Below are 115,343 nucleotides of genomic sequence, written 5' to 3' on the forward strand. Positions count from 1 at the left end.
TCACTGATCCTGGCCAAATTGCTGGCGGAAAACCCCCAGGAAAACCTCAGTGCCGAGCAGGTCAAGTTTGCCGAGTCGATCTACTCGGCGGGCAACGATCTGCTTAACCTGATCAACGACATCCTGGATATTTCCAAGGTCGAAGCCGGCAAGCTCGAAGTACGCCCGGAAAATTCCAGCGTGGCACGTCTGGTGGACGGTCTGCGGGGGATGTTCGAACCGCTGGCGTCCGATCGCAAGCTGGGTTTCCAGGTGGAGGTGCAAGAGGGGGCGCCGGCCATGCTGTTCACCGACCGCCAGCGTCTGGAGCAGATCCTCAAGAATCTGCTGTCCAACGCGATCAAGTTCACCGAGCAGGGCCAGGTGAGCCTGTCGGTGTCCGGCGCGGCCGAAGGCGGGATTGTATTCACGGTGCGCGATTCCGGGATCGGCATCGCCCCGGACCAGCAAGAGAGCATCTTCGAAGCCTTCCGCCAGGCCGACGGCACCACCAACCGCCGTTACGGCGGCACGGGCTTGGGCCTGTCGATTTCCCGCGACCTGGCCACCTTGCTCGGTGGTTCGATCCACGTCACCAGCGAACCGGGCAAGGGCAGTGTGTTTACCCTGACGTTGCCGGAACAGTACGTCGAGCACGAGGAACAGCCCCAGGCCATCGAACCGCCGCGCCCAGTGGTTGCAGCACCTGCGCCGGTCCCGGTCAAGGTCTCGCCCTTACCGGTGGCCGATGCCGAGCAGATCCCGCGCTTTGCCGACGACCGCGACAAGGCCCCGTTCACCACGCGCTGCATCCTGGTGGTGGAAGACGAGCCGAACTTTGCCCGCATCCTGTTCGACCTGGCCCATGAGCTGGGCTACCAATGTCTGGTCGCCCACGGCGCCGACGAAGGCTACAACCTGGCCGAGCAATACATCCCCGACGCGATCCTGCTCGACATGCGCCTGCCGGACCATTCCGGGTTGACCGTGCTGCAACGCCTGAAGGAACACGCCAGCACCCGGCACATCCCGGTGCATGTGATTTCCGTGGAAGACCGGGTCGAGGCCGCCATGCACATGGGCGCCATCGGCTACGCAGTCAAGCCCACCACCCGTGAAGAACTCAAGGACGTGTTCGCGCGCCTGGAAGCCAAGCTGACGCAAAAGGTCAAACGCGTGCTGCTGGTGGAGGACGACGACCTGCAACGCGACAGCATTGCCCGCCTGATCGGCGACGATGACATCGAGATCACCGCCGTAGGCTTTGCCCAGGAAGCTCTCGAACTGCTGCGCAGCAACGTCTATGACTGCATGATCATCGACCTCAAGCTCCCGGACATGCTCGGCAACGAGCTGCTCAAACGCATGGCCACCGAGGACATCTGCTCGTTCCCGCCGGTGATCGTCTACACCGGGCGCAACCTGACTCGCGATGAAGAAGCCGAACTGCGCAAATACTCGCGCTCGATCATCATCAAGGGCGCCCGCTCCCCAGAGCGGCTGCTGGACGAAGTCACACTCTTTCTGCACAAAGTCGAATCCCAGCTGTCCCATGAACGCCAGAAGATGCTCAAGACCGCCCGCAGCCGCGACAAGGTGTTCGAAGGGCGCAAAATCCTGTTGGTAGACGACGATGTACGCAACATCTTCGCCCTGACCAGCGCCTTGGAGCACAAAGGCGCGGTGGTGGTGATCGGGCGTAACGGCCGTGAAGCCATCGACCGCCTCAATGAGGTCGAGGACATCGACTTGGTGCTGATGGACGTGATGATGCCGGAGATGGACGGCTACGAGGCCACGGCGCTGATCCGCCAGGACCCGCGCTGGAAGAAGCTGCCGATCATCGCTGTGACTGCCAAGGCCATGAAAGACGACCAGGAGCGCTGCCTCGCGGCCGGCTCCAATGATTACCTGGCCAAACCGATCGACTTGGATCGTCTGTTCTCGTTGATTCGCGTATGGCTGCCGAAGATGGAACGCATTTAAGTGGAGCGAAGTTTTTTGGAAAAAAGCAGCGATATTGAGCTGCGCCTGCTGATCGAGGCGATTTACCTCAAGTACAGCTACGACTTTCGCGACTATTCCGGGGCGTCGGTCAAACGTCGCGTGGCCCATGCCATGCGCCAGTTCGACTGCGCCACCATTTCCGCGCTGCAGGAGCGGGTGTTGCATGACCCGGCGGCGTTCATGCAGTTATTGCAGTTCCTGACGATCCCGGTGAGCGAGATGTTCCGCGACCCGTCGCACTTTCTGGCGATCCGCCAGGAAGTGGTACCGCTGCTCAAGACCTATCCGTCGATCAAGATCTGGATCGCCGGTTGCAGCACGGGGGAGGAGGTCTACTCCATGGCCATCCTGCTGCGCGAAGAGGGCTTGCTGGAGCGTACGATCATCTACGCCACCGATATCAACCCAGCGTCCTTGGACAAAGCCAAACAGGGCATTTTTTCCCTGGAGAACGTGCGGGCCTACACCACCAATTATCAGCAGGCAGGCGGGCAACGTTCGTTTGCCGACTACTACACGGCGGCATACGATTACGCGATATTCGACAAGACATTGCGGGAAAACGTGACGTTCGCCGACCACAGCCTGGCCACCGACAGTGTCTTCTCAGAAACTCAATTAATTTCTTGTCGTAACGTATTGATTTATTTCAATAAAAAGTTGCAAGACCGAGCGTTCGGATTGTTTCATGAGTCGCTATGCCATCGCGGTTTCCTGGTGCTGGGCAGCAAGGAAACCCTGGATTTCTCCGGCTATAACAAACACTTCGAACCCTTGGTCAAGCAGGAACGGATCTACCGCAAATCATGAACGACGCTGCAGCCAGCCCGATTCGCGGGATTGAAGCCATCGTCGTCGGCGCGTCCGCCGGCGGCGTCGAAGCGTTGTTGGGTATTTTCAGCGAACTGCCTAACGGCTTCGGCTTGCCCATCATCGCGGTGCTGCACTTACCGGATGAACGCCGCAGCCAATTGGCCGAAGTGTTCGCCAGGCGCCTGCGCATTCCGGTGCGCGAAGCCCAGGACAAGCAATCCATCGAGCCCGGTACCTTGTACTTCGCCGGCCCCGGCTATCACTTGTCGGTGGAGCAGGATCGCAGCCTGTCCCTGAGCCAGGAAGAGCGTGTACATCACTCGCGTCCGTCCATCGATTTTCTGTTCACCTCGGCGGCGGATGCTTACGGCCCCGGGCTGCTGGCGATCCTGCTGACCGGCGCCAACCAGGACGGCGCAAGGGGACTGGCCTACGTAAAACAGCAACACGGCACCACTGTTGTACAGGACCCAGCGGAAGCACGCGTGGACGTTATGCCCCGTGCAGCCCTGGCGTTGCAGACACCTGACCATATTCTGACTTTGAGCCGGATAGGCTCATTGCTGGTTTTGCTGGAATCTTCCCCATGTTAAGTACTGTCCAGGCCAAACTGCTGATCGTCGACGATCTGCCGGAAAACCTGCTGGCCCTCGAAGCGCTAATCAAGCGCGAGGATCGCCAGGTTTTCAAGGCATTGAGCGCCGACGAAGCGTTGTCCCTGTTGCTGGAGCATGAGTTCGCCATGGCGATTCTCGATGTGCAGATGCCCGGCATGAATGGTTTTGAGTTGGCCGAGCTGATGCGCGGCACCGAGAAGACCAAGAACATCCCCATCGTATTTGTTAGCGCCGCTGGCCGAGAACTCAACTACGCATTCAAGGGCTATGAAAGTGGCGCGGTGGATTTCTTGCACAAGCCGCTGGATATCCATGCGGTCAAGAGCAAGGTCAATGTGTTTGTCGACCTGTATCGCCAGAGTAAGGCGATGAAATTGCAGGTCGAAGAGCTGGAGCGCAGCCGCCGCGAACAGGAACTGCTGCTCAACCGCTTGCAGGCCACTCAGGCCGAGCTGGAGCAGGCGGTGCGCATGCGCGATGACTTTATGTCGATCGTCGCCCATGAAGTACGCACGCCCCTCAACGGCCTGATCCTGGAAACCCAGCTGCGCAAGATGCACCTGGCGCGAGACAACGCCGCAGCGTTCACTCTGGACAAGATGCACGCCATGGTCGATCGCGATGAGCGCCAGATCCGCAGCCTGATCCGTCTGATCGAAGACATGCTCGATGTGTCGCGTATCCGTACCGGCAAACTGTCAATTCGCCCGGCGCGCTTCGACCTGGCGCAACTGGTCAGCAACTTGGTGGAGAACTTCGCTCCGCAAGTCGCCGCCGCTGAGTCGTCCATGCAGTTATCGGCCGAAGGTCCTGTAGTGGGGCATTGGGACGAGTTCCGAATCGAGCAGGTGGTGACCAACCTGCTGACCAACGCACTGCGCTACGGCGCCAAGAGCCCGGTGGACGTGCGGGTGTACAGCGAACACGGCGAGGCGCGGGTCGAAGTGCGCGACCGTGGTATCGGCATCAGCGAGGAAAACCAGAAGCGCATTTTCCAACAGTTCGAGCGTGTATCGGCCAGTCAGGTTGCAGCAGGATTGGGCTTGGGGCTGTTTATTTCCGAGCAGATCGTCGCGGCCCACGGCGGCACCATCGAAGTCGAGAGCCGGATAGGCGAGGGCGCTCTGTTTCGCGTGTGTTTGCCCCTTGAACCGGCGGCGTGAACTCAATCGTCGCCTCGACGCAACCTTCTACGTGACCCTATGGTCGTAGTTGCAGCAATTGACCGGACAAAGGCTTCCCATGAGTGAAGATGCACAAGATGTCGTACTGATCGTCGAAGACGACGAGTCCATTATGTTTGTGTTGGGTGAATACCTGGCGGGCCTGGGTTACCGGGTATTGAAGGCGATCAACGGCGAACAGGCTTTCGAAATCCTCGCCACCAAACCCCATCTGGACCTGATGGTGACTGACTATCGACTGCCGGGTGGCATCTCTGGCGTGCAGATCGCCGAGCCTGCAATCAAGTTGCGCCCGGAACTCAAGGTCATTTTCATCAGCGGTTACCCGCAGGAAATTCTCGACTGCGACAGCCCGATCACGCGCAATGCGCCGATCTTGGCCAAGCCGTTTGATCTGGATACGCTGCAAGAGCATATCCAGCGTTTGTTGGCCTGAGCAAAGTCGCTTGGGCGTAATTCAGGCTCTTGCTGAGCCTGAATTCCCATGTGTGAATTTAACTGGCCTGCGCCATCACTCTGGCGTTGATTTGACTGGCAGGTGTGAATGTGACGTCAAAACCTACCTCTGCATTCAAGAAGTTACGAAAAGCTTCGAATTGCTCATCGCCGAGCCGGTGAGCATTTGCCGACCCCACTTTTTCCACTTTTCCAGATTTCCCCGCAAGGTAAAGATCCAGTGTCAGTTGATTGTTGTGTAAAAGGGTGAGTTCGCCATTATCTGCCTTATGGATGTAAGCGGAGTGGGCGATCTCTCCTTTGCTCACACCGTTTCGATTGACAAAAGTGACAACCCCGGACTCAGTGATGTCGGCGGCATTGAGGGTATTTTTAAGGGTGTCGGGGCTGACCGCCATAAGTCGGTAATAGAGTGGTTTAACGGGGTTAGACGTCTGACTCAGAAGAGTCTGGAACGTTTTCTCAGTTATTTTTTTATCTGCCTGCGCGACACGCAGGGCGACTGAGTGACAGACCGTGCTTTCTGTTTTTTTGTCTAAACTTTTATACAAATGATCGATATTTTTTTTAAGCTCGTCAGTTCCAAGAACTTTGGGCTGAAAATTGTCGAGCGGCAACCCGTAAGCTTGCTGCGTACGAGGGTCTAACGCATGCCAGTTCCCCGTCGTTTCATCAAGTTTGGCGATTACACTGATGTCGTCGATACCATTGGCTGCTTTCAACGTGCCCTGGGCAATCCCGGGCTTTAACGTCTGTGCAAGGGTGTCGGCCTTGCTGAGCCCTGTGTATAGCCGCTTCAACCCACCACCTGCGGCAACGGCACCGCGTTGGGCCAAGCGAGCCGCATCACCCAGCGCGCCCAATGGATTAAGACTTCCAATGGCGGCTCTACCTACGATTTTCACCGCGCGCGCGGCCTTTTCAGCCCAGGACGCACCGGTTTGCAGGACTTTGGCGCTCTTAGCCGCCGCACCGAGCGCCAGAGAGAAGCCAAAGACATCAAACACAAGATCCTGCGCGCCGGCTTCAATCTTGCCCTTTTGAAAGTTGCTAATCGCCGATCTCAAGGGAATGAGGTTGAGCATCGCCTCTCGGCCTTTCTTATAGAAAGGAACTTCACTCTCAAATGTTGTAAGGCCGGTGGCTTCTTTTTCGAATTTTTCAATATTCGCGTCGTCCACAAACGCTTGCGCAATGTAGCGCGTTCGTTCGCTGCTGAAGTTGTCCGGTATATGGTCGGCGTGCGGTTTACTGTCGGCGATATCGGGTGCGTGTGTGCCGGTCGGTTTTATTTCTACTAACCTTGTATGGGGCTCGGTTGCCCTAGGCGGATAGTAGCCAGGCTCACTGCCAATAGCCGTTTGGGAAATACTGCCGCGCTTCATATCGATTTCATATGTACGAGTTTTACCATTACGCCGAGTGCGAATCAGAAGATTGTTATTTTTTCGTTCCTTGGTTTTTTGCGCTCGACCAACAAGGTTGCCGTAGAAGTTGTACTGGTTTTCATAATAAAGTTCATCTGCGCGCATCACAGTGATGGCGCCGAACTCGAAATCCTTGCGCACTTCCAACGGCTGCGTCGATATCAAGTGTTTTACTTGGCTGGCCACGGCTTGCTTCATGCCTTTAAAGTAATTTGGAAGCTCCTCCTTAAAGGCTTTATTGACGTCTTTTAATTGTCCAGCCTGTACTTGGATAGGTCGTATCGATACGTTGCTATCGGACGAGTGCCAATCGAAACCGGGCGGGTTGAGAAGGCGACCCTCCAAATACAGATCAACCACTGAGTAGGGGCCGGGATACTCCCGCTGTTCAGGGAATGACGAGATGCACTTCTTTTCAAACGGTATTTTGTCGCCATATACGCGTTTCAACTCTTGAAGAGCCATCTCCTTGCGCGAGGGCATTGGCGTGGCTTGCGCCTGGGAGGCTGCGCTCAGCTCTCTGACCCGTGCATCATAGGCCGCGCGGACGGTCGTCATCTGCGTCTCAGTGTAAGTATCTTCTGGGTTTCGCGGGATGATTCCGTTGGCGACGCCCCAGTCTTTAAGTGCGTCGGTCTGAGCGGAATACTCGGTAGCCTGGTCCGCAACACTGATAGGCGCGCGCTCCGCCCGCGCCATGATTTCGCCATATGTCAACGTGGAGGAGGCCCCAGGTCGCTCAGCTTCAATGCGGGCGACCGCCGTACTGAAACTCACCCACGAATGGGAGCCGTAGGTCACATTCGCGGGAATATCCCTGACCAGAAACTCAGGAGCCCGGCGCGCCATTAAGAGGTGGGCGGCAACGGGGGCCAGTTTGTGGCTCACACGCCCCGAGCCGGACAAGTGATATGCCAAGTTTTGCAAAATTTCCGAAGGGTGTTTGCCCCACTGTTTGGCGTCCGCCAGGTCAAACCCTGCAACCCGGGTGCGGCTGGGTTTTACGGTACTTTCAGGATCGAGGGTGGCGTGGATGGCGGCCAACGTCCAGTCATTGACGCTTGTGGGGGTCGACAGCCCGCCAAATTTATCTTGGAGGGCTTGGCTCAGGGCCTCGCCCTTGCGCGAGCCAATGATGTCTTCGATCACCTTGCGCGGATGACGCAGTTGTGATGTCGAGAAGTGCAGGTCCGTCGTTAGGTAGTCCAATACGCCCTTATTTGAGTCATACGCGTCCAGGCTGGACAGCCCAAGACTTTTATCCGTCAGCGAAGAAGTCAGGCGTGTGGGGCTGATGCCGCTCAATGGGATCGGCCAGTCCATTGCACCTCCGAAGTTTCCGTTGGACGGTTGCTTCGGTGCGTGACTGATCAATACGTCAATAAAATTAACAATCTCATCAGTGGTCTTGGGAATCGTCCAACCGTTATCAGTGATGAACTTTTCCAACGATACGGTAGTTCCCGAGTTGCCCGGCATTGACTTGGCGTATGCAGAGTCAGGGTTCACGCTGATCGTGGTGTTTTTCAGGGCATTTAGGATGTTTTGCTGCAATTGAGCTTTGGCCGCTTCTGGTGTCAATCTTCTTCGTTCATAAATCGACAGCTTCGTGCGGTACATCAAATCTTTATAGGTTTCACTGTTTTCGTCATTTTTCAAAATAACGGGCAGAAGTTCGCGCGCCAGTAGATACTTGTTTTGAGCATCGCCCAGCTTGGTTGCTTCGTTCTGCAGTCGTGTCGAATAGCTTTCAGATGCCAAATCGTTGGAGTCTTTGCCAGGGATCCAGCGCAAGGTTTTACTCTGTTCAAGTTCGGCGGCGCGCGTGTTGATTGACTCCATTGACCGCGTGCTATGAAGCTCGTTGTGAAAGTGTGCAACCACTTCAAAGGGCGCCGATGTGCTGTTGTGTGCAGATTCCAGGTTCAATGGCTTTCGTTCAGGGCTAAGCACCTCTGCGGCTCGCATGATCGGCCCCGTGACTTCTGCCCAGCTATGCCCCTGATCGGGGCCCGAGAACTTTTGCATCTTCCCGTTGACTGTAAAAGAGATCGAGTCACGGGCAGGGGAGATTTCCATAGGCTTTGACAGGTCAATGCCTTTTTCCAGGGCCCACTTGAGAAACGGCGGACTCTTCAACGCATTGTGCAAAACGGTCCACCACTGGCCGAAGGTCGATGTTTTCGGAATGTTATCGATATTCTCGGGAAAGCCGTCGTCCGTCGCCCCCGCTTTTAATGCTTTGGCAAACAGCAAAGCCAGCACACTGTTTCCATCATCCTGAGGCGTTGCTTCGGTGCCCGTGCGCTCATTTCGAATAAGGGGACTAGGTGCCGCAGGTGACGTTGGCGTGACGAGGGGAGAAACGAGAGGGAGTGAAAGGTTAAACGGTGTGGAATTATCAATCATCGCACGGCTCTTCAAGTAATTTCAGGGGCTACAGGGGAAGGGATTACCTCCCCCCATGTACCTCTTCGTACCCGCAAGGCGCTAAGCGATCCTACTTTCTGCCGAAACAATAGTGACTGGGTTTTTCCCAGCCTTACCAGAGCGTTGATACCTTCAGTCTGAGGGGGCGCAAATCATTTCCCGCACTTTTGCCGTCAACAAATCGAAGGTGAACGGCTTGGTGATCAACTGCATCCCCGGATCCAGGAACCCGCCGCGCACTGCGGCATGCTCGGCATAACCGGTGATGAACAGCACTTTGAGGTCCGGCCTGAGCTGCCTGCCGATTTCCGCCAATTGGCGACCGTTCATGCCTGGCAGCCCGACATCGCTGATCAGTAGGTCGATACGCTGATCGGATTGGATAATCGGCACGGCGGTGTGGCCGTCGCTGGCCTCGACGTACGCGTAGCCCAGCTCCTTGAGCACTGCGCTGACTAGCAAGCGCACCGCCGCATCGTCCTCGACGATCAGCACGGTTTCGCCGTCAGTGGCGTAGGGCAGCAGGGTAGGATTCAGCGTTTGCTGGGCGATCACTTCGCCGACAAAACGTGGCAGGAACAGGCTGACTGTGGTGCCTTTGCCGACTTCGCTATGGATGATCACATGGCCACGGGACTGACGGGCAAAGCCGTAGATCATCGACAGACCGAGCCCTGTGCCCTGGCCAATCGGCTTGGTGGTGAAAAACGGGTCGAACACGCGCCCCATAACGCTTTCGGGAATGCCGCAACCGGTGTCGCTGACACTCAACTCTACGTAGTCGCCCGGTGTGAGGGAGCCATAAGCGGCAGTGAACACGCTGTCGAGATGGCGGTTGGTGGTTTCCACGATAAGCCTGCCACCGTTGGGCATGGCATCCCGTGCATTGATCACCAGGTTGAGCAGGGCGCTTTCCAACTGATTGGGGTCGGCCTCCGCGGTCCACAATTGCTCGCTCAGACGCATGTCCAGACCGATGCTTTCATTGATGCTGCGTTGCAGCAGCTCACCCATGGACGTGACCAACTGGTTGATTTGCACCGGTTTGGAGTCGAGGGACTGGCGGCGAGAAAACGCCAGTAACCGGTGGGTGAGGCCGGCGGCGCGGTTGGCGGAGGTGACGCCCAGGTCGATCAGGCTGTCCAGATCGTCCAGCTTGCCACGGGCCACACGCCTTCGCAGCAGCTCCAGGCTACCGATGATGCCGGTGAGCATGTTGTTGAAGTCATGGGCGATGCCGCCGGTCAATTGACCGACCGCTTCCATTTTCTGGGATTGGCGCAGCGCTTCTTCGTTGTTGCGCAGTTGAGCGGTACGCTCTTCGACCTGTTGTTCAAGGGTCTCCAGGGTGCGTTGCAAGCGCAGCTCGCTTTCGCCGAGGTCGATCAAGCGGTCCCGCGCTTCATATTGGCGGCGACGCCCGCGTAGGGCGGCGCTGACCAGGCTGATCAAAGTTACCGGGTGAAACGGTCGCTCAAGGAAGGTCACGTTGCCCAACAAGCCGCTGAGGTGGGATGAGCCGTTCTGCTCGCCGCCGCCGTGGTGGGTCAGCAGCACGATGGGCAGGTCCGACCAGGCGGGCTGCTGGTGCAGATGCTCCAGTAACGGCTCCAGGTCGACGCCGCGCAAAGCCTCGGCAGCGATGATCAACAGACCCGCGCCCTGTTCCAGGGCTTCGCACAGGGCCTTGAGGTTGCTGGCAATGACGCCGCTGTAGCCGGCCTCATTGAGCATCATCAGCGCCAAGGTGCCGTCGCGGCCCATGGGCGCCAGCACAATGGCACGCTCGGAGACGGGAGACAGGTCTGTCACTCTCCCTCTTCCTTCAATAACGGCGATCCGGCGCCCATGTAGGTGGGGATGCCGCGCAGCACGCCTTGGAAATTATCCAGTGGTTGGCCCACGGTCATGCCCTGGTTGCTGATGCGGTATTCGCGAATCGTCGATTCATGGGTGCCTGTGCGCTTCTTGATAATGGAGATGGCGCGACGGACCTTGCCCAGCGCTTCGAAATAACGCAGCAGAATCACAGTGTCGGCCAGGTAAGTGATGTCCACCGGCGCCTGCATGTCACCCACGAGGCCGTGCTGGGCCACCGTCATGAAGGTCGCCGCACCACGGCGGTTGAGGTACAGCAGCAGCTCGTGCATATGCAGGATCAGCGCGTTCTCTTCTGGCATGGCGGCCTGATAGCCGTTAATGCTGTCGATCACCACTGTTTTGATCCCGCGTTCGTCCACGCAGCGGCGCACACGGTGGGAGAACTCGCCGGGGGACAGTTCCGCGGCGTCTACCTGCTCGATCAGCAGGTTGCCGGTGGCTTGCAGGGCGGCGAGGTCGATGCCCATGTTTTTCATACGTTCGAACAGCAGGCCCAGTTCTTCATCGAAAATGAACAGCGCGGCTTTTTCCCCACGGGCCACGGCGGCGGCGGCGAAGATCATCGAGATCAGCGACTTACCGGTACCGGCCGGGCCGAGGATCAGGCTGCTGGAGCCGGTCTCTACGCCGCCGCCCATCAGCGCATCCAGTTCGCGAATGCCGCTGCTCAGGGTCTGGCGGATGTAGCCGCCACGATGCTCGGCCGCCACCAGGCGCGGGAACACATGGATGCCGTCACCCATGATGGTGAAATCGTGGAAGCCGCCGCGGTATTTCTGCCCACGGTACTTCACCACCCGAACGCGTCGGCGTTCAGCGCCGTAGTTGGGCGTCAGTTCTTCCAGACGAATAACGCCATGGGCCACGCTGTGCACGGTTTTGTCGAGGGATTCGGTGGTCAGGTCGTCCAGCAGCAAAACGGTGGCGTCGTAGCGCACGAAGTAATGCTTGATGGCGAGGATCTGTCGGCGATAGCGCAACGAGCTTTGCGCGAGCAGACGAATCTCGGACAGGCTGTCGACCACCACACGGGTCGGCTTCACGCGCTCGACCACTTCGAAAATCTGCCGGGTGGCTTCGCCCAGTTCCAGGTCTGAGGAATACAGCAGACTCTGCTGGTGTTCAGCGTTCAGCAGGCTTTCGGGCGGGGTCAGTTCGAAGATGTGGATATTGTCATCCAGGTCCCAGCCGTGGGACTTGGCACCCTGGCGCAGTTCGCGCTCGGTTTCGGACAGGGTGATGTACAACGATGTTTCACCGTTTTTCGCGCCGGCCTGCAGGAAATGCAGGGCTACGGTAGTTTTGCCGGTCCCCGGCTCACCTTCGAGCAGGAACAAATGGCTGCGGGACAAACCACCGGAAAGAATGTCATCAAGACCTTCGATGCCAGTGGCCGCTTTTTCGGTTAACAGCGCTTTAGATGTAGACAAGAAGTGCCCTCAGGTCACAAGCGAGGAGAGGTGCACGCCCGTTCGGGCGCGCCATATGCACTTGACCGTTGGCTATTGCGGGGGTTCAACGTTTTAGCCGGGTTCGTGCGCGGCGTCGCTTTTTTCCAATTTGTTGTAGACGCCTACAGCCCTTGTTGCAGCGCGGGATCGTCGGGGTTCTGTTGTTCGAGCTGGGCGAGCAGCACCTGCACATTCTGCAATTGGCCGCTTTCTTTCCAGTAGTTGATCAACAGCACCCGCGCCTTGCGGTTGGCCGGGTGGCGCTGGACGATTTCTTCCAGCTGACGTTGGGCGGCTTCGAGTTCCTGTTGGGCGTGCAGGGTGGTGGCCAGGTCGTAGCGGTAATCCTGATTGTCCGGCTCCAACTCTACCGCTTTGGAAAGACCGAGCAGCGCGTAGGTCCGCTCACCGTGGTGCAGCAGCCACAAGCCCAGAGCATGTTGCAGGTAAGCCGATTCGGGATGCGCCGCCAATTGCCGGGCCAGCAGTTGCCGCGACTCGTCGGTTTTGCCTTGTTTATCCAACAGCTCGATTTGCGCGACCACCGCCGGCAAGTTGTCCGGTTGCAGGCGAGTGGCCTGTTCCAGCGCGTTCTTAGCCTCGGGCAGCAGCGCACTGTGAATGTACAAGCGTGCCAGTTGAATCCAGCCTTCGGCAGTTTCGGGCTGGGACTTGAGGTGTTTGACGTACTCGTCCAGCACCTGTTGCAACGGGCCGAAGTACAGGCCCAGGGTATCTGGCGACAAGCCCAGCAGGGCATTGGCCGCGGCAAAACGCACGGGTTGCTCTGGGTCGTCGAGGACCGGGCCGAGCAACAGTGTGCGCTGGCCGGTAGGCACCAGGCCGACGATGCTGCGGATCGCCGCCTCGCGCACCAGGGGCGACGGGTCGGCCAAGTCTTTATCCGCCAGCTTCAAGGCTTGAGGGCTGGGGTAGTTAGGTAATTCCGCGTGCAGGGCGGCGCGGCGTTCGGGCGACAGGTCCGGCCGCGCCAATTGCTGATACAGCACGCGCGCCGCGCCCGGTTCGCCATTGTGCGCCTGCTTCAATGCTTTGGAGTAACCATGGGCAATCGCGGGCGGCACCGCCACCGGCGTGCTGCGAGTGAAATACCAAGTGATGAGTACGATAAACAACAGGGCGCACAGGCCCACGAGGGCGTAGCGGCGTGACTTTGGCATGCAGGTGTCCGAAAGCGTAAGCAGTTCGTTGAGAGGCGCAAGCTTCGACCAGACCACGGCAGGTGTCAAACCCGCATCAGGTGAGCACGTACTCCACCGGCTCCAACGCCGGCGGCAGTTGCGTCGCCCCTAGAGCGGCCAGGACCTCACGCTCCAGGGTGCGCAGGATGGCGTTGCAGGGCAGGTCGTTTTCGTCGAAGCCGAAGGGGTCTTCCAGGTCGTCGCCAATCTCATCAAGGCCGAAGAAGGTGTAGCTGACGATGGCAGTGAACACCGGGGTCAGCCAGCCCAAGGGTTCGGCCATGGCGAACGGCAGCAGGATGCAGAACAGGTAGATGGTGCGGTGCAGCAGCAAGGTGTAAGGGAAGGGCAGTGGGGTGTGCTTGATACGTTCGCACGCGGCCTGTACCTGGCTCAGGCTGACCAGGCGTGTTTCCCATTGGGTGTAGCGCCATTCGCTGATTGCACCTTGTCCGGCCAGCTCGCTGAAGCGCGCGCCCAATTGCTGCAGGACCTGATCGGGCAGGTTCGGATGGTCGGCCTGCACTTTCGCCCAAGGCTGGATGGCAAGGGCTTCGTCTTCATGGCGCAGACGCGCGATCAAGCCGTGAGAGAAGCCACAAACGGCGCGCAACAGGCTTGCGCGCTCGGACGTATCGGTCAGCGCCTGGGTCTGTCGGATCAGCGAGCGCACCTCAATGATCATTTGCCCCAATTGCTTGCGGCCTTCCCACCAGCGGTCATAGCAGGCGTTGTTGCGAAAGCTCATAAAGATCGACAACGACAGCCCAAGCAAGGTGAAGGGCGTGGCGTTGACCTTGGAGAAGTACGCCGGGTGCAGCGTTTCCACCAATACGATCACCGACGCCAGCAGCGTCACCAGCAGGCTGCGCAAGGCAATGCGCTTGGCAATCGAGCCTTTGAGGGAAAACAGGATGCCCAGCAGGTTGGGCTTGGGACGCACGATCATCAGGCGGGAACTTCTTCGGTGGCGCAGGCCATCAGGTTAGAAGCTGCCGGGCGCGGCGTCCAATCGCCAGGGCCAACCGGATGATCGGCGGGGTCTATGACCAATAAAGGCTTGGCCAAACCAGTCAGCCAAGTTGAAGGCTTTGACCATTGCTGCCGCAACGCTCTGGAGCGACTATTTCGCAGGTTCTTGTCCTGAAAAACGTCCTGAAAATAACAATACGCAAGGATTTGAAGCGATGCGCGATTACTTGGCCGCCACTACCGAATTCGATTACCAACACACCGTCGACGCCACCCTGGCCGGCAGCTTGCTGGGCCTCAATGCCTGCGTTGAATGTTGCGACCGCTATGCGCTGCCGGGGCGTATTGCGCTGTTCTGGGAAGGCAAGGACGGGCGCAGCGCCACCGTGACCTTTACCGAGTTGCAGGACCAGGCGGCCCGCTTCGCCAATTTCCTGGTGGCCCAGGGTGTGGGGCGTGGCGACAAAGTCGCCGGCCTGCTGCCGCGCACGGCGGAATTGCTGGTGGTGGTACTGGCCACTTGGCGCATCGGTGCGGTGTATCAACCGTTGTTCACGGCGTTCGGGCCCAAAGCCATCGAACACCGCTTGAACAGCTCCGGCGCGGCGCTGGTGGTCACCGACGCCGTGAATCGGCCCAAGCTTGTCGAGGTGCAGGATTGCCCCACTGTCGTGACGGTCGCCGGCCCCAAGGGCGAAGGCATCGTGCGCGGCGACTTCAGTTTCTGGGCCGAACTGCCCAAGCATTCCAACCTGTGCGAACCGGTGCTGCTGGACGGCGAGGAACCGTTCCTGCTGATGTTCACCTCGGGCACCACCGGCCCCTCCAAAGCGCTGTCGGTGCCGCTCAAGGCTATCGTTGCGTTCCAGAGCTACACCCGAGACGCCGTGGACCTGCGCCCCGAAGACGCGTTCTGGAACGTCGCTGACCCGGGCTGGGCCTATGGCATCTATTTCGGCGTCACCGGGCCGCTGTCCATGGGCCAACCGATTACCTTCTACGACGGCCCATTCACCCTGGAGAGTACCTGCCGGGTGATCAATAAGTACGGGATCACCAACCTGACCGGTTCACCCACCGCTTATCGTTTGCTGATTGCCGGCGGCAGTCAGTTCGCCCAGTCGATCAAGGGCAAATTGCGTATTGTCAGCAGCGCCGGCGAGCCGCTGAACCCCGAAGTGATCCGCTGGTTCGCCGACAACCTGGGGGTGACCATTCACGACCATTACGGCCAGACCGAATTGGGCATGGTGCTGTGCAATCACCATGGCCTGGACCATCCGGTGCATGTCGGCGCGGCCGGCTTCGCTTCGCCGGGGCACCGCATCGTGGTGTTGGATGAGGCCTACCAGGAATTGCCCGCCGGCCAGCCCGGCATCCTGGCCATCGACCGCGAGCAGTCGCCGATGTGCTGGTTTGCCGGCTATGAAGGGGTGAAAACCAAGGCTTTCGTCGGCAAGTACTACCTTAGCGGCGACACCGTGGAATTGAACCCGGACGGCAGCATCAGTTTTGTCGGGCGCAGTGACGATGTGATCACCACTTCCGGCTACCGCGTAGGCCCCTTCGACGTGGAAAGCGCCCTGGTCGAACACCCAGCGGTGATCGAAGCGGCGGTGGTCGGCAAGCCTGACCCGGAGCGCACCGAGCTGGTCAAGGCGTTTGTAGTGATCAACGAGCAATACCGCGCCACGCCCGAACTGGCCGAAGAACTGCGCCTGCATGTGCGTCAGCGTCTGGCGGCCCATGCCTACCCTCGGGAAATCGAATTTGTCAGCGACTTGCCCAAGACTCCAAGCGGCAAGTTGCAGCGTTTTATCTTGCGTAATCAGGAAATCGCCAAAGCTCAAGCAGCGGTGGCTTGATCCCTTTCTAAGGACACAATGATGCAGATTGAAAACAAGGTATTCCTGGTCAGCGGCGGTGCTTCTGGCCTCGGTGCGGCCACCGCTGAGATGTTGGTCGCCGCCGGTGCCAAGGTGATGCTGGTGGATTTGAACGCCGACGCTGTGGCGGCCAAAGCCCAGCAACTGGGCGACAACGCCCGCAGTGCCGTGGCCGATATCAGCCAGGAGGCGGCGGCCGAAGCGGCGGTACAGGCCACTGTCGCGGCATTTGGCGGGCTGCACGGGTTGGTCAACTGCGCCGGTGTGGTGCGTGGCGAGAAGATCCTCGGCAAGAACGGCCCCCATGGCCTGGCCAGTTTTGCCCAGGTCATCAACGTCAATCTGATCGGCAGCTTCAACCTGTTGCGTTTGGCGGCGGCGGCCATCGCCGAAACCGAGGCCAACGCCGAGGGCGAGCGCGGCGTGATCATCAACACGGCTTCGGTGGCCGCGTTCGACGGGCAGATCGGCCAGGCCGCGTACGCCGCGTCCAAAGGCGCGATTGCCAGCCTCACACTGCCTGCCGCCCGTGAACTGGCGCGGTTCGGCATCCGCGTGATGACCATCGCTCCCGGCATCTTCGAAACCCCCATGATGGCGGGCATGACCCCCGAGGTGCGCGAGTCCCTGGCCGCCGGCGTGCCATTTCCGCCGCGTCTGGGCAAACCCGCCGAATACGCCGCGCTGGTACGACACATTATTGAAAACAGCATGCTCAACGGCGAGGTGATCCGTCTCGACGGCGCCTTGCGCATGGCGGCCAAGTAAGGAGGACCACCGATGAACGATCCGATTGTGATTGTCAGCGCTGCACGTACACCCATGGGCGGATTCCAGGGCGATCTTAAGGGCCTGACTGCGCCCCAGCTGGGGGCTGCGGCGATTCGCGCCGTGGTCGAACGCGCCGGCATCGCCGCCGATGCGGTGGATGAAGTGATGTTCGGCTGCGTGCTGCCCGCCGGTCTCGGCCAGGCCCCGGCTCGCCAGGCGGCGCTGGGTGCCGGGCTGGACAAAGGCACCCGCTGCACCACTCTCAACAAGATGTGCGGCTCGGGCATGCAAGCCACCATCCAGGCCCATGACGCGCTGGTGGCTGGCAGCGTCGACGTGGCGATTGCCGGCGGCATGGAAAGCATGTCCAACGCGCCGTACCTGTTGGACCGCGCCCGTAGCGGTTACCGCATGGGCCATGGGCGTGTGCTCGACCATATGTTCCTCGACGGTCTGGAAGATGCCTACGACAAGGGCCGCCTGATGGGCACCTTCGCCGAAGAGTGCGCCCTGCATAACGGCTTTACCCGCGAAGCCCAGGACGCGTTCGCCATCGCCTCCCTGACGCGTGCTCAGGAGGCCATCAGCCACGGGCACTTCGCCGCGGAAATCGTGCCGTTGCAGGTCACCGTGGGTAAGGAGCAGAAAACCATCCTGCATGACGAGCAACCGCCCAAGGCCAAACTGGACAAGATCGCTCAGTTGAAACCGGCGTTCCGCGAAGGCGGCACGGTGACGGCGGCCAACTCCAGCTCCATCTCTGACGGCGCGGCGGCATTGCTGCTGATGCGCGAGTCCGAAGCCCTCAAGCGTGGCCTCAAGCCGTTGGCGGTGATCCACGGGCATGCAGCCTTTGCCGACGAGCCTGGGCTGTTCCCGGTAGCGCCAGTGGGGGCGATTCGCAAGCTGATGAGCAAGACCGGCTGGAATCTGGACGAGGTCGATCTGTTCGAGATCAACGAAGCCTTTGCCGTGGTGACCCTGGTAACCATGAGCAAGCTGCAGATCCCACATGCCAAGGTCAACGTACATGGCGGTGCCTGTGCCCTGGGCCACCCCATCGGCGCGTCCGGCGCGCGCATCCTGGTAACGCTGCTCGCGGCCCTGCGCCACAAAGGCCTCAAACGCGGCGTGGCCGCTATCTGTATCGGCGGTGGCGAAGCCACGGCCATGGCCGTCGAATGCCTGTATTAAGGACTGCTCCCCATGCTGCCCAATGAAGAACAGCTGCAAATCAGCGACGCGGCCCGGCAATTTGCCCAGGAACGCCTCAAACCCTTCGCCGCCGAGTGGGACCGCGAGCACCGCTTTCCCAAAGAAGCCATCGGCGAGATGGCCGAACTGGGCTTTTTCGGCATGTTGGTGCCGGAACAGTGGGGCGGTTGCGACACCGGTTACCTGGCCTACGCCATGGCCCTGGAGGAAATCGCCGCCGGCGACGGCGCCTGTTCCACCATCATGAGCGTGCACAACTCCGTGGGCTGCGTGCCGATCCTCAAGTTCGGCAATGATCAGCAAAAGGCTCAATTCCTCACGCCCCTGGCCAGCGGCGCCATGCTTGGCGCGTTCGCCTTGACCGAGCCCCAGGCCGGCTCGGATGCCAGCAGCCTGAAAACCCGCGCGCGGCTGGAGGGCGATCATTACGTGCTCAACGGCTGCAAACAGTTCATCACCTCCGGGCAGAACGCCGGGGTGGTGATTGTGTTTGCGGTCACCGACCCCGCCGCAGGCAAGCGTGGCATCAGCGCGTTTATCGTGCCGACGGACTCCCCGGGTTACAGCGTGGCGCGGGTCGAGGATAAGCTCGGCCAGCATGCCTCCGACACCTGCCAGATCCTGTTCGAAGACGTGAAGGTGCCGCTGGCCAACAGGCTGGGGGAGGAGGGCGAAGGCTACAAGATCGCCCTGGCCAACCTTGAGGGCGGCCGCGTGGGTATCGCCGCGCAATCGGTCGGCATGGCCCGCGCCGCGTTCGAAGCCGCCCGCGACTATGCCCGCGAACGCCAAAGCTTCGGCAAAGCGCTGATCGAGCACCAGGCCGTGGCGTTTCGTCTGGCGGACATGGCCACCCAGATCGCCGTCGCGCGGCAGATGGTGCATTACGCCGCCGCGCTGCGGGACAGCGGCAAGCCGGCGCTGGTCGAAGCCTCGATGGCGAAATTGTTTGCCTCGGAAATGGCCGAAAAAGTCTGCTCGGCCGCCTTGCAAACCCTCGGCGGTTACGGTTACCTGAACGACTTTCCCCTGGAGCGCATCTACCGCGATGTGCGGGTTTGCCAGATCTACGAAGGCACCAGCGATATTCAACGCATGGTCATCTCACGCAATCTCTAAGGAGCCGATACATGAGTTACGAGACTATTTTGCTTGAGGTTCAGGGCCGAGTCGGCCTGATCACCTTGAACCGTCCCCAGGCGCTGAACGCGCTGAACGCACAATTGGTAAGCGAGTTGAATCAGGCCCTGGATGGCCTGGAAGCTAACCCGGAAATCGGCTGCATCGTGCTGACCGGTTCGAAAAAAGCCTTCGCCGCCGGCGCCGATATCAAGGAAATGGCCGAGCTGACCTACCCGCAGATCTATATGGACGACCTATTCAGCGACAGCGACCGTGTGGCCAACCGGCGCAAGCCGATCATTGCCGCCGTTAACGGCTTCGCCCTGGGTGGCGGTTGCGAGCTGGCGCTGATGTGCGACTTTATCCTGGCCGGTGACGGAGCCAAGTTCGGTCAGCCGGAAATCAACCTGGGCGTACTGCCCGGCATGGGCGGCACTCAGCGCCTGACCCGCGCGGTGGGTAAGGCCAAGGCCATGGAAATGTGCTTGACCGGGCGCTTTATCGACGCGGTGGAAGCCGAGCGCTGCGGCATCGTTGCCCGTATCGTGCCGGCCGACGAATTACTGGATGAGGCCTTGAAGGTCGCCACACTGATTGCCGGCAAATCGGTGCCCATCAGCATGATGGTCAAGGAAAGCGTGAACCGTGCATTCGAAGTCAGCCTGTCCGAGGGCGTGCGCTTTGAGCGTCGGGTATTCCACGCGGCCTTTGCGACCCAGGATCAGAAGGAAGGTATGGCGGCCTTTGTGGCCAAACGCGCGCCGGAATTCAAGGACCAGTAAACATGTGGGAGGAGGCTCTTGCCCCCGATAGCGGTGGATCAGTCAGCAGTTACTGAGGCTGAGACACTGTGATCGGGGGCAAGCCCCCTCCCACATACGGCATTTAGAGCGGGTAGTTTTTCAGTTCGCGGGCGATGACCATCCGTTGAATTTCACTGGTCCCTTCATAAATCTGCGTGATCCGCGCATCCCGGTAGTAGCGCTCCACCGGGTAATCCTCCAGGTAACCGTACCCGCCATGAATCTGCATGGCCTGGGAACAGACCTTTTCGGCCATTTCCGAGGCGAACAGCTTGGCTTGGGACGCTTCCGACAGGCAGGGCTTGCCGGCGCTACGCAGGCGCGCAGCGTGCAGGATCAACAAACGCGCGGCATTGAGGCGGGTCTGCATGTCCGCCAGCAGATTGGCCACGCTTTGGTGCTCGATGATTGCCTTGTCGAATTGCACGCGGTCGCGGGCGTAAGTCAGTGCTGCTTCGAACGCTGCGCGGGCGATGCCCAGGGCCTGGGCGGCGATGCCGATACGGCCACCTTCCAGATTGGACAGGGCGATGGCCAGGCCTTTGCCGCGTTCGCCCAGCAGGTTGGCTTCAGGCACGCTGCAGTGGTTGAGGGTCACGGCGCAGGTGTCCGAGGCGCGAATGCCCATTTTGTGTTCGGTGCGGTCCACCACGAAGCCAGGGGTGTCGGTGGGCACCAGGAATGCGGAGATGCCTTTTTTGCCCAACGTCGGGTCGGTTACCGCAAACACGATGGCTAACTTAGCGCGCTTGCCGTTGCTGACAAATTGCTTGGCGCCATTGATCACCCATTGCCCATCACGCAACTCGGCACGGGTGCGCAGGTTGTGCGCCTCCGAGCCGGCCTGGGGTTCGGTCAGGCAAAAGCAGCCAATCGCCTGGCCGCTGGCAAGGTCCGCCAGCCAGGTTTGCTTCTGCTGTTCGCTGCCGTAGTTGAGGATCGGCCCGCAACCCACTGAGTTGTGGATACTCATCAGCGCGCCCGTGGCACCGTCGCCGGCGGAAATCTCTTCCACCGCCAGGGCGTAGGCTACGTAATCGACGTAGGTGCCGCCCCATTCTTCGGGCACCACCATACCGAGCAGGCCCAGTTCGCCCATCTTCGCCACCAGGCCATCGTCGATCCAGCCGGCCTTTTCCCACGCCTGGGCATGGGGAGCGATTTCGCCACGGGCAAAGTCGCGCGCCATATCGCGGATCATCACTTGTTCTTCAGTGTATTCAATGTCTTGCATAAGTTATTTCGCAACCTGCTCGAAGTCGTGGAAGAAGCTCTCGACGTGCGCAGCGTCGAGCGCCTGCAGCGTCGGAGGGTTCCAGCGTGGGGATTTATCCTTATCGATGATCAGGGCGCGCACGCCTTCGATCAGGTCGCCGCGCTCGAACCACTGGCGATCCAGGTGCAGCTCCAGTTCAAAGCACTGTTCCAGCGGCAAGCGCCGCCCACGACGCAGCATCTTCAAGGTGACCGCCATGGCCAGGGGCGAGCGGGTCTGCATCAGGTGCACCGTGTTCAGCGCCCACTCATGGCTGTTGGCGACGGTGACCTCCTGCAACTGTTCGACAATGCTTGGAACATCGGGCAGGGCGAAGAAATGGTCGATGGCCGGGCGCAAGGCCGCCAGCGGTGCATCCGGCAGGTGTTGTACCGCCAGCTTGGCCAGCAGACCTTGCAGGTCTTTGAGAGGCGTGTCATGCCATTGCAGGCGGTCGAGTTTCTGGTCCAGTTCGGCCAGTTTGGCGCTGTCCAGGTACCAATCCGCCAACCTGCAGTACAGCGCATCGGCCGCGCGGATCTGCACCCCGGTGACGCCAAGGTAAATCCCCAGCTCCCCGGGAATACGCGGCAGGAAATAGCTGCCACCCACGTCCGGGAAATAACCGATGGCCACTTCCGGCATGGCCAGGCGGCTGCGTTCGGTGACTACACGCAAGTCCGCGCCTTGCACCAGGCCCATGCCGCCGCCCAGGACAAAGCCGTCCATCAGCGCCAGTACCGGCTTGCGGTAATGGTGAATGGCCAGATCGAGTGCGTATTCTTCGACGAAAAAATCCTGGTGCAGGGTGTCGCCGCTGTTAAAGCTGTCGTAGAGGGAGCGGATATCGCCGCCGGCACAGAAGGCTTTGTCGCCAGCGCCGCGCAAAACCACGGCATGGATCGCCGGATCATCGGCCCAGGCCTGCAACTGCGCGGTCAGGCAACGCACCATATTAAGAGTCAGGGCGTTCAGGCCGGCGGGGCGGTTGAGGGTAAGGTGGCCGATATGATTACGGACCTCGGCCAGCACCTCGTCCTGAGGCGTCTCGGCACGGTTTGCTTCGGATGAAACCTGAGCAGTCATCTCTAACTCCCTGCTTTTATTGTTCTTTATCAAGAGGCCCGCGAACGGACCATCTCGCGATCGTACCAGTGCAAATTTGCCCCGTACAACCTTGAATCATGCAGGTCGTTTTTGCATTTATGCAGCAGGCAGTCAGGGCACGCGGCTGGCCAGGACTTCGCCGATGCTGCGGCGGCGCGCATGGGTTTCGGCGGCGTGGATCAACTGCTCAAGCTCCATGGGCGCCACGTCGTAGAACTGTTCCATCTCGGCCAGTGCCAGTTTCAGGTCGGCGGCGGTGACGGCGGGGTCCCGTGCGGCGTGGGGATTATTCAACATGACGGCGGGCGATTCGACGGCGCCTTTGGGGTACCGGGTGCGGGTGGCGTTGTTGTAAGCCAGCGCGCAAGCGAGCAGGGCGCCAGCGCCCATCAATACGGCGCCCAGCTCGGACCAGCCCAGGGCAGCAGACGCCGGGTCCGCCAGCACCAGGGTCATGGCCAGGCCACCGGCCGGCGGATGCAGGCAGCGCAGCCAGCACATCAGCACCACGGTCATTCCCGCCGCCAGGCATGCGCTGCCCAGGGTGCGCCCCAGCACCCGCGCCACCAGCAGTGCCACGATGCCAGCGCACAGGTAGCTGCCGACGATCGACCAGGGTTGCGCCAACGCACCGGACGACACCGCGAACAGCAACACCGCCGAGGCGCCCAACGGCCCGAGCAAGTGCAGCGCAACCTCCATGCCGAAGACTTGGCCGCACAGCCAGACACTGAACAGCGTGCCCAGCGCCATGCCGATGGCGGCGCGGCTCCATTCGGAAGGACGGGTATTGATAGCGGCAGGTAACCAGCGAGCGAGCATTGAACGGTTCCATAAAAACGGCGGGCAAAAAAAAGACTCGTCTGGTTGCCCGGAAAAGTCCTTGAACGTTCCTGCGATTGGGGGAGGAACCGGCGCAGTGTGCCGTGCAGCAAGATTCGGCGCCAATGCATATTAATGAGGGTTGAGTACAAAAAAAGTGGATTGAAGGGCATCAGCCAAAGGGAATGGAACAGATCACACTGGGTAATGGCGTGTTGATTTTGCCCAGCACGCGGTCATCGGCCTCCTCGTTGAATAAACGTCTGCGCAGGTTCTCTTGCAAGGCTGGCTCGCTGCCCAGTGGACCTTTGAGCGCGACCAGCGCATCACGCAGCTCCATCAAGCGATCCAAGGGCGGCATGGGCAGGTAGCCCACATGCACATTGTCACGAACATCGTCTGGCACGGCATTCTCCTCTCATGAAGTACCACGGTGGTGGCTGCGGCCCACAGCGTCCTTGTCGTTATCCTTGGCCTGTGGCGGTAAATGACTACCGCCACTGGCGATCGAGTTTACCGTTGGGTTTCAAGGGCATGAAAGTGAAATGACACCAGCCGTTACGTATAGCTGCGTAGGAGTTTTTACTCCGGGAGCATCGCCGCCGAGGCTTATTTCGGCGGCGATTTAGCCAGATACAGCAGCACATAAGGGTTGCGGTCGAATTCACCGGTGAGGGTCGGGGTGATGGAACGCCAGCGCGGCTCCTGCAACCCTTCATAATCCGCCTGGCTCATCACCAGCCAGGCAGGCCCTTGCAGCGGTGCCAGCTCCGAAGGCAATTGGGTAAACAGCGGCACCTGATCGCAATCGAGGTTGACCATGTACTTGATCGCCTTGGCGTCTTTGCCCAGGCCATGCAGCACCACCGGCGCGCGCGCTTGCATGACCTGTTCATGGACCTGCAGGGTGAAGGTGCGGGTGTCATATACACGGCGTTCCAACGGCTCGACCACCAGGATATAGGTGGCCCACACCGCGAGTACGGCGGCCATTGCCGGGCCGACGGGGCGCAGGCGCGCCTTGAACAGGCTCAATAGCGCCAGCGCCTGCAACGCTCCCAGCAACGCGAATATCGGCGCCAAATGGTTCAGTTGCTCAGGGTAACGTGGGCGCATCACCACCAACCCGACGATCAGCAGTGCGGGCAACGCGGTCCATATCGCCAGCATCAAGCCCCGCAACCAGGCGAACACGCGGCCTTGAATCGCGCTGAAAGGGTAGGCGGCGATGATGGCCGCCATGGGCAACATCGGCAGCAGGTAGCGCGCCTTTTTTGCTTGGGGAATCGACAGCCCCAGCATCACCAGCAACGCGGCGGCGGCACAATAGCCGACCAGCTTCAGGGCCGGCTCAGGCGTCTGTGGCCGGGCCACGCCGATGCCCAGCAACACCAACAGCGCCAGCGGGTAGGCCAGGGCGTAATTGCCCAGGGAACTGGTGAAGTAATACAGCACGCCACTGGAGCCTTCGCTGCCATCCATGCGCCCCAGGAACTGCATGCGGATCACGTCGTGCATGAAGTTCTCGCCACCACTGAGCTTGGCCAGCAGCAACAGCAGCCCCACGCAGGCCCCCAGCAACGCCAGGGCCAGCAGCCCGAAACTGAACAGCTGACGCCACTGGCGGTTGATCAGGTAGTAGCTGCACAGCACACCGGTAGGCACCACCAGGCCGATTGGCCCGCGCACGGCAAACCCCACGATCAATAACAGGTACAGCCAATGCAGGCGCTTGCCCGCGCCGAAATGATCGTGGGCATAACCCAGGTAAAACACTGCCAATGTGACGGCGGCGAGCATCTGATCCAGGGACACCGCGCGGGTTTCACTGATAAAGGTGCTGCTCAACAGCAACAGCGTAATGCTGAGCAGGCCCCAGCGCTGGGAGTAGGGCGCGGTCAGGCGATACACCAGCGTCACGATCAAGGCCGAGGCAATCGCTGTGGGCAGCCACGCGGTAAAACTGCTCACATGCCCCAGCGGCACCGACAGCAGCCAGGTGAGCAGCGTCGAAGTGGCCAGGTAATCGGCATAGGGCTGGCCGTAGGTGGTCGGGAAAAAGCTCGGCCCGTGGCGCAGCATTTCCTGGGCAAACACCACAAACCGCGAATCGAAGCCGATGATTGCCTGGTTCCAGTTCCCGGCAATGAACAGCAGCAACGCCAGCAGGCCCAAACCGAGGGACTGCCGACGAAGCGTGGGTGTGAGCAGCAGTGGTTGGGCTTTGTTCACGTCTCAGGCTTCCGCGACCTTCGCCAGCTCAAGCGCTGGCAGCCATTGCTGCTGGGGAATCGGCAGTTGGCAGGAGTCGCCGCGCCCAATCGGAAAGTACTGGAAGCCTTTGCGCGCCAGACGCTCGCCGTCGTAGAGGTTACGGCCATCGAAGATCACCGGGGTTTTCAAGCGCTGGTGGATCAGGTCGAAGTCCGGCGCCTTGAATTGCTGCCATTCGGTGCAGACGATCAGCGCATCGGCGCCTACAAGGGTTGATTCCGGCGTACCCATCAGCATCAGGCGGCTTTCATCGGCGTAAATGCGCTGGGTTTCCTGCATCGCTTCCGGGTCGAAGGCGCGCACCTGGGCGCCGGCGGCCCATAAGGCCTCCATCAGCACGCGGCTGGGGGCGTCGCGCATGTCATCGGTGTTGGGCTTGAACGCCAGGCCCCACAAGGCGAAAGTCTTGCCGCGCAGCTCGCCTTTGAAGAACGCATTGATGCGCTCGTACAGCTTGCTCTTCTGACGCTGGTTGATCGCCTCGACGGCTTCCAGCAGATCGCTGGAGCAGTTGGCTTGCTTGGCACTGTGGATCAGCGCGCGCATGTCCTTGGGGAAGCACGAGCCACCGTAGCCACAGCCGGGGTAAATGAAGTGGTAGCCGATGCGCGAGTCGGCGCCGATACCCAGGCGCACGGCCTCGATGTCGGCGCCCAGGTGCTCGGCCAGCTCGGCGATCTGGTTGATAAAACTGATCTTGGTGGCCAGCATGCAGTTGGCGGCGTATTTGGTCAGCTCGGCGCTGCGCAGGTCCATAAATATGATGCGGTCGTGGTTGCGGTTGAACGGCGCGTACAGCTCGCGCATCACCTCGCGCACTTCTTCACGCTCGCAGCCGATGATGATCCGGTCCGGGCGGCGGCAGTCGGTCACCGCCGAGCCTTCCTTGAGGAATTCAGGGTTGGAGACGATATCGAATTCCAGACTGCGCCCGGCCAGGTGCAAGGCTTTCTCGATATGCGCGCGCAGGGTGTCGCCAGTGCCTACGGGCACGGTGGATTTTTCCACCAGGATCACCGGCTCGATTCGATGGCGTGCCACCGCGTCACCCACCGACAGCACGTACTTGAGGTCGGCCGATCCGTCTTCATCCGACGGCGTGCCCACCGCGATAAACAGCACTTCACCGTGTTCGACGGCGAGTTTCTCGTCGTAGGTGAAATGCAGCCGTCCGCTTTCGAGGTTCTCCTTGACCATCGCGGCCAGCCCCGGCTCGAAGATGCTCACATGGCCTTGCTGCAGCTGCTTGACCTTGTTTTGATCGACGTCCATGCAGATCACATCATGACCGACTTCGGCCAACACAGTGGCCTGCACCAGGCCGACGTAACCACTACCAAATACGCTGATTTTCATGGGGCATTCCTGGGACTTGTAGAGCAAGTGCGACGAGAGTTGATAACCAGCACACCCAGGATGACAAATGCCACCCCGAGGGTTTTCGAAAGCGAAAAATGTTCGTTGAACACCGGCAGGCCGGCCGCCAGCAGATACACCAGCGCGTAGCTGATGCTCAGCAGCGAATAGGCCCGCCCCAGCGGCAGGTGCTTGAGGGCCACCAACCAGCAAAGCATCGACAGGGCATAGGCACAGATCGCCAGAAACACCACCCCGAGGGCTGCGAGATCGATCTGCGCATTGAGCCATTCATGGGGCAGCGGTAAACGCGTCATGCTCCAACGCATGCCCAACTGGGCCACGCTGACCAGACCGACGCTGCCCAAGGCCAGGGCAAATCCGCGCGCCCGGCTCATACCTGACGCCCCAGCAACACTACGCCGGCGATCACCAGCGCGACGCCCAGCCAGTGGCGGGTATCAATGGGCTCCTTGAACACAAAGCGCGCCACCAGGGTGACCAACACAAAATTCAGGCTGAGCATCGGGTAAGCGATGCCCACCTCAAGACGTTGCAGCACCAGCAGCCATACCAGCAGCCCGAAGCCCAGGCACAGCAGTGCGGACCACAACCACGGCGAACGCAGCTTCAGTGCCCAACCGTGCGGCTGGTCACGCCAGCCTTCCACGGCGAATTTCTGCGAGACCTGGCCCATGCAGGTCAGTAAGCAAGCGGCCAATAGCAGCAACAGGGTGATCATGACGAGACCTGCGGGAAGATCAGAATCACCAGATTGCCTTGCTCATAGCGCTTGCCGTCCTGAGGCAGCAGGTTCACTTCGGCGACTTCGTCGTCACCCTTGACCCGCATTACCACGCCGACCGCGCCGCGTTTGCGCGCGTCGTTCATCCATTGCTGGACCTGGGCCATGTCGACCTTGTGATGGGCTGCATCAGCAAAGGCCAGGCCGTATTTGACTTCACCGACGGTGTTATAGAGGGTCACGTCCGCACGCTTGACCCGCCAGGCCAAGGCCGACGCGGCGCCCAGGTCATTGCTCAGCAGGGCGCCGGTCTGTTTCAGTTCCGGTAGGTGATCGATGATGAACTGATCCGGGGTTTTGTTATAAACCACCGAGTGGGGCAAGGCCGCCGGGGCCAGGGCTACCAGCAACCAGCTGCCGATGGCCGGCGCCGCCCAAAGGCGCAGCGGGCGTGCCGCTTGCAGCAGGTTGGTGAAGATCCAACCAATTAGCAGTACGAAGACCAGTACCAGGCTCAGGGTCTCGGTACCGTGCTCATACACCGGCTTTTTCAGTTGGAACCAACTTAATGCCAGCAACGCCACGATGCCCAATACCAGATTCAGCCAGCCGTTGATGCGCAGCGCACGGCCACGGCCCTGGGCCATTTTATCGGCCAGCGCATGGCCCATCAGCAGCGCCAGCGGCAACAGGCACGGCATGATGTAGGACGGCAACTTGCCTTTGGCCAGGCTGAAAAACGCCAAGGGCATCAGCAGCCACAGCAACAGGAAACCGATAGAAGCCGTGCGTTTCTCCTGCCAGGCCTGTTTGACGGTGGCGGGCAACAGCGCCACCCACGGCAGGCTGAAGCCGACCAGCAAGGGCAGGTAGTACCAGAACGGCTCGGCGTGCTGGGCATCTTCGCCGGCGAAGCGCTGGATATGCTCGTGCCAGAAGAAGAAGTGCCAGAAGTCCAGTTCTTGCAGATGTACGGCCAGCGCCCACGGCAAGCTGACGGCCACCGCCACCAGCACCGCCACTAGGCCGTAACCGAGCAGCTCGCGTAAGCGCTTCTGCCACAGCGCGTAGGGCAGGGCGATCAATACCGGCAGCAGCCAGGCGAGAAAGCCCTTGGTCATAAAGCCCATGCCGCAGGCAAAGCCCAAGAGTGCCCACGCGCCCAGGCGCCCGTTGCGGGTACGGCTGTCGAAGCAAAACCACAAAGCTACGCCGGTCAGGTTGACCCAAAAGGTGAACTGCGGGTCGAGATTGGCGTAGCCGCCCAGGGCCGCCACGCTGACAAAACTCATATACAGCAAGGTGCTGACCAGGCTTTTGCGCGGGTCATTCCACAGGCGGCGCGATACCAGATACACCAGCAGGATGCTCAGGCCGGTACTCAAGGCAGACGCGAAACGCACGCCAAACAGGTTCTGCCCGAACATCGCCTGGCCGAGTGCGATCATCCAATAGCCGGCGGCCGGTTTTTCGAAGTAGCGGATGCCCATGAAGTGCGGCGCGGCCCATTTACCGGTCAGCAGCATTTCCTGGCTGATCTGCGCATAGCGGGTCTCGTCGGGAATCCACAGGCCATGGGTGGCCAGCGGCGCCAGGTAACACAACACGAATGCCAATAGGAGCAGGGGCAGCGCCCACCGGCGCATCATGCCTGCTGCACTCCCAGCCACCCCTCGCGGCCGCTCAACGCGCCACGCACCAACTGTTGCTGGGGCAGGCGGGTCAGATCGGTGGGCAACAAGTCGCCCAGGGGTGTGAAGTCAATGCCGCGCTGCTTTGCCTGGGCAAGCAGCTGGCGAAAATCATTAGCCATCAGAATCCCTTCTACTTCTGCATGGATCGTGTAGACATTGAGCTTCGACGCTGCGAAGCGATCAAGGATGTAGCGATTGAAGTCGTTGGCGGCCACCACCGGCCCGACCACTTCGTCGAAGGTCGGCAGGTCCACCGGAATTTGTGGCGTGCCCGCGCTGCCATCGGCCAGTGTCGGCCGAAACAGGCTGGTACCCCGGCAATCGCTGTTGTAGCGAAAGTTGAAGCCCTGCTTGGCTTGCACCACGCGCTCATCGGCGCGCCAGCCGGCGGCCGCGGAACAATCGATGGGCTCGCCAAGGATGTCGTTCAAGGTGTCCACGCCGCGCCGAATCTGCTCGACCAACTGCGCCTCGCTCCAGCGCCCGGTATTGGCTTGCCAGCCATGGTGGTCCCAGGCGTGCAGGCCGACTTCATGCCCGGCGGCCTTGGCTTGGCGCATCAAATGCCCCAGGTCGCGGCCAATGGGCTTGCCTGGCCAGGCGGTGCCGGCCAGCAGAATGTCCCAGCCGTACAGGCCGGCGGCGTTGGAGCGCAGCATCTTCCACAAGAATTGCGGGCGGATCAGGCGCCACAGGTGGCGCCCCATGTTGTCCGGGCCGACGCTGAAGAAGAACGTCGCTTTTACCCCAGCTTCATCCAGGGTTTCGAGCAACCGTGGCACGCCTTCGCGGGTGCCACGGTAGGTGTCGACGTCGATGCGAAGACCTGCCTGCATCAGCGCTTGTCCGCCTGTTCGAGCATGGCTTCACGCAGGAAGAAGTCCAGGGTATTGCCGATGGTTTCGCTCATCTCCACGGTCGGTGCCCAGTTCAACAGGCGCTTGGCGTTTTCGATGCTCGGTTTGCGGTGCGCCACGTCCTGGTAACCGTTGCCGTAGAACGCCTTGCTTTCGACATCGCGGAAACCGGCGAATGGCGGGAAGTTGCCACGCAGCGGGTGGGCCTCGAACTGGCGCAGCAGCTCTTCACCCAACTGGCGGATGCTGGCTTCGTTTTCCGGGTTGCCGATATTGATGATCTGGCCGTTGCACGCGTCATTATCGTTATCGATGATGCGCGCCAGGGCTTCGATGCCGTCGGCGATGTCGGTGAAGCAGCGTTTCTGCTCGCCGCCGTCGAACAGGCGGATCGGCGTGCCTTCCACCAGGTTCAGGATCAACTGAGTGATTGCCCGGGAGCTGCCGATACGCGCCGAATCCAAGCGGTCCAGACGTGGGCCCATCCAGTTGAAGGGGCGGAACAGGGTGAACTTCAGGCCCTTGTCGCCGTAGGCCCAGATCACGCGGTCCAGCAGCTGCTTGGATACCGAGTAGATCCAGCGTTGCTTGTTGACCGGGCCGACCACCAGGTTGGAGGTGTCTTCGTCGAAGTACTGGTCCTGGCACATGCCATAGACTTCCGAGGTCGACGGGAAGATCACGCGCTTGTTGTACTTGACGCAGTAGCGCACCAGCTTGAGGTTTTCTTCGAAGTCCAGCTCGAACACGCGCAGCGGGTTGCGGGTGTATTCGATTGGCGTGGCGATGGCCACCAGCGGCAGGACCACGTCGCACTTCTTGATGTGGTACTCGATCCACTCGGTGTGGATGCTGATATCGCCTTCCACATAATGGAAGTTGGGGTGGCTGCGCAGGCGCTCAATGGCGTCGGAGCCGATGTCCAGGCCGTAGACTTCGTAACGGTCGTCACGCAGCAAGCGCTCGGACAGGTGGTTACCGATAAAGCCGTTCACCCCCAGGATCAGCACGCGGGTGCGGCGTGGCTTACGGCCGGATTCGGCGCCGCGCAGCACGGAGCCGTCCACCAGGCCCAGTTCGTCGGCCAGGGACGGACCGGCCTGGTATAGACCGTTGTCGTTGCGCTGACCGAACGTGATCACCAGGGAGTCTTCACCGCAGGCGATGCGCAGCGGGTTGACGCTGATCACGCGGCCCGGCGCAAGGCCATCGTTGCCCTTGACCACTTCGGCCTGCCACACGATGAGCTTGTGCTCACCCACGGCGCAGAAGGCGCCAGGGTAGGGTTGAGTGACCGCGCGCACCAGGTTGAACAGTTCTTCAGCCGGTTTTTTCCACTCCAGTTTGCCGTCGGCGGCCGTGCGGCGCCCGAAGTAGGTGGCCTGGCTGTCGTCCTGAGCGGTCTCCGTGAGCTTGCCCGCAACCAGTTGCGGCAGGGCGTCACGCAGAAGACTGGTGGCCGCGTCACGCAGTTTGGCGTGCAGGGTCAGGCCGGTGTCGCTGCGTTCGATGGTGACTTTTTGCTGAGCCAGGATCGCGCCGGCATCGGCACGTTTGACCATGCGGTGCAGGGTCACGCCGGTTTCGGTTTCGCCGTTGACCAGCACCCAGTTGGCCGGCGCGCGACCGCGGTATTTGGGCAGCAACGAACCGTGCAGGTTGAACGCGCCTTTGCTGGCAGTGCCTAGCAGGGCTTCACTCAACAGGTTGCGGTAGTAGAACGAGAAGAGGTAGTCGGGCTTGAGTTTGGCGATGCGCTCGACCCACAGCGGGTGGTTGGCGTCTTCCGGCGCGTGCACGGGAATGCCGTTGCGCGCGCACAACTGGGCCACGGAGCCGTAGAAATTGTTTTCCTTGGGATCATCGGCATGGGTGAACACGGCAGCGATGTCGTAACCGGCATTGAGCAGCGCTTCGATGCCTGCACATCCAATATCGTGATACGCAAATACAACGGCTTTTGAACTCATGACTGAACCTGATCGGGAGAAGTAGAAGTATGGGAGGACGCCAGGCCGTCGACGACGACCACAGGCGCCGGTGCCGCCGGTTGGTTGCGCAGCACTTTTTCAATGAAGAAACGCGGGCGGGCGCGCACATCGCTGTACATGCGGCCCAGGTATTCACCCAACAGGCCCATGCCGATGAACTGGCCCCCGGTGAACACGAACAGCACCGCAAACAGCACGAACATGCCGTCGCCGGCCCACTGCGCGCCGAAGGCCAAGCGCAGGATGATCAGCGCAAAGGCAAACAGCATGCCCAGCGCCGCCAGGCTGAAGCCGACGATGGACAGCAGGCGCAATGGGGTGGTGGTCATGCAGGTCAGCAGATCGAACATCAGGCTGATCAGGCGCATGGCGCTGTATTTGGATTCGCCGTGTTCACGCTCGGCGTGGTGCACCAGAATCTCGGTAGTGTGGCGGGCAAAACCGTTAGCCAGGATCGGAATGAAGGTACTACGCTCGCGGCAGGCGAGCATGGCGTCGACGATGGTGCGGCGGTAAGCGCGCAGCATGCAGCCGTAGTCGGTCATGGCCACCCCGGTGGAGCGCTGTACTGCGAGGTTGATCAGCCGCGATGGCCAGCGGCGGAACGCGGAGTCCTGACGGTTATTGCGCACGGTGGCGACCACGTCGTAGCCCAGGGCGGCTTGTTCCACGAGGCGCGGGATTTCTTCCGGCGGGTTCTGCAGGTCGGCGTCCAGGGTGATCACTACCTCGCCCCGGCACTGCTCGAACCCGGCCATGATCGCCGCATGCTGCCCGTAGTTACGGTTGAGGATCACCGCGACCACGTTGCTGCCATCCTCTGCGGCGGCGTCTTCGAGCAATTGAGCGGAATTGTCGCGGCTACCGTCATCCACCAGGATGATTTCGTATTCGTAGGCCAACTGCTTGCAGGCTGCCGTGGTACGACGCAACAACTCAGGCAGGCTGTCTTGTTCGTTGTAGACCGGGATAACGATCGATACGCAATGAATAGGGTAGGGTTTCAAAGATTCATGACCTCGGGGGTTAGCGCAGCTTGGAGCGTTAAAGCAGCAGCAAAACAAAGGCGATTGCGCACTAATGCACAGCTAAAGATGAAACATAATCAACAGGTTAGCTGGTAAAGCGCGGATTGCTATGAAGTACTGGGTTTAAGATTAAGCGCAAAAATGTGGAACGAATATGAAAGCCGGATGAAAAACTCGTTTATTTGACAGGTAGACAGCCAGGGTTCAGCTAAGCCACCCATGGGCGTCCGGGTTCTATTGAGCGGTTGAGTAGGAGCGATTTTAAAAGGCTTTGGTTCCACCCTGAACAGCACAATGGGCAGTTCAGCGCCACATGAAGAATCTTCTCTGCATTGGCGCTCAAGTGCCGGTAAAGTAAGCCATCTCTTGCCAGGGCAGACGGATGAATAGCGTGCAGCTTTTACGCGGCCAGTTGCGGCCGGTATTGATGGGGTTGTTGTTGGGCGTGGCCTGTATTTCCACGGTGCGGGCCGACGACGGGGTGGCGCTGACCAGCATCGATCAGGTGCCCGAAGGCGTGGAAGTACGCGGCAAGCAGATCGCGGCCTACACCTGGGACGACCGCCAGGGCAAAAACCTGCTGGTACTCGCCGAGCAGCTCAACGAACGGGACGATGACGGCACCCAGTCTGCATTTGTCTACGCCGCCCAGTACCTGATTGACGGCAAACGCCCCAAGCGTATGTGGATGCTCTACGACGATGTGCAGCACTGCCAATTCGATGCGGCCCTGCGTTTCGACCGAACCGCCACCAAAGTCACTGACCTGAACGGGGATGGCATCACCCAGACCGTCGTCGGCTATTCGCTGACCTGCACCAGCGACGTCAGCCCCAATGAATTCAAGCTGATCATGCATGTGGGCAAATCCGAGAAGTACCGCCTGCGCGGCGTCGACCGCTACGGCGCGGCTTGGTGGGATGAAGAGGCTGGCGCGCTGCGCGGTATGCCGTTGCCCAAGGACTGTAGCGTGGCCGGCCAACAGGCGCTGGTCAGTCAATACAAGGAGCAGGGCACCGAGCTGCCATTGCCGGGCTGCTACCGCGACGAGAAGGATTTCGCCAAGGCACCGCAGGCGTACTTACCGTTCATGCGTCAGCACTGGTTTGCCCTGATGCAGAAACAGGACGCCGAGTGGAGCCAGGCCCAGACCCAGCCTCAGGAACCCACCGACGACGAAGAAACCGCCCCGTGATTTTGTGCCAGGGCCGGTCATGCGCTAGACTCGGCCTTCGCCAATTCACTAAATACCTCGATGAAACAATGAGTTGATCGGGGTATTTAATCCAAAGGCTGAATTACATTGACTGAGTTTCTGCGCAACCCCCTGACCCTTTACCTCACCCGCCTGGCACCTTCCAGCCAATTGACCATGCGCTATGTGCTGCAAGACGCCGCCGACCGCCTGGGCTTCGAAGACATCAATCTTGAAGAGATCGACTGGCACCTGCTGCAACCCGAACATGTCATCGCCCTGGTGGCGGCGCTGCGCGAAGACGGTTACGCGCCCAACACCTCATCGCTGTACGTTAATGCCGTACGCGGGGTGATGAATGAAGCCTGGCGCATGAGCCTGATCACTCAGGAACACCTGCTCAAGATGCGCACGGTCAAGGCATCCGCCGGCACGCGCCTGGGTCAGGGCCGCAATCTGCGCCGAACGTTGATCCGCGAAATGATGGAAGCCTGCGCCGCCGACCCACGCCCCCAGGGCCTGCGTGATGCCGCGGTGATCGGCATTCTCTACGGCTCAGGCATGCGCAAATCGGAGTCGGTCAACCTCGACCTCGCGCAGGTCGACTTCGCCGAACGCAGCCTGCGGGTAATCGGCAAGGGCAATAAGGAACTGGTCAAATACGCGCCGGACTGGGCCTTTGCCAAACTGCAGGCGTGGCTGGCGTTTCGTCGTGAACAGCTCAAGGAGGGCGAGGAGGATGACAGTTTTCTGTTTAACCGCATCCGCCGTGGCAGTCATATCACCCGGGAACGCATCACCAAACACGCGATTTACTACATCGCCCGCCAACGCGGCGAACAGGTCGGTGTGAAGATCATGCCCCATGACTTCCGCCGCTCGTTCATCACGCGAGTGATCGAGGAGCATGACCTGTCGATTGCGCAGAAGCTGGCGCACCACACCAATATCCAGACCACCGCCAGCTATGACGTTCGCGACGACAATGAGCGGCGGCGGGCAGTGGATCGGTTCGATTTGTAGAACGGTCAGAGGATCGGCTTGCCACCGGTGACGGCGTAACGCGAGCCGGAGATGTAGCTGGCTTCGTCCGAGGCCAGCAATACATAGATCGGCGCCACTTCCACCGGCTGTCCGGGGCGGCCCAGCGGGGTTTCGCTGCCGAAATTCTGCACATCCTCGTCGGTCATGGTGGCCACGATCAGCGGCGTCCAGATCGGGCCTGGGGCGACGCTGTTGACACGAATCCCCTTGCTGCCGAGCATCTGTGCCAGGCCCCCGGTGAAGTTGGCAATGGCGCCCTTGGTGGCGGCGTAGGGCAGTAATGTCGGCTTGGGCATGTCGGAATTGACCGATGTGGTGTTGATGATCGAGCTGCCGGCCTTCATGTGCGGCAAAGCCGCCTTGCAGATGCGAAACATGGCGGTGATGTTTATATCGAAGGTCTTGACCCATTCTTCATCCTCGATTTCTTCGAGGGTTTCATGGCTCATCTGGAACGCGGCGTTATTGACCAGCACGTCGATACGGCCGAACTGTTCAACGGTCTTGTCCACCAGCGCCTGGCAGGTGGCTTTTTGCGCAATATCGCCGGGCAGCAGCAGGCACTGACGGCCGGCTTCTTCGACCCAACGCGCGGTCTCCTGAGCGTCGTCGTGCTCATCCAGATAGACGATGGCCACATCGGCGCCTTCACGGGCAAACGCGATGGCGACTGCGCGGCCGATGCCGCTGTCGGCGCCGGTAATCAGGGCGATTTTGTTGGCCAGGCGGCCGGAGCCCTTGTAGCTCTGTTCGCCACAGTCCGGGTACGGATCCATTTTCTTCTGGGTACCCGGAACGCTTTGGGCTTGTGGGGCGAACGGCGGGCGTGGGTAATCAGTCATTGTCGGTCTCCATAGGTGTGTGAAACAGCTATGAAGTTAGTGTTTTCCGGCCCGCCGATAGTTGTAATGGATGCCGGCCAAGCCCGACGAATGGTGCCTGTCAGGAGGAGGGCGGGGCGCTCGCCAAATGTGCTGGCAAGCGGCGTAAGGTCCACAGCACCGTGAGGAGTGCCGCGACGGCGCACAGTGCGATCCCCACCAGCATCGGCGCTGGCGTGTGGTCGGCGAACACACCGACCAGGCTCATGCACACCGCGCCGGTGATCATTTGAATCGCGCCGAGCAACGCCGAGGCCGAGCCCGCTACGGCACCGTGGTCCTCCATGGACAGCACGCCGGCCGCCGGCAATAGCAGGCCGAGAAAACCAAAGCCGATAAACAGCAGCGACATCATCAAGGCCAGGTTGCCGGACCACAGCGTGGTGATTGCCAGCAGGCTCATCACCACCGCCACACCGATCACCGAACTGCGAATCAGCGGCGCCAGACCAAAGCGTGCGCTGAGGCGCGCAGTCAGTTGGCTCATGGCGAAAAACGACGCGGCGTTGAGGGCGAATGCCAGGCTGAATTGGGTCGGCGTCAGGCCGAAGTGCTCGATGTACACGAACGGCGCGCTGCCGATAAACACGAAAAACGTGGCCAGCCCGAAGCCGCACACCAACGACAATCCCATGAATACGGGGTCACGCAGCAAACTGCCGTAGCTGCTGAAGGCGCTGCCCAGGGTTTTGCCCAGACGGCGCTCCGCCGGGTGAGTCTCGGGCAATTGCACGACAGTCATCACCAGGCACAGCACAGCCACCACCGCCAGCACGGCAAACACTTCGCGCCAGCTCCACAGGGAAATTACCAGGCTGCCGGCCAACGGCGCGAGAATCGGCGAAACACTCATCACCAGCATCAGTAGGGACATCAGCCGCGCGGCTTCATGGCCGGTGTACAGGTCGCGCACAATGGCGCGGGGCACCACCATGCCGGCGCAGGCCCCGAACGCCTGCATTGCGCGAAAGGCAATCAGCACTTCAATGGTCGGCGCCAATGCGCAACCGATGCTGCCCACCGCGAAAATCATCAACCCGGCATAAATCGGTGGCTTGCGCCCGAATACATCGCTGATCGGCCCGTAAAACAGCTGGCACACGCCGATCACAATAAAGAACACCGTCAGGCTCATCTGCACCGCCGCCGGTGATGCTTGCAGGCTCGCGCCCAGGGTAGGGAGGGCAGGGAGGTAACTGTCGATGGCGAAGGGGCCGATGGCGGTGATCAACCCCAGCAGCAGGGCGAGATGGGCAATACGTCGAGACATGGAGCAATTCCGGGCCAAGCAAAGGCCGCTCAGCTTAAGGGATCCGCGCAGATCCGCAAACTTAGGCTTCAATAACAGGGACAAGATGCCGATAACGGTACTAACGACGCTCAGGCGGTTGGCTTTTCAACCGGCGTTCCAGGCACAGGGATACCCGCATGACGATCAAATTACGCTTGATGCTGCTGATTGCGACTGGATTGTTGACCGCCATGCTGATGAGCTTGGTCAGTTACCTGGGAAACGCTCGGATGAGCGACGCCGTGCGCGAAAACGAGGTCAGCATGACGGTGCTGCGCAACCATATGGAAGCCGACATGATGCACGACGCTCTGCGCGCCGACGTGTTGTCTGCCATGTTGGTCGGGCTGGGTAAGAGCACCAGTAGCAAGGACGAGGTCAGCAGTTCGCTCAAGGAGCACGCGGAGCATTTTCGCCAGATGCTGGCAGAGAACCTCAAGCTGCCGTTGGACGAGACGCTCAGGAACAAGTTGGAAAGCACCAAGCCCGCGCTCGATACCTATATCAGCGCAGCCGAACGTATCGTCGTGCTGGCTCTGGACAACCCGGAAGCCGCTCGCGGCGAATTAGAAACGTTCAATAAAGCGTTCACCCAACTGGAAGATCAACTGGCAACGCTGAGCGAGCTGATCGAAAGCAATACCCAGCAAACCGGCGCCAGCACCCAACAGACAATTCGCAGCGCCAATTTCACCCTAGGTGCGGTGCTGATTGCCAGTCTGTTGTTGCTCCTGGCGCAAGGCCGTTGGGTGATGCTGAGCATCATGGGCCCACTGCAGTCCGCTAGCCGGATTGCCGCCAGCATCGCCCGGGGCAACTTGAGCGAAACCATTGTCGAGCCGCATCGCAAGGACGAAGCCAGCTCATTGATCCGCAGCCTGGCGACCATGCAGCGTGATTTGCGCGGCATGATCGACGTAGTGCGCAGCAACGCACACGGCATCACCGGCGTTACCGAACAACTGAGTCATGGCTGTCATGAAGTCGCCAACAGCAGCCAGCAGCAAAGTTCAGCCGCCAGCACCATGGCCGCTGCCGCCAGTGAAATGACTGCCAGTATCGAAGAAATCACCCGCCACGCCGGGCACGCACTGGAAATGGCCAACCAGGCCGAAGCCCTGGCCAAGGACGGTGGGCGAGTCATACACCAGGTGGTCAGCGACATGGACGGTATCGCCCGTTCCTCCCAGCAATCGGCCCAGGTGATCCGCACCTTGGACAAGGAATCCGAGGCGATCTACAGCATCATCCAAGTGATCAAAGGCATCGCTGACCAAACCAACCTGCTGGCCCTCAACGCAGCCATCGAAGCGGCGCGGGCCGGGGAGCAGGGGCGCGGCTTTGCGGTGGTGGCCGATGAAGTGCGCAGCCTTGCGGGGCGTACCAGTGCGTCGACCCAGGAAATCGCCAGCATGGTTGGGCGCATCCAGCAAAGCACCCGGGAAGCGGTAACCAGCATGGAGGAGGGCGTCGCTCAAGTGGACAAAGGCATGGCGGTTACCGCTGATGTGGAACGCGCTATTCGCGAGATCCTGCAGGCAACCCTCAACACCACGGAACTGGTGCACGACATTTCGCGCACCATCAGTGAACAGAGCCTGGCCAGCAATGAAATCTCCCATCAGGTGGAGATGATTGCCGGGATGTCGGAGAACAACAGTCGTGTGATAGGCCAGACAGCGTCGACCACGGACGAGCTGTCGAACCTGGCCGGCAAGCTGTCCCAGTCGGTAGATCGGTTTCAGCTTTGATTTCGTACGCTATTGATTAACTCAACTAAATAGTCATTTAGTTGAGTTGGATGCCAGAAGAGGGGGCTCAAGACTGGGCGAGGGCGGCCGCACGGCGCTGGCTGATACGTTCCACCGTCTGCATATGTTCGGTGCCCCAGGCACATAAGGTGCCCAATGCAATGGCCAAGGATTCGCCAAACGGTGTCAGCGAGTACTCCACCTTCGGCGGGATCTCCTGAAAATCGATTCGCACGATGATCTCGTCGCGCTCCAATTCCTTGAGTTGCTGAATCAACACTTTATCGGTCACGCCACCGATGGCGCGGCGCAATTCGCCGTAGCGATGGACATCCTTCGCCAGATTGTAGAGAACCAGCGGTTTCCATTTGCCGCCGATCACGGCGAGCGCAGCTTCAAGGCCGCAGTTGAATGACGTATTAGCCATGATTCGGGCACTCCATAGGGTACTTACCAAAAGGTGCATACTATTCAAAAGAATAGTCCGGATCTACAGTTGTGCCTCCACATACCTTGGAGTGCAACATGAGCAGGCTCAACGGCAAGATTGCAGTCATCACCGGTGGCAACAGCGGCATAGGCTTGGCGAGCGCGATTCGCTTTGCGCAGGAAGGCGCGCAGGTCGTTATCGTCGGCCGCAGGCAAGAAGAACTTGACAAGGCGCTCGACCTGATCGGCCCGCACGCCATAGCCATTCAGGGTGATATTGCCAAACTGGATGATCTGGAACGCATCTTCGCGCAGATCAAGGCGACTAAGGGTCGGATTGATGTGTTATTCGCCAATGCGGGCCTAGGTGATTTCGAGCCTATCGGCTCAATTACCGAAGCATCGTTCGACCGCACGTTTGGCATCAACGTCAAAGGCACACTGTTCACCGTGCAAAACGCGCTGCCACTGATGAGCGCCGGCGGCTCGATCATGCTCACCGGTTCTACGACTGGCACCATGGGAACACCAGCGTTCAGCGTTTACAGCGCAACCAAGGCGGCACTGCGCAATTTCGCCAGAAGTTGGGCGCTGGACCTTAAAGGCACAGGCATTCGCGTCAACGTTATTTCTCCTGGACCGATCTCGACACCCGGACTGGACCTGGCATTGAGCGGAACCGGTCAGAAAGACGCGATCATTGACGACATGACTGGGCAGGTTCCTCTGGGCCGAATTGGTCAAGCCGAAGAGGTGGCAGCGGCCGCATTGTTCCTGGCGTCGGACGAAAGCAGTTTTATGACCGGCAGCGAGATGTTCGTGGATGGCGGGTTTGCTCAGGTTTGACACAGCAAGGGGTTTTGCCCGTTGAAATGTGACGGGCATCGCCTCTGATTATGTAACATTACGTTACGCATAATGTATATTATGTTAAATCATATGTCATTCTAGAAATGTTCATGAGGCTCACCAGAGAATCCGTTCCCGGAACGTTTGCAACTGCGCAATTGGCTAATGATTGAATTGCTCTTGGAGACAGGCATCCGTCGCGGAGAACTTCTGAAGTTCTACACCACGGATATCAATAAACTCATGGGCACGTTGGGCGCTAACAGCTCGATCGACGGGCTGTCGGAAGATCACGAGCGCTCGCACTGATTGACCCGTTGAGCGCCTTTGACGATCGCCCAACCTATCAATCAGCCCGCGGCTCTTTCCCCCACACGTTGACGTGACACATTCAACGCCACCAACGACGCCAGGATCGCCATCACCATCCCCGCCAGGAACCCACCGCTATACCCCGCCTGCGCAGTCAACCCCACCAGCAAGGTCGAAGACAGCATTTCCCCCAGATCACGCGTGCTTTGCACGGCGGTCATGTCCGTACCGGCCTGGTCGCTTTGCGCAGCGAAGGCCATGGAGGCGGTCATGATCACCACCGAGGTGGCGCCGGTCGCGAACGAGCCCAGGCCCACGGCCAACCAGATCAGTCCGGTTTGCGTGGCAAGCATGCCGTTGGCTTGCAGCAGCCAGGTCAACGCGGCAGCGCCGGCCATGCCTACCGCCAGGATGAACGTCGGCCACAGCCCCAACACTCGGATCAACCACGCACCACCGCCGCAGCCGAGGACGATGGTGACCACGCCGCCGCTCATGCCCAGTTGGCCGATAGCCTGCAAGGACCAACCGGCGTCATTCAGGAACAGCTTTGACAAGCCAAAACCCGACACTGACGTCATGGCCGACAACAAGGCCAGCACCAACAGCGCCAGCGCCTTTGGCCGCCTGATGAACCGCCATAATGAGGCATGCGCCACATCTGGCTGTTTTTCCTTGGCCGGTGCCACGTGCAGCCAGCCGACGCACACCAGACTCAACAACGGCACCAAAGCCAGCAGACTGAACGCGCTGGTTTGCCCCAGGTAGCCGCTAAGCAGCAAGGTGCCGGCGCCGCCAACGAAGAAGCCGACCATGGTGCCGCCCACTTGGATGGCGTTAATCCGCGCGAGCATGTTGCCGCTAAAGTACTCGGCCGCCATGCCGTCGGTGGCGATGTCCTGGGTGGCGCTGGCCAGCGAGGCAACAATCAGCAGGCCCACGGCGATGCCTGCCGTCTCGACGCGCAGGCCGATGCTTGCCAGGCAGGCAATGCACAGCAGCACCAGTATCTGCATGGGAATGATCCAACTGCGGCGCCGTCCCAGGCGTGGGCTCCAATGGTTATCCACCTGGGGCGCCCAGAGGAACTTGACCACCCACGGTATCCCCACCAACGGCAGGAACGCCAAGGCGTGGAGCGCCGCGCCGTCATGACGCAGCAGGGTCGGCAAGGCGTCCATGGCGATGCCGAAGCAAATGCCTTGGGACAGGTACAACAGTGCAAAGGTCAGCACCATGCGCCAATGTTTCAACAGATCCAGCATTACAAGTCTCCCCTCAGGCAACATTGGCGGCGGCAGCCCGTGCCGCACGCGTAAAAGAAATCAGGCGCCGCAATGCCCACAGGGCACTGGCCGCGCACAGCAGCAACACAAGATCGATGGGCCACAGCGGCACGCTGCCTTGTTTCAGGCTGCCGGCTAGGTGCAGCAGCGCCGCCGCCAGGAAGCCCAGGCCCGTCACGGCCAGCAGCAGGTGCAGCGGTTGATGCCTGGGGGGCATCAGGCAGGCCAGCAGCAGGCTGGCAAGCCAACCGCCCCAGAACCACCACGCCAGGTTGGCACTGCCCAGCGCCCCCGCGCAGAGCAATACCGCCGTGGCCGCCAGCAACCCGCCACCGCCGCCGACCACCAGGCGCAGTAGCACCTGCCAACCGCCGCCGGCCTTGAGGCGCCGACGCTCCAGCCACAGGTACAAGCCGCTGAGCACCAACCCCGCCGCCGCCAACGCCATGCCGAAATGCACGGCGCGCAGCAGTGACCCGCCAACAGGCACCCAGCGGTAGTCGGCAAAGTGCAGCGGCTGCACCGCAATAAACGCCTGCAACCACAGACCGCGTCCGCTGGCGCTGCTGGAGCCGACGGCGAGGCCGTCAGCGGCGCGATAGGCATGCCGTTCAAAGACGGCCGTACTGGGCAGGCCTTGTTGGATACCGCTCACTTCCACCCAGGCATCCGGCTCACCCCAGTGGTGCAAGGCGACGTTCTGAGCAGAGAACCCCGGATGGGCGACGGCGTCCTGGTGCAGCAACTGATCCAGATCGACCGCCGGCGCTGAAGCCGTTGTTCGGTCGACCTGCGGCGGTGCCCCCAGCAACTGCATGAACGCTTGCTGCGGCGCGCCCGGGAACGCCTGCGCGGCTAGCCCCAAGGTGCCGAGCGCCCCTAGACCGGACAACGCGCCAGTGATACCAAACAGCAGCAACCAGGGCCCGCACCAACGGCCGATCAGGCTGTGCAAGTCATGGGCGAACACCCGTGCCCCACGGTCGCGCCGCAGGCGCTTGAGGTCTTGCAGGCGCCCACTGTGTAATGCACTGCCTGCCCAGATCACCAGCAACAACACCACGCCCAAAAAGCTGATCAAAATCCGGCCGGGAAAACCGATGAACAGACTTTTGTGCAGGTTGAACAGGATATCAGCCGCGTTGCCTGACGCCAGCTCACGGCCGCTGACGGGGTCCAAGGCGACCGTGCAGTCCTTGGGCGATGCACACAACTCGACCACCGAGTGGCGGCTGTCCGGCAAACGAATGCGCAATTCACCGAGCGCCAGGCCGCGCTCGCGAGCGATAGCCGGCCATTGCGCGACCGGTAGCGCCGGTCCGTGAGCCAACGCCGCCGGGCCGCGAAACCAGGCGCGCAAGTCTTCATGGGCCATGCTCCACGCCCCCGTCAGCAGGATCACGAACAGCAGTACTCCAAACACCCCGCCTGCCCCGGCATGTACACGCTGGACCAATGCCCTCGGTGCGCCCATCAGGTTCATCGCCAGGCTCCATCCCAAAGCAGCCAGGGCGTAAACAGCAGCAGCCAGACGCTGGAGCGACACACCACGCGTTTGCGATCCGGCGCCAGCAACGACCACAGCAGTACCGTCACCAGAAACCCCAAGCCCAGGAACACGCCGGCATACAGCCGCTCCAGCCCACCGCCCCACGGATAATGCCGCGCCAGCAGGACGGCCAGTTGCAGGCTGCTGAGCACACTGCCCGCCAGCGCCAGACAAATGCGCAGCGGCCAGGAACCAAGGGCCGGAGCGGCCATCAGAACGTACCTCGCAGGGTCAGATTGAGGCTGCGCGGTTCGCCATAGCGGTTGTTCCAATTGACGTTGGACAGGCTCTGGTAGTACTTGCGGTCCGCCAGATTGTTGCCGTTGACCGCGGCAGTCCAATGCTCGTCGATGCGGTAGGCGACCCGCGCATTGAGTAAGGCATAGCCGCCCTGCTCCAGGGTCACAGCCCCGGATTGGGTGGAGTAATCACTTTGCGCCTGCATGCCGGCACCGACGCTCCAGCGGCGGTCCTGCCACGGCAACTCGTACTGGGTCCACACCCGCGCCATGTGGCGCGGCGTGAAGCTGGCATAGCGCTCACCCGAAGCGTTGGTGTCCTTGAGGTACTCGGTGCTGGTGTAGGTATAACCGGCGGAGACGTTCCATTCGGGGGTGATATAACCGCTGCTCTCCAGCTCGAAGCCCTGGCTGCGCACCTTGCCGCCGCTGATGTAGTAGGTGGTCGACCCCACACCCGGATGGTCCGGGTCGACTTGCGGGTTGTTCTCCAGGTCGATACGGAACACCGCCAGCGACATATTCAAACGCCCGTCCGCCAACTCGCCCTTGATCCCGGTTTCATAGGTCTTGCCCTCCACCGGTTTGAGCAGGTCGCCGCTCCAGGTTTGCCCGGTCTGCGGCTGGTAGACCTCGGCGTAGCTGGCGTACCACGACCAGTTCTGCGCAAAGTCCCAGATCAAGCCGCCATACGGGGTTATTTCCCGGCCGGGGGTGAAGTGGCTGGTCGGCGCGTTCTGGTCCCACCAACTGGCCCGGCCGCCGATGACCAGGGTCAGCGGATCGAGCAGTTTGTAGCGGGTCAGCGCGTAGACGCCCTTGGAGGTGGTCGTCGTGGAACCGGGCGATGTGTAGGCGCCGATCCCGGGTTTGGGCACACTGCTCGGGTCCCAGCGATAGACATTCACCGGCACGTTGAGCGGCGTGGTGAACTGGGCGGTGCGCTGCTCGGTTTCGCCGTGGCTGTAGTTGGTGCCCAACAGCAACTCATGGCTGCGGCCAAACAACGAATACGGCCCATTGACCGAGGCATCCACGCTCTTTTGAGTGCTGCTGAATTTATACGCAGCGCCCATCAAGCGACCGCCATCGCCGGTGAGCGGGTCGATGGCGCCAAAAGCACCGGCATAGCGCAGGCTTGAGTCGGCATCCTGGTATTCGGCGGCGACCTTGGCTTTCCAGTCGTGATCCAGTTGCTGCTCAAGAGAGCCGAACACCCGGCGCGTGGTCCACTTGAAGCGGTCCCAGTCCACGTCCAGATAGGTGGAGCGCGACAGGTTCAGGCTCGATCCGTCCTTGGCCATGGGCACGCCGGCCATGTTGGTCACCGAATCGATGGTCTGGTATTGCGCGCCCAGGGTCAGCAGGGTGTCTGGGGTCAGGTCGAATTCGGTGATGCCGTAGAGCAACTGGGTGTCTTGCTTGCCGACATCGTAGAAGTAGTCGCGATCCTCGTAGGCCGCCACCACGCGCCCACGCACATTGCCAGTCTGGGTCAGCGGCCCGCCGACATCCACTTCGCCACGGTAACGGTCCCAGGTGCCGCCGCTGAGGGTGGTGCTGGCGGCGAATGCCTTTTGTGGGCGCTTGCGCACCAGGTTGACCGTGGCCGCCGGGTTACCGCTGCCGTGCAGCAAACCATTGGAGCCACGCAGGATTTCGACGCGCTCATACACCGCCATGTCCTGAGGCGAACCGGCGGTTTCACCGAGCATCGCCGGCACGCCATCCAGTTCGAAAGAGTTGATCTTGAAGCCACGCACGTAGTACGCGGTGGTCAGCAACTGGAAAGGCTGCACCGTCACGCCAGTGGCCTGCTGCATCACCTCATCGAGGCTGAACAGGTTTTGCTGCTCGATGCGCTCGTGGTCGATGACGCTCACCGACTGCGGCGTTTCCCGCAGTTTGAGCGGTAGCTTGCCGATGGCGGTCACGCCGGGTGGGGTCACCTCGCCCGAGGTGTCGTCACCCGCGACCTTGATGACAGGCAATTGCACGGTCGCAATCGCCTGTGCCAACGGGCTCAGGCCCAACACCAACACCATCCCAAGTTGCGCCCCATTACGTTGGAAACCCCGCCCCGCCTTTGTTGCTCCCCGGTGTGACATTGCCCAGCCTCTTTATCGATAATAATTCGCATTAGTATCGTTTAAACGAACGCTGCGACTTTTCGATTAAGGGACTTTTTCAATGGCTGCCCGGCAGGTTTTGCTCGACGAACTGCGCATACCAGCGGTGCGTGGCCAGCAACTGCTCATGACTGCCGCAGCCACTGACGCTGCCGCCTTCCAGCACCAGGATCTGATCGGCACCGCGCACCAACATCGGGTTGTGTGACACCAACACCACGGTGCGCCTGCCATGCAGCGCCTGCAGGCTGCGATTGACCCGTGCTTCGCAGCGCGCATCGAGGCTGGCGGTGGGTTCGTCAAGCAACAGGATCGGCGCCGGGGACAGCAGCGCGCGCGCCAGGCCGACCCGTTGCCGCTGGCCGCCCGAGAGTAATGCGCCGCCCGGCCCCACCTCGCTGTGCCAACCCTGCGGCAGGCTGCTGAGCACCTCATCCAATGCAGCATCCTTGGCGGCGTGTTGCAGTTGCGCAGGCGTGGCTTGCGGCCGGGCCATGCTGACATTCCACAGCAGGCTGCCGGCAAACAGCCCGCTGTTCTGGAACACTTGCGTGAGGTGGTTGGCCAAGGTGCGTTCGCTTAGCTGGCGAATGTCCACCTGGCCGAGTCGTACTGCGCCGGTCTGCGGGTCCATGCCACGCCCCAGCAAGGCCAGCAGAGTACTTTTACCCGCGCCCGACGGTCCGACAATCGCCGTGAACGTTCCCGGCGCGCAATGGATGTCCACATCCTTGAGCAACTGCTCGCCGCCTTCGCCGCAGATATTCAAGCCTTGCCCTTGCAAACTTGCATCCTGAGGCTGCTCTCCGGGGTGCGGGCTGTGCAGCGTCGGCACGGCCAACACCGCGAGCACTTGAGATAACGCCTGCCACGCCATACGCAAAGCCTGGTCCAGGTAAGCCAGTTGCGACAGCGGTTCGATGAAGCGCACCAGCAACACCAACACCGCCACCAACAGCGCGCCGGATAACTGCCCCGCCGCCACCGCCAGCACACCACCTGCCAACATCAGCGAAAACACCACCTGCACCGCCGCCGCAAAGCCAAGCCCGCTGGGCAACGCGCGGCGGTTGAGACGGTGCGTGGCCTGGTGTTGCTCGTGCAAGGCCTGACGCAACGCCAACTGGCCCTGGCTGGCATCACCGGTGCTGCGGATCAAGGCCTGTTGCTGCGCGAATGTCTGCAACAGCTGCCCGGCGCGACGGTCGACTTGCTGGCGCAGTTGCTCCAGCGCCAGGCTACGTCGCCCGGCCCAACGCAGCAGGGCGAACAACGGCAGATAAGCCAGGGCCAACGCCAGCGCCAAACGCGGTTCAATAAAGATCAGCCCCAGCACCACCATCGTCGGCGTCACCAGCGCCGTTACCAGCGGCGCCAGCAAGTGCGCCGGGATGCCCATGCTGTTGAACACCGGCCCGCGCACCAAATCTTCCAGCTGGCCCTGCCGCGCCAATGGCAAACGCGGCAGCTGTTGCACCAGTTGCGAGACCAGGCCGGCCGCCAACCCGGCTCCCGCCAGATAACCACGGCGCTGGGCAACGTAGCTGACTAAGGCCTGCAGCAACGTCAGCCCCATCAACAGCAGCACGCTTGGCTGCACACTCTGTTGATCGAACCAGGCCAGTATCAGCGGCACCAGCGCCAACCCCGCCAAGCCGTCCAGCACGGCGGCCAGTAGCATCCACCCCAGGGCGCCGCGCAGTATGCGCCGGGCCTGGTCGGGCAAATGACGCAACGGCGAAAGTACACTCATGACACGAACTCCAGTTGATCGGCCATCGACATTTGCTCGTCCCACAGCTGGCGGTACAGACCGTCCACGGCCAACAACTGTGCATGACATCCGCGCTGCACAATGCGCCCTTCGCAGAGCACCAGGATCTGCTCGGCATGGGCGATGGTTTCCAGGCGATGGGCGATGATCAGCCGCGTGCGCCCGGCTGCGTCGTCGCGCAGTGCCGTACGCAAGGCGCGCTCGGTCTGCGGGTCGGTAGCGGAGGTGGGTTCGTCGAGCAACATGATCGGCGCACGCGAAAGCAGCGCCCGCGCAATCGCCAGGCGCTGCAATTCGCCGCCGGACAGCCGCACATCATCGTCCACCACGCTGGTGTAGCCCTTGGGCAACCCCATGATCCAGTCATCCAGGCAGGCCCCCTTGGCCGCGGCGCGAATCTGTTTTTCACTGGCGTGGGGCTGATACAGGGCGATGTTTTGCGCCAGTGACAGGCGCAATGCCCCCGCCTGCTGAAACACCAGCGCCAGATACTGCTGCAATTGGCGGCTGGCGATCTGCCGAACATCCACCCCGCCCACGCGCACATGCCCGCTGTCGACGTCCATAAAGCGGGCGATCAAACCTGCCAAGGTGCTTTTTCCCGCGCCGGACGGCCCCACCAGCGCGGTGGTAGTGCCCGGCTCCAGGCGCAGGTTGATCGCCTTCAGTACCGTGACATCACCCTGGGAGAAGCTCACATCGAGCATCTCCACGCTGGCGTCCCGAGGCGATTGCGGCGCGTCGGGTTCGATCAACGGCGGTGTACTCAACACCTCCTGTAGGCGCCGGGCACTTGCGCGCGCGTTGTTCAGCGCATCAAAGCCGTGCCCCAGCGCCAATACCGGCGCCGCTATGGCGCGCACCAGCAGCAAAAAGCCGCAGACCTGCACGGCGCCCACTTCGCTCACGCCGATAAATAGTGTGCCAAGTACCACCCAGGCTAACAGCCACGGTGCGCTGAGAAGGACCTGGATCAGCGCAGCAAGATGACCGGCGCGGCTCACCCAATGGCTGAAGCACTGATCAAGCTGCTGCACCGCCTCTTGCACACGGCGATGAATGCCCGCGCTGGGAAATTGCCGGACCAGGCCCAGGTTGCCGGCGAACTGGCTGTAGTCGCTGAACAACCGCTGGATTGCGCTATTGCGCTGGGCCACGTCCTCGCGGTAATGCGCCGAGCCCAGGCGCCAATAGCCCAGCACGCCCAATGCCAACGGCAGCAGGCACCAGAGCGCCAGGGCACTGTTGCTCCACAGCAGGTAGGCCAGGGTGGCCATGGGAATCAACAGCAGGTTGACCAGGTCGGTCGGCGCATGGCCCACCAGTTGGTGCAAGGCCCGCACATCCTGCTCGGCGTAACGGGTGACGCCCTCGGGCCCCAGCCGTGCAAACCAGCCCAAGGGCAAGCGTTGCAGATGCTCGGCCAGGCGCACGCGCAGACGGTCACACAGGTCGGCGTCCACCTGATGGGTCAGGTGCAAGGCCAGGGTCTGGCCAAACAACCACAGCGCTGACGCCACCACCGCCACCACCACCCAGTTCAGTGCCGAAGACGCCAGCGGCGGCGCCTGGCGCAAGCTGTCCGCCAGTTGCGCCAAGGCTATCAGCGGCAGCAGCGAGCAGATCCCGGCGACGGCCTGCAACGCGATCGCCGCCCCTAAGCGCGCACGGAAAGGACGCAGCATTTCGCTCAAGTGGCTCATCGGACGTGCTCCAATGCCTGGGCCAGGCCGGCCGCCGGCAACGTCAGCGACGGCTGCAGCGGGAACCCGAGCGCCGCCGTCACCTGCTGCCATAGCCTCACCACTTCCAGGCTGCGCTGTTGCAGGCGCGCCAGCCCCACCCCCGTGATCAGCGGTTGCAATGCACTGGCCGCGGCTGTCGGCCAGACGCGGCGGTAAACCTGCGCCCAATCCGCCGCCGCGGCCTCCAACACTTCGGCGCACGGCAGCGGCTCATCGGCCTGCGGCCCAAACAGGTCGAACACCCCGTCGACATCTTGCACCGGCGCACGCACGGCCGGCAGCCACAGCAACGGCCCGTGGGGCGAGGCCAATAGCAACGTGCCGCTGTCAGTGGCGATGCTGATGCGCTGCAGCCTCTGCATGCGCCCGTCATCATTGGCGGCCAACTCATTGAGCACGCGCAGCGACACCGGCACTTGCGCCATGACCAGGCTGATATCCCGCCAGGCCGACAGCGCCGGTGCCACGCAGTCCACCGACCATGGGCCTACCGACTCCAACAGCGCCGCCAGCACATCGAGGGTCGCGTAACTCACCTGCACCGCGCAGTCGGCGTCGATATGGCGAATGCCCTGTTGACGATGCAGCTGCCGCGCCAGCTCGATGAACCGCGCCACGCACGGCAACTGCGGATAGAAACTGTTGAGCAGGCAGCGCCGATGCAGGCGCGCCGCCGTGCTCAGCAAGTCTTGCAGTTCCTGGGGCAGCAACGGGTGCTCGATCAGCACATCAATGCCCCGCTCCATCAGCGCTTGCGCCAAGGCGGGGCCCTGTTCGCCCCTTGCTGCGCCGCCCACCGCCACGCAGGCCAGTTGTGTGTCGGCGGGTACGTGGGCCAAGGCCTCGAAACACGGCACTTCGAGATAGCGAGCCAGTGCGCGGGAGCGACGGCTGCCCTGCCCCAGCACCCCGACCAGTTCCAGGTGCTCGGCCGCAGCCACACCAACGGCGTAGAACTGGCCGAAGCGCGAGCCCACCACCAGGGTTTTCACAGGCATAGTCATGGGCGTTCCTCCAGCAAGTAACGACTCAGCCCGGCGTTCAAGCACTCGAAGTGATTGCCGCGCAGGGTCTGCACAGTCAGCGGCGCCAACGACGCCGCCTGCCACCAGGCCTGCAGAGCGGCCTGGTGATCGGGGATCAACGGGTTGGCGACGCTCGGCACAAACAGGCGGATGGCGCCCACATACGGCGCGCCGTCGCTGTAGTGGCTGGCGCGCACGGAATGAGCGAACACCCGATACAACTGCTCATCGGCAATGCCCTTGGCCGCCGCCAGTACGCGAGATTTGAGCGCAGTGGCGTCCAGACCCAGGTGTTTGTCGAGCAACGGTTCGGCCGCCGGCAACCCCAGCGCAGCGGTGTCCAGCCCCAGGGTGCCGGCGAAGCTGTAGAGCATCTGCACTTCATCCTCCACCAGGTACGGAATGCGGTAGCTCGATACGATGTCCACCCGACGCACCTCTGCGCCCAATTGCAGCAGGGCCTTGGCCAGCTCCAGCGTTACTAGCCCGCCGGAGCAGTAGCCCAGCAAGTCGAAGCGACGCCGGCCGCTGTCCCACAGCGCCTGGGCATACCGTTTGCCGAGGGTGGCGTTGATATGCTCCGGCGGCAGGCTCAAGTAATCATCGCTGTCGTGCACCGCCAATCCGAGCAACGGGCCGCTGCCGGCCAGTTCGGAGATCAACCCGCGATACGGCAGCAGCGTGCCGAGCCCTTCATGCACCAGCACCCGCGCTGTGCCTTCACCCGCGGCCAGTTCCGTCAGCGCATCCACCCGCCCGCGCCCACCCAGCGGCGCACGGCGGGGGTCCGTGGAGGGCACCACTGCGGGGGCTTCACTGCTCGACTCACTGCGCAAGCGCTGGGCCAGGCCTTCCGGGGTCGGCTGGCTGAGAGCCCAGCGCAACAGGCGGTCGAAGGGTTGCGCACGGGCCAATGGCTCTTGCTCGCGCAAGCCGGCGATCAATTGTGCGATCAGCAGCGAGTCACCACCGGCGCCGAAGAAATCCTGATCCGCCGACACCCCACTGCAATCGAGTACTCGCTCCCAATGCACGATCAAGCGCTGCACCAACTCATCCGCCACTTCCGTGCGCGCACGGCGTGCCGGTTCGAGCTGGCGCTGCTCGGCTTGGGCGGTCAGCGCGCGGCGGTCAATCTTGCCATTGGCGGTGACCGGCAAGCGGTCAAGTATCCGCACCTGCGCCGGCACCATATAACGCGGCACGCGCTCGGCGATGAAGGCCAGCAACGTCTCCTGGCTCAGTAATGGCCGGTCGGTTTTCACGCGTGCGACCAACAGGTCGTAGCCCAGCAGGTGCAGCACACTGTCGGCCGACGCCAGCGATTCGGCCTGATCGCCGGCCTCGCTGTTCAGCCACGCCAGCCACTGGTCCGTATGCACGAACAGCTGCCCGGTGGCGGCGCGCACGTCCTGCGGCGTCTCCATCATCAGGCTTTGGCTAATGCTGATTTCGCGGTGTTCGCGGGTCAGTTCCTGGATCACCAGCCAGGCATCGGCTTGCAGCAATTGGCGTAACCCGGCGAGCAGGCGCGGTGTATCCAGGGCGTTGTTCAATGCGCCGGAGCTGAGCAGCAGGTCCAGGGACCCCGCGGCAAGCCCTTGTTCGCAGGCGGGTTTGTTCATGTCGAACGGCATGAAGCGCACCCACGGATACGCGGCAAAGCGTTCGCGCGCAGCGTTAAGGAAATAGCTCGACACGTCGGAAAACACATAGTCGATCTGCACCCCGTCCGCCACCAACGGCGCCAGCGCGGGGATGATCAGCGCACTGGCGGCACCGGTGCCGGCCCCCACTTCCAGGATGCGCCAGCGGCGCTGGCTCTGGCGCGCAACGATCGCGCAAACCGCCTCGGCCATGGCCCGATGCAGCACTTGGGCATGCTGGCCACGGCTGTACATCGCCTCGGCAATATGTGCCGAGCCTTGCGGGAACATCAGGCTTGCCGGGCTCAGGCGCCCGTCCAATTGCTCGGCCAGGCGGGTCGCGCTGGTGCGCAGGTAATCGACCAATTCCAGCGGCCAAAGACCGCTCGGCGCCAGACGGGCGAACTGTGCCCAGGCATCGTCCTGACTCAGGTCAGCCGTGCTGACCTGGCAGCGCCAACCGTCATTGTCTGCACACAGGTAGCCGCTGTCGGTCAACAACGTAAGCCAATGCCGCAACAGGCGATGCTGACCGGCGTCGAGTTGCAAGGCCTGGCACAGCGAGTCGAATGCCACGGACTGCCCCGGGATCAGCAAGCCACTGCCGCCCAACCAGTGCAGCAACGACACATCCGCCGCCCGATCCAGCGCAGCCAGTGCTGCTTCGATGGCGGCGCGCGGGCCGAAATCCGCGTGTTCAAGGGTGTGGCGAGCCTGGCGCAGGACTTCGCCCAACTGCGTGCTCAGGTGAGGCGCAGGCGCGTTGGTGTGCAGGGTGACGAAGCTGCACAGCGAACGTTCGTGACGCTCGCCGAGCAACACCGTGGTACTCGCGGCGATCTGCGGATGGGCCAGCCAGCCCGCGTCGATTTCCGCAAGTTCGATGCGGTGACCGCGAATCTTCACCTGGTCATCCTGGCGCCCAAGAAACTCGATCAAGCCTTCCGCGTTCAGGTAACGCCCCTGGTCACCCGTGCGGTACAGGCGACGCCCGCTGGCATGGGTGATGAACCGCTCGGCGCTGCGTTGCGGGTCTTCGGCATAACCCAGGGCCAGGCCGAGTCCGCCGATATGAATCTCACCACGCACGCCCACCGGGCACTGGCGGCCCAGCGCGTCGAGTACTTCCAGGGTCTGGTGCTTGAGGGCCCGGCCGTAGGGGATGCTTGGCAAGGCCGTATCTTCGGCACGAATGGGATGCTCCACCGACCAGATCGCCGCTTCGGTGGCGCCGCCCAGGCTGAACAACTGGCTTTCGGGCCAGCGTTGCCACCAGCGGGTCGGCAGCGTGGTGGGAATCCAGTCGCCGGACCACAGCACACAGCGCGGCCCGGGGATTGCGCCGGGCTCGGTCTCCAGGTAATCCACCAGCATCTGCCCTTGTGCGGGCACCGAGTTCCACAAGGTGATGCCGTGTTCCTGCATCAATTGCGCCCAATGCGAAGGATCGGCGCCGCGCTCGGGGTCGGGCAGCACCACCTGCGCACCGACCGCCGTGGCGCCGAAGAAGTCATACACCGACAAGTCGAAACTCAACTCTGCCAGGCCCAGCACGCGGTCATCGACGTTCACCGCGTAGCGCTGGTTGATGTCATCGAGGGTGTTGACCACCGCGCCATGGCTGAGCATTACGCCTTTGGGCGTGCCGGTGGAGCCTGAGGTGTAGATGATGTAGGCCAGGTCCGCGGCCTCTACCGCCAGCGGCTCACGGGGTGGCCAATGCGGGTCGACGGCAAGCGTATCGATGGCGACGCGCGGAAGTTCAAGGCTGTCCGGCCATGCCTGGGCTTGCAGGACAATCACCGCAGCAATCCCCGCGTCGCGCAGGATCGCCTCGCGGCGCAAGGCCGGTTGGCGGATGTCCACCGGCACATAGGCCGCGCCCATCTGGGTAATGCCCAGCACCGCCATCAGTTGCCAGGCACTCTTGGGCAGCATCACCGCCACCCGCGCCCCCGGCTGCACGCCGAGCGCTTCAAGCGCCTTGCGCACCGCGGCGGCATGCTGGGCGACCTGACGATAGCGGTAACGGCCGTCGCGGTCGCTGATCACGAGGGCATCCGGAGTTCGCAGCGCCTGTTGGGCGAAGCCGTCGGCGATATTGCGCGCTGGGGCGCTGGCGTGGATTGGCGGGTTTGCCTGCTGCGCGGGCAGCACGATATCGCCACGCGCTTGCCACAATTGCGGGTCGCAGGCCAAGCGTTGCAGCAAGTCGACGTAGGCTGCGAACATCTGCGCGGCCATGCCCTCGGGCAACACGCCGATGCGGACATCCCAGCCGATCTGCAAACCGCCGTATTGGTCGCTGACCTGGCAGTCAATCCACACTTGCGGGGTTTGGCTGATCATGTAGCTGGGCGGCTGCAACACACGCCCGGCATCGCCGAGCATGCGTTCGACGCTGCCGATGCCACTGGTGAACACCACCGGCATCAGGTCGGCGCCACGCCCTCGCACACGGGCCAGTTCGCGCAGTACCTCAACGCCGGTGAAGCGGCTGTGGTCGAGGTCATCGAAAAGCTGCGCGCCGATACGCCGCGCACGCTGGACAAAACTGGCGCCCTCGGTGCCGTCCACCGCGAGCAGGCTCAGCGCGGTGAAGTCTCCCACGACCTGGTTCAACTGCGGGTGCAGGTTCGGTCGGTTGAGCACGGTGAGGTTCAGGCAAAATTCCGGGCTTTGGCTCCAGCGCCCGATCACCTCCACAAACGCGGCCAGCGTCACGCCCGCCGCGCTGAGGCCTTGGGCGCTGGCGAGGGCGCACAGGGCGTTCCATTGCCCGCTGCTCAACACGCCATGGTGGTGGGCGAAACGCGTGGAGCCCAAGCCCGCGTGCTCGCTCAGCGGAAGGTCCGGACGCCCGGGCAGGCTGTCCAGGCGCGCCAGCCACCACGCCTTGTCGGCGTACCAGGCGGTGCTGCCACGCGCTTGCTGTTCGTGCTCGAGGTAGTCGCGAAAGGTCGCCTCCAGCGCCGGCCAGTGGCGCGTCGGTTCCAAGTAGCGCTGGGTGAGTTCTGCCAGCAGCAGTTGCAGGCTGGCGTAGTCGAACAAGGTGAAATCCACCGAGCAATGCAGGATTGCCTGCTCGCGTCCCACGCTCAGTTGGGGCAGCAGGATCGGCCATTGATCGAGCGCATGGCAGGCATGGTCCAGGCGCTTGCGCACGCTGTTCAGGTGCGCCTCGAATTCCTCGGGCGTGGCGTCGCGGCGGTCATGCACCGGCAGCTGTTGCCATGGCACCTGGGCTTGCACACGTTGCTGATGGTTATCGACCACCGCGCGCAGCATCGGGTGACGTTGCACCACGGCGTTCCACGCCTGTTCAAGGTGCCCGGTGTCGACGTTCGCCGGCCACGGGTATTCGACATACAGGTGGCAAGCGTTGCCGCCATAGTCAAAGGCCGGGTTGCGTCCCAGTACATAGGCGCCCTGTACCGCGCTCAAGGCGAAGGGTTGCAGCGCCTGCTCCGGCTGTGCGCGCCATTGTTGGGGCGCAAGATGCACCAGCAGCGCTGGCCGCTGGGCGCGAATACGCTCCGCCAGGGCTGAATCCAATGCGCCTTGCGGCGCGCGAAAATGCAGCTTGCCGTCAGTGGCCCAGAGTTCGATCTGGCGTTCACGGCAGATGTGCAGCACATCATCCAGGCTCATAACACGCCCTCCTCGATAGCCACTTCGCCGCTGCGCACCAGCAACGCGGCCATGCCTGCCAATGTCGGCTGCAGGTAGAAATCGCTCATGCGCAGGCTGGCGCCCAGTTGTTCACGCACGCTGGCCAGCAGCCGCGTCGCCAGCAGGCTGTCGCCGCCCAGGCTGAAAAAGCTCGCCTGGGCGCTGCGCACCGGCCGTCCCAGGATGGCCTCCCAGCACGCTGCCAGGGGCTGTAGCTCGGCACTGAGTTCGCCGTCTTCGTTGTTTGCCGGTTGCCTGCGTTGCAACGCGTCGCTGAGGCTGGCGTGCAGGCGCGCGCGGTCGATCTTGCCGTTGGCATTCAGTGTCAGGCGCGGTACGGACCACAGATGTTCGGGCCGCATCGCCTGGGGCAAGCGTTGTTGCAGCCATTGGTCGAGGCTTTCAGCGGTCAGGGTTTCATCCGCCGCACGCGCACTCAACAGCAGCATCGCGGGGTTTTGCCACAGGCATTCCAGGTGGCGAAAACCGCTCTGGCCGAGCAGGTGCGCCAGTTCGGCAGCGTCAGGCAATACCGGTGCGCGCTCATCCAGCAGCGCCGCGCTGACCAGCCGCAACGGCGAGTCGCGCAACAGGTCGGCCAGCAACAGGCGGCCTTGCGGCTTGAGCAGTGCCTGCGCCAGATTCAGCCCATCGCCGGGCTGAGCATAACTGTGCAAGGCCGCGAAGCTGATCACCACGTCGTACTGTGACCAGTGTTCAGCGGGCAGCACGCCCTCCACCAGCAATTGGCTCGCCACGCGCCGGCGCTTGCCCACGCTGGCCGCCAGCAGGCCGGGGCTGCTCTCGAACAAGGTCAGTTGCACGTCGCGCGAACTCGCATGGTCCAGCCATTGCTCCAGCAACTGCCCGCCGCGCACATCCAGCACCGCGACTTTCAGCGGTGTGCCGCTGTGTTGTTGAAGCTCCTGGCTCAGGGTGTCCAACACCTGGCGGCCCGCCGGCAGGTTCAACGCCATGGCCTGCGGTGCCAGCAACGGATCGAACAACACTTGCGAGGCGCCGTCTTCGGTGCGCAACAGCACCTGCAAGGCACCGACCATGCGGTGCAGATCCGCCTCGCGCCACCCTAAGTGCGCCAACGCGTCGTGCAGGCTGAGCGACTCGACATGCTCGGCCAGCCACTCGCGCCACGTGTCGAGCAGGGCGCTGGGCGGCGGGTCTTGCAGCAGGCGGCGCAACAGCTGCGCGGTGACCTGGTGTTCTGCGGCCAAGGTGTCGTCGAGCATCGAGACGGCCGGCAACGCCTGCGCCGATGCAGATTCAGGGCTGATCACCACGGCCGCGCCGAGGCTGCCGTTCAACACGGCAGCACAGGCGCTTTCAACCCGTGGGTGGGCGGTGAGCGCCGCTTCGATTTCCCCCAGTTCGATACGCTGCCCGCGCAGCTTGACCTGCTGGTCCATGCGCCCGAGAAACTCAAGGGTGCCATCAGCCCAGAAGCGCCCGCGGTCGCCGGTGTGGTACCAACGCCCGTGCTCATCACTGCGAAAGCGCTGTGCGGTCAGCAACGGGTCATTGCGATACCCCCGCGCCAGGCTTGCGCCACCGATCAACAGTTGCCCGATCACCTGGTCCGGCACATCGCGCCCGGTGGCGTCCACCACCCGATACGCCTGGCCGGCCAAAGGCTTGCCATAGGGAATCGACGGCCAGTGGTCGGGGACATCATCAATGCTTTGCAGGTTCGACCAGATACCCGCCTCGGTGGCGCCGCCCAGGCCGTACACGCGGCACTGCGCGGTGGCGTGGCGCCGCAGGCGTGCGGCGAGGTCGAGGGCAATCCAGTCGCCCGACAGCAACACCGCCCGCAGGCTTCGGTAATCACAGGCATCGGCGCCGACGCCCAGGGCCATTTCCAGCAATGCCGGGGCCGAATTCCACAGGCTCACGCGGTGTTCGGCGATCAGTTGCGCCCAACGCGCCGCATCGCGGGTTTCTTCAGGTTGCAGCAGCACCAGGCGAGCGCCCTGCCCCAGCACGCCAAACAGGTCGTACACCGACAAGTCGAAATCCAGCGCCGACACGGCCAGCAGGCAATCATTCGGTGTGACCTGCAGTTCGGCCTGCACCGCATCAATCGTGTTGATTGCGGCGCCATGGCAGACTTCAACACCTTTGGGAATGCCGGTAGAGCCCGAGGTGTAGATCACATACGCGCTGGCGCGCGGCGATAGCGTTTTCGGCGCGGCCAATGGCGCGGACTGCTCAAGCACCGCCGGGTCAAGCCATTGCAGCGCGTTGCCCGGCGGCTGATCGGCAATCACTCGGGTGATGCCCGCAGCCGATTCGATCAGGCTGCGCCGCGCAACCGGCTGTGCGGTATCCACCGGCACATAGCAACCACCGGCCGCCAGCACGCCGAATACCGCGGCGATCTGGCGAGGCCCACGCGGCAGGCAGACCTCCACCGCCTCGCCCTGACGCATGCCCGCCTCAAGCAAACCCGCCGCTATACGCAGGGCTTGGGTGGCCAGATCGTTATATGTCCAGCGTTGCGCGCCGCAGATCAGGGCGAGTGCGTCGGGTTGCCGGGCACTTTGGCGAAAAAAGTCTTCAAGCAGGCCACGCCCCGGCGCCAACGCCGGCAGACTGTTCTGCTGGTCGCGGCGCGCCTGTTGCGCCAGCGGCAACAACACCGGTTGCGGCTGGTTCCAGTCGCTGTCGGCGAGACGCTGCACCAGCTCGACATAGGCGCTGAACATCGCCTGCGGCACGCCTTGCGGGAACAGTTCGGCAACGCTGTCCCAGGCCAGCAGCACGCCGTCCTCAAGCCGATACAGTTGGTGGTCGAGCCACACTTGCGGGGTTTGCGAGAGCATGTCGTGCAGGTCGCCAAACACCTCGCGAAAGCTGGCGGGGACAAAACCCGAATCGCTCAAGTTGCAAGAAAACACCACCGGCGCGGAACGCGGATGACCTTGGCGACGTGCCTCACGCAGCACTTCCAGCGCGGGAAACGCCGCGTGGTCGATGGTGGCGTGCAAGTCGCGCTGGTAGCGTCGGGCGCCTTCGGCAAACGGCAACTGCGGCGTATCTTCACACGCCACCAGCAGCAAGGTGGTGAAGTCGGCAATCACCTGGTCGATGGATTGCTGATCATCGTGACGATCGAACAACGGCACATTGAGCAGGAAGCTCGACTGTTCACTCCAGCGTGCCAACACCGCGTTGAACGCTGTGGCGAACACGCTGGGCAACGTCAGGCCATGGGCCGTCGCCTGGCGACGCAGGCGTTCGGCTTCTGCGTGACTGAGTACGTAAGCCTGGCGGGTAAACCGTGGCGCACGGATCGATTCCGGGGCACAGGCCAGCGGCAGTGCGGGGCCGTCCGGCAACTGCGCAAGGCGTTTGCACCAATGCTCACGATCTCGCGCATACGCCTCTGCGCGACGTTGGCGGCGCCGGCCCAGGTAGTCGGCAAACTGCACGTCCGGCGCGGGCGCAAGCGCGGCCGGCGCCTGATAGGCCTGGCCCAGTTGCGCCATCAACAGGCGCAGGCTTTCCACGTCGACGGCCAGCAGGTCGACACTCAACCACACACGATCGCGGCCTTCGGGCAACTGCACCAGGCCGACCAGCAACACCTGCCCCGCGTCCACGGCCAGGCATTCATGCGATCGCCATTCACGCAGCGCGTGCCAGGCGTCTTGCGCAACCGCTTGAGTGTGGTGGCGCCAATCCTGATGGTCGAAAACCGGCAATTGCGTTGCGCCAAGAATGCGTTGGCGGCCGTCGTTGAAACTGGCCCGCAACATCGGGTGACGCGCTTGCACGCACTTGACTGCCGCTTCCAGGCGTTGCGCATCGATGCCCTGGCAATCGAATTCCAGCCATGCGTGGCAACTGATATTGCCCAGCACTTCGGCGGGCCCGCGCCCCAGCCAGTACGCCTGTTGCACCGCGCTGAGTTCAAAACTGTCGTCGGCTGCGCTCAACGGGGCGACATCAGTCACCTCCACACGCCGCACCGCCTGGCCATGCAGCAGGTCAAGCCAGGCCGCGAGGCTGGGTTCGGCGCTGAGTTGGGCGAAGTCGACCCGCAACCCATGGCTGCGCAGGCGCTCCTGCAAGTACATCAGGCGGATGGAATCCAACCCGCAGCCCAAGAGGTTTTCCTCATCGCCCAGGCTGTCGATTTCTTCCACGGTAGCGCCCAGCAACTGGGCAAGGTGTTCGATCAGCCATCTGCGCAGTGCGGTGGTGTCTGCTGTTGTCAGCTCGCTCATGAAAAGCTTCCTGTGACCCGTCTAGATAAAGTCCCTGGCTCACCAAGATGGAAGCCATTCTCAATTGGAACTCTATCGCAAGCGGTTTTTCAGGAAGCGCTCAGGGCTTTAGATAAACAGGCCTTTTCATTCGATTCAGAGACACCGTGCCGTGATCAACGGATTTCGCTGGGCGATACACCGTAGCGTTTGCGAAAGGCGATGGAAAAATGCGCCGGGCTGAATCCCACGCCATAGGCGACGGTAGACACATTGCTTTCCTCGTCGCTGAGCATGCGGTGGGCTTCGTTGAGACGATGTTCGTGCAGGTAGCCGAACACGCTGGTACCGAACACTTTGCGAAACCCCGCCGTCAGTTTGCGCGGGCTCATGCCCACGTGGCTGGCCAGGGCGTTCAGGCTGGGCGGTTCGAGCAGCGAGCGCACCAGACGGTCCCGGGCGGCGTGTACACGCTCCACATCCGACGAGGTGATGCGCAGCTTATGCTCAGGCTGCCCGCGCTCACCGAGCAGGAACTGCGCGCTCAACGCGGTCAATTCCAGCGCCTTGCCACCCAGGTACAACGAGCGGCTCGGGCCCTGCATCGGGCATGTTGCAATTTGCGTGGCCAGTGCCTGCATCGCGCGCGGAGCCGGGCGCACCATCATGTACGGGTCGCCGCCGCCACTGCTGAGCAGCTTGCGCGGGGCCAGGCCGAGGTGGCGGTCGAGGGATTCGAGGTCCAGCTGGACGATGGTGTAGCGCAGTGGTGTGGTGGTGCCGTAGATCTGCGACGAGGTGAACTCGCCATCGTTGACGATGGTGCACAGGCTCGGCCCCTTGATCGACTGCTCGCTGTGCCCGGGGATGCGGCACGACAGCTCGCCACTTTGCACCAGAATCAACTTGAGGCCGCGCTCCAGCGGGTCCTCGACCCAGTTTTCACTGTCTGACCACAACGTGCCGGTGACCAGGGTCATGTGCGGGTCCAGATAGACCGTTCCGGGTTGGTTGCCCTTGGGTTCGGCCTGCGTCTCTTGTCGACTGGGGGCGATGATCGTAATAGTCATTGGGTTTTCCCTTGATCCTGAGGCCATTACGCGGGGCCTGACCTGAATGAGGAGGAGGCTTTTAAACCGTAAACCTCCCTGTTTATAGCCGCTGTGTATTTCATCTAATGAAAAAGTCACAGGTCCGAAAGCCTTGGCGTTGAGAAGCGCTCGGCGAAGGACAATGATAATAGATCTCATTTAGACGTTTGTAGCCAATTATTTCTACAAATAGGGGATTCCATGTCATTGCACACCTGCGCACCCGATTCAGACAGCGTTGGCGACGCGCCCGGCTGGCCTGCCGCGTTCGCCGAACGCTACCGCCAGGCCGGTTACTGGCAAGACCAGACCTTCGCTCAGGCCCTCGATACGGTCGCCGCGCGCAACCCATCGGCCATCGCGATAACCGACGGCCCCTTGCACCTCAATTACCGCAGCCTGGCAGACCGCTGTCGGCGCCTGGCTGGCGGTTTGCACGCGCAAGGGATCGCAGAGGGCGACAATGTGGTGGTGCACTTGCCCAACGGCACTGCGTTTATCGAAGTGTGCTTTGCGTTGTTCCGCCTGGGCGCCCGGCCGATCCTCGCCCTGCCCGCCCACCGTCAACATGAGATCGGCGGGTTTTGTGGGTTTGCCCAGGCCTCGGCCTACATCGGCTGCGCTCAATTAGAGGGCTTTGATTGCCGCTCGATGGCGCGCCGACTGGCCGCTGCCAACCCGCTGTTGCGCCACGTGGTGATCGACGGCGATGCGCAGGAGTTCACCGTGTTGAGTGAGCTTTACAACAGCGCGCCGCTGGAACGGGACGCCGGTCGCGCCGACGCCGTGGCGTGTTTCCAGCTGTCGGGAGGCACCACCGGCACGCCAAAGTTGATCCCGAGGCGGCACGCCGAATACCTCTATAACGTGCGCGCCAGCAGCGAAGTCTGCGAACTGGATGCGCGCACCGTTTACCTCACCGCGTTGCCCATGGCGCATAACTTCACCCTGTGTTGCCCGGGTGTGATCGGCACCCTGCTGGCCGGTGGGCGCGTGGTGTGTACGCGCCGCTCGGACCCGGAGTCCTGCTTTGCGCTGATCAGCGAGCAGCGGGTCACCGTGACCGCCTTGGTGCCGCCGCTGGCGATGCTCTGGCTGGACGCCCAGGACCAGCGCCAGGCCGACCTGTCCAGCCTGCGCGTGCTGCAAGTGGGCGGTGCGAAATTGCTCAGCAGCGCGGCAGAACGGGTCACGCCGACGCTGGGCTGCACCTTGCAACAAGTGCTGGGCATGGCCGAGGGGTTATTGTGTTTTACCCGCCTGGATGACCGCCCGGATCTGCTGCTGCATACCCAGGGCCGTCCGCTGAGCGCCGATGACGAAGTACGCATTGTCGATGAACAGGGCCAACCGGTACCCGAGGGAGAGGTGGGTGAACTGCAAGTGCGCGGCCCCTACACCATTCGCGGCTACTATCGCCTGCCCGAACACAATGCCCGGGCGTTCACCGCCGATGGATTCTATTGCAGCGGTGATCGGGTCAGGCGCACCGCCGACGGTTACCTGGTGGTCGAAGGTCGTGACAAGGACCAGATCAACCGCGGCGGTGAAAAAGTCGCTGCCGAAGAAGTGGAAAACCTGCTGATCGGCCGTCCCCAGGTACACGACGCCGCACTGGTGGCGATGCCGGATGCTGTGCTCGGCGAATCCACCTGTGCCTTTATCGTCGCGCGTGACCCGGCGCCCTCGGCCTTCGCACTCAAGCATTACCTGCGCGGCCACGGCCTGGCGGCGTTCAAGGTGCCGGATCGTATCGAGTTCGTCGCACACTTCCCGCACACCGGCGTGGGCAAAGTCAGCCGCAAGGACCTGCGCGAGCGCCTGCGCCAGGCCTGGCTGCAGAGTGCCGCTTCGTGAGCCTGCACGACAAACGCTGGGTACGCGCTTATCGACTCACGCCCATGCCACGCTGGCGATGGGTGTGTTTCGCGCATGCCGGGGGCAGTGCGAGTTTCTTCCGCGACTGGGTCCACGCCCTGCCCGCCGACATCGACCTCTTGGCCATCCAATACCCGGGCCGCGAAGACCGTTTCAGCGAGCCGTGCCTGACCGACATGCAGCGCCTCGCCGACGGTGCCGCGCACGCGTTGTCGTGTTACGCCGACCGGCCGCTGGTGTTGTTCGGCCATAGCCTGGGCGCGGTGGTGGCGTATGAAGTGGCGACGCGCCTGGAACAACGGGCAATCGCCGTCGACCATCTGTTCGTGTCCGCCCACCCGGCGCCGCAGCGCCAACGCGGCGGGCAGTTGCACCTGGGCCCCGACGCGGCCTTGCTGGACGATGTGCGGCGCCTGGCCGAACGCCCCAATGCGTTGCTGGAGAACCCGGCCCTGTGCGAATTGTTCCTGCCCGGCTTGCGCAACGATTACCGCATCGTTGAAACCTACACCTGCGCACAACCGCGGCCACTCAAGAGCCGCATCGGGGTGTTCTACCCCGAGCAAGACCCGGAAATCGAGCTTGATGAAGCCATGGCCTGGCAAGCCGCCAGCCACCGGCCACTGCACCTGCAGCGCTGGCAAGGCGGACATTTTTACCTGGTCGAGCAGCGCCAGGCACTCATCGACGCCATCGTCGCGACGCTGTCGACCCCATCGCCCTCCTTGAAGGAAACCTGTCAATGAAAACCCCCGACGCCTGTGATGGCCTGCAGGACATTCGTCACGCCATCGATTCACTGGACCACCAGATCATCGACCTCATGCGCCAACGCATGGCTTACGTCAAAGCCGCCGCGCGCTTCAAGCCGACCGAAAGCAGCATCGCCGCGCCCGAACGCGTTGCCCAGATGCTCCCGCAACGCCGCGAGTGGGCCGAGCAGGCCGGGCTGGACCCGCACTTCGTCGAAACCCTGTTTGCCCAGATCATCCATTGGTACATCGGCCAGCAAGTGTTGCACTGGCGCGCGATGAGAACGCTGGCATGAGGGCCTTTGCACAGTTGCACGCCCATGCCGAGGGGTTGACCGAGGTGTTCGAGCACGCCCAGCGGCGTGCCGTCGAACAAGGTGAGCCGGTGTTGGCCAGTTACTCGATGAGGATCGCCCCGCTGGACTTGCTGGCACTGTTTGGCAGCGTCGACCAACCTGGCGCCGAGTGCCTGTTCTGGCGGGCGCCGGAAGACGACAAAATCCTGTTCGGCTGGGGGGTGGCGGCGGAACTGAGCAGCGCGGGCCCTCAGCGTTTTGCCTCGGTCGATGCGCAATGGCGACACTGGCTGCAAAGCGCGGTGATACACGGCCCGCTGGCGCCTTCGGTGTGCGGCGGCTTTCGGTTCGATCATCAGGTCAAGGCCAGCCCCGCCTGGCAGGGTTTTGGCGATGCGTCCCTGTGGCTGATGACGCTATTGCTGGTGCGCGACGGTGCAGACTGTTGGCTGGTGTGCCAACAGCGCGTCGCGCCCAGCGATGCGGCACGTTGCTGTTGCGAGCACGTACTGAAGGAGTGGAACACGCTGATGGATCGCTACGTCAGCGGCGCGCCCCCGACGGCTGCACGGCAGCACACCCGCGACCAGAGCCTGCCGCGGGCCTGCTGGGAAAGCAAAGTCGCGCATGCCCTGGACGTGTTGCGCGACACCGCGTTGAACAAGGTGGTGCTGGCGCGGGAAGTGGTCAGCGAATTTTCCCGGCCTATCAGTGCCGGGCGCACCTTGGCTGCCCTGGCAATCAATGACCCCACGGCGTACTTGTTCGCGTTTCGACGCCACCACGCGTGTTTTATCGGCGCCTCCCCAGAGCGCCTGGTCAAGCTGCACAACGGTCACCTGCAAACCCTGGCGCTGGCGGGCACAGCCCGGCGCGATCCCTGCCCGGAGCAGGATGCGCAACTGGCGCAAACGCTGCTCGGCTGCCAGAAGAACCAGCATGAGCATGCCGTGGTGGTGCAGATCATTCAGCGTGACCTGGCGCCCTGGGTACGGCCGTTGCACGTTCCCCCTGCGCCGCACATCAAGCGGCTCAGCCGCGTGCAGCACTTGGCGACGCTGATCGAAGGCGCACTGCGCCCGCAGAGCAGTTTGCTGGACATGGTCGCAGTCCTGCACCCGACGCCCGCCGTCGGCGGCCATGAACGCGGCCAGGCGCTGGAGCATATTCGCCAATTCGAGGGCTTTGACCGTGGCTGGTACGCGGCGCCGTTAGGCTGGCTGGATGCCCACGGCAACGGCGAATTCATCGTCGGTTTGCGCAGCGCCTTGCTCAACGACAACCAAGCCCGTCTATTTGCCGGCTGTGGCATCGTCGAACACTCCGACCCTGCCAGCGAATACGACGAAACCTGCATCAAATTGGCGGGCATGCGCGCCGCGTTGCAGGTATAACCCGCTGCCCGATGCTTGAATCAAGGCCGGCGCAGGCCTACCCTGCACACGGAAAATTCACCCTCTGAGTCAGGAAGACCTTACATGTGGGATGGCAACGTTACCTTTGGTGATTCATGGGCCGGCTACATTGGCCGCGCGGATCAGAACACTGCCCACTCCCATGTTGCCATTCAGCTGTGCATCGGCGTACACCAGCCCGTCACCCTGGAGCTGCCAGGCCAGTCGATCCGCGCGGCCGGCGCGATCATCGGGCCCAATGTCGAGCACCGCGCCGTGCCCGAAATTCATCCGGTGGCCTTTGTCTACGTCAACCCGGATACCCCGTTGGGGCGTGCGCTCAACGCGTTGCTGCAAGACAATGGCATCGCCCTGGCCAGTGACGAACTGCTCGAGTGCTTTCACCACTCCAGCTCCCTGTCTCAGTTTGTGGAAGCGCTGGGGCGCTTGTTGGCGATTACGTCGCCCATCGACCAACGCCTCTACAAGGCCTTGAACATTCTGCGCCTGGACCGCGACGGTCCGGGCTCCGTCAGCCGCGCCGCGAGTGCGGTCGGCCTGTCCAGCCCGCGCTTGCGCTATGTCGCCACGCACCAGATGGGCGTGTCGCTGTCCCAATGGATCATCTGGAACAAACTCGAGCGCGCGTCCAAATCCCTCGCTGACGGTTCCACCTTGTCGGATGCCGCCGCCGATGGCGGCTTTTCCGACCAGGCGCACTTGGCCCGCATCATGCGCCGCATGATTGGCATGACGCCCCGCACCGCTGCCAGGGTTTTGCGAAAGACAAGCGTTTCGTTCAAGACGCATTGATATCAAAAAGCCAATATCGATCGCATCTTATTCGCGAAAACGATAAGCGCTGATTGCCGGCCTCACACAGCACCTCAGCGCTACCGACAGTGAATGCAAGAGTGTTCGCCAGGGGTATCCGTGCCCGGGATTTGGCGGAACGCACCGTTAATTCTTTCGATGAGTCCGCAGGAAGCGTCCTACATGTCAGAACAGCAAAAATTAACCGTCCTTCTCACGGGGGGCTCAGGCGTACTCGGTGAATCACTGATCGACTGCCTGGCAGAGGACTTTGACCTGGTATGCCTGGCGCGTAAAAGCCGCATTTGCCACCCGCGAGTGGAGGTGCTCAAGGGCGATATATGCAGCCCGCGACTGGGGCTGGACGTCGGCGATTATGAAGCGCTGCTCAAGCGTGTCGATTGGGTGATCCACGCCGCAGCGGTGACCCGCATGGATGGCGATATCGACCAGATTTTTTCGGTGAACTACCTCGGCACCGAAAACGTCGTGAACTTTGTCCAGCAAGCCAACGTGCCGCTTTACCACATCAGCACCGCCTTCACCCATCCGTGCGACTACTACGAAGGCGTGCAAGCAGAAACGCCTTACGAAGTCGCCAAGCGCCAGGCTGAAACGCTGGTGCGCTCAGCGGGTATCGATGTTTCGATCTTTCGTCCCTCCATCATCATCGGCGACTCGGACAGCGGGCACATGCCCAGCTTCCAGGGGTTTCATATGACCATGGGGCTGATGATGTCCGGCGTGCTGCCTATCGTGCCCTGCCCGCCTGCCGGGTATATCGACTTGATCGCCCGTGACGTGGCGGCGCGGGCGATTGCCAACGCGTTGCGCCAGCGCTTGATCGGCGCAGACTACTTTCTCACCAGTGGCCCGCAGGCGCTTGATCTCAACGGCCTGTTGGACCTGATGTGCCATTCCATGGAAGCCCAAGCCCAAGCCTTCACCCGGCCGCGCTGCATGGCGCCGGATATTTATGAGCGGCTGATCCGCCCAGTGTTCCTCCCGGCACTGACCGGCAATATCCAGGCCGCGCTGGGCCGCGCCAACCAGCTGTGTCGCTATGCCTGCCTGCGTACACCGCTGCCCACGTCACTCCCTGAGTTACTCGGCGAGCCGGCGTTCAGCGCACGGGATGTCAGCCGTGAGTTACTGCTCTCGCTCAACCACTTGGCGCCCAAGCTGGGCGCGTTGACGCGCATGCTCAAGCAGCCGATGCCAACCGTCGCACAGGCGTCAGTCGCATGAACCCGCTTCTTACCGAACCCGCAGCCGACGCCGCACAGGTGGACCAGTACTTCCGCCGGCACGTGAACTCAGGGTATGCGCGCCTCGCGTCGTTGATGAATTTGCCGATCGAACAGTCCAGCCATGGCGTCTATATCTACGACAGCCAAGGCCGCAAGTACCTGGATGCCGGCGGCTATGGCGTATTTTTCCTCGGCCACGGCCACCCGGTGGTGGTGGCGGCCGTCACCCGGCAGCTGCAGCAAAACGCCCTGGCCAGCAAGCTGTTGCTCAACCCGCAACAGGCTTTCGCCGCGCAAGCCCTGGCTGCGCATTGCCCTGGCAACCTGGACTATGTGTTCTTTTGCAACTCAGGTGCCGAGGCCACCGAAGCCGGCCTGAAACTCGCCCGGCTCAACGGCTGTCGCCGCACGCTGTCGACCCTCGGCGGCTTCCACGGCAAGACCCTCGGCGCACTCGCCGTCACCGGGCGCGAAAGCTACCGCGAGCCGTTCAGCGGCCTGCTTAGTGAAAGCACGTTCGTCCCCTTCGGCGACAGCGCCGCGCTGGAACAGCAATTGCGCGCTTCGCCGGACAAGGCCTGTGTGATTCTCGAACCGATCCAGGCCGAAGCGGGTGTGATCCTCGCGCCGCCAGGCTACCTGACACGTGTCCGCGCACTGTGCGACCAGTACGGCGCCGTGCTGATCATCGACGAAATCCAGTCCGGCATGGGCCGTACCGGCCATTGGTGGGCATGCGACCAGGAACAGGTGGTGCCCGACATCATGCTGGTGGGCAAAAGCCTGTCCGGTGGCTGCGTGCCGGTCAGTGCCATGGTCGCCAGCGCGGCAATTTACGCGCCGTTCAACCGCAACCCCACGGTGCATACCTCGACCTTCGGCGCCAACCCGCTGGCCATGGCGGCCGTGCAGGCCACGTTGCAAGTGATGGTGCAGGAAGACCTCGTGGAACGTGCCCGGCTGATGGGCCAGGACCTGCGCGCCCGCTTCAGCGCGCTGTTGCAGCAGAGGGGCCTGGCCGAGCGCGTCAAGTTGCGCAGTGCCGGCTTGTTGCTGGGCTTTGAATTCAGCGACGCCTCGGTCGCCGCGAACATGGTCATGGCCCTGATCGAACAGCAAATCATTGTGTGCCACTCGCTCAATGACCACCGGGTCGTCAGGCTCACGCCTTCCCCGCTGCTGACAGCCCAGGATTGCAATCGGTTGATCGAGGGGTTCGCCCACGCGCTGACCACCTCAATACCATCCCTTTGATTGGAGTTTCCCCCATGCAAGAAGTCAACGTACTGGCCCATATCCCCAGTGCCTGCGCTGATGAAGTCTTTGCCGTGATCAGCGACTTCAGCAACTACGTCGAGCTGTGCGAGTCGGTGCGCAATATCACGATCAATAAGGTCAGCGAGCAGGTGTCGTTCACTTCCTGGGAAGTCAATTTCCACAGCGGCATTCTCAAGTGGCAGGAGCGTGACACGTTCAATACCCAGACCCGGGAAATCCACTTCGAGCAAATGAGCGGCGATGTCGATCACTTCTCCGGAACCTGGCAAGTACTGCCGGACGGCAAAGACGCGGTCATCACCTTCGCCTCGCGCTTTGACCTGGGCCTGCCGATGCTCGCCGACATGCTCGACCCCGTGGCCCACAAAGCCATCCGCGACAACATTCACTCGATCATCACCGGTCTGTTCCCGGCGAGTTACTTGAAGGCCTGAACCATGTCCCTTTCACTGTTGAATCGCTCGCGTGCCTTGCTGCACAGCTACGCCCCAGGTTTTGACGAACGCCTGGCGAGCATCGCATTCGCCGAACGCGAAGCGCCGCCTAGCGAAGTCATCGCCCTGTTCAAGCAACAAGGGCCGGTCGGCCTGTTGGTCAACCGTGCCGCGGGCGGGTTGGGCGCGGGCATCCTTGATGCCGTGCATGTGCAGATCGCCCTGGGCGCGCGCTCACCCTCGCTGGCGGTGGCCAGCACCATGCATCAGTTTTCCGTGGCGAGCCTGTTGGCCCTCACCCAGAACGGCGGCGGTGCCGAAGGTTTGTTGTTGGCGGCGGTCGCACAAAAGCGCTTGCTGCTGTCCTCGGGGTTTGCCGAAGGCAACTCGGGTGCCGGCATTCTCGATTCGAACATGCAGGCGCTGCAAACCCCTGAAGGTGTATTGCTCAGTGGCAGCAAAAAGCCCTGCTGCCTCGGGCAGTCGATGGACTTGCTCACCGCCAGCTACACCCGCCAGACCGCCGAGGGCGAAGAGCTGATGGTCGCACTGATTCCGGCGAATGCACCGGGCATCACGCGGTCGCCGTTCTGGCAGAACAGCGCACTGGCCGCCGCCGAAAGCATCGAGGTGCGCCTCAACGAAGTCTTCGTGCCCGAACGCATGTTGTTTTCCGCCGGCTACAAACACCTGTTGGGCGACGTGCAAACCGTCGGTTTCATCTGGTTCGAGCTGTTGATTTGCGCGTCCTACGTGGGGGTCTGCGCCGGTTTGGTCGAGTCTGTGATCGAGGCCGGGCGCTGGACGCCCCATCACCGCGTGGAGCTGGCGGCTCAGCTGCAACTGGCGATCAGTGCCCTGGAAGGCGCGGCGCTGGATATCGAACGCAACCCGCAGGACCTGCCGAAGTGCTGGCCCGCCTGCTGCTGGTGCGCTACGGCATCGAACAACTGCTCACCGAGCTTTCGGACCAGGCCCACGCCATGCTCGGTGGGATGGCGTTTATCACCAGCAACCAGAGTTCGAACTGGTTGATGGCCTGCCGTGGCCTGCAGTTTCACCCGCCGGCGAAGATCTCGATGGCGAGCAACCTCGACACCTACTTGTCCCACTCAACCCTCAGCATCGCCGGAGCGCACCCATGAACCTGCTCGGAAAAATCGTCGTGATCACCGGAACCGCGCGCGGCCTCGGTTACGCGGCGGCCTGCACATTGAAAAAACAGGGCGCCACCGTGATCGGCCTGGACATTCTTGCGCCACAAGAGCCCGGGTTGCTGGATGGGTTTTATCAAGTCGACCTGTGTGACCGAACGGCGCTGGCGCAGGTGATTGGCGCCATCAGCACCGACTTCGGCGACATCGATATCCTGGTGAATAACGCCGGCACCCTGACCCTGGAACGCGGCGAAACCGGCGTCACCGACTTAGTCACCCGCGCGGTGGATGTGAACCTGTTCGCGCCATGGCAACTGGTGGCCGGGTTCCTGCCGGGGTTGCTGCGCAAGCGCGGCAAAGTGGTCAACGTGTCGTCGCTGTTTGCCCTGGTGAACGCGCCTTATGTGGCCGCATACGCTGCCAGCAAACGCGCGCTGAGTGCTTATTCGGACGTGCTGCGCATGCAATATCGCGGGCAGCTCGACGTGGTCACCGTGTACCCGGGCTTTATCGACACCGCCATTCACTTGCCCGCCCAGCGCGTGGGTTTGTCGGTCAAGCGCCTGGTGACGTTCATGTGGGGTGACAGGACCCTGCTGTCTCTCGAAGAGAAACTCGATGCCGCCGCCGATGGCCTGGTTCGCGCCTGCCAAAAAGACGGCCTGCGCAACCGCGGGCTGACCTTTATGGGCACGCTGGCCATGTACACCGCGCGTATCGCACCAAGTGTGGTCGACGCCTTTATCGCCCTGCGCCTGCGCACGCTGACCCGCGGCGGGCACCTCGCGCTCAAACCTGAACTGATCGAGTAACGCGTTGCCAATGGCCAGACAACTCCACAGCAAGCCTCAGGTCCGCCTCGATCGGGCCTTGTTCAAGGCCCGGTCGGGTGAGTCCTTGTTGATCATCGGTTACGCCTTGTGCCTCTTCCTGCTGCCCCTCGCGCTGTTTGTGTGGGTGGCGAACACGGCCGCCACCCTGTGGGTGTTGCTGTGCTCGCCCCTTTGGGTGCTGGCCGGGTACGGGTGGTTTCTGCAAGCGATCCTCGGGCATGAAGGTTTCCATTTCAACCTGAGCAGCACGCCTATGCACAGTTGCTACCTGGGCATTTTCACCAGTTCGTTGCTGCCTGGATTCTGCGTGACCGGTTACTTCGTCGACCATTGGCAACACCATCGCTACAGCAACAGCGAACAGGACCCGGATTATCGGCACTTCTCGCGTTATCGGAGCCTGTTTAGCCGCCTTGCGCTGTCACGGTTGTTGGCCACCTCGAACTATCTGCAGGCGACGTTGCGCCTGGCTTTCGGCCCGCCGGTCAGCCCATCGCCCTTGCCTTCGCCTTTGAGCGCAGCCCAGGTGCGACGACTGGCGCGTTGCAATATCGCGTGCCAGGTCGGCTGGTTGAGTGTCTACGCGGTCGCCCTGTGGCAGATCGACGGGCTGCTGCTTGGGTTTGCCTTGAGCCTGGCGGTTGCGTTCCTGCTCTCGGCAGTTAATGCCTATCAGGAACATGCCTTCAGCGAGGGCCATGACCAGCCCCCTGCCCGCTCGCGCACCTCGCGCCTGAGCACCTGGCTGCACGCCGGCGCGAACTTTCACCTGGAACATCACTTTTATCCAGCGGTGCCGTGCTGGCGCCTGCCCAAGGTCCACCGCCAACTGCTGGACGCGGGGTGGTATGCAGACCGGCAATACCTGCTGGAGACACGCTTCATACCGTCCTTCAAGTACGCCTCCGGTCGCCATCCTTACCGTGGCGACACGCTGAACGACTGAACGGTCCTTACTTTCCCCATGGATTTTGGCCTGAACCATCAGGCCGCAGGAGCTGCTATGCCTTTTGATATCGACCGCCACATTGAAACCGAGCGCGCCCAGTTATTCGGCCATCCGCTTTTCGCCAATATCCGCACCGTTGAAGATGTACGCACACTGATGGAATTTCATGTGTTTGCCGTATGGGACTTCATGACCCTGCTCAAGCGCATCCAGCGCGACCTCACCTGTGTGGAGTTGCCGTGGGTACCGCCAACGCATATCACGGCTGCGCGCTTGATCAATGAAATCGTGGTCGGGGAAGAAACCGACGAACACCCCAATGGCGGCTTTATCAGCCACCTGGACCTGTACCTGACCGCCATGGATGAAATCGGCGCCGACAGCTCGGTATTCCGCCGTTTCCTCGCGGCCATCCAGGCCAAGGAACCGCTGGCCAAGGCCCTCAGCGACCGCGATATCCCATTGGCGGCCAAAGTGTTCATGTGCCAGACGCTCGATGTGGCGCAACACGGCACCACCGAAGCGGTGTTGGCGTACTTCTTCTTTGGCCGTGAAGACATCATCCCCGACATGTTCGGACGCCTGCTGTCGCAATGGTCGGTCAGCGAAACCGAGGTGCCGATGCTCACCTATTACTTGAAGCGCCACATCGAAATGGATGGCGACGATCACGGCCCGGCCGCTAAACGCATCATCGCTGAAATCGTCACCACCCCTGTGCAACACCAGCACATGGTCGAAAGCGCCAAGACCGCGATCAAATCGCGCATCGATTTGTGGGATGGCGTGCATCACTTCCTGCAGCACAAAGCGCAACACGCCACGGACCGCCCTGAGTGCCTAAGCCTCGCATGACCACAGGGAGCAGGACATGACCAAAGGTAAATTGATAAAACTGACACTGTGCGGCGTTGTGGTCGGTGGGTTACTGCTGCTCGGCTGGCAGCGTTGGCAGTATTCCAACGCGTACGTGAGTACCGATAACGCCGAGCTCGATGGCGTGATCATTCCGGTGCGCGCCAAGCTCTCGGGCGTGGTGATGAGCGTGCCGGTGACAGACAACGTCACGGTGCAAAGCGGTGATCTGCTGTTTCAGATCCGCGACAGCGAATATCAATACCAGGTCGAGCAGCGTGAGGCGCAATGGCAGGCGTTGCTTGCCGCCGCAGGGCGCGGCGGCGGTCCGGGTGCGTTGGACAGCCAGGTCCTCGGCGCGGTCGCAATGCGCCAGGCGGCGCAAGCGGCGCTGGCACAATCGAGCGCCAATCTGGAGCAGGCGCGCAACGATTACGGGCGCGCCCGCCGCCTGGGCGCCCAAGGTGTGTTGAGCACCCAGGATGTCGAGGTGGCCAAGGCGCGTTTCGACGCCCTGAGCCACGCCCAGGAAGCGGCACGCGGCAATGCCCAGGCTGCCGCGCAAAGCACCTTGGCCAACAAAGCCGAACTGAAAGTGCAGGACTACCGGATCGCGGCGGCGCAAGCCGAACTTGAACAGGCCCGGATCAAGCTGCACGACACTCGTCAGACCGCGCCGGTGCGCAGCATCGTCTCGAAAAAAGAAGTCGAGCCGGGCCAATTCGTGGTCGCCGGGCAGAAGCTGTTGAGCCTGATTGCCACCGACCCGCTGTGGATTACCGCCAACTTCAAGGAAACCCAGGTCGGGCGCGTGCGGGTCGGCCAATTGGCCAAGGTCACTGTGGATGCGTTTCCCGGGCAGGCTTTCGACGGGGTAGTCGAGAGCCTCGCACCGGCTACCGGCGCAAAGTTTTCACTGCTGCCCCAAGAGAACGCCACCGGCAACTTCACCAAGGTGGTGCAGCGCGTGCAGGTCAGGATTGCCCTCAAAGACGTGCCGGATGACTACAAAGCCTTGTTGAGCCCCGGCATGAGCGCCTTCGTCGAAGTCGCCACGCAACAGCACGGCAGCCACACGTTATGAAGTCGCCGTATCTGATTGCGCTGACCGTGACGCTGGTGTCGATGATGGAACTGCTCGACGTGACCATCGTCAACGTGGCGATTCCCAGCCTGATGGGCACCTACGGGGCGTCGGTCGATGAAATCTCCTGGGTGTCCACTGGCTACGTGGTGGCCAACGTAGTGATCCTGCCGGTCAGCGGCTGGCTGTCGGCCTGGTTCGGGCGGCGCACTTATTACCTGGTCTCCACGGCGCTGTTCGTGCTGGCATCCGTGGGCTGCGCCTTTTCCGCCGAACTCTGGCAACTGGTGGCATTCCGCGTACTGCAAGGCTTGGCGGGCGGCGGGTTGCTGGGGATTTCACAGGCAATTATTTACGACGTATTCCCCAAGGAGAAGGTCAGCAGCGGCATGGCCTTGTACGGCGTTGGCGTGATGATGGGGCCGACGTTGGGCCCCACGGTCGGCGGCTATCTGATCGACACCTTGTCCTGGCACTGGATATTCCTGATCAATCTGCCTATCGGTGCTGTGGCCCTGCTGCTGTGCTGGCTGTGCATCGGCGACTCCGCCAATGAAAGCAAACCCAGCAGCGTCGACTACAGCGGCTTCTGCCTGCTGGCCCTGGGCGTCGGCAGCCTGCAGATCCTGCTGGAGCGCGGCGAGCATTGGGACTGGATGGAATCGAACTGGACGGTTGCCTGCCTGTTGCTCAGCAGCTTCAGCCTGGCGGGGTTCTTCTGGTGGGAACGGCGCGCGACCAACCCGATCGTCAATGTGGCGCTGTTTCAGAACCGCGAGTTTGTGATGGGCTGCATCTGCGCGTTTTGCGTGGGTTTCGGGCTGTACAGCACGTTATTCATGGTGCCGCTGTTTTTGCAGACGTTGCTGGCACAGAGCGCGTACCAGAGCGGGCTGGTGATTTTCCCCGGGGCGGTGGCCAGTGCCATCAGCACCTTGGTGATCGGCAAGCTGTCCCAGGAAAACAAGATCGACGAGCGCGTGTTCGTGACCTTGGGCATCGTCATGTACTGCTATGCGATGTTCCTGCACACCCGGTTCACCCTCGACAGCAACCCGGACACGCTCTATTGGCCCCTGGTGATTCGCGGCCTGGGCCTGGGCATGATCTTCGTACCGCTGACCAACCTGGCCATGCGCCGTCTGCCGCTGACGTTGATCTCGGGCGCTTCGGGCGTGCTCAACCTGATGCGCCAGCTGGGCGGCAGCGTCGGCATCGCCATTGCCGCGACCCTGCTCACGCGGTTCTCGTGGGAGCGCTATCGCCTGCTGTCCGAGCATGTGACCGAGTCCAGCCTGGTTGCCAGTGGCTGGGGCGGCGTGGAATCCAACCCGCTGTTTCTGTCCCTGAACCTTGCAAGCCATCAACAAGCCTTGGCCCTGATGCCTTACCTGCAAGCGCGTGAACAAGCGCAAATGCTGGCCTTCAGCATGCTGTTCGGCACATTGGGCGCGGTCATGGCCATCGGCATTCCCATGGTGCTGATGATGCGCAGAAGCACCCTCAGCCGATAACTTCTCCAGTGGAGCACATCCCCTTGCGTATTCCAGGGCTGCATCTCGACCCGATCACACTGCTCACTTTCCTGTGCGGCCTCAGCCTCGCCTGCTGCCCGGCCAATGCGGCGGCGGAAGACTTGTACCAGCTGTACCAGAAGGCGCTGACCCACGACATGAAGTTCGCCGCCGCACAGGCGCAACAATTGGCCACCGCGGAAAAAGAACCGCAAAGCCGTGCCAACCTGTTACCGGACCTGTCGGTCACCGGCGGCGCGGCGTGGGTCGATGCCGAGGATTCGTCCGACTACCATCGCAACCGCAATAACACCAACGCCTATGCCGTGGTTCTCACCCAACCGCTGTTGCGCTGGCAGAGTGTGGTTGCCCACGACCAAAGCAAACTGATGATCAGCGCCAGCGAGGTGCAGACCGAACAGGCGCGCCAGGACCTGATGCTGCGTGTCGCCCGCGCCTACTTCAACGTACTGCTTAACCAGGAACTGCTGAACACCCGCACGCAACAGTTGCAAACCCTGCAGGAGAGCCAGGACCGCACCCGGCGTTTGTTGGCCGACGGCGCCAGCACCCACAACGCGCTCGAACAGGTTCAGGCCAAATACGACCAGGCCTTCGCCGAGCAAATCGCCGCACGCGGCGCGCTGGATATCGCCACCGAAGCCCTCACCCAATTGACCGCCGCCCAGGCGCGCCCATGGTCGGGCAAGGAGCCACAGTTCAGCGCTCCGGTGCCCGCCGCGATCGGCGCCTGGGCCACCACCGCACAACAAGGCAACCTCGCCGTGCAGCGGGCGCAGATTGCCCAGCGCCTGGCCGAAATGGACATCGACAAGGAACAAGCCGGCCACTTGCCGACCCTTGACCTGATCGCCGCCCATGGCCGTTTTGCCTCGGTCGGCGGCGATGTGTACGACATCACCCTGCCGGAGAATCGTTATAACCAGACGGTGGTCGGGGTCAAACTGAGCGTGCCACTGTATGGCGGCGGCCGTACCAGCAGCCGCGTGCGCGAAGCCCATGCGTTGCAGAGCAAAGCCCTGGATGAACTCGAAGATGCGCGCCGCAGCGCCGGGCTGATGGCCCGCCAGGCCTACCTGCAAGTGACCAGCGGCATGAGCCAATACCAGGCGCTCAAACAGGCGCTGAAATCCAGCCAGGTCAACCTCACGTCGGTGACCCACGGCTTCGAGGCCGGTGCGCGCATCAACACGGAGGTACTGGACGCACAGCAGAAAGTCACGGACACCCAGCAACGTTTGGCCCAGCAACGCTACGCGATTCTGCTCGCGCAGCTCAATCTGCTGGCGTCGACGGGGAACCTGAACGACGCGCGTCTGCGTGAGGTCAGTCGCCTGCTCGATTGAAGCCGGTGCACGCCCCATTCAGCCCATGTACCTGAGCCATTGAATTCAGGGTTCGATAATCGAACGGGTTCCCGCTTCTGCCGTTCAAGTTCACTGCGTGAATGCGGATAGCACGATCACTATCACTTAAGTGGTCTGCGGAGTATGCCCATGTTTGCCCATCGGCCAGGTACCGTGTGACCTCGTCATAATCATTTGCGCCGCGCCCCTTAGAGGACAGGGTCACGATCACATGGCCCTTGCCCTGGTCCAGCGCTTCGATATGGACGTTGCCCTTCTCGGCCACCAGTGTACGTACCGAATCATCGGCATTTACGCAGGCTATAGGCTACGAGGCCAGCGACGATTTATGAACATCTAACATCGCCCACTTGTTCAATTATATGTCGGGGTCTTCTATCTAAATCATCAACCCCGTCCTATGTGCTTCCCGCATACCCCATTCTCAAACGTCATAATCCCGCGTTTTCCTACGTGGTAGTCTCACACGTCTACCAATAGGCATTGATCGTATGTCGTCAATGGCCCCAACCAGGAAAGATCATGCCAAAAAAGTCCCACTCAGCCTTGCGCGTTAATTTTCGTGAATTGTTGGCAACGCCTGCGTGCGTTGAAACCGCTTCCGTGTTTGATCCGATGTCGGCAAGGATTGCCGCCGACCTGGGTTTCGAGGTCGGTATCCTGGGCGGCTCCGTGGCCTCGTTGCAGGTTCTGGCGGCCCCCGATTTTGCGTTGATCACGCTGAGTGAGTTCGTTGAGCAAGCCACCCGCATCGGTCGTGTCGCGCAGTTGCCCTTTATTGCCGATGCCGATCACGGTTACGGCAATGCGCTGAATGTGATGCGCACCGTTGAAGAACTGGAACGTGCCGGCGTCGCCGCGCTGACCATCGAAGACACGCTGCTGCCGGCGCAATTCGGGCGCAAGTCCACGGATTTGATTTCCATAGACGAAGGTATCGGTAAAGTTCGCGCGGCGCTGGAAGCGCGGGTTGACCCAGAGCTGTCGATCATTGCCCGCACCAACGCCGGCGTATTACCGACCGAAGCGGTGATCGAACGCACCCTGGCCTATCAGAAAGCCGGTGCCGATGGCATCTGCATGGTGGGCGTCAGCGACTTCGAGCACTTGGAGAAAATTGCGGAAAACCTCACGGTGCCGTTGATGCTGGTGACCTACGGCAATCCCAAACTCAACGACGCGCAACGCCTGGCCAGTCTGGGTGTGCGGGTCATCGTGGCCGGCCATGGCGCGTACTTCGCGGCGATCAAGGCGACCTACGACAGCCTGCGCGCCCAACGCCAGCTGACCCACAGCACTTCGAACCTCAGTGCCACCGAGTTGACCCACACCTATACGTTGCCCGAGAGCTACGTAGCCTGGGCCAAAGAATTCATGGACGTAAAAGAGTAACTACCCGGTGGATCGAGGGGGCTGCCCCCCTCCTCCCACGCGGGTCTGTCCCTCGGTCAGCCAACCCAGCCCACCGCAGTTTTCGGAATTACTTCCGATTCATCCAGCTTCGACGCAAACATACTCACCGCCTTCACGGCATCGCTGGTGCTGGTGCGTATCTGCAGAATCACCGAACCCGCCTGATCCGCCAGGTTGACGCCACGCTGCGCGCCCTCCTGGGTGGCATTCATGCTGCTCACCGCGTCGCGGGTTTCCGACAGGATCATGCCGATCATCTCGGCGATTTCCGCCGTGGAACGGCTGGTGCGACCGGCCAACTGGCGAACCTCATCGGCCACCACCGCAAAGCCGCGACCCTGGTCACCGGCGCGCGCCGCTTCGATGGCCGCGTTGAGGGCCAATAGGTTGGTCTGGTCGGCAATGCCGCGGATGGTATTGACGATGGCGGTGATCTGCTCCGAACGATCACCCAACTGCCCCACCAATCGCGCGGAGGCGCCGATGTTTTCGGCAATCCGGCGCATTTCCGTGGCGGTGTCGTGGATAACCTGAGTGCCGTGTTCGGCAAACCGCTCGGTTTCCGACGAGATATGGTAGGCACGCGAGGCGCCGCGCGAGTCTTCCTCGAATTTTTCCACGCGTTCGGTGATATCGCTGGCGAACTTGACGATTTTCAGCAGCGTGCCGTCGATGTCATAGACCGGGTTATAACTGGCTTCCAGCCACACTGGGCGGCCATGTTTGCCGATGCGTTTGAATTGCCCAGTGAAAAATTCACCGTTGTTCAAGCGACGCCAGAAGTCGGCGTATTCGCCACTGTTGACCAGGCTCGGTTCGCAGAACATGCGATGATGCTTGCCCTTGAGCTCGGCAAGGGAGTAGCCCATGACATTGAGGAAATTGGGATTGGCATCGAGTACGTGGCCGCTCAAATCAAACTCGATCACCGCCATGGCCCGGTCCAGCGCCGCGAGTTTGCTGCGGGTTGCGGCCTCCTGCTCGACCTTGCTGGTAACGTCCAAGGCGTACTTGACGACTTTCAGCACTTGGCCACGTTCATCCAACACCGGGTTGTAGCTGGCCTCCAACCAGACGGTTTTGCCGTTGGAACCCACCCGTTTGAAGGTGCCCGAGACGAATTTGCCGGCGCGCAGATCCGCCCAGAATTCACTGTAGGCCGGGCTGCTGGTGAGTGCAGGCAAACAAAAGTCGCGATGGGATTTGTTGGCCAGTTGATCGGCGCTATAACCCATGGTTTTCATAAAGTTATCGTTGGCCCGCAGCACCTTGCCGTTCAGGTCGAATTCGACCACCGCCATTGAGCGTTCCAACGCGGCGTTCAGCCCTTTGTATTCGGTGACTTCGGCCTTCCTGGCCGCCAGTTCTGTTTTTAATGCGTTATTGAACATGACGAACCCTCTGCCGTACGGAGAACCTGCTTCTAAAGTAGCTATCGGCTCCAGTTTTAGCGACTTTACGCGGCTTTAATTTTTATTTTCTGGCGTCAAAAAAGCGTATTGCCATAGCCCTCGGTTTGCCCTGGCCAATGATTTCGAGGACCATGGCGCCTTTGTGTTTTTGCCCACCAGAGGTGCCCATGGCCAACCACGATCTGTCCTACACTCCGGACCCGGATGCCGAGTCCATTTCTTCCGACGTTGTCGGCTTCAACGGCATCCTGGTGTCGACCCAGATCCCGACCCGCGCCGACGGCAGCCTGGAACTGGGGGATATCACCCTGCAAAGCGAATGCACGCTGCAAGCGCTGAAAGTCGCCCTGGAAAAAGCCGGCAGTTCCATGGATCGGGTGATGCACCTGACCATTTATCTGACGGATATGGCCGATCGCGCGGCCTTCAACGAGGTCTACAAACGCTTTTTCGCCAAGCCCTGGCCCGTGCGCGCGGCGGTTGGCGTGGCGGCACTGGCGGTTGAAGGCATGCGCGTGGAAGTCACCGCGATGGCGGCCAAGGCCTGAAGTGATGCCGGTCAGGCATTTCACGGCTACAATGCGCGCCTCAACCGTGACAAGCCTGACTAAAAAAACTATGTCCTTGCCCAAGCATCACCTGGAATTGCTCAGCCCTGCCCGCGATGTAGCCATCGCCCGCGAGGCCATCCTGCACGGCGCCGACGCCATCTATATCGGCGGCCCCAGCTTCGGCGCGCGCCACAACGCGTGTAACGAAGTGAGCGATATCGCTCAACTGGTCGAGTTCGCCCGCCGTTACCACGCCCGGGTGTTCACCACCATCAATACCATCCTGCATGACAACGAGCTGGAGCCGGCGCGCAAGCTGATCCATCAGCTCTACGACGCCGGTGTCGACGCGCTGATCGTGCAGGACCTGGGGGTGATGGAGCTGGATATCCCGCCCATCGAGCTGCATGCCAGTACCCAGACCGATATCCGCACCCTGGCCCGCGCCAAGTTTCTCGATCAGGCCGGGTTCTCCCAACTGGTATTGGCCCGTGAGCTGAACCTGCAGGAAATCCGCACCATCGCCGACGAGACCGATGCCGCCATCGAGTTCTTCATTCATGGCGCACTGTGCGTGGCGTTTTCCGGGCAGTGCAATATCTCCCACGCGCAGAACGGCCGCAGCGCCAACCGCGGCGATTGCTCCCAAGCGTGCCGCCTGCCGTACACCTTGAAGGACGATCAGGGGCGCGTCGTGGCCTTTGAAAAACACCTGCTGTCGATGAAAGACAACAACCAGAGCGCCAACCTGCGTGCGCTGGTAGAGGCCGGTGTGCGTTCGTTCAAGATCGAAGGCCGTTACAAGGACATGGGCTATGTGAAGAACATCACCGCCTATTACCGCCAGCGCCTGGACGACATTCTCGAAGATCGTCCGGACCTGGCCCGTGCTTCCAGCGGTCGCACCGCGCATTTCTTCCTGCCCGACCCGGAAAAAACCTTCCACCGCGGCAGCACCGACTACTTTGTCAGCGAGCGCAAGATCGACATCGGCGCTTTCGACACGCCGACCTTCACCGGCCTGCCGGTGGGTGTGGTGGAAAAAACCGGCAAGCGCGACCTGCAGGTAGTCACCCATGAGCCGCTGTCCAATGGCGATGGCCTGAACGTGCTGGTCAAGCGTGAAGTGGTGGGGTTCCGCGCCAACATCGCCGAGCCCAAGGGCGAGTTCGAGGAAGACGGCCAGAAGCGCTACCGCTATCGCGTTGAGCCGAATGAAATGCCCGCCGGCCTGCACCAACTGCGCCCCAACCATCCGCTGAACCGCAACCTCGACCACAACTGGCAGCAGGCGCTGCTCAAGACCTCGGCCGAGCGCCGTATCGGCCTTGCGTGGGTCGCGCGTTTGCGTGAAGAGCAGTTGCACGTCACCGCTACCAGCGAGGAAGGCATCAGCGCCAGCGTCACCCTGCCCGGCCCGTTCGGCGTGGCCAACAAACCGGAACAGGCGCTGGATACCTTGCGCGACTTGCTCGGCCAACTGGGCACCACCGAATACCACGCCACTGCCATCGAGCTGGATGCGCCGCAGGCGTTCTTCATCCCCAACTCGCAGCTCAAGGCACTGCGCCGCGAAGTCATCGAAGCGCTGACCGCCGCCCGGGTCGCGGCGCACCCCCGTGGTGGGCGCAAGGCCGAAACCACACCGCCGCCGGTCTATCCGGAAGCGCACCTGTCGTTCCTGGCCAACGTCTACAACCAGAAAGCCCGCGACTTCTACCACCGCCACGGGGTGAAGTTAATCGACGCGGCCTTCGAAGCCCATGAAGAAACCGGCGAAGTGCCAGTGATGATCACCAAGCACTGCCTGCGCTTCTCGTTCAACCTGTGCCCTAAACAGGCCAAGGGCGTCACGGGCGTGAAGACCAAGGTGGCGCCGATGCAACTGATCCACGGCGACGAAGTGCTGACCCTGAAATTCGACTGCAAGCCGTGTGAAATGCATGTGGTGGGCAAGATCAAGGGCCACATTCTGGGCTTGCCGCAACCCGGCAGCGTGGTCGAACACTTCAACCCGGACAAACTTATCTATCAGGGCACGCACTGACGCTGTTGCACTTCGTCAACGGCTAACACTGTTTTGTGGTGAGCGGGCTTGCCCCGCGCCGGGCTGCACAAGCAGCCCTGGAACCGGCTGTCCCCATTCGCTCTGACACTGCGCCGCAGTTTGATCGCGGGCCGCCTCGCGGCCCAGTGCGGCGCAACCCCGCTCATACAGGCACCGCCTTGGGCTATCGCCAATCGATCTAACCCCCTGTCATTTTTCACAGGTGCCTTCGCCGCTTCGTTGCGTTAGCGTCGGTGCTGTGGCTGGAGGGTTGCCCATGACGCGCTCACTTATCAAAGAAGTCAGCGATGCCAATTTCGATAGGCAGGTGTTGCAGGCCCTAGGCCCAGTGTTGGTGTATTACTGGAACAATAGCTGCGGCCATCTGCCCTACCTCGAACAAATGGCTGAGGATTACCTGGGCCGCTTGACCATTGTGACGCTGAATGTCGACGACCATTGCGTCACACCGGCCCGGTACGGGGTGCACGAGGTGCCCACGCTGATGCTGTTCAAAGACCACAGGAGGCATTTATGAGTCAGATCAAAGCCATCACTGACGCTTCGTTCGAGGACGACGTCATCCACAGCACCAAACCTGTACTGGTCGACTTCTGGGCCGAATGGTGCGGCCCGTGCAAAATGCTTGCGGTGTCTATCGAACAGATCGCCGAGGAATACGCAGATCGGTTGCAGGTTGCCACACTCAATGTCGACGAGAATCCAGCCACGCCGCAAACATATGGCATACGTAGCATTCCTACGCTGATGCTGTTCAGTGGCGGTCATGTAGAAGGGACGCAAATCGGCGCTATCACGAAGTCGCGACTGATCAGCTTTCTGGACGGCAAGCTCTGATTGCTCAGGCCCGCAACCCTTTCGCCGCCTCCAACAATCCCTGAAACCGCCGATAACGCTCATCCAGCACCGCCCGCTGCGTCGCATCCGGCAAGTAGCGCGCCTTGATCGGCATACCTGCTGCCAGCAAGTCTGCGCCCTCGCCCACCGCCATGAACCCGAGTTTCGCCGCGCCGATGCAGGCGCTCAGTTCACTGCCGTGCAACGTGTAGATCTCCCGTTGCAGGATATTGGCCAGCAACTGCGCCCAATATGCGCTGCGCGCGCCGCCGCCTACCAAAGCGCAGGCGCCGACCTGTGCGCCCGCCGATTGCACCGCGTGCAGCGCATCCAGCAGGCCGAAGCCGACGCCCTCCATCACCGCATAGCCGAGCATCGCCGGTGTGCAGTCATGCCCCAGCCCCATAAAGCCGCCGCGCAACAAGGGGTCGTTGTGCGGCGTGCGTTCGCCGGCCAGGTACGGCAGGAACAACGGCGTGTGCAGCGGCACGGCCTGTTCGATCGGTAATTGCGCCTGGACCTGCGCTAGCAAGGTTTGCTCATCCGCCATCCCGGTCAACCGCGTGACCCAGCGCAAGCAACTGGCACCGGCGAGCATGGCGCCCATGGTGTACCAGCGATCCGGTAGCGCATGGCAGAAGCTATGTACCGCGCTGGCCGGGTTGCCGGCGGCGTGGTCGGTGATCGCCACAATCGCCGCGCTGGTGCCCAAGGTGATGAAACCGTCCCCGGCATGGACCGCACCGATGCCCACCGCCGCCACCGGGTTATCGCCGCCACCGCCGGCGATCACTACCTCGGGCGAAAGCCCCAGCTGCGTCGCGGTCAACCGCGCGCTTGGCGCGCCGCCTTCAACCAGTCGAGGCATCTGCCACGGCGCCAGGCCGGTGGCGCGCAGCATCGGCGTGAACCACTCGCGTCGGGCCACATCCAGCCACAGCGTACCGGCGGCGTCGGACATCTCGCTGATGCGCTCGCCAGTCAGACACAACCGCAGGTAATCCTTGGGCGACAACACGCAGTCGATGGCCTTGAACACCTCTGGTTCATGCTCCTGCAGCCACAGCAACTTCGGCGCGGTAAGCCCGGCCATCGGCAGGCTGCCGGTGACATCGGCGAAATCCGCGCCCAGGCGTTCTGCCTCGGCCACGGCGCGGGAGTCATCCCACAGGATGGCCGGATACAGCACCCGGTCGTCCGCACCCAACAGCACCGCGCCGTGCATCTGCCCGGACAGGCCGATACAGGCCACATCGGCATACGCCGGATGGCTGCGCAGCTGGCCAAGTGCCTGCACACAGGCTTGCCACCAATCCTGCGGCGCCTGCTCTGACCAGCCGCTGTGGCGTCTTGAAACGCTCAGGCGCACGCCGGCATGGGCCAGGACGTTGCCGTCGAGGTCCATCAGGATGGCTTTGAGTTCAGAGGTGCCGAGATCGATGCCCAAGGAAACCGGACTGTTCATACGTATGTGATTCCAATCAGTGGCAGCCACAGGAATTGCGTATTCGCAGGGTTGGTGCCAGGCGCACACACTGGGTGGGCGCAGCGGGCGACGCCATGCGTTGCAGCAGTAGATTGACCGCCTGGGCACCCAACGCCTGCACAGGCTGGGCGATCAGGGTCAAGCGCGGCACGAAAAAGTCTGCCCAATCAAAATCATCAAACCCCACCAACGCCATCTGCGCCGGGACCTCCAGGTGCGCATCACGCAGAGCGTGCATCGCGCCCAGGGTCATCAAGTTATTACCGGCCATAATCGCCGTCGGTGGCGACTCCAGGCCCAACAGTTGCACCGTGGCCTGACGAGCCGGCTCGGTGCTGGAACCGCCGTTTACCAACAGCTGCGGATCAACTGCCAACCCCGCCGCCTGCAACGCCGCCGTGTAGCCGGCCACCCGCTCATCCGTGGTACTGAACCCCGCACGCCCGGCGATAAAGCCGATACGGCTATGTCCGTGGCTTATCAGGTGTTCGATCAAGGTTTGCGTGGACCGCGCGTTTTCCACCCCGATCTGATCAAATTGCGCGCTCATCATCCGATCCACCAGCACCGCCGGAATCTGGTTGGCACGCAGGTAATCCAGGGCCAGGGACTCATTCGACGGGGCCAGCACAATACCGTCGACACGCCGATGATGCAGCGCCGTCACTACCCGCAACTCTTGCTGCGGGTCATCGTGGGTGTCGACAAACAGCATCATATAGCCGTGCTTGGCGCACTCGGTTTCAATCGCGTGCACGGTCTCGCTGAAGTAGTGATTGGACAGCGCCGAAATCGCCACGCCAATGGTGCTGGTGCTGGAACGGGCCAGCGAGCGCGCCAGGGTGTTGGGGATATAACCCAGATCCTGGATCGCACGCTGCACCGCCAGCACCGTCGCCGCGCTGACTTTACGGGTGCCGTTCACCACATGGGACACGGTTGAAGTCGACACCCCGGCGCGGCTTGCCACATCGTCCATGGTGACCATGGCGCGGTTCCTCAGACGGACTCAGTGTTTGCTCGACCAGCCGCTGTAGCTGCCGACATTGTCGCGGGTGATCAGTTTCGGCGTGAGCAACGTCACCGCGTCGGCCGGGGCTTTGTCGTTGAGAATGTCATTGCCTACGTCCACGGCGGTCTGGGCCATGGCCCACGGGTCCTGGCTGGCGGAGGCCTGGATCTGCGTATCGCTCTTCAGTGCATTTTCGATGTCCGGCGCGCCATCCACCGAGGTGATGATGATGCCGCTGCGCTTGAGCTGCTTGGCTGCCAGGTCGCTACCGATGGCTTGGGGATCGTTGATCGCGAACAGGCCGTCGATTTTCGGGAAACGGGTGAGATAGCCCTGCATCACGTTCAGGCCGCCTTCGCGCGAACCTTTTCCGTCCTGATCGTCGGACAGCACCTTGATGTCCGGCGCGCCGGCCAATGCAGCTTTGCAGCCCTTGACGCGGTCGGTCACGGCGGTGACCTGCGGGCCGTTCTGGATAATCACATTGCCTTTGCCCGAGAGCTTGTCCACCAGGTACTGGCAGGCCAGCTTACCGGCTTCGACGTTATCGGTCTGTACGGTGGCGTTCACGCCCTTGGCGTCCACATCCACGGCGACTACGACGATGCCGGCGTCGCGGGCTTTCTTGATCGCCGAGGCCATGGCCGAGGGGTCGACGGCGTTGAGCAGTATCAAGTCGACCTTGGACGAGATGAAGTTGTCGATCTGGGAAAACTGTTTGCTCAGGTCATAGTCGGCGGACACCGAGGTCACCTTGACGTCGGGGTTCAACGCCTTGGCGCGCGCCGTGGCACCGTCGGCCAGGGTCACGAAATACGGGTTTCCCAGCGAGCCCATGCTGATGCCCAGCGCTTTGAGTTCACGGGCCTGTACTGCCTGGGACATCAGGGCAGCCAGAGCGATGACGGGAACGATACGTTTAAAGTTCATGCGCTTCTCTCTTGTGATTGTTGTAGGAGATAAATCAGGTGCGCGCGCCGGACTGGCGATAACGGTCCAGTGCCACCGCGCCAATGATCACGATGCCTTTGATGATGTATTGCCAGATATCCGACACCCCCAGCAGCACCAGGCCATTGGTGAGCACGGCAATGATCAGCGCGCCGATCAGCGTGCCACCGATGGTGCCGACGCCGCCGGTAAAGCTGGTGCCGCCGAGGATCACCGCGGCAATCGCATCCAGCTCGTAGGATTGCCCCAGTTGCAGGCCGTTGGCGGCAAACAGGCGTGAAGCGCTCATCACCGCGCCGAGCCCGGCCAACGCCCCGGACATGGCATAGACGAACAGCAACACCTTCCACACCTTGATCCCCGACAGCCGCGCCGCTTCCGGGTTGCCGCCCACCGAATAGATCTGCACCCCCATCACCGTGCGCCGCAGGATAAACCACGACAGCGCCACCACTGCCACGGCAATCACCACCAGCCATGGCACGCCAAGGATCGAGTCGTTACCGATAAATGCAAACGGCAGATCCGGGTTGAACACCGTCTTGTCGTCGGCCAACAGCCGCGCCAGCCCACGCATGGCGGTGAGCGCGCCGAGGGTGACGATAAACGGCGGCAGGCGCATAAAGGCGATCAGCCCGCCGTTGACCAGCCCGAGTAACAGCCCGAAGCCGATGCCGGCGGCGATGCCGAACATACCGAACTGCGGCGACATCGACGCCTGCAACGCCACCACCGCCGACGCCGCCAGGATCGCGCCCACCGACAGGTCGATGCCGGCAGTGAGGATCACAAAGGTCATGCCCGCCGCCAACACCACGTTCACCGAGGCTTGCTGGGTGATGATCGACAGGTTCTGCAAGGTCAGGAAGTTTTCACTGGCCAGGGCAAAGCCCACCAGCAGCAACACCAGCACCGGCAACATGCCGACCGTGCGCATCAACTCGCGGGCGCGTTCGGCTTTGCCTATGGGTGTGAGGGTCATTGTGTTGTTTGAGTCAGCCATGGGCAGCCACCTGATCGCCACCGGTGGCGAGGTCGATAATACGTTCCTGGGAAATAGCGTGGCCGGAAGCCCCGCCGACTTCGGCCACCAATTGGCCTTCGCGCATGATCAGCACGCGGTCGCAGGTGCCGATGATTTCCGGTAGCTCGCTGGAAATCACCACAATGCCCACCCCGGCCAGCGCCAGCTGATTGATGATGCGGTAGATCTCGGATTTGGAGCCGATGTCCACGCCACGGGTGGGTTCGTCGAGGATCAGCACATGGGGCTTGACCTCCAGCAAGCGCGCCAGCAGCACTTTCTGCTGGTTGCCACCGGATAACGCGCCGACGTTGACCTTGCCCGACGCCACGCGGATCGACAGCGACTTGATCGCGTCATTCGAGCGTTGCGCAGCGTGCGCCCGGTCCAGCACGCCACCGGCGCGGGCATCCGGCACACAGGCGCAGACGTTGATGTTGTCGGCCACGCTCATGTCGAGGAACAGGCCCTGGGCCTTGCGGTCTTCGGTGAGGTACACCACGCCAGCACGAATCGCGTCTGCCGGGGTGCGTAGTTGGGTGACGGTCTTGCCCACCACTTCCAGGGTGCCGCTGGTGCGCGGGTCGGCGGCGAAGATCAGGCGCGCCAGCTCGGTGCGCCCTGCCCCCACCAGCCCGGCAATGCCCAGCACCTCACCGGCATGCAGGTCGAAACTGCACTGGCGCACGCGTTTGCCGTCGGCCATGTCGCGCACGCGCATCACCACGGCGCCGGGGTCGTACGCCGCGTGGTCCTTTTTATAGAACCCTGACAAGTCGCGGCCCACCATCATTTTCACCAGCACCTCGGCTGACAGCGCCTCGCGGGTCAGTTCGCCGATGTACTGACCGTCGCGCAGCACCGATACGCGGTCCGACAGCTCGTAGATCTCGGCCATGCGGTGGCTGATATAGATGATCGCCAGGCCTTGGCTGCGCAGCTGTTTGATCAGCGCGAACAGGCGATCCGTTTCGCGGGACGACAGCGGCGTGGTGGGCTCGTCCATCACCAGGATCTTGGCGTGGGCATGCAAAGCGCGGGCGATCTCCACCAGTTGGCGCTCGGCAATCGACAGGCTGCTGACCCGCGTGGCCGGGGTGAATTCGGCGCCCAGGCGTTGCAGCACTTCGACGCAGCCGTCCTGCATGCCGGCGCGGTCGATGGTCCAACCACGCCGTAGTTCGCGGCCCAGGTAAATGTTCTCGGCCACGCTCAGGTTCGGGCACAGGCTCAGTTCCTGGTAGATCACGGCGATGCCGAGGGCTTTGGCGGTGGCGGGATTGAATGTGGCGATGGGCTCGCCGCCGATGCGGATTTCACCGCCGGGATCGGCCTGATAAGCGCCGGAAAGGATTTTCATCAAAGTGGATTTGCCGGCGCCGTTCTCCCCCATCAAGGCGTGGATTTCGCCGGGGTAAACCTTCAGGCCGACATTTTTGAGCACGCGCAAACCGTTGAAGGTTTTGCTGATGCCCTGCATCTCCAGCAAGGGTTCAAGGCTCATGTCTGAGCTCCTGGTTTTATTATTTTTGTCGTTCGGCCCCCTTTGGATCAGAGCCGATTGGCACCGACTCTAATCAGATACATTTACTTACGCAAGCGCTTGCGTGCGCCATTTGTCGCTAGAAGAAACGTTTCATCAAGCTTATTTGTCGCAACTTCAGCGATTACGCGATTTAGGCAGCATGCGTATCAGCGTGTTGTCGCGCACCCAGTAGTGATGGAACAGCCCGGCGGCCGCATGCAGGCCGATCAGCCAATAACCGGCATTGCCCAGCCACTCATGCCAGTGCTTGAACACCTTGGCTTGGTCCGGGTCCATCGCCACCAGAGCGGGCAACGACCACTCGAAGTACGGCAGGGTTTTGCCCCCGGCGCTAAGCATCAGCCAGGCCAGCAGCGGCGTCACGATCATCAAGCCATACAGGGCCAGGTGCATCAGGTGCGCCAACGCCGTTTGCCAGACGGGAGGCCGCGGCACGATGGCCGGACGAGGAGCCAGACGCCCGAGCAAGCGCACCCACACCAACAGGAAAATACCCATCCCCAGCAGCCCATGAGTGCCCGCCATGAAGCTCCTCGCCACACTGCCGCGAGGCAGCAGGCCTTTGATTTCGATGCAGGCATAGACACCGACAAACAACGCCAGCATCAGCCAGTGCAGGGTCATCGATAACCGGGCGTAGCGCTGCGTTACCCAATATTGGTTCATGGAAAAGTCGCCTTTGAGGAAGTGATGGCCGAGGCCGGCCTGGAAAGTCCGCGCCACCCTGCCCTGGCAGTCTTAAGCCAGTCTGAAGACCGAACGACGATGTTTACGCCCACCTTCAGACTTCGTTAAGAAAGGCTACTGATACTCCTCCCAACTTGACGTGGGAGGCGAACCGCCAAATGCCCGATTTCGACTGGAACATCCCGTTGCCCATGCTGTTCGGCCACGCCGACAGCGCCCCGCTGCACCTGAGCCGCGCCCTGCCCGACGACCCTCGGCGCCCGGCCTTCGAAGCGTTCATCCAGCAGCGCTTTCGCCTGGCCCATGGCGCGGACATCCGCCACTTCATGCCGCAATTGTTTGGCGTCAGCCAGGCCGACGGTGAGCTATGCGCCGTCGCCGGGGTACGCCTGGCCCGCAGCGAAGCGCTGTTTTTGGAGCACTACCTGGATCATCCGATCGAGGCCTTGGTCTGCGCCGCCGCCGGCCAGCCAGTGGAGCGGCGCGCCATCGCCGAGGTCGGCAACCTGGCCGCCAGTGATAACGGCAGTGCACGCCTGAGCATCATCGCCATCACTTGGTTATTGGCCATGGGGGGGCTGGAGTGGGTGGCCTTTACCGGCAATGCGGGGCTGGTCAACAGCTTCCATCGCCTTGGGCTCAAGCCCGTGACCCTGTGTGCCGCCGACCCGCAACGCTTGGGCGATGAGCGCCATAACTGGGGCCGTTATTACGAAAGCCAGCCGTGGGTGCATGTGGGCAATATCCGCGCCGGCTTCACGCATTTACGCAACATGGGCCTGTTTTCGCGCTTGGGCCTGCCTACCACCCTTGAGGACACTTGCCATGTCGCCTGAAACCCTGCGATTCCACGCCGTTCTGCGTGGCCATGCCGAACGTAACGACGGTGCCATCGCTCTGTGGGGCGACTCACTGAAAATGGACTACGCCACATTGTTCGCCGAGGTGGCCTATCGGCGCGAACGTCTGCGCGATGAGGGCGTACAGGTGGTGGCGCTGGCCTTGGACAATGGCGTCGATGCCATGCTCTGGGACCTGGCGGTGCTGTTCGAGGGCCTGACCTGCCTGACGTTGCCACCGTTTTTCAGCGCGGCTCAACGTGCCCACTGCCTGGAGCAAAGCCACGCCGAGCGGGTCATCGCCGAACCCTATCTGAGCCAGGAGCTGGAGGGCCTGGGCTACCACAAGGTCGGCGATTTCTGGTGCCGGCACTTCGACGGGCGACCCTCAATGCCCCTGGGCACCGCCAAAGTCACCTTCACCTCCGGCACCACCGGCGCGCCCAAAGGTGTATGCCTGAGTGGCGAGAGCCTGCTGCGGGTAGCCCGCGAGCTGTACCAGGCCAGTCACGTCAATGAACCGCGCCATCACCTGGCGCTGCTGCCCCTGGCGATTCTGCTGGAGAACCTGGGCTGCTACGCCGCGTTGTATGCCGGCGCCACCTTGAGTGTGCCGGGCCAAAAAAGCCTGGGTATCCAGGGCGCCAGCGCGGTGGATGCGGCGCAATTGCTCGGTTGCCTGGCCGCGCGCCAACCCCACAGCCTGATCCTGGTGCCACAACTGCTGCTGATGCTGGTCATCGCCGCCGAGCAAAAGGCTTTCAGCCCCCGGGGCTTGCGGTTTGCCGCCGTGGGCGGTGCCCGTGTGTCCAAGGCCTTGTTGCAGCGCGCCCAGCAGTTGGGCATGCCGGTTTTCGAAGGCTACGGGCTGTCGGAGTGCGCCTCGGTGGTCAGCCTCAACGTGCCGCAGGCGCAGCGCCCGGGCAGCGTCGGAAGACCCCTGCCCCATGTGGATATCCGCCTGGCCGAGGATGGTGAAGTGCTGATCAAAGGCTCGACCCTGCTCGGTTACCTCGGCCAGGCCGAAGAGCCCGACACCTGGTGGCCCAGTGGTGATCTGGGGGCCTTCGACGAAGACGGTTTTCTGTACCTCAAGGGCCGCAAGAAACACCAGTTCGTCACCAGTTACGGGCGCAACGTCAACCCGGATTGGGTCGAGGCCGAACTGACTCAGGGCGGCGACATTGCCCAGGCATTCGTCTACGGCGAAGCCCTGCCCCACAACCACGCCCTGCTCTGGCCCCATCGCGCCGACTGCAGCGACGCCCAACTGGCCGCCGCCGTGGCCGAGGCCAATGCCGGCCTGCCGGACTATGCCCAGGTCCACCAGTGGACGCGCCTGGACGCCCCCTTCACCGCCGCCAACGGCCTGCTCACCGCCAATGGCCGGCCTCGGCGCGACGCCATCGTCGCCCGTTACCACGCCCACTTTACTCAACCTTTGAATGAGGACACGCCATCGTGAATTTCTTCGACACCCTGCAAGACGCCACCCAGCAAGAACGCCAGGCATTGTTCAGCCTGCCGATCATCCGCGATGCCCTGGAAGGCAAGGTCAGCCTCGACAGCTACCGCGCCTTTCTGGCCCAGGCCTATTACCACGTCCGCCACACAGTGCCGTTGATGATGGCCTGCGGCGCACGCTTGCCGTCACGCCTGGAATGGCTGCGCAAGGCGGTGTGCGAGTACATCGAAGACGAATACGGCCATGAACATTGGGTACTGGATGATATCGAGGCCTGCGGCGGTGATAGGCTAGCCGTGCGCGACGGACGCCCTGGCTTGCCCATTGAGCTGATGGTCAGCTACCTCTACGACCTGATCGCCCGCGATAACCCGGTCGGCCTGTTCGGCATGGTCAACGTACTGGAAGGCACCAGTATCGCCCTGGCCACCCACGCCGCCGGCAGCATCCGCGAGCGCCTGCAACTGCCGGCCGAGGCGTTCAGCTATCTGAACTCCCACGGGGCGTTGGATATCGGCCATATGCAGACCTATCGCGGCCTGATGAACCGTCTCGACGACCCGGAGGATCAAGCCGCGGTGATCCGTGCGTCCAAGGTGGTCTACGCGCTCTATACCGATATGTTCCGAAACCTGCCACGCCTCGGGGAGACCACCCATGCGCCTGTCTGAGGCCCGCGTGGTGCTGACCGGCGCCAGCGGCGGCATCGGCCTGGCGATAGCGGCCATGCTGTGCGCCAGTGGCGCGCAGGTACTGGCGGTGGCGCGCCACCGTGCGCCGCTGGATGTGCTGCTTGCGCAATACCCGCAGCAGTTGTGCTGGGTCAGCGCCGACCTGACATTCCTGGCCGACCGGCGCAAGGTACTGGCGGCGGCCGAAGCCATCGGCGGTATCAACCTGCTGATCAATACCGCCGGGATCAACCACTTCGCCATGCTTGAGCAACTGGACGACGCCGACATCAACCAGATGCTCGCGTTGAATATCGGCGCGCCGATCTGTCTGACTCGGCTGCTGTTGCCGATGCTCAAGCAAGCGGCGGGCGCCAGGGTGGTCAATGTCGGTTCCACCTATGGCTCCATCGGCTACCCCGGTTATGCCACCTACTGCGCGACCAAGTTTGCCTTGCGCGGGTTTTCCGAAGCCCTGCGCCGCGAACTGGCCGACACCCACGTCGGCGTGCTGTACGTAGCGCCGCGCGCCACCCGCACGGCCATGAACAGCGCGGCGGCCGAAGCGCTGAACGAGGCGCTCAAGTCCAACGTCGACGACCCGCACACCGTGGCGTCGGCGGTGATCAAGGCGATTGTGGACGACCGTCGCGACCTGTACCTGGGCTGGCCGGAGCGTTTCTTCGTGCGCCTCAACAGCCTGCTGCCGAAGCTGGTCGACCGTGGCCTGCGTAAACAACTGCCCCTGGTGCGCCGCTTGAGCGATAACCCTGTTAACAAGGACTAACCCCATGAGAACACTGATTGCCGCCCTTGTGCTCAGTGCCCTGAGCCCCCTCACCTGGGCGTTGGACGCCGCCGACCAGCAACGGCTGACCACGATCCAACAACGCTGGGCCGAGATCCAATACGGCCTGCCTGAGGCACAACGCCCCCAGGCCTTCGAGCAACTGGCCGGCCAGGCGAATGCCTTCACCCAGGCCCGTCCGCAGGCCGCCGAAGCCTGGATCTGGTCGGGTATCGTCACCAGCAGTTGGGCCGGTGCCCAGGGCGGACTCGGGGCGTTGAGCAAGGCCAGGACCGCCAAGGCCGACCTGGAACGCGCGCTCGGCCTCGACCCCACCGCCCTGCAAGGCTCGGCCTATACCAGCCTGGCGGCGCTGTACGATCGCGTTCCGGGCTGGCCGATTGGTTTCGGTGACGCCGACAAGGCCGAGCAGTTGCTTAAACAGGCCTTGCAAGTCAACCCGACAGGCATTGATAGTCTGTACTTCTGGGGCGATCACCTGTACCGGCAAAAACGTTATGAGCAAGCCCGCGATGCCCTGCAAAAGGCCCTGCTGGCGGCTCCCCGCCCAGGTCGGGAACGCGCCGACGCCGGGCGGCGCAAAGAGATCGAGAGCCTGTTGGCCGAGATCACCAAGCAACTCAACTGACAGGAGCGCGCGTGCGGCTATTACTAATTGAGGATGACGAAGCCCTGGGCGAAGGGATTCACCAGGCCCTGGCGCGCGAGGGTTACACCGTCGACTGGTTGAAGGACGGCAGCAGCGCCCTGCATGCCCTGCTCAGCGAAACCTTCGACGTGGTGGTGCTCGACCTCGGCCTGCCGCGCATGGGCGGGTTGGAGGTGCTGCGCCGCCTGCGCGACAGCGGTGCCACCGTACCGGTGCTGATTCTGACCGCACGGGATGCCACCGAAGACCGCATCGCCGGGCTCGACGCCGGTGCCGACGATTACCTGATCAAGCCCTTCGACCTGGCCGAACTCAAGGCCCGCTTGCGCGCCCTGCTGCGGCGCAGCGCCGGCCGGGCGCGGGTGCTGATCGAACATGCGGGCATTTGCCTGGACCCCAGCACCCAGCAAGTCAGTTATCACCATCAACCGGTGTCGCTGACCCCCAAGGAATACCAACTGCTGCATGAACTGCTTTCGCCCCCGGGGCGGGTCATGACCCGCGATCAGTTGATCCAGTTGCTGTATGGCTGGAACGAAGAAGCCGAAAGCAACACCCTGGAGGTGCATATCCACCACTTGCGCAAAAAGTTCTCCAGCGAATTGATCCGCACTGTGCGAGGCGTGGGTTATCTGGTGGAGGATCGCGTGTGACCTCGATTCGCCGCCGCACCCTGACCTTGATTATCGGCCTGCTGCTCGGCGGTTTTTTGCTGATCAGCGCATTGAACCTGCATGACAGCAACCACGAAATTGCCGAAGTCTACGATGCGCAACTGGCGCAAAACGCCCGGTTGCTGCAAGGCCTGATGAGCCTGCCGCTGGCGAACGAGCAACAAGCCGACCTGTACCGCGCCTTCAACAAGGCGCTGGCCGAGGCCAACCCCAAAGTCGATGGGCATCCATACGAAAGCAAGGTGGCTTTCCAGGTCTGGAGCCCCCAGGGCGAACGCCTGGTGTTCACCTCCAGCGCTCCCACGTTCGCCACTCCGCCCGAACAGCCAGGCTACAGCAATGTGGACGACCTCAATGGCCGGCAATGGCGCGGTTTTTTGCTCAAGGACAAGAACAGCGGCCTGCGCATCTGGGTCGGCGAACGCGACGATGTGCGCGCCGACCTGGTCGGTCGTATCGTGCGCCACACCTTGTGGCCGAACGTGCTGGGCAGCCTGATCTTGGCGATGATGGTCTGGCTGGCCATCGGTTGGGGGCTCAAGCCCCTGGCTGATATGGCCGCAACGTTACGCGCCCGGCACTCCGGCTCCCTGGAGCCGATGCAACTGACGCCCTTGCCCACCGAACTGGAACCCATGCAGGCCGCCCTGAACCGTATGCTCGCGCAGCTACAGGACCTGCTAGGTCGCGAGCGACGCTTTATCGCCGATGCGGCCCACGAAATGCGTACCCCGCTGGCGGTGCTGCGGGTGCATGCGCAAAACCTGCTGGAGGCCGGCACCGAGGCTGAACGCCGCGAATCCCTGGCCTTCCTGATCACTGGCGTGGACCGTACCAGCCGCCTGGTCAACCAGTTGCTGACCATGGCGCGCCTGGAGCCGAGCGCGGGGCAACCGCCCTTACAGTCCCTGGACCTTACCGCCGCCGTGCGCGACAGCCTGATCCAACTCACGCCCTGGCTGTTGAGCAAGGGCCTGGAGCTGGTGTTCGACGCGGACGACGCGCCTTGCACCGTGACCACCGACGGCGCCGCCATCGCGATCGCCCTGACCAACCTGGTGACCAACGCGGCGAATTTCTCTCCGGAACAGGGTGTAATTACCGTCGGGTTGCACAAAACCGACACGGCGTTCGAGCTGACGGTGGACGATCAGGGCCCCGGGATCGACGAACAGGACCGCGAGCGCTTGTTCGAGCGTTTCTACAGCCGTGGCAATGCCCACGGTGCAGGCCTGGGCTTGACCATTGTCCACACCATCGCCCAGCGCCTGGGCGGTCAGATCCGTCTGCACAACCGTGCCGGCGGCGGGCTGCGGGCCACGTTGCACATCCCCCTTTGACCCGCTTCAACCGATCAGCAGGCCCAACCATGTCGCGGCGGTCAGCAATGCTTGACCGCCAATCACATAGCCGGCAAAGCGGCGGCCGTCGCTGACCCAGGCCACCAGACACTTGCTCAGGGAATTGCAACTGACCGCCAGCAACACCGGAATCGGCGCCGCCTGCACGGCCAATTGGCCGCTGGCGGTCAGGGCGGCAATCGAGGCGGTGGACGCGTGCGCGTCAGCGAAGCCGCTGAGGGTGGCGGTGACCATCACGCCCCATTCGCCGAAGTAATACAGCATCGCCGATGAGACAAACGTTATACCGGTCATCATCAGCACCATGATCAACGCCAGTTTGAGATCGAATGCACCGCCCACTTTGATCGCCTCGCTGGCGGCCGACGTGGGGGTGCGCAGCATCAGGCAAATGCCGTAAGCCGCGATGGCGACAAAACCGGCCAGCAACGGCCAGGCCATTTGCGCCAGCAACGCCGGCTCTACCGTGCCCAGAATCAAGGCCACCTGCGCCACCGTAGCCAGGTTGGAGAAAACCGCCGCGGCCGCCAGCGTGCGCAACTGCTGCGGTTCCTTGGCGGCGATATGGCCCATGGCGGCGATGGTCACGGTGCTGGAGGCGAACCCGGACGCAATGGCACCGACCGCGTAGCCATAACGCGGGCCCAACGCCCGCACCACCACATGCCCCAGGGCGCCGACCGCCATCAGCAGTACGGTCAAGGTGCAGATGGTGCGCGGGTTGATCGCTGCATAAGGGCCGATAAAGCGGTCCGGCGCCAACGGTAATACCACCAGCGCGACCACCAGCAGCAACAGGCCGTCGCGCATTTCGGCGTCGCTCAGTTGGCTGCGGGCGAACTCGTGCAGTTTCTGCCGATAGACCAGCAAGCCGGCCATCACCACCCCAATCGCCGTGGCCAACTCGGGCGCCGCGCCGCACAGGGCGCCCAGTACCAGCACGGTGAACAACGCCACTTCGCTGGTGATGCCCGGGTCTTTGGCCTGGCTTTTCCAGTACGCGGTACTGACCAGCAGCGCCAGGCACAGCGCGATCAGGCCCAACAACAAGGCGCCGCCGACCTGCTGGGTCACATAACCGAGCAATGCGGTGATCGAATAGGTGCGCAACCCGGCAAAATCGCGATGCTCGCCTTCGCCCTTGTGGCGTTCGCGCTCAAGCCCCACCAGCATGCCGATACCCAGCGCCGCAGCGGCGCCGGCCAGGCCCAAGGTCTGGCTCATAACAGCACCCCTGGCGTGATGGACATAAACAACCTCTCGGCTTCAATGGACGCCCGGACCGGCATCGCTCTTTGCAGTCTGTGCCAGGATGCCGCACGCCGCGTTGATTATCATCAACGATCCCTACTATGACCGCACGTCGCTCGCCCCGCCCGGCGTGGCGGCGACTTGATGCAGATCAAACGCCGCCCAACGGTCAGGACCATGATCGACCCTAGATGCCACTGGTAATCCAAGGGAGATCGCTCATGTCTGCTCAAGCCCGTTTCTTGCTGCTGGTTTCACCGTTGATGGAACACAGCCCCGCTTTCGAGCGCGCCGCCGCGTTGGCCAAGGCCGAAGGCGCCGCCTTGCATATTCTGGCGTTCGACTACCTGGAAGGTCTGGCCACCGCTGGATTGGTCAACGAACAGGCCCTGGAGCAGATGCGTCTGGGCTATGTGGAGCGCCATCACCAATGGCTTGAAGACCAGGCGCGGCCGTTGCGCAAACTGGGGCTGACGGTGACTACCGAGGTGGCCTGGGTCGATGATCCGCTCAAGGAGCTGTTGATTCGCCTCAAGGAAGAACCCATGGCGCTGGTGATCAAGGCATTGGCCCATGAGTCGCGACTCTCGCGCTTGATGTTCACGCCGATGGATGTGCACCTGCTGCGCGAATGCCCCGTACCGCTGCACTTTGTGCACGGCGTGCATCACGCTCTGCCACGCAGGATCGTGGCGGCGGTCGATCCATTCCATCGCGACGGCCGCTACCAGGGCCTCAACGACCGCATCCTGCATGAAGCGAGCAAATTGGCGACGGCCTGCGAGGCCGATGTACAGATGGTTTACGCCCATGACTTGTCCGACCTGGCCGCCCAGGAGTATGAGTTCGGCAGTGGCGCGGCGTTCTTCTCGTCGCAGGCGGCCAAGCAGCTGTTCGCCGCCCAGGGCGAAGCCTTCAACGACCTGGCGGCGCGTAACGGCATCCCGCCGGAACAACGCCACATGATTCTGGGCAACCCGGCGAAGGTGTTGTCCAGCTTCGCCGACGCCTACAACATCGACGTGATCGTCATGGGCCGGGTCGGTCATCACGGCCTGTCGCGGCTGCTGGGCAGTACCACTGAAACGCTGCTGTACCGCATGCCCTGCAGTGTGTGGGTGGTGTCACCCGAGATGCTGGAATAACCCGGCCATTTCACCCCATGGAGGTTCCGTCATGTCCAATACTGAAGCACTCAACCGGCAAGCCGCGCCTGTTTATGCGGCGGTGCCCCACGAACACTGGATCGAACGGCTCGACGATGGCCGCCATGTCCTGGTGCGCCCATTGACCGCCGAAGACCGCGAGCGCGAATACAACTTCATCAAGGGCTTGTCCCGCGAGTCCAGGCATCAGCGTTTTCTGGGCGAGGTGTGCGAGCCGGGCAAGACATTGCTCGATCAATTGATGGACGTCGATAACCAGGAACGCCTGGCGTATATCGCCTTGGTACACGATAACGGCCAACTGGTGGAAATCGGCGTGGCGCGCTACGCCGCCGCCAAGGACCAGGCGTGCGAATGCGCGGTGGTGGTGGCCGATGCCTGGCAGCACCTGGGCCTGGCGCGCTTGCTGATGCAGCACTTGATGGCTGCGGCGAAAAAAAATGGCTACACGCGCATGTATACGGTGGACGCGGCCACCAATGCACATATGCGTCAATTGACCCATGATCTAGGTTTCGAGAGTGTCACTGATCCGGATGACGGCACTCAGGTGATCAGCAGCGTGCAGCTTTAAACCCATCCACATGGCCGTCATGGGGCGTTTGCTGCGTTGCAGGTCGAGCAAGCGCGGCCACTGCGCTTTAGCGTAGGCAAACGCCCACTGTTTTATTTGCAGGTCTATGGCAATAGGCTGCTATTGTCCTAAGACCTCATCTCCTCCTCATCGCCTGTGCGCGATTTTCTGTGAGCATGCTCTGCGACACGGTCATGAACGGTGTCGGGCCTGAACGTCATGGAACCGCCCTTGCGATGGATAAAAAAACCACCCACAGCCCGCCCGACCTGCAGTCACGCGCGGCCAAGATCGACGAATTCAAACGCCAGAAAAGCCTGATCAAGACCGGCGCGCTGCAAGACGCCATTTTCAATAGCGCGCACTTCTCCAGCATCGCCACTGACGAAAAGGGTGTGATCCAGATCTTCAACGTCGGCGCCGAACGCATGCTGGGCTACGCCGCCGCCGATGTGGTCAACCGCGTCACTCCCGCCGATATTTCCGATCCCGCCGAACTGATCACCCGCGCCGCCGCCCTCAGCCTGGAACTCGACACGCCGATCACGCCGGGTTTCGAAGCCTTGGTGTTTAAAGCCTCGCGCGGCATTGAGGATATTTACGAGCTGACCTATATCCGCCAGGACGGTAGCCGCTTGTCTGCGATGGTCTCGGTAACCGCACTGCGCAACCGCAGCGACACGCTCATCGGCTACCTGCTTATCGGCACCGACAACACTGCGCGCAAGCAGGTTGAGGCCGAACGCAAAGACTTCGAACGCGCCCTGGCAGACAAAAACCTGGAGCTGGAGCACGCCAGCCACATGAAATCCGAGTTCCTGGCGACCATGTCCCACGAACTGCGCACCCCATTAAACGCGGTGATCGGCTTTTCCGAGGCGCTCAAGGATGGGCTGGTCGGCGAAATGAGCGACACCCAGCGCGAATACATCGGCGACATTTTCACCAGCGGCCAGCACCTGTTGTCGCTGATCAACGACATCCTCGACCTGTCCAAGGTCGAAGCCGGGATGATGGACCTGGAGCTGGAGCCCGTGGCGCTGGCCGATGTATTGGCCAATAGCTTGTTGATCGTGCGCGAAAAGGCCGCGTTGCAACGCATCCAGCTCAAGCTCGATAGCCCGGTGGACCTCGGCACACTGGTGCTGGATCTGCGCAAGACCAAACAGATCGTCTACAACCTGCTGGCCAACGCGGTGAAGTTCAGCGAGCACGGCAGTTGCGTGACCCTGGCGGTTCGTGAAGCCCCTCGCGAACAGGTCGGTCTGATTCCCGGCGACTGGCCCAGCCACGCTGATACCTTGCAGACCGGCGCGCACCGCACCTTCCTGGAGCTGAGCGTCAGCGACACCGGTATCGGCATCGCGGAAGAGGACATGGGCAAATTGTTCAAGGCCTTCAGCCAGATCGACAGTAGCCTGGCGCGCAAATTCGAAGGCACCGGGCTGGGCCTGGCCATGGTCAAGCAACTGACTGAGCTGCATGGCGGCAGTGTCGCGGTGGCCAGTCGCGAAGGTTTGGGTACGCGCTTCGTGGTGTGGTTGCCGCTGCATCGGACGACGGAGGCACCATGGCCCATATCCTGATCATCGAAGACAACGAAGCCAATATGCGCCTGGCCCGTTTGCTGTTGGTCAGTGCCGGCCACAGCGTGGTATGGGCCGCCGACGCCGAGTCCGGCCTGACCCTGGCCCGCGCGCAACAGCCGGCGCTGATCCTGATGGACATTCAGTTACCGGGCATGGACGGCCTGGCCGCCACCCGCGTGCTCAAGCAGGACGCCCTGACCGCGCATATCCCGGTCATCGCGCTCACCGCCATGGCCATGAAGGAAGACCGCGAAAAAACCCGCCTGGCCGGGTGCGACGCCTATGTGATCAAGCCTCTGCGCTATAAGGCGCTGTACCAGGTCATTGAAACGCTGCTCCACCCGCCCCCCACACCACTCGTATGAGTCCTCTCCATGGCCAGCTCACCCGCCACGCTGTTGATCGTTGACGACGAACCCCAGGTTCGCAAGTTGCTGGAAACCCTGCTGCAGCACGAGGGCTACCAGACCCTGAGCGCGGGCACCGGCGAGGAAGCCCTGCTTAGGGTGGCCGAGCAGCCGCCGGACCTGATCCTGCTGGACATCATGATGCCCGGCATGGACGGTTACGAAGTGGCTAACCAGCTCAAGGGCAACCCAGCCACCGCGACCATACCGATCATCATGCTCTCGGCCTTGAGTGAATCGAGTGCGCGCCTCAGCGGTCTGGAGACCGGCGCAGAGGAGTTCATCAGCAAACCGGTGGATCGTGTCGAGCTGTGGCTGCGGGTGCGCAACCTGCTGCGGCTCAAAGCCCATGGCGACCAGTTGAAACAGCACAGCGCGATGCTCGAACAACGCCTGCAACGGCACCACGATCAAACCGCACGCTCGAACGTCTACGACTACGACCCGGTGCGCCAGGACCTGGAAAACGCCTTGCGCCAAACGGTGCAGCGCCAGGCGTTCGCCTTGCATTACCAACCCAAAGTGCACGTGGGCAGCGGTGAAGTCTGTGCCCTTGAGGCCCTGCTGCGTTGGGACCGGCCCGACTATGGGCCGGTGTCCCCGGCGGTGTTCGTGCCGATGCTGGAAAGCCTCGGCCTGATTGGCCAAGTCGGGCATTGGGTGATCGAGACTGTCTGCCGACAGATAGCGGCCTGGCAGCGTTGCGATATCGGCGCGGTGGAGGTGTCGGTGAACGTCTCCGGCCATCAATTGATCGAGGGCGATATGATCGCAGAGATAGCCGACATACTGGCCGGCACCGGGGTTGCCGCCCATTGGCTGGAGTTGGAAATCACCGAAGGCACACTGATGGAGAACACCGCGCACAGCATCGTCAGCCTGCAACGCTTGCGTGCCATGGGCGTGAAAATCGCTATCGACGACTTCGGAACCGGCTATTCCAGCCTGGCCTACCTACGGCGCTTTCCCATCGACACGCTGAAAATCGACATTGCCTTTATCCGCGAAGTAACCAGTAACCCCCAGGACGCCGCGATTGCTCGGACCGTCATCCAACTGGCCCACAGCCTGGGCTTACTGGCGGTGGCCGAAGGCGTCGAAACCCAGGCGCAGTGGGCATTTTTGAAAGAGGCCGGTTGCGATCAGCTCCAGGGGTATCTGTTCAGCCGGCCGTTGCCGGTGGACACGCTGGAACCCCTGTTAAGGAGGCGTTTGAAGTGAATGAGAAGTCAGAGATGCCCGATGTCGCCATCAGCGCCCTCTTCATCCGCTTCGATCAGCGGCACCTCGGCGTCATCCATCAATGAACCGGGGTCTTCGTTACCTGGGTCGTTGAGTTCTTCATCCGGTTGATGAGCCATGACCGTCTCCTCTAACTAGCCGCCCTGGGTGTCGATGTCGGCGTCGGTTTCAGGCTTGGGCTCGCGCTCGGGCTTGAAGTCGGGGCTGTAGTCGTTGTCCTTGGCCTTAGGGTCGGCGGCAGGCTTGGGGTCCTTAGGGGCATCGGCGGCGGTGCCGGGTGCCGGCTCGCCACCGTCGATGGCGGGGTCGTTACGGTCGCTGACTTGGGGATCGTTGCTAGTGCTCATGTTTCACCTCTGTACAGTGATTGGGTAAATACAGCCTGCATAGACATAAGGTGCTGCGCCCTGCCCCGAAGTTCCGCCGGATTGCTTAACCGCCTGGGTTGTCGACCTGGATATAGAACGCATAAGCCCCCAGCAGAATCCAGAACACCATGAAAATCCACGGCGTGCGCACGGAAAACAGCAGGGACTTGCGATAGCCCTTGTGGGACGACTCGCGCTCGGAAAACAGCGGCGACTCGTCATAGGCCAGGCCCATCACCGGTTCGCTGTGCAGCAGTTGGCTCTGCTTGAAGTGCCAGTGATCAATGATGTCATACGCCGCGCGGATGCCCGGCCAGGCGTTGAGCGAGCTGAGAATGCCCAGCAGTGCCAGGAACAGCGGCACGATCAGGGTAAACAGCTTGCCCCACTCTGGGTTGAGGTTACCCATGCCTGATACGAAGGCGATCACCAGGAACGATTGGGCGGTGAGGTAAGCGTCGGTGCGGTTGGCCAGGATGGAGGTTTCGTACTGGATCTCGCGGCGATAGAAGTCCAGGCGGTCCTTGGGCGAACCGAAGATCTTTGCGTTGTGTTCGCTGTGGTCGTTCAGCGCCGCTTCCGGAGTGTGGGGGGAGATGATTCTGGGCACGGGGATGGTCCACGGGGTGTATAGACCCCGTTAGAGGAACAGGCCGTGTGGGGAGTTCAAGTTTGTTGTGCACCGGGTTGGTGCGCGGCGTGTTTGTTGAAGGTGGGGTGCACCTTTCTGGGTGGCTGGCGGAGCGCCGCTGCGCAGCCTGGCGCGAGCAGGCTCGCTCACTACGCGGGCGGATGTGTTGGAAGGTGGGGTTTCGGCACAGGCATTGCTTTATGGATTCATCTGTTTGGAAACAGGAGCATTCGTTACCCCCCGACCCAGAGCCGACATCCTGAGAAAGTAAGGACCAGGCCCGCTGGCACCTCGCGCCACGGGCTCATAAAAACATGCGTTGTTCAAACGGCAGTGCCGCTCGCGCATCCCAAGGCACTGACAAGGTACCGGAATGGCTCGATCTTTCTTTGATGAGATGAATGACGCAAACGGCGTGTGCCGTGCGCATTATCAGGATTTCTCCCGCTGGCTGGCCAATACGCCGCCGGAACTGCTGGCCCAGCGTCGTCGTGAAGCCGATCTGCTGTTTCACCGCGCCGGAATCACCTTCACCCTGTATGGCGACGAACAGGACACCGAGCGCCTGATCCCTTTCGACATCATCCCCCGCAGCATCCCTGCCAGCGAATGGCGCGTGATCGAGCGCGGGTGTATCCAGCGGGTCAATGCGCTGAACCTGTTCCTCGCCGACATCTATCACGATCAACGCATCATCAAGGCCGGGATCATTCCGGCGGATCAAGTGCTGGGCAACGAGGGTTACCAGAAAGCGATGGTCGGGCTGGACCTGCACCGCGATATCTACTCGCATATCTCCGGCGTCGACCTGGTGCGCGATGGCGACGGCACTTATTACGTGCTTGAAGACAACCTGCGTACCCCCAGCGGCGTGAGCTACATGCTCGAAGACCGCAAAATGATGATGCGCCTGTTCCCAGAGGTGTTCGCCCGGCAGCGCATCGCGCCGGTGGATCACTACCCCAACCTGCTGCTCAAGACCCTCAAGAGTTCCAGCCGCCTGGACAACCCCAACGTGGTGGTGCTGACCCCAGGCCGCTTCAACAGCGCATTCTTCGAGCATGCCTTCCTGGCCCGGGAAATGGGCGTGGAACTGGTGGAAGGCGCCGACCTGTTCGTGCACGACCTGAAAGTGTTCATGCGCACCACCGACGGGCCCAAGGCGGTGGATGTGATCTACCGCCGTATCGACGATGCGTTCCTCGATCCGCAGGCGTTCAACCCCGAATCCATGCTCGGCGTGCCTGGCCTGGTGGCCGCCTATTGCGCCGGCAACGTGGTACTGGCCAACGCCATCGGCACCGGGGTGGCCGACGACAAGTCGATCTACCCCTATGTGCCGGACATGATCCGTTTCTACCTGAATGAAGAACCGGTGCTACAGAACGTGCCGACCTTTCAGTGCCGCAAACCGGCGGAACTGTCTCACGTGCTGGCCAACCTTGAGCAACTGGTGGTCAAGGAAACCCAGGGCTCAGGCGGCTACGGCATGCTGGTCGGCCCGGCATCCAGCGCCGCCGAAATCGAAGACTTCCGCCAGCGCATCAAGGCCCGCCCCCACGCCTACATCGCTCAACCGACCCTGAGCCTGTCGACCTGCCCGACCTTTGTGGAAAACGGCATCGCGCCGCGGCATATCGACCTGCGCCCGTTCGTGCTGTCGGGCAAGGAGACCCGCCTGGTACCGGGCGGGCTCACGCGGGTGGCCCTCAAGGAAGGCTCGCTGATCGTCAACTCGTCGCAAGGCGGCGGAACCAAGGACACCTGGGTGGTGGAGGACTGAATCATGCTGAGTAGAACCGCCGCAGACCTGTATTGGATGTCCCGCTACCTGGAGCGCGCCGAAAACCTGGCGCGCATGCTCGAAGTCAGTTATTCGCTGTCGCTGATGCCCCAGGCCGGGCGCAGCGACGGCTTGGACGAACTGGCCATGTCGTTGCTCAGCAGCGGCACCTTAGACAGCTATCTGGAACGTCACACCCAACTGGACGCCGAGCGCATGCTGCACTTCTTCGCCCTTGACGAAGAAAACCCCGCCAGCATCTATAACTGCCTGCGTGCCGCGCGGGGCAACGCCCATGCGGTACGCGGACGTATCACCGCCGATATGTGGGAGAACCTCAACGCCACCTGGCTGGAAATGCGCAGCATCGCCGCCGGCGGCCTGGGCCGACACGGCATCAGCCACTTCTGTGACTGGGTCAAGCAGCGGTCGCACCTGTTTCGCGGGGCAACCTCGGGCACCATTATGCGCAACGATGCCTATCGCTTCATCCGCCTGGGCACGTTTGTCGAGCGCGCTGACAACACGTTGCGCCTGCTGGATGCGCGCTATGAGATGTTCGGCGAAGAATCGGAAGAAGTCAGCGACCTCTCGGCGCGCGGGTATTACCAGTGGAGCGCCCTGCTGCGCGCGTTGTCGTCGTTCGAAGCCTATACGCAGCTGTACCCGAACGCGCTGAATGCCCGCTCGGTCTCGGAGTTGCTGTTATTGCGCAGCGACGTGCCGCGTTCACTGCATGCCTGTGTCGAGGAACTGAACCACATCCTCGCCGACCTGCCCGGCAGCTACGGGCGCACGGCGCAACGCCTGGCGGCGGAGTTTGAAGCGCGGCTGCGCTACACCGGGATCGATGAAATTCTCGAAGACGGCCTGCACAGCCGCCTTACGGAGTTTATCGACACCGTGCGCGAATTGGCGCGGGCGATTCACAGCTCCTATCTCGAAGTGGTCTGAGGGCTCAGGGGCGGCCCAGGAAGTCGAGCAGCAGCGCATTCACCTGCGTGGCCTGCTCGTTCTGGATCCAGTGACCGCAGTGGGGCAACACATGCTGCTCCAACTGCGGCACGCAGTCGGGCATGCGTTTGAGTGTGTGGGCTTCGAAGACACCCACCGGATCGCGGTCGCCGATCAGGAACAACGTCGGCTGCATCACCTGCCGCCCGGCCAAAAACTCGGTGCGCTGCCAATTGCGTTCGAAATTGCGGTACCAGTTCAACGGGCCGCGAAAGCCATGTTCGGTAAAGGTCTGCACGTACACATCCAAATCTTCTTGGGAACACCAACCGGGCAGCGGACCCGGCACAGGCACGCCTTCAAGCAAGGTGGCGTCGGCAGGTTTTTGCTGGAGGAACACATCCTGATCCTGCATAAACAGCCGCAACGTGCGCTCGATATCGGCGTTCAGTTCGCGCTCGGCCACTCCAGGCGCCTGGAAATACAGAATGTAATTGAAGCGATCGGCATACAGCTCGCGCATGATCTCGATCACCGGCCGGCGCGCACGCCCGGCAAACGGTACCGACATTGTGATCAAGCGGGTGATGCGCTCAGGCTCAAGCAATGCCAAGTGCCAGGCCACCACTGCGCCCCAGTCATGCCCGACCATCACCACCTGGGTATGCCCGAAATGATCCATGGCCTGTTGGATATCGGCGCACAAGGTCAACAGGTCATAGGCAGCGATCTCGGCCGGCGAGCTGGATGGCCCGTAACCGCGCATCTGGGGCACGAACACTCGATAGCCTGCCGCAGCCAGGGCCGGGATCTGTTCGCGCCAGGAGTGCCAACATTCGGGAAAGCCATGCAGCAACCAGATGGGCGCGCCATTTTCCGGCCCGGCGATATGCACGCACAGTTCAATACCGTTGACCTTGAGGGTGCTCCGCTGGCTATCGTTCATGGTTGGCTTCCTTGTAATGGCCCAGAATGCGAGGAAAGAGTGAGGGAGGTGCGGGATTTGCACCAGCATCATTTGCGCCAAATGCTCGGTCATCAGCGCCGCTCGGGGGCTGATAGCCAAGAACCGGGGTGCATCAGGTCAGGACGAAATTGCCCACCAGCTCGGCAACAACGGCCGTACCCGCGCCTCACCGAAACGATCGTCGATCAACATCACCACGCCTTGGTCCTGCTGGCTGCGGATAACCCTGCCGGCTGCCTGCACGACTTTTTGCAGGCCTGGATACAGATAGGTGTAGTCGTAGCCTGAACCGAAAATCGCGGCCATGCGCCGCTTCATCTGTTCATTGACCGGGTTCAGTTGCGGCAGGCCCAGGGTGGCGATGAATGCGCCGATCAGGCGCGCACCGGGCAAGTCGATACCCTCGCCAAACGCGCCGCCGAGCACGGCGAACCCCACCCCTTGGCTATGTTCGGTGAACTGGTCGAGAAAGCCCTGGCGCTCAGCCTCGGCCATGCCCCGTGACTGCTGCCACAGTGGGATATGCGGGTGCTGTTCGGCCAGGCGCTGCGCCACTTGTTGGAGGTAATCGAAGCTCGAAAAAAACGCCAGGTAGTTACCGGGTTGCTGCGCGAATTGCTGGGCGATCAGCTCGACGATGGGGCCCACCGACGCCTCGCGATGCACGAATCGGGTCGAGATCTCATCGACAATGCGCACCCGCAATTGCTCGGCCTTGAACGGCGACGCCACGTCCACCCACGCCGTGTCCGCAGGCAAGCCCAGCAAGTCGGCGTAGTAATGGCGCGGGCTTAACGTGGCGGAAAACAACACGCTGCTGCGGGCAGCGGTCAGTCGTGGGCGGATGAACTCGGCGGGCACCACATTGCGCAGGCACAGGATCGAGCTGCTGCGCTTGCCGCCCAAGGAGCGTTTAGTGATATCGAAGATGAAGTGTTCGGTGAACAACTCGGCCACTTTGGCAAATTGCAGCGCGTCAAAGTAAAAAGCTTGCAGGTCGCCGGCCAGGGCTTCGGGGTGATCGTTGAAGTAATCGCCCATGGCACTCGCGCACAGGCTCAAGGCGCTGAGCATTTTATCGGGCCTGGCGTCATAAGCCTGGTACGGCGCCACTTGCGCCTTGTGCAGCGCGTTCCACTCGCGATTGAGGCGCTGCAAAGGCTTTTTCAGGGCCTCGGGCGCCTCGTCGCGCAATGTCTTGAGGCGGTACTGATCAAGGCTGGCGCTGTACATCCCGCGCGCGCGCTCCACCAGGTTATGAGCTTCGTCCACCAGTACCGCGGCGCGCCATTGGTTGAGCTGGGCGAGGCCGAACAGCATGGCGCCGAAGTCGAAATAATAGTTGTAGTCGGCTACGACCAGGTCAGCCCAGCGCGCCATTTCCTGGCTCAGGTAATACGGGCAAACGTTGTGGGCCAGGGCGACCTCACGCAGATTGCGCTGGTCGAGCAGCCGTAGCTTGGCCGCAGCGCTTCGTGCGGCGGGCAAGCGGTCGTAAAAACCTTTGGCCAAGGGGCAGGATTCGCCGTGACAGGCTTTGTCCAAGTGCTCGCAGGCTTTGTCCCGTGCCACCAGTTCCAGCACACGTACATGCAAGTCCGGGGTGCGGGTGAACAGCACCTGGGCGGCATCCAGAGCAAGCTTGCGCCCAGGGGTTTTGGCCGTGAGAAAGAACACCTTGTCCAACTGCTGCGGCGCCAACGCCTTGAGCAGCGGAAAAATCGTGCCGATGGTCTTGCCAATGCCGGTGGGCGCCTGGGCCATCAGGCAACGGCCGGTGCTGACGGCTTTGTACACCGACTCGGCCAGAACCCGCTGGCCGGGGCGAAAGTCGGCATGGGGGAAGCCAAGGTTCTGCGCCGCGCGGTCGCGCGCCTCTCGGTGATCCATCTCCCGCCGGGCCCAATCCAGAAACAGCGCACATTGCTGGTTGAAGAACGCTTCCAGGGCGTGGGCCTGGAAGCGCTGATTGAGCAGGGTCTCGCCCTCGCCAACGATATCGAAGTAGACCAGCGCCAGATCGATCTCTGTCAGCCCCAGTTTCTGGCACATCAGCCAGCCATACACCTTGACTTGAGCCCAGTGCAGTTGGCGATGGTTGGCGGGTTGGGCGTCGAGGTCGCCGCGGTAGGTTTTGACCTCTTCCAGGCGCTGGCTGTCCGGGTCGTAGCCGTCCGCCCTGCCCCGCACCTTGAGCTGCCGGTACTCGCCTTCCAGGGCCACTTCGTTCTGATAATGCGGGCTGCGGCGCGACGCCACGGTGCGGTGGCCGACGATCCCTTCCTGGGCGCTGGGCGACGGGGTGAAACGCAGGTCCAGGTCACCGACCTTGGCGGTGAACTCACACAAGGCACGCACCGCCACGCTGTAACTCAAGCCGGTTGCTCCGCCCAGCGCACGTAGCAGACCGTGACCGGCATCTGGTATTCGCCACAGAACTCCAGCCAGCGCAGTTGGTTGTCTTGCAGGCGGTCGCCGGGGCCTTTGACCTCGATCATGCGGTAGGTTTTTTGCGCCGGCCAGAACTGGATCAAGTCCGGCATGCCAGAGCGATTGGCGCGGATGTCCAACAGCAAGCGCTCGAACCAGTAGCGCAGGTGGGCGGCGGGCAGGCATGCGAGGGCTTGCTCCAGCAGCTCTTCGCTGAGCAGGTTCCAGAACACGAACGGCGACTGGATGCCCCATTTATCGCGGTAACGCTGGCGAATGGTGGCTTTGTAGCGCTCGTCCTGCAGTTGCTCGAAACAGGCGGCGAACAGCGGTGCGCGGCGTTGGTGGAAGTCTTCACTGTGCAGGTCCACCGGGCCACGCTGGAACGGGTGGAAAAACGCACCGGGCAATGGCGCGAAAATCACCTCCCAGCACAGCAGGCCGAACAGGGAGTTGATCAGGCCGTTTTCCACGTAATGCACTGGCGCGTCCGGCGCGCTGAGATGGGCCTGCACGCAGTATTCAACGGACATCAACGGCTCGGGCAACGCCAAGTCCAGGTCCAGGCGCGTGACCGGACGCGGCTTGGGTTTGGGCAGCGCCGGTTCACCCAGTTTGCGCCGCAGGCGCGGCACCACACGCAGCAAGTGCTGCTGTTCGGCGGCGCTTTCCGGTGCCTGCTGCGCGGCGCTGGCCAGGGCCAAGGCTTGGACGTAATCCTCCTGGCGTTCCAGTACGCGGATCAAGCGTGCGCGGGCACCGGGGTAGGTGCAGGCGCGGTAGATCTGCTGCGCCAGCGCCAATTCGGCGCTGCGTTCACAGGATTGGCCCACCTGGAACAACAGTTTGGCCCGACGCTTTTCCAGCCACGGGTTGTCGGTACGCAGGCTGGCGATCCGAGCCAGGACCTCGTCCACGGCCTCGCCGCTTTCAAAGGCGTGCTGACACTGGTGCAGAAACAGATAGCCGTGTACGTCGTCACGGCTGCGCAGGCCACGGGACTCGGTGCAGAACTCGACTTTTTCATAGGTGTAGATGCCCAGGTCCGCCAATACGAATTCGGACCAGTCCTGATGCAAATTGCCAAAGAACATCAGGCGCAGGCGGTCGCACAATTCCATCACCGTGAGGCTGTACAGCGTGTCGGGCAGGTCCGGGCACCACTGCGCAAAACTGCGCGGCTCGTTGAATCGCGCAGTCAACCCTTCCAGCCAGTCGGCTTTCTTGCCTTTGGGTTGTTCGATCCAGGGTTTGAACGCACCCAGCAATTCACTCTTTTGCAGCAGCGCGAACAGCTCCTCAACGGCCAGCAGACAGTGGCCGTCCACCCAGCCCAGCGCCAATAACGGCGCAGCGGCCGCATGGGGGCAACCTATCTCGACATAGTTGAGTTTGCCGCCACGAAAGTGCACGCCTTTGCGCATCACCATACGTACCAACAGAGCCTGGGACGCCTGCGGCAACCTGTCGAATTGCTGAATGAAATGCTGTTCGTCAGTATCGAGCAAATCGGCATAGCGCTGCCCCAGCCAATGCAGGACCTGGCGGAAGTTATGCAGGTAGTAGAGCGGATCGTCGAGGGGGTTGGCCATGGCGCGCGGAGATCAAATACTGGTTATGCATACAGAGTGCCGTTGCCGTGGCTGTGTTGCAATCGGTAATAGATAAATGGCGCACGCAACTTTTTGTATAAAAGTGATCTGATGGGGAAGCCGATGGCGTAACATTTATACCCCGCTGCGTCTGGCGCGGGACTTTTCAAGGTTAAAGGTAAGGGTTATGAACATGAAGAATCTGGGTCTGCCGCTGGTTGCGCTCACTTTTCTGGCACTGGCCGGTTGCGCCACGCAAACCGTCGTCACTTTGCAAAACGGCACGCAATACCTGACCAAAGACTCACCTAAAACCAAAACCGCAGACGGGTTCTACGAATTCACCGATATCGCCGGCAAGCGCATCCGCGTCAAAGCCGATGACGTGGCCACCGTCCGCAAAGAAGACTGATCCCAACGCGCAAAAGCGCCAGTCTGAAGGAAAGCACACTGTGGAAGGGGGACCAAGGTGGGAGGGGGCTAGCCCCCGGTAGCGCCCAACCAGCCCCCTCCCTGCCCCTTCACCCGATCACAACCCCCTCCCCCAACACCCCGCTAACGCCCACCAACGTCACCGAGTCCGCCCCGAAACTGAACACCGTATCCCCACCCACCACCTTGGCGTGATCACGGTAATCCCCGCTGCCCGCCACACCCTGGAACACGAGTTTATCCGTCGGCTGATAACCGATAATTCGATCCTGCCCAAACTGGCCGCTGAACAAAAAGGTGTTATGCCCGCTGCTGTCGCGGATTGTGTCGTTACCCTTGCCGCCTTCGATAAAGTCCGCGCCCTTGCCGCCCTGGATCAGATCATCGCCATCGCTGCCAATGATAAAAGTGTCGCCTGTGTGCGGTTCGGCGTTGCGGTTCAGGTCCTGCACCCAAGTGGTGGCCCGTGCCGGGTCGGATAGATTAGCCACGATAATCGTCGAGTCCCGGCTCATCTGTTCATAGAACCCGGACTCCAGAATGCGCCCCATGCCGTCGCCGTAGCCGGTCGGCAAGTGCGAGATCCAGGTCGGCAGATTGGCGATGGAAAACGGCAGCACATTCCACAGGGTCGAGGCGTAGTGATCGTTGAAGCTGACAATGTTGTCAGTGGTGGACTCGTGGGGTTTGTCGTGAACCCCGAGCGTCGACAGGTTGGCGGATGAGCCGTCCAAAGCGCGGAACACCGGGTCGTTTTCGTAGCCGATATTAAGCACCTTGTCGCTGACACTCTGGGTCGGTGAGGCGTAGGCCAAGTAGTTGGCGTCCTTATAGAACCCGGACCACTTGGCCTCGCTCAAGTCGGCCATGCTGTTGACCGCCAGGCCGCCGAGGCTATGGCCGCTGACCAGCACATCCTGGCCGCTCAGACCGTGGGCCGTCGCATACTCGGCGACGTTCTTGAGCAAGCCGCCGAATGCTTCGCCGGCGTAGTTCTTTGCGTAATCCTTGGGACCCAGCGCCGCAAGCAGGTCGCTCACCAGATCGCCGATGGAGTCAGTGATCAGTGTTTCCCTTGGGCCAGACGTGCCGCGAAAACCGATGCCGATTTCCTGCAACTGGCCCGCGTCATCGTACTTGCCCAGCACCTCGACCTGGGCCGTGGTATAGCCGGCCTTTTCGCCGAAGAACGTGCCCCGGGCGTCGACCTTGCCGGTATACCCGAGGGTGCTGGCGCTGATGGGCGTCCAGCCGGCCTTCTGCACCGCTTCGAGCGCGGCCTTCTCCGAATCCGGGTTCCAGGGAATGCCTGGGATCACACCCTGGGAGTCCGTACTGCCGAGCAATGCGCCGACCAGAGTAGCCGGCAAGCCGACGCCCAGGCCATTGTGCTGGTAGCCCACGGCAAAGCCGTTATCCAGGTTGTGGTAGGTATACAACGTGATCGCCATGGCATCGGCAAACAACGCTTTGGAGCCCTCGGCCCCAAGGTTTTTATAGTCAAACACGCCCATGATATTGCCTCTCTTGTTGTTAAATTTATCGAGAACGTCCATCACCCTCTAAACGCTTGTCCTGGTAGTGAGCGGGCTTGCCACAGCAAACCCGCTCTCGGCTCAGAACGCCCAGTCGAGGCTCAAGCCCACGCCATGCACCTTGTCTTTGCTCGCCAACAGGCCGTTGTAGTCAAAATTCACCCGCGCGTCCTTGCTCAACGCCAGGCTTACGCGAGCACCCACCAAGGCCGCATCACGGGCCATCGGCGCACTTTCCACGGCAAACGACGGACCGCCCGAGGCAAATGCCAGGTGTTGTTCGGCGTCCACGCTGCTCAGGTTGTGCTGCCAGCCCAAGGTGCCGGACACCTCAAGTGTCTGGTGGTCATTGACGTTGAAGGTTTTCAGGGCGCGCATACCGAGGGTGCTGAGCACCAGGTCGCGGCGGTCGTCACGGGTTTTCAGCGCGGCGGCGTCGCCTTTTTCGGTGACGCCATCGGTGTCCAGATGCACATAGGCCAAGTTGGCAAACGGCTCCAGGGCCAGCGGTTGCAGGTTGACGCGGTACGCCGCTTCGCCGAACACCTGGGTGCTGCGCGCATCGACTTTGGCTTTCTGCTTGCCAGCCACCTCACCGTATTGCAGGTCGCGTTTCACATCGGCGCGATGCCAGCTGTAGGTAGCGCCGCCGCTCAGGCGCCAGGCGCCGATCTCATGCCCGGCGTACGCACCGAAGTGGTAGCTGTCCACCGCTGCCCGCGAGTGGGTGCCACTGCCCATATTCAGCGAGGTGTCGCTGTAACCGGCGACCAAACCCAGGCGGGTGTCGTCATCCAGCGCGCCGTCGACCCCGGCGAGCATGCCGCCGATGGAGGTGGTGTAGCCTGCGGTGTCGCTGCGGCTGTCGGTCTTGCCCCACGCGCCCAGTGCCTTGACCCACACGTTGCCACGGCTGTCGACGGTCTGGCTGGTGGCGCCCATCTCGCCGTTCTGCAAGCGCTCGCCCACGGCTTCGCGCAGGTAACGGCTGTCATTGAGCAGTGCCGTCTGCAGCGCCGGGTAGATTTCACCGGACAATTGCTGGAACGCGTCCTGCGCCGAAGCGGCATTCGGCGCGGTCAGCAGGCTCTCATACACCGCATTGCCCGCCCCTAATTGCTCAGCGGCAGCCGCAACGGCGCGTTGGTTATCGGTAACCGCGGCACTGGCGAAGCTGTTGGCATTGCGCACTACATCCAGTTGCACGCCCGAGGCGGCGTAGTCCAGGGTGCCGCCGATAAACAGATAATCCGGCAGAACCGCGCCAAAGCTGCCGTTGATCCCCCCGGCGGCTTGCAGGATGTTGTATTGGCGACCGATCAGGCTCTGCGCCTGGGCGCCACTAAGCAGAGTCGGGCTGTTTTCCAGAGCCAGGGTCACAGTGCCGCCGTTGAGGGTGGCGGTACCACCGGCCACGATGCGATCACTGCTGGTAGGAGACAGTTCCACCGCATAGGTCGAGCCGGGCTCGAAGGTTACGTCACCGGCCACATTCAGCGTACCGATGGAGTTACCCGGCGCCACCGTGCCGCCGCGGGTTGCCAGCAGCGAGCCGACGCGACCGGAGCCGCCCAGCACACCGCTCTGCCCGACGGTCACAGCCGATGTTACCGA

General features: G+C 62.1%; 95 protein-coding genes and 1 pseudogene (2 of these 96 cut by a window edge). 50 read left to right on the forward strand and 46 right to left on the reverse strand.

The genetic code is table 11. The features are described 5' to 3' along the window. The 5 genes from ACFZPT_RS05945 to ACFZPT_RS05965 all read left to right on the forward strand — a co-directional run. A protein-coding gene (locus ACFZPT_RS05945) for a response regulator (protein WP_034113758.1) crosses the window boundary here: on the forward strand, window positions 1-1,965 show its 3' portion. It extends 1,533 nt beyond the left edge of the window; only the last 1,965 of its 3,498 coding nucleotides appear in the window; its start codon lies off the left edge, out of view; the stop codon is at window positions 1,963-1,965. Then, entirely contained in the window at window positions 1,966-2,796 is an 831-nt protein-coding gene (locus tag ACFZPT_RS05950) for a protein-glutamate O-methyltransferase CheR (protein ID WP_371263992.1), read from the forward strand. Next, window positions 2,793-3,392, forward strand: a complete 600-nt coding sequence (locus ACFZPT_RS05955; protein WP_034113756.1) for a chemotaxis protein CheB — start codon at window positions 2,793-2,795, stop codon at window positions 3,390-3,392. The genes ACFZPT_RS05950 and ACFZPT_RS05955 overlap by 4 nt, the downstream gene beginning before the upstream one ends. Continuing rightward, complete coding sequence (locus tag ACFZPT_RS05960; RefSeq protein ID WP_034113754.1) at window positions 3,386-4,579, forward strand: hybrid sensor histidine kinase/response regulator; 1,194 nt, start codon at window positions 3,386-3,388, stop codon at window positions 4,577-4,579. The genes ACFZPT_RS05955 and ACFZPT_RS05960 overlap by 7 nt, the downstream gene beginning before the upstream one ends. Before the next feature lie 79 nt (window positions 4,580-4,658). Continuing rightward, window positions 4,659-5,036 carry a response regulator gene (locus ACFZPT_RS05965; protein WP_034097949.1) on the forward strand — a complete coding sequence of 126 codons (378 nt, stop codon included), beginning with the start codon at window positions 4,659-4,661 and terminating at the stop codon, window positions 5,034-5,036. Window positions 5,037-5,094: 58 nt separating this feature from the next. Here the strand turns inward: ACFZPT_RS05965 and ACFZPT_RS05970 are convergent, their stop codons facing one another. From ACFZPT_RS05970 to ACFZPT_RS05990, 5 genes are all read right to left on the reverse strand, one after another. Continuing rightward, entirely contained in the window at window positions 5,095-8,892 is a 3,798-nt protein-coding gene (locus tag ACFZPT_RS05970; protein WP_379555068.1) for a hypothetical protein, read from the reverse strand. A gap of 153 nt (window positions 8,893-9,045) precedes the next feature. Next, window positions 9,046-10,725, reverse strand: coding sequence for a response regulator (locus ACFZPT_RS05975; RefSeq protein WP_034097945.1), 1,680 nt, complete (start codon window positions 10,723-10,725; stop codon window positions 9,046-9,048). Continuing rightward, window positions 10,722-12,224 carry an ATPase domain-containing protein gene (locus ACFZPT_RS05980; RefSeq protein ID WP_034097943.1) on the reverse strand — a complete coding sequence of 501 codons (1,503 nt, stop codon included), beginning with the start codon at window positions 12,222-12,224 and terminating at the stop codon, window positions 10,722-10,724. The genes ACFZPT_RS05975 and ACFZPT_RS05980 overlap by 4 nt, the downstream gene beginning before the upstream one ends. A gap of 143 nt (window positions 12,225-12,367) precedes the next feature. After that, window positions 12,368-13,426 (reverse strand): HEAT repeat domain-containing protein, encoded by a 1,059-nt coding sequence (locus tag ACFZPT_RS05985; RefSeq protein ID WP_034113748.1) that lies wholly within the window; start codon window positions 13,424-13,426, stop codon window positions 12,368-12,370. 76 nt (window positions 13,427-13,502) lie between these two features. Further along, a complete protein-coding gene (locus tag ACFZPT_RS05990) occupies window positions 13,503-14,396 on the reverse strand; it encodes a bestrophin family protein (RefSeq protein ID WP_034097939.1) in 894 nt (297 codons plus the stop codon). Between the two features lie 238 nt (window positions 14,397-14,634). On the opposite strand from ACFZPT_RS05990, the gene ACFZPT_RS05995 reads away from it, so the two are divergent. The 5 genes from ACFZPT_RS05995 to ACFZPT_RS06015 are packed head-to-tail and all read left to right on the forward strand — an operon-like array spanning window position 14,635 to window position 20,195. Further along, complete coding sequence (locus ACFZPT_RS05995) at window positions 14,635-16,284, forward strand: AMP-binding protein (RefSeq protein ID WP_379555066.1); 1,650 nt, start codon at window positions 14,635-14,637, stop codon at window positions 16,282-16,284. A gap of 21 nt (window positions 16,285-16,305) precedes the next feature. Then, window positions 16,306-17,073 carry an SDR family NAD(P)-dependent oxidoreductase gene (locus ACFZPT_RS06000; RefSeq protein ID WP_034097934.1) on the forward strand — a complete coding sequence of 256 codons (768 nt, stop codon included), beginning with the start codon at window positions 16,306-16,308 and terminating at the stop codon, window positions 17,071-17,073. Between the two features lie 12 nt (window positions 17,074-17,085). After that, a complete protein-coding gene (locus tag ACFZPT_RS06005) occupies window positions 17,086-18,270 on the forward strand; it encodes an acetyl-CoA C-acyltransferase (RefSeq protein ID WP_034113744.1) in 1,185 nt (394 codons plus the stop codon). A gap of 12 nt (window positions 18,271-18,282) precedes the next feature. Continuing rightward, the gene (locus ACFZPT_RS06010) at window positions 18,283-19,410 is read left to right on the forward strand and encodes an acyl-CoA dehydrogenase (RefSeq protein ID WP_034097930.1); all 1,128 of its coding nucleotides are present in this window, start codon (window positions 18,283-18,285) and stop codon (window positions 19,408-19,410) included. Window positions 19,411-19,421: 11 nt separating this feature from the next. Beyond that, window positions 19,422-20,195, forward strand: coding sequence for an enoyl-CoA hydratase (locus ACFZPT_RS06015; RefSeq protein ID WP_034097928.1), 774 nt, complete (start codon window positions 19,422-19,424; stop codon window positions 20,193-20,195). Between the two features lie 103 nt (window positions 20,196-20,298). Here ACFZPT_RS06015 and ACFZPT_RS06020 read toward each other — a convergent pair whose 3' ends face one another. The 12 genes from ACFZPT_RS06020 to arnC all read right to left on the reverse strand — a co-directional run bounded on the left by ACFZPT_RS06020 (window position 20,299) and on the right by arnC (window position 33,324). Then, window positions 20,299-21,450, reverse strand: a complete 1,152-nt coding sequence (locus ACFZPT_RS06020) for an acyl-CoA dehydrogenase family protein (RefSeq protein ID WP_034097925.1) — start codon at window positions 21,448-21,450, stop codon at window positions 20,299-20,301. 3 nt (window positions 21,451-21,453) lie between these two features. Next, a complete protein-coding gene (locus ACFZPT_RS06025; RefSeq protein ID WP_034113742.1) occupies window positions 21,454-22,557 on the reverse strand; it encodes an enoyl-CoA hydratase/isomerase family protein in 1,104 nt (367 codons plus the stop codon). Window positions 22,558-22,689: 132 nt separating this feature from the next. Then, window positions 22,690-23,400: an HPP family protein gene (locus ACFZPT_RS06030; RefSeq protein ID WP_034113740.1), complete on the reverse strand. Its 711-nt coding sequence runs from the start codon at window positions 23,398-23,400 to the stop codon at window positions 22,690-22,692. A 172-nt stretch (window positions 23,401-23,572) separates the two neighbouring features. Then, the gene (locus tag ACFZPT_RS06035) at window positions 23,573-23,806 is read right to left on the reverse strand and encodes a type VI secretion system contractile sheath small subunit (RefSeq protein WP_034113738.1); all 234 of its coding nucleotides are present in this window, start codon (window positions 23,804-23,806) and stop codon (window positions 23,573-23,575) included. Window positions 23,807-24,009: 203 nt separating this feature from the next. Beyond that, window positions 24,010-25,632, reverse strand: a complete 1,623-nt coding sequence (locus ACFZPT_RS06040; RefSeq protein ID WP_034113737.1) for a glycosyltransferase family 39 protein — start codon at window positions 25,630-25,632, stop codon at window positions 24,010-24,012. Between the two features lie 3 nt (window positions 25,633-25,635). After that, window positions 25,636-27,030 carry a UDP-glucose/GDP-mannose dehydrogenase family protein gene (locus ACFZPT_RS06045; protein ID WP_034097916.1) on the reverse strand — a complete coding sequence of 465 codons (1,395 nt, stop codon included), beginning with the start codon at window positions 27,028-27,030 and terminating at the stop codon, window positions 25,636-25,638. Continuing rightward, window positions 27,027-27,428: a 4-amino-4-deoxy-L-arabinose-phosphoundecaprenol flippase subunit ArnF gene (gene arnF, locus ACFZPT_RS06050; protein ID WP_034097914.1), complete on the reverse strand. Its 402-nt coding sequence runs from the start codon at window positions 27,426-27,428 to the stop codon at window positions 27,027-27,029. The genes ACFZPT_RS06045 and arnF overlap by 4 nt, the downstream gene beginning before the upstream one ends. Continuing rightward, the gene (gene arnE / locus ACFZPT_RS06055) at window positions 27,425-27,772 is read right to left on the reverse strand and encodes a 4-amino-4-deoxy-L-arabinose-phosphoundecaprenol flippase subunit ArnE (RefSeq protein WP_034097913.1); all 348 of its coding nucleotides are present in this window, start codon (window positions 27,770-27,772) and stop codon (window positions 27,425-27,427) included. The genes arnF and arnE overlap by 4 nt, the downstream gene beginning before the upstream one ends. Next, complete coding sequence (gene arnT / locus ACFZPT_RS06060; protein ID WP_379555064.1) at window positions 27,769-29,424, reverse strand: lipid IV(A) 4-amino-4-deoxy-L-arabinosyltransferase; 1,656 nt, start codon at window positions 29,422-29,424, stop codon at window positions 27,769-27,771. The genes arnE and arnT overlap by 4 nt, the downstream gene beginning before the upstream one ends. After that, the gene (arnD, locus tag ACFZPT_RS06065) at window positions 29,421-30,305 is read right to left on the reverse strand and encodes a 4-deoxy-4-formamido-L-arabinose-phosphoundecaprenol deformylase (RefSeq protein WP_034113736.1); all 885 of its coding nucleotides are present in this window, start codon (window positions 30,303-30,305) and stop codon (window positions 29,421-29,423) included. Before arnD ends, arnT begins: the two co-directional genes overlap by 4 nt. Next, complete coding sequence (arnA, locus tag ACFZPT_RS06070; protein ID WP_034113735.1) at window positions 30,305-32,296, reverse strand: bifunctional UDP-4-amino-4-deoxy-L-arabinose formyltransferase/UDP-glucuronic acid oxidase ArnA; 1,992 nt, start codon at window positions 32,294-32,296, stop codon at window positions 30,305-30,307. Before arnA ends, arnD begins: the two co-directional genes overlap by 1 nt. Beyond that, the gene (gene arnC, locus ACFZPT_RS06075; RefSeq protein WP_034097905.1) at window positions 32,293-33,324 is read right to left on the reverse strand and encodes an undecaprenyl-phosphate 4-deoxy-4-formamido-L-arabinose transferase; all 1,032 of its coding nucleotides are present in this window, start codon (window positions 33,322-33,324) and stop codon (window positions 32,293-32,295) included. The genes arnA and arnC overlap by 4 nt, the downstream gene beginning before the upstream one ends. Before the next feature lie 403 nt (window positions 33,325-33,727). Here arnC and ACFZPT_RS06080 point away from each other — a divergent pair, with 403 nt between their 5' ends. Next, entirely contained in the window at window positions 33,728-34,540 is an 813-nt protein-coding gene (locus tag ACFZPT_RS06080; RefSeq protein ID WP_034097903.1) for a M949_RS01915 family surface polysaccharide biosynthesis protein, read from the forward strand. A 108-nt stretch (window positions 34,541-34,648) separates the two neighbouring features. Then, on the forward strand, window positions 34,649-35,563 hold the full coding sequence (gene xerC / locus ACFZPT_RS06085; protein ID WP_034097901.1) for a tyrosine recombinase XerC: 915 nt from the start codon (window positions 34,649-34,651) through the stop codon (window positions 35,561-35,563). Window positions 35,564-35,568: 5 nt separating this feature from the next. Here the strand turns inward: xerC and ACFZPT_RS06090 are convergent, their stop codons facing one another. After that, window positions 35,569-36,426, reverse strand: coding sequence for an SDR family oxidoreductase (locus tag ACFZPT_RS06090; RefSeq protein WP_379555060.1), 858 nt, complete (start codon window positions 36,424-36,426; stop codon window positions 35,569-35,571). Between the two features lie 100 nt (window positions 36,427-36,526). Further along, a complete protein-coding gene (locus tag ACFZPT_RS06095; RefSeq protein ID WP_379555058.1) occupies window positions 36,527-37,735 on the reverse strand; it encodes a multidrug effflux MFS transporter in 1,209 nt (402 codons plus the stop codon). A gap of 158 nt (window positions 37,736-37,893) precedes the next feature. Between ACFZPT_RS06095 and ACFZPT_RS06100 the strand changes: the two are divergent. Continuing rightward, window positions 37,894-38,649 (forward strand): annotated as a pseudogene (locus ACFZPT_RS06100) (MCP four helix bundle domain-containing protein); the annotation flags it as partial. Between the two features lie 132 nt (window positions 38,650-38,781). Further along, window positions 38,782-39,507: a methyl-accepting chemotaxis protein gene (locus tag ACFZPT_RS06105; protein WP_371263993.1), complete on the forward strand. Its 726-nt coding sequence runs from the start codon at window positions 38,782-38,784 to the stop codon at window positions 39,505-39,507. 67 nt (window positions 39,508-39,574) lie between these two features. Here ACFZPT_RS06105 and ACFZPT_RS06110 read toward each other — a convergent pair whose 3' ends face one another. Continuing rightward, complete coding sequence (locus ACFZPT_RS06110; protein WP_034113730.1) at window positions 39,575-39,934, reverse strand: helix-turn-helix domain-containing protein; 360 nt, start codon at window positions 39,932-39,934, stop codon at window positions 39,575-39,577. Window positions 39,935-40,032: 98 nt separating this feature from the next. On the opposite strand from ACFZPT_RS06110, the gene ACFZPT_RS06115 reads away from it, so the two are divergent. Then, a complete protein-coding gene (locus ACFZPT_RS06115) occupies window positions 40,033-40,782 on the forward strand; it encodes an SDR family NAD(P)-dependent oxidoreductase (RefSeq protein WP_034113728.1) in 750 nt (249 codons plus the stop codon). 353 nt (window positions 40,783-41,135) lie between these two features. On the opposite strand, the gene ACFZPT_RS06120 is transcribed toward ACFZPT_RS06115, so the two are convergent. The 10 genes from ACFZPT_RS06120 to ACFZPT_RS06165 all read right to left on the reverse strand — a co-directional run bounded on the left by ACFZPT_RS06120 (window position 41,136) and on the right by ACFZPT_RS06165 (window position 61,458). Continuing rightward, window positions 41,136-42,362: a RhtX/FptX family siderophore transporter gene (locus ACFZPT_RS06120; RefSeq protein ID WP_034113727.1), complete on the reverse strand. Its 1,227-nt coding sequence runs from the start codon at window positions 42,360-42,362 to the stop codon at window positions 41,136-41,138. 13 nt (window positions 42,363-42,375) lie between these two features. Then, window positions 42,376-43,866: a PepSY domain-containing protein gene (locus tag ACFZPT_RS06125; protein ID WP_052229568.1), complete on the reverse strand. Its 1,491-nt coding sequence runs from the start codon at window positions 43,864-43,866 to the stop codon at window positions 42,376-42,378. Further along, window positions 43,863-44,144 (reverse strand): hypothetical protein, encoded by a 282-nt coding sequence (locus tag ACFZPT_RS06130; RefSeq protein ID WP_034097888.1) that lies wholly within the window; start codon window positions 44,142-44,144, stop codon window positions 43,863-43,865. The genes ACFZPT_RS06125 and ACFZPT_RS06130 overlap by 4 nt, the downstream gene beginning before the upstream one ends. Further along, window positions 44,144-46,216, reverse strand: coding sequence for a TonB-dependent siderophore receptor (locus ACFZPT_RS06135; protein WP_099311866.1), 2,073 nt, complete (start codon window positions 46,214-46,216; stop codon window positions 44,144-44,146). The genes ACFZPT_RS06130 and ACFZPT_RS06135 overlap by 1 nt, the downstream gene beginning before the upstream one ends. A 142-nt stretch (window positions 46,217-46,358) precedes the next feature. Beyond that, entirely contained in the window at window positions 46,359-48,053 is a 1,695-nt protein-coding gene (locus ACFZPT_RS06140; protein ID WP_034113725.1) for an ABC transporter ATP-binding protein, read from the reverse strand. Further along, entirely contained in the window at window positions 48,050-49,777 is a 1,728-nt protein-coding gene (locus ACFZPT_RS06145; protein ID WP_379555057.1) for an ABC transporter ATP-binding protein, read from the reverse strand. The genes ACFZPT_RS06140 and ACFZPT_RS06145 overlap by 4 nt, the downstream gene beginning before the upstream one ends. Beyond that, a complete protein-coding gene (locus tag ACFZPT_RS06150) occupies window positions 49,774-50,823 on the reverse strand; it encodes a Gfo/Idh/MocA family oxidoreductase (protein ID WP_034113724.1) in 1,050 nt (349 codons plus the stop codon). The genes ACFZPT_RS06145 and ACFZPT_RS06150 overlap by 4 nt, the downstream gene beginning before the upstream one ends. Then, entirely contained in the window at window positions 50,820-56,141 is a 5,322-nt protein-coding gene (locus ACFZPT_RS06155; RefSeq protein ID WP_034113723.1) for a non-ribosomal peptide synthetase, read from the reverse strand. Before ACFZPT_RS06155 ends, ACFZPT_RS06150 begins: the two co-directional genes overlap by 4 nt. Further along, on the reverse strand, window positions 56,138-60,409 hold the full coding sequence (locus tag ACFZPT_RS06160; RefSeq protein ID WP_034113721.1) for a non-ribosomal peptide synthetase: 4,272 nt from the start codon (window positions 60,407-60,409) through the stop codon (window positions 56,138-56,140). Before ACFZPT_RS06160 ends, ACFZPT_RS06155 begins: the two co-directional genes overlap by 4 nt. 155 nt (window positions 60,410-60,564) lie before the next feature. Next, on the reverse strand, window positions 60,565-61,458 hold the full coding sequence (locus ACFZPT_RS06165; RefSeq protein WP_017849084.1) for an AraC family transcriptional regulator: 894 nt from the start codon (window positions 61,456-61,458) through the stop codon (window positions 60,565-60,567). Window positions 61,459-61,680: 222 nt separating this feature from the next. On the opposite strand from ACFZPT_RS06165, the gene ACFZPT_RS06170 reads away from it, so the two are divergent. From ACFZPT_RS06170 to ACFZPT_RS06245, 16 genes are all read left to right on the forward strand, one after another. Then, on the forward strand, window positions 61,681-63,336 hold the full coding sequence (locus ACFZPT_RS06170; protein WP_379555056.1) for a (2,3-dihydroxybenzoyl)adenylate synthase: 1,656 nt from the start codon (window positions 61,681-61,683) through the stop codon (window positions 63,334-63,336). Further along, a complete protein-coding gene (locus tag ACFZPT_RS06175; RefSeq protein ID WP_034113717.1) occupies window positions 63,333-64,103 on the forward strand; it encodes a thioesterase II family protein in 771 nt (256 codons plus the stop codon). The genes ACFZPT_RS06170 and ACFZPT_RS06175 overlap by 4 nt, the downstream gene beginning before the upstream one ends. Beyond that, window positions 64,100-64,405 (forward strand): isochorismate lyase, encoded by a 306-nt coding sequence (locus ACFZPT_RS06180; protein WP_017849081.1) that lies wholly within the window; start codon window positions 64,100-64,102, stop codon window positions 64,403-64,405. Before ACFZPT_RS06175 ends, ACFZPT_RS06180 begins: the two co-directional genes overlap by 4 nt. Next, entirely contained in the window at window positions 64,402-65,799 is a 1,398-nt protein-coding gene (locus ACFZPT_RS06185; protein ID WP_080758735.1) for an isochorismate synthase, read from the forward strand. The genes ACFZPT_RS06180 and ACFZPT_RS06185 overlap by 4 nt, the downstream gene beginning before the upstream one ends. A gap of 84 nt (window positions 65,800-65,883) precedes the next feature. Next, window positions 65,884-66,612, forward strand: a complete 729-nt coding sequence (locus tag ACFZPT_RS06190; RefSeq protein ID WP_034113714.1) for an AraC family transcriptional regulator — start codon at window positions 65,884-65,886, stop codon at window positions 66,610-66,612. A gap of 183 nt (window positions 66,613-66,795) precedes the next feature. Next, window positions 66,796-67,860 carry an SDR family oxidoreductase gene (locus ACFZPT_RS06195; protein ID WP_052229566.1) on the forward strand — a complete coding sequence of 355 codons (1,065 nt, stop codon included), beginning with the start codon at window positions 66,796-66,798 and terminating at the stop codon, window positions 67,858-67,860. After that, window positions 67,857-69,116, forward strand: coding sequence for an aspartate aminotransferase family protein (locus ACFZPT_RS06200; RefSeq protein ID WP_034113712.1), 1,260 nt, complete (start codon window positions 67,857-67,859; stop codon window positions 69,114-69,116). The genes ACFZPT_RS06195 and ACFZPT_RS06200 overlap by 4 nt, the downstream gene beginning before the upstream one ends. A gap of 14 nt (window positions 69,117-69,130) precedes the next feature. Continuing rightward, entirely contained in the window at window positions 69,131-69,574 is a 444-nt protein-coding gene (locus ACFZPT_RS06205; RefSeq protein WP_034097867.1) for a type II toxin-antitoxin system RatA family toxin, read from the forward strand. A gap of 3 nt (window positions 69,575-69,577) precedes the next feature. Next, on the forward strand, window positions 69,578-70,609 hold the full coding sequence (locus ACFZPT_RS06210) for an acyl-CoA dehydrogenase (protein WP_379555055.1): 1,032 nt from the start codon (window positions 69,578-69,580) through the stop codon (window positions 70,607-70,609). Between the two features lie 106 nt (window positions 70,610-70,715). Next, window positions 70,716-71,543, forward strand: a complete 828-nt coding sequence (locus ACFZPT_RS06215; protein WP_034097864.1) for an SDR family oxidoreductase — start codon at window positions 70,716-70,718, stop codon at window positions 71,541-71,543. A gap of 10 nt (window positions 71,544-71,553) precedes the next feature. Then, complete coding sequence (locus tag ACFZPT_RS06220; RefSeq protein WP_034113708.1) at window positions 71,554-72,510, forward strand: fatty acid desaturase; 957 nt, start codon at window positions 71,554-71,556, stop codon at window positions 72,508-72,510. A gap of 57 nt (window positions 72,511-72,567) precedes the next feature. Then, a complete protein-coding gene (locus ACFZPT_RS06225; protein ID WP_034113706.1) occupies window positions 72,568-73,368 on the forward strand; it encodes a DUF3050 domain-containing protein in 801 nt (266 codons plus the stop codon). Window positions 73,369-73,384: 16 nt separating this feature from the next. Then, window positions 73,385-74,452, forward strand: a complete 1,068-nt coding sequence (locus tag ACFZPT_RS06230; protein WP_034113704.1) for an HlyD family secretion protein — start codon at window positions 73,385-73,387, stop codon at window positions 74,450-74,452. Next, the gene (locus tag ACFZPT_RS06235) at window positions 74,449-75,966 is read left to right on the forward strand and encodes a DHA2 family efflux MFS transporter permease subunit (protein ID WP_034113703.1); all 1,518 of its coding nucleotides are present in this window, start codon (window positions 74,449-74,451) and stop codon (window positions 75,964-75,966) included. Before ACFZPT_RS06230 ends, ACFZPT_RS06235 begins: the two co-directional genes overlap by 4 nt. A 23-nt stretch (window positions 75,967-75,989) precedes the next feature. Further along, complete coding sequence (locus ACFZPT_RS06240) at window positions 75,990-77,333, forward strand: TolC family outer membrane protein (protein WP_052229565.1); 1,344 nt, start codon at window positions 75,990-75,992, stop codon at window positions 77,331-77,333. Between the two features lie 543 nt (window positions 77,334-77,876). Next, entirely contained in the window at window positions 77,877-78,746 is an 870-nt protein-coding gene (locus ACFZPT_RS06245; RefSeq protein ID WP_034097854.1) for an oxaloacetate decarboxylase, read from the forward strand. A 56-nt stretch (window positions 78,747-78,802) separates the two neighbouring features. Here the strand turns inward: ACFZPT_RS06245 and ACFZPT_RS06250 are convergent, their stop codons facing one another. Further along, window positions 78,803-80,158, reverse strand: a complete 1,356-nt coding sequence (locus ACFZPT_RS06250; protein WP_034097852.1) for a PAS domain-containing methyl-accepting chemotaxis protein — start codon at window positions 80,156-80,158, stop codon at window positions 78,803-78,805. A 188-nt stretch (window positions 80,159-80,346) separates the two neighbouring features. Here ACFZPT_RS06250 and ACFZPT_RS06255 point away from each other — a divergent pair, with 188 nt between their 5' ends. The 4 genes from ACFZPT_RS06255 to trxA all read left to right on the forward strand — a co-directional run bounded on the left by ACFZPT_RS06255 (window position 80,347) and on the right by trxA (window position 83,635). Beyond that, the gene (locus tag ACFZPT_RS06255; protein ID WP_034097850.1) at window positions 80,347-80,727 is read left to right on the forward strand and encodes a RidA family protein; all 381 of its coding nucleotides are present in this window, start codon (window positions 80,347-80,349) and stop codon (window positions 80,725-80,727) included. Between the two features lie 70 nt (window positions 80,728-80,797). Next, window positions 80,798-82,777: a U32 family peptidase gene (locus ACFZPT_RS06260; RefSeq protein ID WP_034097848.1), complete on the forward strand. Its 1,980-nt coding sequence runs from the start codon at window positions 80,798-80,800 to the stop codon at window positions 82,775-82,777. Window positions 82,778-83,054: 277 nt separating this feature from the next. Next, window positions 83,055-83,315, forward strand: a complete 261-nt coding sequence (locus tag ACFZPT_RS06265) for a co-chaperone YbbN (protein WP_047882203.1) — start codon at window positions 83,055-83,057, stop codon at window positions 83,313-83,315. Beyond that, a complete protein-coding gene (gene trxA / locus ACFZPT_RS06270; RefSeq protein ID WP_034097846.1) occupies window positions 83,312-83,635 on the forward strand; it encodes a thioredoxin in 324 nt (107 codons plus the stop codon). Before ACFZPT_RS06265 ends, trxA begins: the two co-directional genes overlap by 4 nt. A gap of 4 nt (window positions 83,636-83,639) precedes the next feature. On the opposite strand, the gene xylB is transcribed toward trxA, so the two are convergent. From xylB to ACFZPT_RS06300, 6 genes are all read right to left on the reverse strand, one after another. After that, window positions 83,640-85,100: a xylulokinase gene (gene xylB, locus ACFZPT_RS06275; RefSeq protein ID WP_034113701.1), complete on the reverse strand. Its 1,461-nt coding sequence runs from the start codon at window positions 85,098-85,100 to the stop codon at window positions 83,640-83,642. A gap of 16 nt (window positions 85,101-85,116) precedes the next feature. Beyond that, on the reverse strand, window positions 85,117-86,124 hold the full coding sequence (locus ACFZPT_RS06280; RefSeq protein ID WP_256593229.1) for a LacI family DNA-binding transcriptional regulator: 1,008 nt from the start codon (window positions 86,122-86,124) through the stop codon (window positions 85,117-85,119). A 6-nt stretch (window positions 86,125-86,130) separates the two neighbouring features. Then, window positions 86,131-87,063: an ABC transporter substrate-binding protein gene (locus tag ACFZPT_RS06285; protein WP_034097840.1), complete on the reverse strand. Its 933-nt coding sequence runs from the start codon at window positions 87,061-87,063 to the stop codon at window positions 86,131-86,133. A gap of 34 nt (window positions 87,064-87,097) precedes the next feature. Then, on the reverse strand, window positions 87,098-88,066 hold the full coding sequence (locus ACFZPT_RS06290) for a ribose ABC transporter permease (RefSeq protein WP_094065826.1): 969 nt from the start codon (window positions 88,064-88,066) through the stop codon (window positions 87,098-87,100). Between the two features lie 13 nt (window positions 88,067-88,079). Beyond that, window positions 88,080-89,612, reverse strand: a complete 1,533-nt coding sequence (locus tag ACFZPT_RS06295) for a sugar ABC transporter ATP-binding protein (RefSeq protein WP_034113700.1) — start codon at window positions 89,610-89,612, stop codon at window positions 88,080-88,082. A 156-nt stretch (window positions 89,613-89,768) separates the two neighbouring features. After that, window positions 89,769-90,320: a cytochrome b gene (locus ACFZPT_RS06300; RefSeq protein WP_034097835.1), complete on the reverse strand. Its 552-nt coding sequence runs from the start codon at window positions 90,318-90,320 to the stop codon at window positions 89,769-89,771. Between the two features lie 179 nt (window positions 90,321-90,499). On the opposite strand from ACFZPT_RS06300, the gene ACFZPT_RS06305 reads away from it, so the two are divergent. From ACFZPT_RS06305 to ACFZPT_RS06335, 7 genes are read left to right on the forward strand one after another with little or no spacing between them, the layout of a single operon-like run. Beyond that, window positions 90,500-91,177: a thermostable hemolysin gene (locus tag ACFZPT_RS06305; protein WP_034113698.1), complete on the forward strand. Its 678-nt coding sequence runs from the start codon at window positions 90,500-90,502 to the stop codon at window positions 91,175-91,177. After that, window positions 91,167-92,645: an AMP-binding protein gene (locus ACFZPT_RS06310; RefSeq protein WP_034113696.1), complete on the forward strand. Its 1,479-nt coding sequence runs from the start codon at window positions 91,167-91,169 to the stop codon at window positions 92,643-92,645. Before ACFZPT_RS06305 ends, ACFZPT_RS06310 begins: the two co-directional genes overlap by 11 nt. Continuing rightward, window positions 92,642-93,316 carry a TenA family transcriptional regulator gene (locus ACFZPT_RS06315; RefSeq protein ID WP_034097831.1) on the forward strand — a complete coding sequence of 225 codons (675 nt, stop codon included), beginning with the start codon at window positions 92,642-92,644 and terminating at the stop codon, window positions 93,314-93,316. Before ACFZPT_RS06310 ends, ACFZPT_RS06315 begins: the two co-directional genes overlap by 4 nt. Next, window positions 93,303-94,103, forward strand: coding sequence for an SDR family oxidoreductase (locus ACFZPT_RS06320; RefSeq protein ID WP_034113694.1), 801 nt, complete (start codon window positions 93,303-93,305; stop codon window positions 94,101-94,103). The genes ACFZPT_RS06315 and ACFZPT_RS06320 overlap by 14 nt, the downstream gene beginning before the upstream one ends. A 4-nt stretch (window positions 94,104-94,107) precedes the next feature. Continuing rightward, window positions 94,108-94,752 carry a tetratricopeptide repeat protein gene (locus tag ACFZPT_RS06325; protein ID WP_034113692.1) on the forward strand — a complete coding sequence of 215 codons (645 nt, stop codon included), beginning with the start codon at window positions 94,108-94,110 and terminating at the stop codon, window positions 94,750-94,752. Window positions 94,753-94,763: 11 nt separating this feature from the next. Next, window positions 94,764-95,426 (forward strand): response regulator, encoded by a 663-nt coding sequence (locus ACFZPT_RS06330; protein ID WP_034097826.1) that lies wholly within the window; start codon window positions 94,764-94,766, stop codon window positions 95,424-95,426. Then, window positions 95,423-96,787: an ATP-binding protein gene (locus ACFZPT_RS06335; protein ID WP_034113690.1), complete on the forward strand. Its 1,365-nt coding sequence runs from the start codon at window positions 95,423-95,425 to the stop codon at window positions 96,785-96,787. Before ACFZPT_RS06330 ends, ACFZPT_RS06335 begins: the two co-directional genes overlap by 4 nt. Before the next feature lie 6 nt (window positions 96,788-96,793). Here the strand turns inward: ACFZPT_RS06335 and ACFZPT_RS06340 are convergent, their stop codons facing one another. After that, entirely contained in the window at window positions 96,794-98,032 is a 1,239-nt protein-coding gene (locus ACFZPT_RS06340; protein ID WP_034097823.1) for an MgtC/SapB family protein, read from the reverse strand. 248 nt (window positions 98,033-98,280) lie between these two features. Between ACFZPT_RS06340 and ACFZPT_RS06345 the strand changes: the two genes are divergently transcribed. The 5 genes from ACFZPT_RS06345 to ACFZPT_RS06365 all read left to right on the forward strand — a co-directional run bounded on the left by ACFZPT_RS06345 (window position 98,281) and on the right by ACFZPT_RS06365 (window position 103,016). After that, on the forward strand, window positions 98,281-99,204 hold the full coding sequence (locus tag ACFZPT_RS06345; RefSeq protein WP_034113688.1) for a universal stress protein: 924 nt from the start codon (window positions 98,281-98,283) through the stop codon (window positions 99,202-99,204). A 31-nt stretch (window positions 99,205-99,235) separates the two neighbouring features. Continuing rightward, window positions 99,236-99,799: a GNAT family N-acetyltransferase gene (locus ACFZPT_RS06350; protein ID WP_034113686.1), complete on the forward strand. Its 564-nt coding sequence runs from the start codon at window positions 99,236-99,238 to the stop codon at window positions 99,797-99,799. Between the two features lie 236 nt (window positions 99,800-100,035). Further along, on the forward strand, window positions 100,036-101,385 hold the full coding sequence (locus ACFZPT_RS06355) for a HAMP domain-containing sensor histidine kinase (RefSeq protein WP_034097819.1): 1,350 nt from the start codon (window positions 100,036-100,038) through the stop codon (window positions 101,383-101,385). After that, window positions 101,370-101,753 (forward strand): response regulator, encoded by a 384-nt coding sequence (locus ACFZPT_RS06360; RefSeq protein ID WP_034113684.1) that lies wholly within the window; start codon window positions 101,370-101,372, stop codon window positions 101,751-101,753. Before ACFZPT_RS06355 ends, ACFZPT_RS06360 begins: the two co-directional genes overlap by 16 nt. Window positions 101,754-101,762: 9 nt before the next feature. Next, on the forward strand, window positions 101,763-103,016 hold the full coding sequence (locus ACFZPT_RS06365; protein WP_034113682.1) for an EAL domain-containing response regulator: 1,254 nt from the start codon (window positions 101,763-101,765) through the stop codon (window positions 103,014-103,016). An 8-nt stretch (window positions 103,017-103,024) separates the two neighbouring features. On the opposite strand, the gene ACFZPT_RS06370 is transcribed toward ACFZPT_RS06365, so the two are convergent. The 3 genes from ACFZPT_RS06370 to ACFZPT_RS06380 form a co-directional block, all read right to left on the reverse strand. Next, window positions 103,025-103,156 carry a hypothetical protein gene (locus ACFZPT_RS06370; protein ID WP_256593226.1) on the reverse strand — a complete coding sequence of 44 codons (132 nt, stop codon included), beginning with the start codon at window positions 103,154-103,156 and terminating at the stop codon, window positions 103,025-103,027. A gap of 15 nt (window positions 103,157-103,171) precedes the next feature. Then, window positions 103,172-103,384, reverse strand: coding sequence for a hypothetical protein (locus ACFZPT_RS06375; protein WP_034113680.1), 213 nt, complete (start codon window positions 103,382-103,384; stop codon window positions 103,172-103,174). A gap of 85 nt (window positions 103,385-103,469) precedes the next feature. Next, the gene (locus tag ACFZPT_RS06380; protein WP_034097814.1) at window positions 103,470-104,015 is read right to left on the reverse strand and encodes a hypothetical protein; all 546 of its coding nucleotides are present in this window, start codon (window positions 104,013-104,015) and stop codon (window positions 103,470-103,472) included. 394 nt (window positions 104,016-104,409) lie between these two features. Here ACFZPT_RS06380 and ACFZPT_RS06385 point away from each other — a divergent pair, with 394 nt between their 5' ends. Together ACFZPT_RS06385 and ACFZPT_RS06390 are read left to right on the forward strand one after the other, a co-directional pair. Continuing rightward, window positions 104,410-105,819 carry a circularly permuted type 2 ATP-grasp protein gene (locus ACFZPT_RS06385; protein ID WP_034113678.1) on the forward strand — a complete coding sequence of 470 codons (1,410 nt, stop codon included), beginning with the start codon at window positions 104,410-104,412 and terminating at the stop codon, window positions 105,817-105,819. 3 nt (window positions 105,820-105,822) lie between these two features. Then, window positions 105,823-106,773, forward strand: a complete 951-nt coding sequence (locus ACFZPT_RS06390) for an alpha-E domain-containing protein (RefSeq protein WP_034097812.1) — start codon at window positions 105,823-105,825, stop codon at window positions 106,771-106,773. Window positions 106,774-106,777: 4 nt separating this feature from the next. Here the strand turns inward: ACFZPT_RS06390 and ACFZPT_RS06395 are convergent, their stop codons facing one another. From ACFZPT_RS06395 to ACFZPT_RS06405, 3 genes are all read right to left on the reverse strand, one after another. Next, window positions 106,778-107,719 (reverse strand): alpha/beta fold hydrolase, encoded by a 942-nt coding sequence (locus ACFZPT_RS06395; protein ID WP_034113676.1) that lies wholly within the window; start codon window positions 107,717-107,719, stop codon window positions 106,778-106,780. A 138-nt stretch (window positions 107,720-107,857) separates the two neighbouring features. Continuing rightward, window positions 107,858-110,116, reverse strand: a complete 2,259-nt coding sequence (locus tag ACFZPT_RS06400; RefSeq protein ID WP_034113674.1) for an ATP-dependent DNA helicase — start codon at window positions 110,114-110,116, stop codon at window positions 107,858-107,860. Beyond that, on the reverse strand, window positions 110,113-111,762 hold the full coding sequence (locus ACFZPT_RS06405; RefSeq protein ID WP_034113672.1) for a VRR-NUC domain-containing protein: 1,650 nt from the start codon (window positions 111,760-111,762) through the stop codon (window positions 110,113-110,115). The genes ACFZPT_RS06400 and ACFZPT_RS06405 overlap by 4 nt, the downstream gene beginning before the upstream one ends. A 187-nt stretch (window positions 111,763-111,949) precedes the next feature. On the opposite strand from ACFZPT_RS06405, the gene ACFZPT_RS06410 reads away from it, so the two are divergent. After that, a complete protein-coding gene (locus ACFZPT_RS06410) occupies window positions 111,950-112,174 on the forward strand; it encodes a YgdI/YgdR family lipoprotein (protein ID WP_034097805.1) in 225 nt (74 codons plus the stop codon). A 109-nt stretch (window positions 112,175-112,283) separates the two neighbouring features. On the opposite strand, the gene ACFZPT_RS06415 is transcribed toward ACFZPT_RS06410, so the two are convergent. Continuing rightward, on the reverse strand, window positions 112,284-113,708 hold the full coding sequence (locus ACFZPT_RS06415) for a lipase (protein WP_034113670.1): 1,425 nt from the start codon (window positions 113,706-113,708) through the stop codon (window positions 112,284-112,286). A gap of 102 nt (window positions 113,709-113,810) precedes the next feature. Continuing rightward, window positions 113,811-115,343, reverse strand: partial view of an autotransporter serine protease gene (locus ACFZPT_RS06420; RefSeq protein WP_034113667.1) — the 3' portion only. Its footprint extends 1,512 nt past the window's final position; only the last 1,533 of its 3,045 coding nucleotides appear in the window; its start codon lies off the right edge, out of view — the gene reads right to left on this strand; the stop codon is at window positions 113,811-113,813.

The organism is Pseudomonas sp. MD330_10, assembly GCF_042610415.1.
GTDB classification, from domain to species: domain Bacteria; phylum Pseudomonadota; class Gammaproteobacteria; order Pseudomonadales; family Pseudomonadaceae; genus Aquipseudomonas; species Aquipseudomonas rhodesiae.

Coding starts and splice junctions, on each gene's coding strand:
- ACFZPT_RS06355 (WP_034097819.1), top strand. CDS start 100,036: ATGGATAAAAAAACCACCCACAGCCCGCCCGACCTGCAGTCACGCGCG.
- ACFZPT_RS06265 (WP_047882203.1), top strand. CDS start 83,055: ATGACGCGCTCACTTATCAAAGAAGTCAGCGATGCCAATTTCGATAGG.
- ACFZPT_RS06205 (WP_034097867.1), top strand. CDS start 69,131: ATGCAAGAAGTCAACGTACTGGCCCATATCCCCAGTGCCTGCGCTGAT.
- ACFZPT_RS06190 (WP_034113714.1), top strand. CDS start 65,884: ATGTGGGATGGCAACGTTACCTTTGGTGATTCATGGGCCGGCTACATT.
- ACFZPT_RS06410 (WP_034097805.1), top strand. CDS start 111,950: ATGAACATGAAGAATCTGGGTCTGCCGCTGGTTGCGCTCACTTTTCTG.
- ACFZPT_RS06210 (WP_379555055.1), top strand. CDS start 69,578: ATGTCCCTTTCACTGTTGAATCGCTCGCGTGCCTTGCTGCACAGCTAC.
- ACFZPT_RS06020 (WP_034097925.1), bottom strand. CDS start 21,450: ATGCAAGACATTGAATACACTGAAGAACAAGTGATGATCCGCGATATG.
- ACFZPT_RS05970 (WP_379555068.1), bottom strand. CDS start 8,892: ATGATTGATAATTCCACACCGTTTAACCTTTCACTCCCTCTCGTTTCT.
- ACFZPT_RS06045 (WP_034097916.1), bottom strand. CDS start 27,030: ATGAAAATCAGCGTATTTGGTAGTGGTTACGTCGGCCTGGTGCAGGCC.
- ACFZPT_RS06145 (WP_379555057.1), bottom strand. CDS start 49,777: ATGAGCCACTTGAGCGAAATGCTGCGTCCTTTCCGTGCGCGCTTAGGG.
- ACFZPT_RS06310 (WP_034113696.1), top strand. CDS start 91,167: ATGTCGCCTGAAACCCTGCGATTCCACGCCGTTCTGCGTGGCCATGCC.
- ACFZPT_RS06290 (WP_094065826.1), bottom strand. CDS start 88,066: ATGACCCTCACACCCATAGGCAAAGCCGAACGCGCCCGCGAGTTGATG.
- ACFZPT_RS06235 (WP_034113703.1), top strand. CDS start 74,449: ATGAAGTCGCCGTATCTGATTGCGCTGACCGTGACGCTGGTGTCGATG.
- xylB (WP_034113701.1), bottom strand. CDS start 85,100: ATGAACAGTCCGGTTTCCTTGGGCATCGATCTCGGCACCTCTGAACTC.
- ACFZPT_RS06185 (WP_080758735.1), top strand. CDS start 64,402: ATGAGGGCCTTTGCACAGTTGCACGCCCATGCCGAGGGGTTGACCGAG.
- ACFZPT_RS06135 (WP_099311866.1), bottom strand. CDS start 46,216: ATGGTGTTGGTGTTGGGCCTGAGCCCGTTGGCACAGGCGATTGCGACC.
- ACFZPT_RS06305 (WP_034113698.1), top strand. CDS start 90,500: ATGCCCGATTTCGACTGGAACATCCCGTTGCCCATGCTGTTCGGCCAC.
- ACFZPT_RS05955 (WP_034113756.1), top strand. CDS start 2,793: ATGAACGACGCTGCAGCCAGCCCGATTCGCGGGATTGAAGCCATCGTC.
- ACFZPT_RS05965 (WP_034097949.1), top strand. CDS start 4,659: ATGAGTGAAGATGCACAAGATGTCGTACTGATCGTCGAAGACGACGAG.
- ACFZPT_RS06225 (WP_034113706.1), top strand. CDS start 72,568: ATGCCTTTTGATATCGACCGCCACATTGAAACCGAGCGCGCCCAGTTA.
- ACFZPT_RS06360 (WP_034113684.1), top strand. CDS start 101,370: ATGGCCCATATCCTGATCATCGAAGACAACGAAGCCAATATGCGCCTG.
- ACFZPT_RS06200 (WP_034113712.1), top strand. CDS start 67,857: ATGAACCCGCTTCTTACCGAACCCGCAGCCGACGCCGCACAGGTGGAC.
- ACFZPT_RS06140 (WP_034113725.1), bottom strand. CDS start 48,053: ATGAGTGTACTTTCGCCGTTGCGTCATTTGCCCGACCAGGCCCGGCGC.
- ACFZPT_RS06405 (WP_034113672.1), bottom strand. CDS start 111,762: ATGGCCAACCCCCTCGACGATCCGCTCTACTACCTGCATAACTTCCGC.
- arnD (WP_034113736.1), bottom strand. CDS start 30,305: ATGCAGGCAGGTCTTCGCATCGACGTCGACACCTACCGTGGCACCCGC.
- ACFZPT_RS06220 (WP_034113708.1), top strand. CDS start 71,554: ATGGCCAGACAACTCCACAGCAAGCCTCAGGTCCGCCTCGATCGGGCC.
- ACFZPT_RS06295 (WP_034113700.1), bottom strand. CDS start 89,612: ATGAGCCTTGAACCCTTGCTGGAGATGCAGGGCATCAGCAAAACCTTC.
- ACFZPT_RS06215 (WP_034097864.1), top strand. CDS start 70,716: ATGAACCTGCTCGGAAAAATCGTCGTGATCACCGGAACCGCGCGCGGC.
- ACFZPT_RS05960 (WP_034113754.1), top strand. CDS start 3,386: ATGTTAAGTACTGTCCAGGCCAAACTGCTGATCGTCGACGATCTGCCG.
- ACFZPT_RS06090 (WP_379555060.1), bottom strand. CDS start 36,426: ATGACTGATTACCCACGCCCGCCGTTCGCCCCACAAGCCCAAAGCGTT.
- ACFZPT_RS06255 (WP_034097850.1), top strand. CDS start 80,347: ATGGCCAACCACGATCTGTCCTACACTCCGGACCCGGATGCCGAGTCC.
- ACFZPT_RS06365 (WP_034113682.1), top strand. CDS start 101,763: ATGGCCAGCTCACCCGCCACGCTGTTGATCGTTGACGACGAACCCCAG.
- ACFZPT_RS06415 (WP_034113670.1), bottom strand. CDS start 113,708: ATGGGCGTGTTTGACTATAAAAACCTTGGGGCCGAGGGCTCCAAAGCG.
- ACFZPT_RS06110 (WP_034113730.1), bottom strand. CDS start 39,934: ATGGCTAATACGTCATTCAACTGCGGCCTTGAAGCTGCGCTCGCCGTG.
- ACFZPT_RS05985 (WP_034113748.1), bottom strand. CDS start 13,426: ATGCCAAAGTCACGCCGCTACGCCCTCGTGGGCCTGTGCGCCCTGTTG.
- ACFZPT_RS06000 (WP_034097934.1), top strand. CDS start 16,306: ATGCAGATTGAAAACAAGGTATTCCTGGTCAGCGGCGGTGCTTCTGGC.
- ACFZPT_RS06300 (WP_034097835.1), bottom strand. CDS start 90,320: ATGAACCAATATTGGGTAACGCAGCGCTACGCCCGGTTATCGATGACC.
- ACFZPT_RS06170 (WP_379555056.1), top strand. CDS start 61,681: ATGTCATTGCACACCTGCGCACCCGATTCAGACAGCGTTGGCGACGCG.
- ACFZPT_RS06010 (WP_034097930.1), top strand. CDS start 18,283: ATGCTGCCCAATGAAGAACAGCTGCAAATCAGCGACGCGGCCCGGCAA.
- ACFZPT_RS06155 (WP_034113723.1), bottom strand. CDS start 56,141: ATGAGCCTGGATGATGTGCTGCACATCTGCCGTGAACGCCAGATCGAA.
- ACFZPT_RS06125 (WP_052229568.1), bottom strand. CDS start 43,866: ATGAACCTGATGGGCGCACCGAGGGCATTGGTCCAGCGTGTACATGCC.
- trxA (WP_034097846.1), top strand. CDS start 83,312: ATGAGTCAGATCAAAGCCATCACTGACGCTTCGTTCGAGGACGACGTC.
- ACFZPT_RS06160 (WP_034113721.1), bottom strand. CDS start 60,409: ATGAGCGAGCTGACAACAGCAGACACCACCGCACTGCGCAGATGGCTG.
- ACFZPT_RS06325 (WP_034113692.1), top strand. CDS start 94,108: ATGAGAACACTGATTGCCGCCCTTGTGCTCAGTGCCCTGAGCCCCCTC.
- ACFZPT_RS06260 (WP_034097848.1), top strand. CDS start 80,798: ATGTCCTTGCCCAAGCATCACCTGGAATTGCTCAGCCCTGCCCGCGAT.
- ACFZPT_RS06385 (WP_034113678.1), top strand. CDS start 104,410: ATGGCTCGATCTTTCTTTGATGAGATGAATGACGCAAACGGCGTGTGC.
- ACFZPT_RS06395 (WP_034113676.1), bottom strand. CDS start 107,719: ATGAACGATAGCCAGCGGAGCACCCTCAAGGTCAACGGTATTGAACTG.
- ACFZPT_RS06030 (WP_034113740.1), bottom strand. CDS start 23,400: ATGCTCGCTCGCTGGTTACCTGCCGCTATCAATACCCGTCCTTCCGAA.
- arnF (WP_034097914.1), bottom strand. CDS start 27,428: ATGAGCCGGGCGCGCGGATTTGCCCTGGCCTTGGGCAGCGTCGGTCTG.
- ACFZPT_RS06105 (WP_371263993.1), top strand. CDS start 38,782: ATGGCCGCTGCCGCCAGTGAAATGACTGCCAGTATCGAAGAAATCACC.
- ACFZPT_RS06390 (WP_034097812.1), top strand. CDS start 105,823: ATGCTGAGTAGAACCGCCGCAGACCTGTATTGGATGTCCCGCTACCTG.
- arnT (WP_379555064.1), bottom strand. CDS start 29,424: ATGATGCGCCGGTGGGCGCTGCCCCTGCTCCTATTGGCATTCGTGTTG.
- ACFZPT_RS06120 (WP_034113727.1), bottom strand. CDS start 42,362: ATGCTGGATCTGTTGAAACATTGGCGCATGGTGCTGACCTTTGCACTG.
- ACFZPT_RS06350 (WP_034113686.1), top strand. CDS start 99,236: ATGTCCAATACTGAAGCACTCAACCGGCAAGCCGCGCCTGTTTATGCG.
- ACFZPT_RS06375 (WP_034113680.1), bottom strand. CDS start 103,384: ATGAGCACTAGCAACGATCCCCAAGTCAGCGACCGTAACGACCCCGCC.
- ACFZPT_RS05995 (WP_379555066.1), top strand. CDS start 14,635: ATGCGCGATTACTTGGCCGCCACTACCGAATTCGATTACCAACACACC.
- ACFZPT_RS06005 (WP_034113744.1), top strand. CDS start 17,086: ATGAACGATCCGATTGTGATTGTCAGCGCTGCACGTACACCCATGGGC.
- ACFZPT_RS06095 (WP_379555058.1), bottom strand. CDS start 37,735: ATGTCTCGACGTATTGCCCATCTCGCCCTGCTGCTGGGGTTGATCACC.
- ACFZPT_RS05990 (WP_034097939.1), bottom strand. CDS start 14,396: ATGATCGTGCGTCCCAAGCCCAACCTGCTGGGCATCCTGTTTTCCCTC.
- ACFZPT_RS06285 (WP_034097840.1), bottom strand. CDS start 87,063: ATGAACTTTAAACGTATCGTTCCCGTCATCGCTCTGGCTGCCCTGATG.
- ACFZPT_RS06080 (WP_034097903.1), top strand. CDS start 33,728: ATGAATAGCGTGCAGCTTTTACGCGGCCAGTTGCGGCCGGTATTGATG.
- ACFZPT_RS06115 (WP_034113728.1), top strand. CDS start 40,033: ATGAGCAGGCTCAACGGCAAGATTGCAGTCATCACCGGTGGCAACAGC.
- ACFZPT_RS06195 (WP_052229566.1), top strand. CDS start 66,796: ATGTCAGAACAGCAAAAATTAACCGTCCTTCTCACGGGGGGCTCAGGC.
- ACFZPT_RS06130 (WP_034097888.1), bottom strand. CDS start 44,144: ATGGCCGCTCCGGCCCTTGGTTCCTGGCCGCTGCGCATTTGTCTGGCG.
- ACFZPT_RS06370 (WP_256593226.1), bottom strand. CDS start 103,156: ATGGCTCATCAACCGGATGAAGAACTCAACGACCCAGGTAACGAAGAC.
- ACFZPT_RS06340 (WP_034097823.1), bottom strand. CDS start 98,032: ATGAGCCAGACCTTGGGCCTGGCCGGCGCCGCTGCGGCGCTGGGTATC.
- arnA (WP_034113735.1), bottom strand. CDS start 32,296: ATGAGTTCAAAAGCCGTTGTATTTGCGTATCACGATATTGGATGTGCA.
- ACFZPT_RS06245 (WP_034097854.1), top strand. CDS start 77,877: ATGCCAAAAAAGTCCCACTCAGCCTTGCGCGTTAATTTTCGTGAATTG.
- ACFZPT_RS06015 (WP_034097928.1), top strand. CDS start 19,422: ATGAGTTACGAGACTATTTTGCTTGAGGTTCAGGGCCGAGTCGGCCTG.
- ACFZPT_RS06150 (WP_034113724.1), bottom strand. CDS start 50,823: ATGACTATGCCTGTGAAAACCCTGGTGGTGGGCTCGCGCTTCGGCCAG.
- ACFZPT_RS06250 (WP_034097852.1), bottom strand. CDS start 80,158: ATGTTCAATAACGCATTAAAAACAGAACTGGCGGCCAGGAAGGCCGAA.
- ACFZPT_RS06165 (WP_017849084.1), bottom strand. CDS start 61,458: ATGACTATTACGATCATCGCCCCCAGTCGACAAGAGACGCAGGCCGAA.
- ACFZPT_RS06180 (WP_017849081.1), top strand. CDS start 64,100: ATGAAAACCCCCGACGCCTGTGATGGCCTGCAGGACATTCGTCACGCC.
- ACFZPT_RS06345 (WP_034113688.1), top strand. CDS start 98,281: ATGTCTGCTCAAGCCCGTTTCTTGCTGCTGGTTTCACCGTTGATGGAA.
- arnE (WP_034097913.1), bottom strand. CDS start 27,772: ATGATCACCCTGTTGCTGCTATTGGCCGCTTGCTTACTGACCTGCATG.
- ACFZPT_RS06320 (WP_034113694.1), top strand. CDS start 93,303: ATGCGCCTGTCTGAGGCCCGCGTGGTGCTGACCGGCGCCAGCGGCGGC.
- ACFZPT_RS06025 (WP_034113742.1), bottom strand. CDS start 22,557: ATGACTGCTCAGGTTTCATCCGAAGCAAACCGTGCCGAGACGCCTCAG.
- ACFZPT_RS06230 (WP_034113704.1), top strand. CDS start 73,385: ATGACCAAAGGTAAATTGATAAAACTGACACTGTGCGGCGTTGTGGTC.